The following is a 111406-nucleotide window of genomic DNA, read 5'->3' on the forward strand; positions in this document are numbered from 1 at the left end:
GGGCGAGGGGCGGAACAGGCTCTCGGCCAATCTCCGCCCCTCGCCCACGAAGGTGGGAGAGGGAGGGGCCCGCGCCGGAAGGCGTGGGAGGGTGAGGGCAACCCGTTCCCCGTCCCTTACCGCGTCGGCTCGTCCGATACCTTCACCGCCAGCTTGCCGGTATTGCCGCCCGTGAACAGCTTGTTAAAACTGGTCAGGGTATTTTCCAGGCCCTGGTCCAGTTCCACCTTCCACTTGATCTGGCCAGCGGCCAGCCAGGGGCCCATTTCGGCGTACATTTCCGCCATACGAGGCGCGTAATCCAGGACCAGGAAGCCCTCCATCCGCGCGCGGCGGCTGACCAGGACGGACAGGTTGCGCGGGCCCGGCGGCAGCTCGGTGGAGTTATACTGGCTGATGGCGCCGCAGAAGGGGATACGGCCCCTGACGTTCAGCAGGCTCAGCGCAGCCTCGGTGATCTCGCCGCCCACATTCTCGAAATAGATGTCGACGCCATCGGGCACGGCGTTCTTCAAGGCCTTCTGCCAGCCCTTCTCCTTGTAGTTCACGGCAGCGTCATAACCCAGTTCGCCTGTCAGCCAGTTGCACTTGTCGGCGGACCCGGCGATGCCGACCGCGCGGCAGCCCCTCAGCTTGGCAATCTGCCCGACCAGGGAGCCGACGGCACCCGCGGCGGCGGAAACGACAACCGTCTCCCCCTCCTTCGGCTTGCCGATATCCAGCAGGCCGAAATAGGCCGTGGCCCCCGTCATGCCCAGCGGCCCCATATAGGCCAGCAGCGGCAGACCCGGAATGTTCGGCACGCGGCCAAAGGACGACCCGTCGGCAACGGTATAATCGGCCCAGCTACCCATGCCGGTAACGATGTCACCGACCTTGAACTTGGCGTGGTTGGACTGATCCACCACGCCCAGCACCAGACCGCGCATGGTGGTGTTCAGCGGGACCGCCGGCAGGTAGCTGTCATACTGCATCCAGACCGCATTGGTCGGGTCCAGCGACAGATAGACGGTGCGGACCCGGATCTGCCCCTCGCCAGCGTCGGGCGCCGGTGCCTCGCGCAGGGACAGAACCTCGCTGAAATTGCCGCCCTTGGGACGGTCCAGCAGCAGCCAATGGCGGTTGATGGCGGTGGACATGGATATCTCCCCAGAAGATTTGTCGATGATTGACGAACAGCATCGTTCAAACGCTTGTTCGACTCAAGTGCGTTTTCGTCCGATCGTTCTAAAATCAGCAACCGTGACGGGTTGTCATCCCCATGGTGTTGGCGCAACATCATCGGACCCAGGAAACAGTGAGAAGCCCGCAAAGACGGGCCGGGTGGGGGGATGGGTTTTCTTTTACCGACTTTTGACGAGGCGACAGAACGCCGTTTCGACGTCTGGCGCGCCTCGCGTCTGAACGATGCCCTGCTGGCGCCGGTGGCTATCGGCGGTCTGGCGATGTTCAGTTTTCTGGCATGGGACTGGCTGCTGGACCCTACGCAATTCCTGGCTTGTCTGTTCATCCGCAGCACGGGCGCCGTCATCATGATGGCATGCGCCTGGAAATTGCTGCGCACCCGAACGACACCACGGGAACTGCGCTGGCTTGGCATGCTGGCCGTATCGGCGGGCACCGTCTCCATCGCCCTGACACAGTTCCTGTTGCAGGATGGTTTCCTTTACGGACCAGCGGGGCTGGCCCTGTTTCCCACCGTATCGGCGGTGGTGGTGACGCGGGCGCGGCAGGTGCCGCTGCTGAACCTTCCCGGCTTTGCCGTGGTGGTGGCGCTGCTGCTGCTGAAAGGGGTGGAAGGGTTCGCCCTGTTCAACGTCATCGCCTTTGTCGGGACCGGGGTGTTTGCGTCGGGCATCCTGGCCTTGGCCCTGGAACGCACCGCCCGATACGGGTTTCAGCTGGAACTGCGGCTGGAGGAACAGGCCCATATCGACCCGCTGACCGGCATCGCCAACCGCCGCCGCCTGGAACAGGAAGCCCGCGACGAGGTGGAACGGGCGCGGCGTTTCAACCGGCCCCTGTCGCTGATGATCATGGACCTGGACCATTTCAAGGGCGTCAATGACCGGTATGGCCACCCGTTCGGCGACAAGGTCCTGCGCACCCTGGCCGATCTGGGCCGCGCCAACCTGCGCCAGACCGACCTGTTCGCGCGGGTGGGAGGCGAGGAATTCGTGGTACTGATGCCGGAAACCACGGCGGAGGCGGCGGCACAGCTGGGTGAACGGCTGCGCAGCCTGCTGGCCGCCACGCCGATCAGCGACGGGGAGCATGCGGTGACCGTGACAGTCAGTGCGGGCATCGCCGCCCATGGGCCGGACGCGCCAACCATGGAGGCGCTGATGGCCATGGCCGACAAGGCCCTGTACGAGGCCAAGGCCCAGGGCCGCGACCGTGTAGTGATCGGTCCTGGCGGACCGGGTTAGAATCCCAACCGGAGTATCGAACGATGGATTTCGCTACCGCCGATCTGGTCGATGCACATGAACCTGTGATCGCCAGCTGTTCCATACAGTTCCGCAGTTTCGGCGGGCATGCCCGCTTTGCCGGCCCCATCCGCACCGTCCGCTGCCACCGCGACAATGCCCTGCTGAAATCGATCCTGTCCACGCCGGGCGATGGCGCCGTGCTGGTGGTGGATGGCGGCGGGTCGCTGGCATCGGCCCTGGTGGGCGATGTCATCGCGGGGCTGGCTGTCACGAATGGCTGGTCCGGGATCATCGTCAACGGCGTGATCCGCGACAGCGTCGCCATATCGACTCTGCCCCTGGGTCTGAAGGCCCTGGGCACCAATCCGCTGAAAAGTGCGAAGACCGGGGCGGGAGAGGCGGATGTAGCCGTGGCTTTCGGCGACTGCACCTTCACGCCCGGCCACTGGGTCTATGCGGATCAGGACGGGGTGGTCGTTCTGCCCACCCCGGCCTAATCCGATCACTTTGTTCCTTCAGGCGCTGGCGGTGCGGCTTCCGCCGGCGGCGCCGCGACAGAGGCCGGGGGCAGCACCGTCAGGGTGCCGGCAGCGGTACGGGCATAACGGCTGCCATCGTTCAGATCGTCCAGGCGAGCCGATGGCAGGGTGAAATTGCCCTGGGTGACGGCGCGCGCCAGATAGACCAGACGGAAATTGCCGCTGTCGGGCATGCCGTCCAGGGCAGCCACGAACCGGTCGTCGCGGAATTCCACCAGGGCCGCCTCCGACAGGGTGCCCAGCCAGGACAGATCGCCCAACTGCGCGCTGCCGGCCAGCCGGACATTCTCCACCACCAGACCGGCGGGCAGCGGGTCGATCAGCAGCAGCGGACCCGTCAGCGGCTGTTCGGCCTTGCCCTCCAGCACCACGACCAGCAGGTCGCCGGCGCGGATATTCTTCAGGTTGGCGGGCCGGCCCTTGCCGTCCTTGAACTGGCGGGTCAGCGTCAAACCGCCTGCCGCTTCCGCCTTGTCCGGGGTGGACAGGATGCCGGCGATGGTGGTCAGGGTGCGGACCGGCGCATCGCCCTTATTGGCGACGGACAGGGATGCCCCATCGGCCAGCGCGCGCAGCAGAGGGCCGTTATTGCCCGTCACCGCCTGCCCATCCACCGTCAGGTTCAAAGCCGGGCCGCGCGTGGCCAGCGCCTGTGCCGCCAGCAGCAGCCAGGCGCGTTCCTGGGTGGCGACCAGGGCCGGATCGCGCAGCATGCCGGCCAAGGCGTTTTCCTCCGCCTGGATGCGGGCCGGATCGGCATTGGCGGCAATCAGCAGGGCCAGCGTCGCGGCGCGGTCACGCAGCGGGCTGCCGAAATCACGCACGCCCGACACGCCCGGCAGCGGATCATCCAGACGTGAGAGGATATCGCCCGCCCGCTGCCCATCGCCCAGGATGGCGAAGGCGGCGGCGATCTGGGCCCGCGCCAGACGGGAGGGCACGCGGGCTTGGAACGTTTCCTGGAAGAAGCGCAGCGGCGTAGCGTCGATGGCCCGTGCTCGTGCCGCGACATAGAGCGCATAGGCGCGTGCCGGCAGTTCCGCATCCTCAACCCAGCTATTGCCGATGGAGCGGACCAGCCAGTCCATGCCACGGCGATAGCCATCTTCGGGCACCGTGAAGCCCGCCTCCCGCGCACGGGTCAGCACGTCGAGCGCGAAGGCGGTCAGCCAGGGATCGGCGGGGCCTTCATGCGACCAGAGCGAGAAGGCACCGTCGGCCCGCTGCCGCCCGATCAGCCGTTCGACCAAATCGTCGGCCTTGGCCTTCAGCTTGTCATCCGCCGGCAGGCCCAGCGCCTTCTGCCAATCATTGGCACCGGGCAGCGGCAACAGGCGCGAGGCAATCTGATCCGCCGAGCCAAAGGGCCGGGCATCAATCAGCAGCAGATGGGTCAGCGCGTCCAGCGTGTCATGGGTGCTGGCCATGGCCAGCTTCCAGGAAGCACCGGCAATGGCACCCTCCGGCTTCGGCACAACCAAGGCCGCCGTCTGACCTGGGGTGATCTGGCCACGCACCTGCGTGGCCGCCACGGCGTGGGCCGGACGGATATTGAGGGGGAAGCGGCGGGTCAGGCTGTAACCTTCGGGACCCGTCACATTGACGACCAGCACGCCATAACCGGGGTCGCCCGCCACCAGGGTGCGGTCGATGGACAGTTTGCGCCCCCGCGCCAGGGCCTGGAAGCTGGTTTCGGCCTTGCCGCCCTCCAGCTTCACCGGCCCTTCCGCCGACAGCGACACCTTGTAGGCACCGCGCACGGGACCCGACACATTTTCCAGGTTCAGGGCGATGCGCGCCCTGTCGCCGGGCGCCAGGAAGCCCGGCAGGGTCATGTCGGTGGCGATATCGTCGCGCACATCCAAGGCACCCTTGCCCACGCCGACCTTGGCATCGGACCAGGCGACGGCAGTCAGGGACAGGCGGCCCGCCATGTCGGGCAGGACCAGATTGACCTCTGCCTTGCCATCTGCACCGACCGTCACCACGCCGGAATGCAGCGCCGTTACGGGACCGCTGCGCGGGGCCGTCGTGATGCGGGTGCCGCCCTTGTCCTTGTCGCCGCCACTGGCGGGGGCGGATGCGGCGGCATTGTCGGGATTGACCAGACGGCCATAGACATCGCGCAGTTCCACGGCCAGCCGGCGCTTGCCCAGGAACCAGCCGACGGGATCGGCGGCCTGCGTCTCCGGAAGGCGGGCCACGCTTTCATCCACCGCCGTCACCAGCAGGCGGATGGTCGATCCCGGTTCCGCCCCCGTCACCGTCACGGGCAACTTCACGCCCCCACGCGGATGCACCGCCGGCTGTTCAGCGATGGCGACCGACAGGGAACGGTCCGCGGGATCGACAGCAACCCAGCCCATGCCAAGCGCCCGGCGCGGCGGCGTGCGGTTGCCGGCATCGGCGGGTGCGAAAGACGTGGCCAGCACATAGGCGCCGGCAGTGATGTCATCGGGCAGCGGCAGTTCGACGAAGGCCCCCTCCGTCCCGATCTCGCTGACCAGCGTGTGGCGGATGGCGCGGTCGGCCAGCGCGATGGCCACTGTTCCGGCATAGGGCGGTCGCACGAAGACGCGGACCTTCTGACCCGGCTTGTGCAGGGGTTCCTGCACCTTCACCTCCACCGCGTCCGGCGTGTCAGCCAGCTTGGCCGATACCCACCAGCCAGCGGAGAAACGCACCGACGAGGCGATGCCCGTGGCCGGATCAAACACTTCCAGCCGGTAACGCCCGGCGCGGACCTGTTCCTCGATGGTGGCCGGCTGACCGGCGGCGACATTGATCGACCCGCCCGTCAGGCGGCGATCCTTCACGATGGTGCGGTATTCCCAGCGGCCATCGGCGGCGTACCATTCATAATCATATTCTTCTTCGAACAGGTCCCAGGTCAGGCCGTTACGGGCGACCTTCTGCCCATCGGGGGCCACGGCCAGGACATCGACGGCCACCGTCGCCCCTTCCGGCACGGCATCACCGCTGAAATTCGGCTTCAGACCCAGGGTGAAGGGCTGGAACTCCACCGGCAGGACCAGTTCCTGATCAACCGATCGGCCACCGACATCATGCAGCGTGGCGCGCAGCACCGCCTCCAGCCGGCGGCTGGTATCGGGCAGCTTGCCCAGGTCGAAGGTCAGGACCGCCTTGCCGTCGGCACCCGTGGTAAAGCCGGGCAGCGCCCGCCTTTCCGGTGCCAAGCTTTGCTGTGCCAGACCGAAACGATACCCGTCCAGGCCAGGACGCGGCCTATCGGTGGGGCGCAGGGTTAGCGTCATCTCACCGGGCAACAGGCCGGCGGCCCCGCCATTCAGGTAACGGGCATCGATGGTCAGCCCGACCTTGCCATCGGCACCGATGCGGGCGCGGTCGGCGGTCAGGTCGAAACCGATGCGGGCGGGGGCAACCTCCCCCACATTGAACCGGGTCTGGCCCACAGGCGGGCCGTTGGGGTCCAGATGCGCCGTCGCGGTCCAGCGGCCCGACGGTGCGTTGGCGGGCAACTCCACACGCCAGACATGGGCACCGGCCCCGCCATCATCAACCAGCCGGCGCTCCACCTCCAGCCCATCCGGGCGCACCACCTTGAAGGTCAGCTTCTGTCCCGGCAGCGCCTTGGCATCGGCGTCGCGCAGCAGGGCCGTCAGCCAGACGGGGTCACCGGGGCGATAGGCCCCGCGCTCAGGAAACAGATAGGCGTCGGCATTACCGGTCAGCAGGCGCCCGCCATCGCCCTTGCCGATCAGTTCCACCGCCGGGGCACCGAAATCCAGCAGGGAAAATCCGCCATCGGGCGTGGAAGCGAACAGGGCCTGGGGGGCGGCCTCATTGGCGCCACCCACCTGGGCCGCGTCGAATCGGGCCAGACCATCGGCACCGGTGACCGCCCGGCCCAGTTCCCGCTTGTCGCGGGCCACCAGACGCAGTTCGACACCGGCCTGCGGTTTGGCCGAAGTCAGGCTGCGCGCGAAGACATACAGGCCGTTGCCGGCCTTGAAGCTGGTCAGGCCCAGGTCGGAAACGACGAACCATTGCGTGGCGCGCTTGTCCCAGGCCTGGAAGGACAGGGCCGCATCCTCTGCCACGGCGACATAGACGCCCGGCGCCAGATCACCGATCACGGCATCGATGGGAAAGGCGATCTGGGCGGCCTTGTTACGCTCACCCCCGATGGCCATCTCCCCGCGCCAGACGCGCTCGCCCTTCTGGTCCAGGACGTCGCCGATCTCGAACTCGGTCATGGTCTGGTTGGAGCGACCGTAATAAAGCTGCTCCACCAGGGCGCGGTCATTCAGGCGCAGCACCGTCAGGCGCGCCCGTTCCACATTCACCCCGCGCAGCGGCAGCCCCTCTGCATCCACCCGCGGCAGGATATAGCCCTGGCCACGGAAGGACAGGCTGGGCTTGCGGTCGGGCACCGCCAGATCGCGGCTGATGGCGTCGGTCAGCTTTTCCTTGGCACCCGCCGCCGGCAGGCCGGCATTGATGGTGACGGCATAGCGCTGGCCATGTTTCAGGCCGTCCAGGCACAGGCTCTGATCGCGCACCGCGATGGACACACCTTGCGCCGGCTCCACCGTCACGAACCGCGTCAGTTCAGTGCTGCGGCCACGCGGTCGCGGCAGGGGGCGGGAGAAGGCGAAACAGGCCTGGGGCTTGTCCCGTTCGGCGGCTATCTCCACCCCCGTCAGCTCAAACGGGCGCGTCTCCGGCCCGGCCTTTGGCGGGGCGGCGGGTGGCGGTGCCCCCTCCTGCGCGGCAAGAGCGGCGGGCGCCAGGAGAAGACCCGTGGCGAACAGCAGTGCGGAAATGCGCGGCATATTGATCGGAATGCGGATGACGGGAGGGAACATGCATAGCATGAAACGCCGGGATTATGGCGTCACAACGGCCAGAGGACGCTGTTTTCAGGCAGTTTGCAACAAGGTCGTTGGCATGACGCCGTTCCGCAGGCCCATGCCCCTCGGTTTCATTGCCTGATCCCCGCCATCATGTTAGCGCCATACGGGTACGACATTGCTTGCCATGCCAGAGGTCCCATGACAGACGCCGATGACAGCCAGGTGCCGCAGCGCCGCGTGCCACAGCTGGACTGGCCCCGGCTGATCCTCTGGCTGGGCGGATTCGCGCTGCTGGGACCCGCCCTCTGGAACGGCTTTCCCATCGTGTTCTTCGACACGGCCGGATACATCAAGCGTGTGCTGGATTGGGACCTGGAGCCGGGCCGGTCCTTCTTCTATGGCCTGTTCCTCTATGTCACCTCGGGCGGCTGGTTCAGTTTCTGGGGGCCGATCCTGGCGCAGGCCGGGGCGACGCTGTGGCTGATCCATCTGCTGCTGCGCGTGCATCGGATCGGGTTCCGCGACTGGCCGCTGCGGCAGGTCACGGGGGCGGTGGCCATCGCGCTGTCGGCCCTGACGGGTGTGTCCTGGTATGTGGCGCAGGTGATGCCGGATATCCTGCTGCCCTTGCTGGTCCTCTGCTTCTGGCTGTTGTCCTTCCGCTTCGATGATCTGACCTGGGTGGAGCGTATGGGCGTGGCTTGTATCGGGCTGCTGGCCCTGCTGTCGCATATGTCCTCCATGGCGCTGGCTGGCGGGCTGGTCCTGACCATCGCGGCGGCCAGGGGGCTGGACCGCTGGCGTGGCTGGGGTCTGGCCCCGCGCGTCTGGCCGGCGGCGGCGCTGCTGGCCCTGTCGGTCATCGCCATGCCGACCCTGCACATGGCCCTGATCGGCAAGCCAGGTTTCACGCCCGGTGGGCCCGTCTTTATCTTCGGCCGGCTGGTACAGGATGGCTTGGCGCAGCGTTACCTGGCCGACCATTGCCCCGACCCGACCATCAAGCTCTGCGCCTATAAGGACAGCCTGCCCGCCACCGCCGATGATTTCATCTGGCACAAGGAGAGCCCCTTTGTCGCCATCGGCGGCTGGGACAGCGCCACGCCGGAACTGTCGCGGCTGGTGGGCGGCATTGTCGGGGCCTATCCCGGCGCCTTCCTGTCCACGGCCCTGGTCGCCACCAAGGATCAGTTGCTGATGGTCCAGACCGGCGACGGGCTGGATGAATGGCAGGAGGTGACGCGCTGGATCTTCCGCGCCTTCATGGCCGACGGGATGCACCAGGCCTTTGCCGGGGCCAAGCAGCAGCGGCAGAAGACGACGCAGGACCTGTTCGACGCGCTGAACCTCATACATGTGCCGGTAGCGCATCTGTCGGGCCTTGGCCTGATTCTGGTGGCCGCCTGGGGCTTTCGCACGGGCCGGCGTGATCTGGCGGCGCTGGCCCTGTTCGTCCTGATCGCGCTGATCGGCAATGCCTTCATCAATGGCGCCCTGTCCAACCCGCATGACCGGTATCAAAGCCGCATCGTCTGGCTGGCGACTCTGGTAGTGGGGGTGGCGGCGCTGCGGGCCGTCACGCCGCCACGGTCAGGGGCGGCAGGCTGATCGCCTGGATTTCCCGCACCAGGAAATCGATCAGGGGCTGGATCGGACCATCCTTGGCCCGATCCTCTCCGAACACCGCCGTTTCCACCGGGTCCAGCGCCGGGAACCCATCGGCGGGACCCAGCACCCGCAGACCGGGAACCAGGGCACCCGCGCCCAGGCACGTCACGCCCAGCCCGGCCAGGGCCGCCGCCCGCACCGCCATAAAGGACCCGCTGGCATAGGTCGTGTGCCAGGGCCGCCCCGCCCGTTCCAGCGCGGCCACGGCGCGGGTCCGGTAGATGCAGGGATCGGGCAGCAGGCACAGGGGGACCGGCGCATCCCCCGGTTCCGCCCGCCAGTCGCTGGACGCCACCCAGACCACGGGCTCGCGCCACAGGAACCGGCCCTGCGGCCCCGTCTCATTGCGCTTGGCGATCACCACATCCAGGCGGCCCTCGGCAATCTCCTGCACCATATCGCTGCCCAGGCCGACCGAGACGTCCAGGCGCACACGCGGATGGGCGCGGCGGAACCGGGCCAGCAGCAGGGGCAGATGTTCGGGCGCGAAATATTCGGCCACCCCGAACCGCACCAGCCCCGCCGCCTCGGGCGCCATCAGGCGCGCCACCGTCTCATCATTCAGGGCCAGCAGGCGGCGGGCATAGGAGAGCAGCAGCTCCCCCTCCCCCGTCAGGGTCATGGCCCGGCCCGTGCGGTCGAACAGGCTGCGGCCCAGCGCGGCCTCCAGCCGTTTGATCTTCATGCTGATGGCCGATTGCGTGCGGTGCAGCCGGTCGGCCGCCGCCGTGAAGCCATCATGATCGACAATGGCCACAAAGGCCCGCAGCGCATCCATATCCAGATCGGTCAATCGGCCCGACATCATCACAATCCTTGATCATCTCCATAAAGATAATTCGTTTCCCTTATTCAAAGGTCAAGCCCATCTTGTTGTCATGACACGGGCCGATGGCCCCAACCCGATGGAGATGATGATGAAGGCGGTCCTGCTGAAGGATTTCGGTGGTGTGGACAATCTGGAACTGGCCGAGGTGCCGACGCCCGTGGCGGGGCCGGGGCAGGTTCTGGTCAAGATCCACGCGGCCAGCGTCAACCCGGTCGATACCAAGATCCGCAAGACAGGCCGCGCCATCGCCGCCGACCTGCCCTCCATCCTGGGCTGTGACATGGCCGGCACCGTGGTGGCCCTGGGCGAGGGCGTCAGCGGCTTTACCGTCGGGCAGGCCGTCTATGGCTGCGTCGGCGGGGTGAAGGGGTTGCAGGGGACCTATGCGGAGTATGTGGCCGCCGATGCCAAACTGCTGGCGCCGGCCCCTGCCGGCCTGTCGCTGCGGGATGCCGCCGCTCTGCCGCTGGTCACCCTGACGGCGTGGGAGGCGCTGGTGGACCGGGCACGGGTGCAGCCGGGGCAGAAGGTGCTGATCCATGGCGGGGCCGGCGGTGTCGGCCATGTCGCCATTCAGATCGCCAAAATGCAGGGCGCGCATGTCACCACCACCGTCTCTTCCGATGAAAAGGCCGATCTGGCCCGGTCCTTCGGCGCCGACGAGGTGGTGAATTACCGGACCGAAGCGGTGGAGGCCTATGTCGCCCGCCTGACGGGCGGCCAGGGTTTCGACATCGTGCTAGATGCCACCGGCGGCAGCGATATCGCCACCAGCTTTGCCGCCGCCCGGTTCAACGGGCAGGTGGTGACCATCGTGGCCGGGTACAGCGCCGACCTGTCGCCCATGCATGGCAAGGGGTTGAGCCTGCATGTGGTCTTCATGCTGCTGCCCATGCTGTACGACCATGGCTTTGCCATCGACCGCGCGCACCAGGGCAAGGTTCTGGCCGATACCGCCGGCAAGCTGCGCCCCCTGGTCGATCCCACCCGCTTCACCCTGGCCGATATTGGTGCCGCCCATACAAGGCTGGAGGATGGCAAGGCGCAGGGCAAGCTGGTGATTGACGTGGCGTGATCCCTGCTTCAACAGGGCGCATTGAAACATTGCCCTTGATCCGCCACTTTGTTGCATGAACATTGTTCTCTGGCGAAGGTTTCAGCCTTGGCCCCGCGTATAAGGCTTAACTGCCCTGGGTTCGCCCTTGGGCAGTTAAGCGGCTGGTGACCACCAGCCCGGCGCCCATGCGCCGTCAGCCCCAAGCTGCCGGAAGGCAACGCCCGGCGCATGAGGGAACGTGAAGACAGGGGCGGTGCGGCCGGCGGCACGGGAATGATGCCGGTGACAGATTGCGTCAAGGAGCGTAGGTCATGAAATTCAACCGTCAAACGACCATCCGGGGCCTGATTGCCGCCGGCGCGCTGCTGGGGCTTTCGGCCTGCGCCAACCCGCAAGCCGATCAGGCCGCCTATGCCCAGCAGGCCTTTGTCGGCATGCCCAAACAGACCCTGCTGTCCTGCGCCGGCGTGCCGACGCGCAGCGCCAGTGTCGACAATGTCGATTACTACACCTACACGTCGGAACGGCTGGTTACCACGCCGGCCCCTGGCCCGCATTTTGGCTTCGGTTACGGTTATGGCTACCGCCGCCCCTGGTCACCCTGGGGCTGGGGTGTCGGCTTTGACGATTACCCGGAAACCGAAACCCGCGACTGTCAGGCCACCTTCACCCTGAAGGACGGCGTGGTGCAGCGCATCGTCTATAACAGCGCCAGCGACGGCCAGGCCGCCCGTCTGGGTCAATGCTACCGCATCGTCGAAAATTGCCTGGCCCTGATCCCGCAGCAGCAGAGCCAGCAGGGGAAGTAAAGCCCGGCGGCCCGGCCTGTTGTTTTGAGGAAAAGCCCGACGGATCACTCCGCCGGGCTTTTTTCATGGCCGCACGGCGCGCCACGCCGACCGGTCCCGTGCAACGGAATGCAACACAAAAAAAGGGGTGTTTCATCACCCATGGCCGTTCCACGCCGACAGCACGGGGCGTCGGCGGGAGGAAGGCGCATGGATGGCGGTGATGGTATCAGGGTAGCAGAAACCGCCCCGGAAGTCAGCGGTTAGGGTGGGGTGGGCGAGATGGATCAAAGACCCGCCAGCTTGGCGATTAAAAGGTCATGTCGTAACATGGCCACATTATTGGGCAGGAGGTGCGCGGTGGCCGGCACGACCGTATCCAGCCGAGAGTTGAACCAACACTTGGGCAAGGCAAAACGCACCGCCACGCAGAACCCTGTCGTCATTACCGACAGGGGCAAACCCGCCTTTGTGCTGCTGTTCTATACAGAATATCAGCGTCTGAGCGGTGCAGCACCGGGCCGCACATTGGTTTTGGCTTCCTGCGCTATTAGCAGCAGCGCGACAGTATTAGCAGAACGTTGAGAGATTGGGAGCACTGCCGCCTGTCGCCAGAATCTCGGACGCGCATACTTACGGCCTGATTGATCGCAATCCGCAGATGAGGGAAGAGGCATTGACCTGAATATAGTGTTAAGCATGGGGATAATTATTCTATCCAGATACGTCTTCTGACCTGTCGTAATCGCGTCCAGTAGGGGGAATCCAATACAAGGGAATATCAATGCCGACTGATTTGTTGCGCGCTCGATAGGACGAATATAATCTTATATTTGTTTTTGTGCGATCTTTTTGCCACTAAAACATGTTTTTGCTATGCCGATCTCGTCGTAGAACCTAGCAGGCTAAGCTGTGCGCGACTATGGTGGATGCGCACTATGAACGGGAGCGCTTGATGGCGGGGGGCACATGAAGCCAGACACGGTAACCGTAAGTCAGATATTCTCGAGCAACCGACGGTATTGCGTGCCGATCTACCAGAGGCACTACGTCTGGAGCGAGCAAGGTCAGTGGGCCAACCTGTGGGACGACCTGCGGACAAAGGCTGAGGCGAACCTCGCAGGACGACCAAGTCGCCATCCCCACTACATGGGCGCCATAGTCCTGGAATCGCGAGCTGTGACGAGTTCACGAGAGGTGCCGATCCTCGATGTCATCGATGGTCAACAGCGCCTCACGACACTTCAGATATTGCTCATCGCGATGCGTGACGTGGCGCGGGATCAGAAGATCGAAAAGATGGCGCGCGTGATCGAGCGCTCAATTCTTAACGAGCACCCGGAGGAGATGAAGGATCCAGATACAGAAGTCTACAAGCTCTGGCCGACATTCCATGACCGAGAAACCTTCCTGACTATCCTGAACGCAGGCTCGCGGCATAACGTCAGGCTCAAGTTCTTCAACTACTTTCCCCGTGCCCAGTCGCGACTCTCAAAGGTTGGGAAGACCTCCCAACCTCGGCTACTGCAGGCCTACATCTTCTTTTATGACAATATGGCTGGCTTCTTGAAAACGTCCGACGAGCTGTCAGTCGATGCGCCGGAGGCAGAGCGCAGGCTGGATGGGTTGCTGACGACGTTGCTGCGGAGCTTCCGCGTGGTCGAAATCCAGCTCGAGAAGGATGACGATGCTCAGGTCATATTCGAGACACTAAACGACCGCGGAACGCCCCTTCAGGCATCCGATCTGATCCGGAACTTCATCTTCCTCCGCGCGGCGCGTGAGAAGACCGTCACGGAGAAACTTTACGAACAGCACTGGAAGCCCTTCGAGGAGCCCTTCTGGTCTGCCGACGAGACGCGGGGTCGGCTGACGCGCAAGCGCCTGGAGTTCTTCCTACTCCAGTATCTTGCGGCGAGGACGGGCCGGGAGGTTAGCCTCATCCGTCTCTTCGCGGAGTACAAGGATTTCGTCGAGGACGACGGCGGCCCGCAGAGCGTCCAAGATGAGATAGCGGATATCCTTCGCTACGCACCAAGTTACAGGACGCTTGTAGAGGCCAAGGGTGAGGGCTCTCTGGCCGCCGTCGCACGACGCCTTCGTCCATGGGACATCAGCACAGCTTATCCGCCGATACTCGCCCTTGCGGTGAGCGATTTAGAAGACGGTGAGAAGGAGGAAGCGTTTAACGATATAGTATCTTACGTCGTCCGCCGGGCAATTTGCAACCTGACTACCAAGAACTACAACAACATCTTCCTCGGCCTGACAAGAAAGCTGAAGGAGGATGGGCCATCAGCCAAGACAGTCCGCAGCTACCTACTTGCCCAGCAGGGGCCAAGCGGTGTATGGCCTACAGACATTGAGTTCCGGTATGCGTGGCTTGAAGGAGCCGTGTACGATTACATACAGCCGACAGTTAGATTGCGCGCAATTCTGGAAGAGCTGGAAGCGGCACTGAGAACGAAAAAGACGGACCCCGCACCATTGCCGCTAGCCTTGGCGATTGAGCATTTGCTCCCGCAGTCCTGGTCATTGAATTGGCCCTTGGGTGATGGCACGAAACCATCCCGAGAGGAGTGGACCAACGCCACTATTCAGGCCGCCGCCGCCGAAGCTGCTGGGGGACGCTTAGGCGAGATTGCTCGCAGAAACCGGCTCATACACACTATCGGAAACCTCACACTTCATACCCAAACGCTCGGATCGTCGATGGGAAATGGAGCTTTCGCCGAAAAGCAAGCCGCACTGCGGGAGCATGGCCTCTTCCAGCTGACCAAGGGTTTTACCGCATCAAATATCGCGAAGTGGGATGAGGAAGCCATAATAGACCGAGGTATAAAGCTGTTTGACGTGGCTAGACGGGTCTGGCCACACCCGACGGTCACGCCTTAAGCCGTTTCATGAACGCTGACGATATCTGTCGAGTGGTTGCGACGGATACCAATTACGCCCTGGTGAGAGCCGAGCATAAGGCTGGGAGGGTTGATAAATCAAAAAGCCCGGCGGATCGCTCCGCCGGGCTTTTTCTTGTCTCCACCCCCCCGCCGGGTCACCCCGGCGGGGGTATCGTCACCACAATCGTTACTCCGCCGCTGCCGGGGCAGCGAGGTTGCGCAGGACGTATTGCAGGATGCCACCATTCTTGAAGTAGTCGACCTCGTCCAGCGTGTCGATACGGCAGAACAGGTTGACGACTTCCTTCGACCCGTCGGCGCGGGTGATAGTCAGCTTCAGGTCCATGTGCGGCTTCAGGCCGGCTTCCACGCCTTCGATATCGAAGGTCTCGGTGCCGTCCAGCTTCAGGGTGTGGCGGTTCACGCCGGCCGGATACTGGAGCGGCAGGATGCCCATGCCGACCAGATTGGACCGGTGAATACGCTCAAAGCTTTCGGCCACGACGGCGGACACGCCCAGCAGGCGGGTGCCCTTGGCGGCCCAGTCACGCGACGAACCGGTGCCATATTCCTGACCCGCGAACACGACCAGGGGCGTGCCCTCGGCCTGATACTTCATCGAGGCATTGTAGATCGGCATAACCTCGCCGGTCGGCACATACTTGGTCACGCCACCTTCGACGCCCGGCACCATTTCGTTCTTGATGCGGATATTGGCAAAGGTGCCGCGCATCATGACTTCGTGGTTGCCGCGACGGGCACCGTAGCTGTTGAAGTCGGCCACGATCACGCCGTTTTCCAGCAGGTATTCACCGGCGGGGCTGGTCTTCTTGATGTTGCCAGCGGGCGAGATATGGTCGGTGGTGATGCTGTCACCCAGGATGGCCAGGGCGCGGGCACCCTTCACGTCGGACACGGAGCCCGGCGTCATGGTGATGCCGTCGAACAGTGGCGGACGCTTGGCGTAGGTCGACTTGTCGTCCCACTTATAGGTCATGCCCTCGACGGTCTTGATCTTCTGCCACTGCTCCGGCCCCAGGAAGACGTTGGCATAGCGGCTGACGAACATCTCGCGCGTCAGGAACTGGGAAATCGTGTCCTCGATCTCCTTGTTCGTGGGCCAGATGTCCTTCAGGAACACGTCCTGACCATCCTTGCCCTTGCCGATCGGGTCCTTGGAGATGTCCAGGTGCAGCGTGCCGGCCAGGGCATAGGCCACCACCAGCGGCGGGGAGGCCAAGTAGTTGGCGCGGACCTGCGGCGACACGCGGCCTTCGAAGTTACGGTTGCCGGACAGGACGGACGCGACGGTCAGCTTGCCCGCGTCAACGGCGGCGGCAATCGGGTCCGGCAGGGGGCCGGAATTGCCGATGCAGGTGGTGCAGCCATAACCGACCAGATTGAAGCCCAGCTGATCCAGGTACGTCGACAGGCCAGCAGCGTTCAGATAGTCGGTGACGACCTGGGACCCGGGGGCCAGCGAGGGCTTGACCCACGGCTTGGTCTTCAGGCCCAGTTCCACCGCCTTCTTGGCCACCAGACCGGCGGCGAACAGCACCGACGGGTTGGAGGTGTTGGTGCAGGACGTGATGGCGGCGATCACGACATGGCCGTGATCCAGCTTGTAATCGGCACCGGCAACGTCGGTCGGCTGGCTGACAGGGCGGCCGGCAACGTCGGTGGCCAGGAACTCACCGAATTCTCGTGTGACGTTGGACAGCAGCACGCGGTCCTGCGGACGCTTGGGACCGGCCAGCGACGGCTCCACCGAACCCAGGTCCAGGTCCAGCGTGTCAGTGAACACCGGATCGGGCGAGGACGCATCGCGCCACATGCCCTGGGCCTTGGCATAAGCCTCGACCAAGGCCACGCGGTCGGCGTCGCGGCCCGTGAAGTGCAGGAAGCGGATGGTCTCGGCGTCGATCGGGAAGATGCCGCAGGTGGCGCCATATTCCGGGGCCATGTTGGCGATCGTCGCACGGTCGGCCAGCGTCAGCGCGTCCAGGCCGGGGCCATAGAACTCGACGAACTTGCCCACCACCTTCTTCTTGCGCAGCATCTGGGTGACGGTCAGCACCAGATCGGTGGCGGTCGCACCCTCACGCAGCTTGCCGGTCAGCTTGAAGCCGACGACTTCCGGGATCAGCATGGAGATGGGCTGGCCCAGCATCGCGGCTTCCGCCTCGATACCGCCCACGCCCCAGCCCAGGACGGCCATGCCGTTGACCATGGTCGTGTGGCTGTCGGTGCCGACCAGCGTGTCGGGATAGGCGACGGTGGCACCGCTCTGGTCCGTGTCGGTCCAGACGGTCTGGGCCAGATATTCCAGGTTCACCTGATGGCAGATGCCGGTGCCCGGCGGGACCACGCGGAAATTGTTGAACGCCTTCTGGCCCCAGCGCAGGAACTCGTACCGCTCGCCATTGCGCTGGAATTCCAGCTCAACGTTTTCGTCGAACGCCTTGGGCGTGCCGAAGCTGTCCACCATCACCGAATGGTCGATGACCAGATCGACAGGCGTCAGCGGGTTGATCTTGGTCGGGTCGCCACCCAGCGCCACCATGGCCTCGCGCATCGCGGCCAGATCGCAGACGGCGGGCACGCCCGTGAAATCCTGCATCAGCACGCGGGCCGGGCGATAGGCGATCTCGCGGTCGGACCGCTTGTCGACCAGCCACTGGGCCACAGCCTTGACATCGTCAACGCTCACCGTGCGCCCATCTTCGAAGCGCAGCAGGTTTTCCAGCAGGACCTTCATCGAGAAGGGCAGGCGCGACACGTCGCCCAGACCGGCCTTCTCCGCTTCGGGAATGCTGAAATAATCAACGGACTTTCCGCCGACGGTAAGCGTGCGGCGGGTCTTCAGGCTGTCATGGCCGGTGAACGTGGACATGGGGGGGTGACTCCTCCAACGGGGTCGCGGGGGTAAACGGCAGACCCTACTCGCCCCGGCTCCAGCGTCCGGGACCGTTGATCTGCCAGGATGGCGTTTTCGGAGCGTGGTTTAGCGCGTTTTGCGGTGCGGGAAAAGGGCAGGTTGAGGGGATCAGCCCCCGATTTTTGTACAGATCGGGATGGATTTGCGACTTGTTGCGAAACGATCTTAATTGGAGTCGACTGGTGACGGGCTCATCAGGGCCGGAACATAGCGGTCCACCTTGATCTCCCCTTCCCGCCGGCGGGCCTGGGCGATGTCGTAGCTGTTCTGCATACGCATCAATGTGTCCATGGACACGCCAAACGCCTTCTCCAGCCGCAGCGCCATTTCGGAGGAAAGCTGCGTGCGCTCGTTCAGCAGCATGGAGAGCGCAGCCCGTGTGACGCCCAGGATGCTGGCCGCCGCCGTCACCGACAGGTCCAAAGGTTCGATCACCTCGTGCCGGATGAATCCGCCGGGATGGGCCGGGCTTTTCAGGCGAATGCCGGTGATGGCGTTCATGGCCGTCTCCTAATGATAGTCAACATAGTCCAGATCGATGATCTCAACACCCGCCCGATCAATGGCGAAGGTTAAACGCCAGTTCTTGGTCACATGCAGGCTCCATGTCCCCTTCCGGTCGCCAGTAAGCCGGTGCGCCTTCCAACTCGGCACGGTCGTAAGCTCATCTTCACGCTCCATATCCTGCAGAAAGGACAGTATGCGGATCAGCTTTGGCACTGCGGCAGCCGGCAATCCGCTGGCGTCGTTATCCTCCATCAACCGGCGCAGCCCTTTATGGATGACGTTCCTGATGATCAAGGCGATATCCGGAGATATGTATAGCGTCAAATGACACTATACACGACCTTCGGAGCCGACGCATCTGCGATGTCCCTGCCCAAAAATTTCCCAACCCGGCCCGCACGGATTGGTGAATGGCCCGCCCGGTACAGCAAATTTGAAATAATATCTCTTTTGCCGTGGCACGGTTGACAGGGCGGACTTTTTCACAGAGATGTCATGCCGTCCGCGCGGGATGCGTTCGTTGCATGGCTGATACCATGCGCGAACCGAGGCGCGATGGAGGGACCCTTTCGATGCTGTCTTACACTGTCCGGCGCCTGCTGGAAGCGATCCCGACATTACTGGTGATCGTGGCCTTGTCGTTCTTCCTGATGCATTCGGCGCCGGGTGGCCCGTTCGACAGCGAACGCGTGCTGCCGCCGGAGATCGAGGCAAACCTGAAGGCGGCCTATAATCTGGACAAGCCGGTCTGGCAGCAGTTCCTGATCTACCTGAGCAATGCGGTGCAGGGCGATTTCGGCCCCTCCTTCACCTATAAGGATTTCTCCGTCTCCGAACTGATCGGCACGGGTTTCCCGGTTTCGCTCAAGCTGGGCCTGTCGGCCATCACGCTGGCGGTGATCATCGGCTGTACGCTGGGCATCCTGGCCGCCATGCGCCAGAACACCAAGACCGACTATTCGATCATGGGCGTCGCCATGGTGGGCATCACCATCCCGAACTTCGTGATGGCGCCGCTGCTGACCCTGGTGTTCGGCATCTATCTGGGCTGGCTGCCGGTGGCGGGTCTGGGCGATGGATCGTTCCGCAATCTGGTACTGCCCGTCATCGCCCTGTCGCTGCCGCAAATCGCCATCATCAGCCGCCTGACGCGCGGCGGCATGGTGGAGGTGCTGCGCTCCAACTTCGTGCGCACGGCCCATGCCAAGGGCCTGCCCGAACATCTGATCATCACGCGCCACACGCTGCGCGCGGCCCTGCTGCCCGTCATCTCCTATCTGGGACCGGCCATTGCCGGCCTGGTGACGGGGTCGGTGGTGATCGAGCAGATTTTCGGCCTGCCCGGCATCGGCCGCTATTTCGTGCAGGGCGCCATCAACCGCGACTACACGCTGGTGATGGGCACCGTCATTACCTATGGCAGCTTGATCGTGCTGATGAACCTTGTGGTCGATCTGGTCTATGGCCTGATGGACCCGCGCGTTCGGTACGATTGAGGAAATAACGATAATAAAATCAACGACAAGCCAATGTTCAGCAGGGAAGGACAGGGTTCCATGCGCATCACCAAGCATCTCCGCACGGGCGTCGCCTTTGGCGCCATGATGATCCTGGCGGCCTGCGGGCAGCCGGGCGACAAGCAGGCGGCGGCACCCGCGAAGCCCACCGTGGAAGAAGCCACCGCCTTCGTCACCAAGGCCGAGGCCGAACTGGGTGCCGCGCGTGAAAAGGCGTCGCGCACCGCCTGGGTGCAGAACACCTATATCACGTCCGACACGCTGGCCCTGGCCGCCGACAGCAACGCGTCCTATAGCGCGCTGGTGTCCCGCCTGACGGCGGAGAGCAAGCGTTTCGTGGGGCTGGAGTTGCCGGCCGATGTGGCGCGCAAGCTGAACCTGCTGCGCCTGGAAACCGCCTTGCCGTCGCCCGCCGACCCGGCCCTGAACAAGGAACTGGCCGAGCTGGACGCCAAGCTGGGTGAGCTTTACGCCACCGGCAAGGTCTGCCGCGACGATGGCAGCGACTGCCTGACGCTGGACGAGATCGACGATGTCTTCCGCAGCTCACGCGATGAGAAGGAGCTGAAGCGGCTCTGGGCCGGCTGGCACAAGGTCGGGCAGGAGATGAAGCCGCTCTACCAGCGTGAGGTGGAGATCGCCAATATCGGCGCCAAGGAACTGGGCCTGCCCGATGCCGGCACCCTGTGGCGCTCCGGCTATGACATGCCGCCCGAAGCGTTCGAGCAGGAGGCCGACCGGCTGTGGGGCCAGGTGAAGCCGCTCTACACCGCCCTGCATTGCTACGCCCGCACCAAGCTGGGCGAGAAGTATGGCACCGACGTGGTGCCGCAGGACAAGCCGATCCCGGCCCATCTCCTGGGCAATATGTGGGCGCAGGAATGGGGCAACATCTATGATCTGGTGGCGCCCAAGCAGGCGGCCACCAATGTCGATGTCACCAAGCTGCTGACCAAGGCCGGGTACGACCCGATCAAGATGACCAAGTCAGCCGAAGGCTTCTTCACGGGCCTGGGCTTTGAGGCGCTGCCCCAGACCTTCTGGGAACGCTCGCAGATCACCCGCCCGCGCGACCGCGAGGTCGTGTGCCATGCCTCGGCCTGGGATATCGACGACAAGGACGATATCCGCATCAAGATGTGCATGCGCGTGAATGGCGATGATTTCCAGACCGTGCATCATGAGCTGGGCCATAATTTCTACCAGCGCGCCTACAAGGGCCAGTCGACCCTGTTCCGCAACGGCGCCAATGACGGCTTCCATGAGGCCATCGGCGATTTCATCGCCCTGTCGGTGACGCCGGGCTATCTGGTGAAGCTAGGCCTGCTGGACAAGGAACCCTCCACCGAGGGCGATGTGCCGCTGCTGCTGCAACAGGCCATGGACAAGGTGGCGTTCCTGCCCTTCGGCCTGCTGATCGATAAGTGGCGCTGGAATGTCTTCAACGGCAACATCAAGCCCGAAGATTACAACAAGGCCTGGTGGGACCTGCGCACCAAGTATCAGGGCGTGTCCTCGCCCGTGGAACGCAGCGCGGCGGATTTCGATCCGGGTGCCAAGAACCATGTGCCGACCAGCGTGCCCTATGTGCGCTACTTCCTGGCCCGCATCCTGCAGTTCCAGTTCCACAAGGCCGCCTGCGATCAGGCCGGCTTCACCGGCCCGCTGCACCGCTGCTCCATCGCCGGCAATGCCGAGGTGGGGGCGAAGTTCAAGGCCATGCTGGAAATGGGCGCGTCCAAGCCCTGGCCGGAAGCGCTGAAGACCTTTACCGGTACCGAACAGATCGACGCGACGGCCATGCTGGCCTATTTCGCGCCGCTGAAGGAATGGCTGGACAAGCAGAATGAGGGCAAGAGCTGCGGCTGGGAGTGAGGCTTTAAGGGAGGGGTGGTGATGCCCACATTGCGGCGGGAGGGGAAATGGAAACTGTCTGTCTATGGACCGGGCGACCATCCCCCGCCACATTCCCACATCATCGGCCCCGACCATGACGTGATCGTGCATGCCGTCAGTTTTCAGCCCCTGGGCGGAACACTAAGCGGGGTGCCGGAGGAACTGATGAATTGGGCCAGAACCAACCAGGATGTTATCCTGGCCATGTTCCAGGCCCTGAACCCGACAAGGAGGTGATGGGATGCGTACACCACGGATCAAATCCGTCACCACCTTGCCGGGTTATAAGGTCCGGTTGGAGTGGGACGTCGGCCAGGTGTCGGTCGTCGATATCTCCGACATCATCGACCGGTACGACATCTTCGCGCCGATCCGGGAAAACCCGGCCCGGTTCGATCAGGTGACGATCGGGGAATACGGGTACGACCTGCATTGGTCCGACCTGATGGAAATACCCTGCACGCAGCTTTGGCAGCGTTCGCAGGTCCAGGCGGCAGAGTGATGCCAATCCGACAAGGGTTTGCCCTTGGCGGATTGGAGGCTGGCGACCGCCAGCCCGGCACCCCATGGTGCCGCAAGCCAAGGCGGTGGATGCCGACGCCCGGCGCTTGAGGGAACTTTTGGGTTAGGGAAAGAGCAGACGACGATGGTTCAAGACATCACCGGCGGGGCCAAGCGGGCCGCGCTGATCGAGAAGGCGGGCGAGGATGTGCAGGGCCGGTCCCTGTGGCAGGATGCCCGCCGTCGCCTGTTTGCCAACAAGATGGCGGTGGCCAGCATGATCGTGCTGGGCATCATCACCTTCATGGCGATCTTTGCCGACTTCCTCAGCCCCCATGCCTATGACGAGGTTTATTGGGATTATATCGGTGTCGGGCCGCAGCTGGAGGGCAGCCACTGGTTCGGGACCGATGCAAATGGCCGCGACCTGTTCATCCGCACGCTGTATGGCGCCAAGGTATCGCTGGCCGTCGGTGTCGTGACCACGCTGGTCGCCCTGATGATCGGCGTGGTCTATGGCGCCATGGCCGGATATTTTGGCGGGCGCATCGACAGCATCATGATGCGCATCGTTGACGTGCTCTATTCCATGCCGCTGATGTTCTTCGTCATCATCCTGGTAGTGGTGTTCGGGCGTCACATCATCCTGGTCTTCGCCGCCATCGGCTGTGTCGAATGGCTGACCATGGCGCGCATCGTGCGCGGCCAGACCCTGTCGGTGAAGCGCAAGGAATATATCGAGGCGGCCCGCGCCGCCGGCGTGTCCACGCCCAACATCATCCTGCGCCATATCATCCCCAACGTCATCGGCCCGGTCATCGTGTTCGTGACCCTGCTGGTGCCTGTCGTGATCCTGGTGGAAAGCTTCCTGTCCTTCCTGGGCCTGGGCGTGCAGGAGCCGATGACCAGCTGGGGCGTGCTGATCTCCGAAGGGGCGGCCCAGATGGAGAACGCCCCGCATATGCTGATCTTCCCGGCCGTGTTCCTGGCCGTGACGTTGTTCTGCTTCAATTTCATCGGTGACGGCCTGCGCGACGCGCTGGACCCCAAGGACCGCTAAGGGAACGGACAAGATGACCGCTGTTTTGGAAGTCCGCGACCTATCGGTCCGTTTCGCCACGCCCGATGGCGAGGTCAGCGCCGTCAATGGCGTGAGTTTCGACGTGAATGAGGGCGAATGCGTCGGCATCGTCGGTGAAAGCGGATCGGGCAAGAGCCAGCTTTTCATGTCGGTCATGGGCCTGCTGGCCCGCAATGGCCGCACCCTGGGGTCGGCCAAATACCGGGGCACCGAACTGGTCGGCATGCCGGTCAAGGACCTGAACAAGATCCGCGGCGACAAGATCGCCATGATCTTTCAGGACAGCATGACGGGCCTGACCCCGCATCTGCGCATCGGCCGCCAGATGACCGAGGTTCTGGTGCAGCACAAGGGCATGTCGGAGGCCCAAGCCGTCAAGCGCGCGCTGGACATGCTGAACCTTGTCCGCATCCCGGAGGCAGGCCGCCGTCTGGCCCAGTATCCGCACGAATTGTCGGGCGGCATGCGTCAGCGCATCATGATCGCCATGGCCCTTCTGTGCGAACCGGAACTGCTGATCGCGGATGAGCCGACGACGGCCCTGGACGTGACGGTGCAGGCGCAGATCCTGGACCTGATGTCCGACCTGAAGCGCGTGACCAGGGCCGCCATCGTCCTGATCACCCATGATCTGGGCACCGTCGCAGGATTGTGCGACAAGGTTCAGGTCATGTATGGCGGTCGGTTCATGGAAACGGGGACGGTGCGGGACATCTTCTATGAACCAGCACACCCCTATGCCGCCGGCCTTCTGTCCTCCATGCCGCGCCTGACGGAGGAGCGGTCGGAAAAGCTCTATGCCATTCCCGGCCAGCCGCCGAACCTGCAGCGCCTGCCCAAGGCCTGCCCGTTCCAGGAACGCTGCGACTTCGTGCATGACCGCTGCGCCACCGAACTGCCGCTGCTACGCGAGGTCGGGCCCGGCCATGCCAAGGCCTGCCACCTGTTCAGCCTTCAGAACCCTGTATCCGACCCGGCGGCCCCGTCGTTGGTCGTCGCCTGACCGTGCGGAGTTGATGCCATGTCCAAGGAACTGCTCCGCGTCTCGGACCTGAAGGTCCATTTCCCCATCCGCACCGGTGGCCTGCTGATCGGCCAATACACGCCGTTGAAGGCCGTGGACGGTGTCTCCTTCACGCTGAACGAGGGGGAGACGCTGGGGATTGTGGGGGAAAGCGGCTGTGGGAAATCCACGCTGGGCCGCGCCATCCTGCAATTGATCAAGCCCACCGACGGTCAGGTGGTGTTCATGGGGTCCGAGTTGACGGGCGTGGGCGCGGAAATGGTGCGCCAGAAGCGGGAGGAGATGCAGATCGTCTTCCAGGACCCGCTGGCGTCGCTGAACCCCCGCATGACGGTGGGCGATATCATCGCCGAGCCGCTGACCGTCTACCGCCCCAAACTGTCGAAGGAAGATCGCAAAGGTCTGGTCCGCGACATGATGGCCAAGGTCGGCCTGCTGCCGCAGATGATCAACCGCTATCCGCACGAATTCTCCGGCGGACAGTGTCAGCGCATCGGCATTGCCCGCGCCATGATCCTGAAGCCCAAGATGGTGGTCTGTGACGAGCCCGTCTCAGCGCTCGACGTGTCAATCCAAGCGCAGATCGTCAATCTGCTCATGGATTTGCAGCAGGAAATGGGCCTGTCGCTGCTGTTCATCAGCCACGACCTGTCCGTCGTCCGCCATGTCAGCCACCGGGTGATGGTGCTGTATCTGGGCCGGGTGATGGAGATCGCAACAAGAGATGCCATCTATGCCGCCCCCCTGCACCCCTATACCCAGGCCCTGATCTCTGCGGTACCGGTGCCCGACCCGGATGTGGAGAAGAACAAGGAACGCATCGTGCTGGGCGGCGACCTGCCCAGCCCGATGAAGCCGCCGTCCGGCTGTGTCTTCCGCACCCGCTGCCCCAAGGCCACGGATATCTGCGCCAGCGATGTGCCCATCCTGGAAGAGAAGGCGCCGGGTCATCGCGTCGCCTGCCATCATTGGGGGCCGCCGGAGAAGAAGCTGGTGTAGGTTTACCTAAACCATTGGCTCACAATATCAGTGAACGCTAACATGCATTTGCATGCGGTGAGGGATAGGGCTGCGGCCAACGCAGTCTAAAGATGCGCGCTTTAAAGGTTTGGTTAACGAAGCAACTGCGATAAGGGCTGAAACAATCAGCACTGTCGCAATCGTTTTCAGCCGGACCGCAAGGGGTGCCGACATGGGCGCTTTATTTCATCGTCTCACCAATATCTCTCTGTCGGCCCGCATCGTCGGGTTGACCACCTTGTCCTTGCTGCTGCTGGCAACCGGTCTGGTTCTGGTCAGCGACCGGCTGGTTGAAAGCTATGCAAGGCGTCAGGCCGGCGAACAGCAGGACCTGTCCATGCGCGTGGCGTGGCAGGTTCTGGACAGTGTGGGTACTCCCTTCCGACGCGATGGCAAGCAGCTTTACGCGGGCAACACGCTGCTGAACGACAATTTCGGGCCTGTCGATACGATCAGCAGGATTGCCGGCAGTACCGCCACCATCTTTGTTCTGGATGGGGCAGAGGCGGTACGCATCGCCACCAACGTGAAGAAGCCCGATGGCAGCCGCGCCGTCGGCACCAATCTGGCCCGCAATCCCGCCTATGAGGCTGTGGTGGGCGGTGGCCGGAGCTTTCGCGGTGAGGCCGATATCCTGGGCGTCACCTATCTGACAGCCTATGACCCGATCAAGGACGCAGGCGGGAAGATTATCGGCGTCCTGTATACCGGCGTCGAGAAGGCCCCCTATATGGCGCAGGTGGCGGAGCTGAAGCGGTCATTGCTGCTGACATCCGCGGGCATCACGTTTGTCCTGGCCCTGATCGCCCTGGGCCTGATCCGGGTCTGGGCGTCGCGGCCCCTGCACGCCCTGTCCGACCTTCTGGAACAGCTGGCAGCGGGGGAGACGGATGTCCTGCCGCCCGATGCGACAGGCCGCCGGGATGAAATCGGTCGTATGCAGCGTGCCGCCAGCGGCCTGCGCCTGTCGGTGGTGGAGGCGTTCCGCCTGAAGCAGATGGTCGATGACATGCCGTTGAATGTCATGCTGGCCGATGCCGCCAACGGCTTTGCCGTCACCTATGCCAACCGCGCCACCCTGGCGGCGGCGGAAGGCCTGTCATCGGTGCTGCCCGCCGGCGGGACCAGCCCCATGGGCCGTCACCTCAACATCTTCCAGGCAGACACAGGAGAGATCGGCCAGGTCATCAACCGGCCCGAGAACCTGCCCTGGCGTGGCCAGATCGATGTCGGCAATGAGCGGGTGGATATCCGTATCGCCGCCGTCCGCGATGGCCATGGCCGCTACATCGGGCCCATGCTGACCTGGACCATCGTGACGGCCCAGGCCCGGCTGGCCGACCGGTTTGAAGCCAATGTCCGTGCGCTGGCCACCCGCGTTTCTTCGGCGTCGCATGAAATGCTGGGTGCCGCCGACGCCATGCGCCGCGCGGCAGAGGGCACGGGGACCAAGTCTGGCCATGTGGCCAGCTCCGCCAACCGCGCGACGGGCGATGTGGAAACGGTGGCCGCCGCCGCCGAGGAACTGGCCGCCAGCGTGGCGGAAGTGGACCGTCAGGTTGGTCAGTCGGCCCATATTGCAGGCCGCGCCCGTCAGCAAGCGGATGAAACCGGCCACTCCATGTCCGAACTGGCCGAGGCGGCAACCCATATCGGTCAGGTCGTGGACATGATCAACAGCATCGCTGCCCAGACCAACCTTCTGGCCCTGAACGCCACGATTGAGGCGGCGCGGGCCGGTGAGGCGGGGCGCGGCTTTGCCGTGGTGGCGTCGGAGGTGAAGACGCTGGCCGGCCAGACGGCCCGCGCTACCGAGGATATCCGCACCCAGATCGCCGCGATCCAGTCCAGCACGCATCAGGGCGTGGCCGCGATGCAGCGGATCGGCACGACGATCCGGGAAATCGGCGACGTGTCCCAGGATATCCTGTCAGCCGTATCGCAGCAGAACGCCGCCACCCGCGAAATCGCCCACAGCGCCGCCGATGCAGCCCGTGGCACGCGCGAAGTGGTGGACACGATCGATGCCGTCACCGATGCCGCCGGTGATGTCGGCAGTGCCGCCACACAGGTGAAGGCCACCGCCGACGCCCTGGACGACGATGCCCACAAGCTGCGCACGGCCATCGACGATTTCCTGCAGCAACTGCGCGCAGCCTGATCCACCGACCGTGCAAAGAGCAAAAGCCCCGCTTCCGCCAGCCGGCAGAAGCGGGGCTTTTGCTTTAGGGGCAGGAGTGATCAGCCCAGGTAACCCTGTACAACCGGCTGCACCTGCTGCCAGCCGTCAATGATCATCTTGATGGCGACATAGAAGATCACGGCCAGACCGATATAAGCGATCCAGTGGAAGCGCGAGAGCAGCTTTGCAATGGCCGTCGCGGCGGCACCCATGAAGGCCACCGACAGGGCCAGACCCAGGATCAGCACTTCGGGATGCTCATGCGCCGCGCCGGCAACCGCCAGCACATTGTCCAGCGACATGGACACGTCGGCGATGACGATCTGCACGATGGCCTGACGCACCGTCTTGGTGCCGTTCGGCGGCAGGGCCTCGGCACCGGGATTGGCGTCGCCGGGGTTCACGGCCTCGTCCGCGACCTCCGCACCCAGCATTTCCTGCTTATGTTGGCGAATCTCACGCCACATCTTCCAGCAGACCCAGAGCAGCAGAATGCCACCCGCCAAGGTCAGGCCAACGATGGCCAGCAACTGTGTGGTCAACAGTGCAAAGATGATGCGCAGCACGACGGCGGCTGCGATGCCCCAGAAGATGACCTTCGCCCGCTGCTGCGCTGCCACGCCCGCGGCGGCCAGACCCACGACAATGGCATTGTCGCCGGCCAGCACGATGTCGATCAGGATCACCTGCCAAAGCGCGTTCCAGAACGACACTTCAAAAAACATGTCCATGTGCGAAAACCCCTTCGCTTATTTGCCGCCGTTCTAACACGGGCGGGCGGCAGCTGGCGATGGGGAACAAAAAAGCCCGCCCCTGTAAAGACAAGGGCGGGTTTTCAAGTCTTGGCAGTTGGATCCTGCATGAATGATGACAGGACGCTGCAGATATCGGCCACAGACACCAAATTGTCAAACATTATTTTCAGTATTCGTAACAATCGACATTCTTGAATACTTATAGAATGGCAAAGTAAATGCATTTCCATTCATTGAAATGAATGGATTCAAGTTACTTTGGAGTAATAAAAAAAGGAATGCTGTCTAAAGACAGGCGGACACGGTCAGGCGCGGGGCGGACCGGTAGACCAGGGATGGGCACAAGCCTGCCCTGCGCCGGAAAGTCCGGCGGGCATCATCTCTGGATCTGCGGCGGCAAGGCGCGGCAGGCTGGACAGGGCCGGCAGGGCCAGACCGTCCTGGCCACCGGCATCATCGGTGCCCGTGGGCAGCGGTGCCTCTGGCGCAGCACTGATGACGAAAAGGCCGGGATCGTCAGGACTGACAGGGTCGGGCGCCGGGTCGGAACCCTTCTGTTCTGTCAGGACAACCGGTGCCGGAAGCTGGACAGCACTATCGGCTGCCGCCGGCGGGGCCAGCAGCAGGAAAGACAGGCTCAGCAACAGGACAAGTAACCGGTCGATGGTCACGCGTCGCTTCCGGGCAGGTTTCGTCCCCGTTACCGGGAACAGTCACCATAGAATGGGCACAGTCGCGCGCGGCGGCAAGCCCCGGTTTATCGCACCGGCTGCGCGCCGTCCGGCAGATGCTTGATAATCAGGTCGGCCAGCCGCCGGATGTCACCGCTGCGCGGGCTGCCCCGGCGCCAAACCAGGGCCATGGTGCGCGTCGGCACCGGATCGGCGAATCGGCGCAGGCCGATCTGGTCATTGGAGGCCAGCGAAGGGGCGGCAAGGGCCGGCAACAGGGTCAGGCCCAGACCGCCCGCCACCATCTCCACCAGGGTGGCCAGCGAGGTGGCGGCAAACCCATCCCCCGCCGCGGCGCCGGACAGGGCGCAGACATCCAGCGCCTGATCGCGGAAGCAATGGCCGTCTTCCAGCAGCAGCAGGGTCTCGTCCTTCAACTCCCCCTCCTCCACCGTTTCGGCATTGTCCAGGCGGTGGCCGCGCGGCATGGCGACCAGGAAGGGTTCGGTGTAAAGCGGCAGCAGCTCCACCCCCGGCTCCGTCACCGGCAGGGCCAGCAGCGCCATGTCCAGGTCGCCCGCCCGCAGACGGTCCAGCAGCCGTTCCGTCATATCCTCGCGCAGATAAAGCTTCAGGTCCGGGTAGGCGGTGCGCAAGTCGGGCAGAACGCGCGGCAGCAGATAGGGGCCGCTGGTCGGGATCACGCCCAGGCGCAGGGCACCCGACAGGGGCCGGCCAGAGGCGCGGACGGCCTGTGACAAATCGTCCACCTGGCCCAGAATCACCCGCGCCCGTTCCACCGCATCCTCGCCCGCCGGGGTCAGCAGCACGCGATGCTTGGTGCGTTCCACCAGGGCGGCGCCCAGCATTTCTTCCAGCTGCTGTATCTGCGCAGACAAGGAAGGCTGTGACACATGGCACGCCGACGCGGCACGCCCGAAATGGAGCGTGTCGGCCAGGGCCACCAGATAACGCAACTGCCGAAGGGTGATGTTCGCCGTGTTCATTGGTTCATCCTATGACGGCAGTCGGAAGATGCGATTGGATTTTGCACCGCAATGCACTCATATCAGCGACGCCTCAAGCCGATAGCTGTATCGGCAGGGGCCTGTTCCTGGCACCGCACCATTAACCAACCTAATAAAGTGGAGTTGCACCTATGCTGACCGTTGGCGACAAGTTCCCCGCTTTCGACCTGAAGGCCACCGTTTCTACCGACATCAAGTCGGCCTTCACGACGATCAACAACGACACCTACAAGGGCAAGTGGCTGGTCGTGTTCTTCTGGCCGAAGGATTTCACCTTCGTGTGCCCGACCGAGATCGCCGCCTTCGGCAAGCTGAACGGCGACTTCGCCGACCGCGACACCCAGGTCCTGGGCGCCTCCATCGACACTGAGTTCGTGCACCTGGCCTGGCGCCAGAACCATGCCGACCTGAAGGACCTGCCGTTCCCGATGCTGGCCGACGTGAAGCGCGAGTTGTCCGCCGGTCTGGGCGTTCTGGACAAGAACGAGGGCGTTGCGCTCCGCGCCACCTTCATCGTCGATCCGGAAGGCATCATCCGCTTCGCTTCCGTGCATGACCTGTCGGTCGGCCGCAATGTGCAGGAAGTGCTGCGCACGCTGGACGCCCTGCAGACCGACGAACTGTGCCCCTGCAACTGGCAGAAGGGCGAGGACGTCCTGAAGGTCGGCTGATCTCCTGATCGCTGATCTCTGACGGATGGGCGCCCTGATCCCCCCGATCCAACGGGGCGCCCATTTACCCCCTCGCCCTCCCCCCAAACTCCCGGGCGAAGGGGCCCCATTCCGGCGGCATGCCGCCCCGGTGATCCAGGCTGCCCCTGCTGACGGGCGCCGGCACCTTTTTCAAAACCGACCGTCCCGCGCATCGGCCCTTCCGCGCCGCGCCCGACGCCATGTCCACTCTCGACCGGAGATGAAACCATGTCCATCGACGCGCTGAAGTCGCGCCTGCCCGACTATGCCAAGGATCTGAAGCTGAACCTGGGTTCGGTGCTGACCACCTCTTCCCTGTCGCCGCTGCAGGCCTGGGGTACGGCCATCGCCGCCGCCTATGCCAGCCGCAATGCGGAAGTGACGAAGGCCATCGTGGCCGATGCCGCCGCACATCTGGACTCCCAGAACCTGACGGCCGCCAAGGCCGCTGGCGCCATCATGGGCATGAACAACATCTATTATCGCTTCGTGCATCTGGCGGATAACAAGGAATATTCCAAGATGCCGGCGCGGCTGCGCATGAACATCATCGCCAATCCCGGCGCGTCCAAGGTCGATTTCGAGCTGTGGTCGCTGGCCGCCAGCGCCGTCAATGGCTGCGGCATGTGCATCGACGCGCATGAGCATGAAGTGATCCAGAAGGGCGCGACCAAGGAGAATGTGCAGGATGTCGTGCGCATCGCCGCCGTCATCCACGCCGTCGCCACCGTCCTGGACGCCGAGGACGCGCTGGCGTCGTAAGGTCCGTAGCGCGGATTAGCAAAGCGTAATCCACGGAACCCAGTCCGCGCAAACGCCCCGGTGCCCTCTGGTGCCGGGGCGTTTTGTTTTCAGGCGGCGATGCGGATGGTGGAGGTGATTTCATCCACCATGCTGGACAGTTGCCCCGTCGTTTCATCCCGCGTGATCAGGCCCAGTTCCATCAGGGCAGCAACATCCTGATGCACACGCTTCACATCGCGTTTCAGGGCGCGGGACAGGGCGCGCAGGCTATCCGCCGGCTCCGCCCGCAGATGGCGCAGCAATTCCATGCGCTTTGGCGTCAGCACGGCGTAAAGCGCATCCCAATCGCGGAACAGAATACGGTCGCTTGGTGATTCGGCCTGACCAGCAGCGGCGCTTTTCCATGCACCAGCCACCTCTGCCGCCGCCTCCCGAAGGCTGGCTCCGACACGGATGTCAGTCTTTTCCATGCGCCGTCCTCCACGCTTCGATAGCATCGACAAAGTCGGCCAGAAGCCGGTCGATACCCTGAAACTGATAAGGGGATTCCAACTCGCCATCATGACGGTGGTCCCCTTTGCCACGTTCATTGTCGAAGCCCAACACCCGCTGTCCATCGACAATGTAGACAAGCCGATACTTGAACCCGTGTATGGTCGGTGGCACCGGCGTCGGCAGGGCCCAAACCACCATTTCGGCAAAATCGCGGTCAGCGAAGGTCAATCGCCGCCGAATTACCAGCTTCGCGTCCATGTTGGCATTGTACGCCAACAATCACATAAGCGCTACCCCACCACCGCCCGGCCCAGCCGTTCCAGCACGGCGCGAAGTTCTTCATTCTCGATGGGTTCGACAGCCGTGGTCAGTTCGCGTTCCTTGACCGGGTCCAGACGCTTCACCGGCTTCATCGCATAATTTTTCTGCGGCAAGACCGGCCCTGCATGCACCAGTTTCAGCCGCGCCACGGCGCGATAGCCCATGAAGGAATTGATCCGTTCCAGGATCTGCGGTTCTTCATGCTGGACCAGCAGGGCCGCCGCACTGGACACCCGCACATGCAGCACGGCATTCTCCCGCCGCCCGGCGGGGAAGGCCAGTTTCAGGGGCGATGTCTGTTCGGCCAGGCGCCCGCCGACAATGGCGGCCCAGTCGGTCAGAAGCGCGCCGAAGGCCATGCCGTCCTTGCCCAGGGCCTTGCCGGCGACGGCATTCAATGTACGTCCAAGGCGTTGCGGGCCGAAACCACTGGGGCTGTTCATGGCTGTCCGTTCATTACCGAAGACCGGTATCAAAGCAGATCAGACGACACCTGACCAGTCTGGTGGCCTGCCCGGCCTGCTGCTGGACTGGTATGACCGGCATCGCCGCATCCTGCCCTGGCGGTTCGCACCGGGGGAAGTGGCCGATCCCTACCGTGTCTGGCTGTCAGAGATCATGTTGCAGCAGACGACGGTGGCGACCGTCGGGCCGTATTTCCAGAATTTCCTGGAACGCTGGCCCAGCGTCACCGACCTTGCCGCCGCCGATCTGGATGATGTACTGCGCGCCTGGGCGGGGCTGGGATACTATGCCCGCGCCCGTAATCTTCATAAATGCGCCGTCGCGGTGGCCGGCCAGCATGGCGGACGTTTCCCTGATACCGAAGAGGGGTTGCTGTCCCTGCCCGGCATCGGGGCCTACACGGCGGCCGCCATCATGGCCATCGCCTTTGACAAGCCCGCGACCGCCATGGATGGCAATGTCGAGCGGGTGATGGCGCGGCTGCATGCGGTCACCGATCCGCTGCCGGGGTCAAAGCCCATCCTGCGCGCCCATGCAGCATCCCTGGTGCCCAACCGGCGACCCGGCGATTACACCCAGGCCCTGTTCGACCTGGGCGCCACCATCTGTGCCCCGCGCAAGCCGCGCTGCATCCTGTGCCCCTGGACGGCGGCTTGCGAGGCGCGCAAGCAGGGCATCGCCGACGACCTGCCCGCCAAGACGGCCAAGGCGGCCAAACCCACCCGCCGGGCGCTGGCCTTCGTGTTGACCGATGCGCGCGGGCATGTGGCGCTGCGCCGCCGACCGGAAAAGGGGCTGCTGGGCGGCATGATGGAGGTGCCGACGACCCCGTGGGAAGCGGCACCCATGCCGACCCTGGCGGCATCACGCCCGCATGCGCCCCTGGCCGGCATCGACTGGAAGCTGCTGCCCGGTCCGGTCCGTCATACTTTCACCCATTTCGAGTTCGAAATTACAGTGGTGGCGGGACAGGCAGCCGGGGCCGGCGGCGGGACGGACCTGATCTGGGTGGCGCCCGACGCGCTGGGCGATGAGGCGCTGCCCACCGTCATGATGAAGATACTGCGTCACGCCCTGATCAAGGGGGCGTGACATTGAGGGAATGGTGAGCTTGAGAAAATCTGCCTCCCCGGCGCAGGCCGGGGCCCAGGGGTCACAGGCTAAAACCTCGAAGCTGTGTTGATCGACACTGCTGATAGGTCGGGCGATTGGCCCCTGGGCCCCGGCCTTCGCCGGGGAGGCAGTCTATGTGTTTCAATGAGTTAGAAAGACCATGCCCTGAAACCCCAAAGTCTGTCGTGCGAGTAACGCTTCAAATGACAGCATATGAAGCGATCACACTTTGCAGGGGCGGAGGCCCTGAGCCGCAAATGAGCCTTGTTTCACGCCGCTCCCTGCTGGCCGGTCTTGCAGCACTGCCGGCGGCCCCGGCATTGACGGCAAATGCCCTGCCCACCGTGGATGCGGCCCTGGTCCTGGCCGTCGACGCCTCGGCCAGCATTGACCGGGGTCTGCTGGATTTCCAGTTGCGCGGCCACGCCGCCGCCTTCCGCCACAAGGCCGTGGAGGAAGCCATATCCCGGTCAGGCGGCAATGGCATCGCCGTGATGCTGGCACAGTTTGCGGGGCCGGAGACACTGACCACCCTGGTGCCCTGGCGGGTGCTGAAATCCGGGTTGGATTGCGAGGGCTTTGCCGCCACCATCGATGCCGCCCCCGGCGTATTCATGGGCGGGTCCACGGCCTTGGGCAGTGCCGTGGTGCAGGCCGTGGCCCTGCTGGACGCTGCCCCCTACCACACCGAGAAACGGACCCTGGATATCGTGTCGAACGGGTTCAGCAATGCCGGCGTCGATCCGCGTTCGGCCCGTGGCTATGCCGCCGGGGCCAATGTCACCGTCAATGGTCTGGCCATCCTGAACGAGTATGACTGGCTGGAAGGCTATTTCGCGGAAAATGTCATCGCCGGACGCGGGTCGTTCGTCCGCACGGCCAATGACCTGAACAGCTTTGCCAATGTGCTGCTGGGCAAGCTGGTGACGGAGATGGTGTAGCGCGGATTAGGCGGAGCCGTAATCCGCGGAGCGACGGCGCCGGGCTGTCCGCGGATTACGCTTCGCTAATCCGCGCTACGAACCCCCGAAACAAAACCGGGGCGGGGTTTGATACCCACCCCGGCCTGTCTTCAGATCAGGCCTGCTTTTCAACCGACTGACCGCGTGTCTTGTACAGCGAGTAGAGCACGCCCGCCGCCAGCAGACCGAAGGTCACGGACAGCGAGATGGCGGGGTCCAGCTTGCCGTAGAGCTGGTTCCAGAAAATCTTGGCCCCGATGAAGACCAGCACCACAGCCAGCGCGTATTTCAGATAGTGGAAGCGGTGGACCATGGCGGCCAGCGCGAAATAGAGCGCGCGCAGACCCAGGATGGCGAAGATATTGCTGGTATAGACGATGAACGGGTCGGTCGTGATGGCGAAGATGGCGGGCACGCTGTCCACCGCAAACACGATGTCCGCGAATTCCACCATCAGCAGGGCCAGGAACAAGGGCGTGGCCCAACGCACCACCTTGCCCGTCTTGGGGTCCGGCTGCTTCACGAAGAACGCGTTGCCGTGCAGTTCATCCGTGACGCGCATACGGCGGCGCAGGAAGCGGACCATGGCATTGTCTTCCATGGAGGGTTCCTTGTCCCCCATGAACAGCATCTTCACGCCGGTCAGGATCAGGAAGCCGCCGAAGATATAGAGCAGCCAGTCAAATTCCGTCACCAGGGCCGCACCCAGACCGATCATGATGCCGCGCAAAATGATCACGCCCAGGATGCCCCAGAACAGCACGCGGTGCTGATACAGGCGGGGAATGGCGAAATAGCCGAAAATCAGCGAGATAACGAAGACGTTATCCATGGCCAGCGCCTTTTCCAGCGCAAAGCCCGTGAAATACTGCATGCCCGGCGTTGGGCCCAGATACCACCAGACCCAGCCGCCAAAGGCAGCCGCGATGGCGATATATAGCGCGGACAGCACGAGGCTTTCGCGCACGCCGATTTCGTGGTCGTTCTTGTTGAGCACGCCCAGGTCAAAGACCAGAAGGGCGATGACGATGGAGATGAAAACCAGCCAGAGCCAGAGGGCCTTGCCCAGAACCGGCTCAAGCATGATCGAGGCGAGAAGCTCCATGGGAGCGCCTCCTTGGGATCAGCCGAGTGCTTGCGTCAGCGACGAGGGTTCTATCCGACATCGCAGCCAACGCCTTGGCTGCCAGAGGGGCCCGGATGACCGCAGATTTAGGATGGGCTTTCAGGCCTTCAAGAGGGGCGGCGCAAAATTTCTCGCACCTTCGCAATGCGCGCAAAACGGAAGAAGGCGATGATGGCGGCCAGTTCCAGGCCATACAGGCCGAACACCCAATAGCCCTTGAGGAAGAAATACCGGAACAGATTGACGGGAAATTCCGTCATGGCCCGGAAGGCCCCATACCGTCGGCCCTTGCCCCGCGCCACGATCTCCTCCGCCTGGGCCGTGGAATAACGGTTCAGCTTGGCGATCAGGTCGCCATGATGGCGGATGGAATAATGCGCGATGATCGGCGACAGGGCGCCGACCCGACCGCTGTGCATTTCCACGGCATCATGGGTGGCGCTGTCGGCGAAACGGCCATGGCGGCGGTCATAGAGACGAATGTAATTGTGCCGTGGCGCGAACCGGTGGGGCCTATTTTGTCCGGCCAGGGTCATAATGGTGCGGATGCGATAGCCCTGCAATCCTGGCTGTCCATCCGCGAACAGTGCCCGCACCGCCGGTTCCAATGCGGGTTCCGGCACCTCGTCCGCGTCCAGGTTCAAAAGCCAGTCATGCCGGCACTGTTCCTCGGCAAAACGCTTCTGCGGGCCATAGCCGGGCCAGTCATTGTGGATGACCCTGGCCCCCAGTGACCGGGCCAGTTCCGGCGTGCCATCGCTGCTACCGCTATCCACCACCAACACCTCATCCACCCAGTCGCGCACGGACAGGATGACGGGGCCGATGCGGTCGGCCTCGTTCAGGGCGATGATGAAGACGGAGAGGGGAAGTTTGTCGGACATGGCGGGTATATAGCATATCCGCGCGGCCCCCACCCATCCAGGCCACCTGTTCCGACCCTTGTCAGCTCGCAGCCTTGGGCAGATCGCCCATCCTTGGCGCGGCGCGGGGTTTGTAGTAACATCTGTACAATGTCACAGAGAGGTGAAGCATGGCGATAACGACCGTATCCAGCCGTGAGCTGAACCAGGATGTAGGCAAGGCGAAACGCGCAGCGACGCAGCATCCGGTGGTCATCACAGATCGTGGCAAGCCGGCTTTTGTCCTGCTGTCCTACGCCGAGTATCAGCGGCTGACCAGCGGTCGGGGCCGCAATCTCGTCGATGCGCTGGCCATGCGCGGTCTGGCGGACATCGAATTCGCCCCCCTGAAAGCCAGCATCCCGTCTCAGTCCGTCGATCTGTCCTGATGTTTGTCCTGGATACCAATGTTCTTTCCGAACTGCGCAAGGCTGGTGACGGAAAGGCGGACCCGGACGTTGTGGCATGGGTGAGCCGCCACGATGCCGACAGCTTCTACATCTCCGTCATCAGCTTGATGGAGTTGGAGATCGGCATTCTGCGGGTGGAGAGACGAGATCCGGCTCAGGCGACAGTTCTGCGCCGATGGCTCGACACTGTCGTGCGTCCGGAATTCGCGAAACGCACGCTGCCGATTGATGACGTCATCGCCGTGCGCTGCGCCCGTATGCATGTTCCCGATCCACGCAACGACCGTGATGCGCTGATCGCTGCCACTGCCCTGGTTCACGGCATGGCTGTTGTTACCCGGAATATCGCCGACTTCGCCGCCACCGGTGCCGATCTCACCAACCCCTGGATTACTCCGCCGCCAGAATCCTCGGCAACTTGAAGATCACATTCTCCGTGGCGGTCACCACCTCCTCCACGGTCACGGTAAACCGTTCCCGCAGGGCCGCCAGCACCTCATCCACCAGCACCTCCGGGGCGGATGCGCCCGCCGTGATACCCAGGGTGCGGACCTTGGACAGGCGGTCCCAGTCGATCTGGGCCGCGCGCTGCACCAGCATGGCGCGGGTGCAGCCATGGGCGCGCGCCACCTCCACCAGCCGGACGGAGTTGGATGAATTAGGCGCGCCCAGTACCAGCAGCGCATCGGCGCGCGGGGCGATGGCCTTCACCGCGCCCTGGCGGTTGGTGGTGGCGTAGCAGATATCCTCCCGCTTCGGCCCGGAAATGCTGGGGAAGCGGTCACGCAGGGCGTCAACGATGGCGCCGGTATCATCCACCGACAGGGTGGTCTGGGTGGCAAAGGCCAGATTGTCGGGATCATCGACCACCAGGCCCGCCACATCCTCCACCGTTTCCACCAGCTTGACAGCACCCGACGGCAACTGGCCGATAGTCCCCACCACCTCCGGATGGCCGGCATGGCCGATCAGCAGGACGGTGCGCCCGGCCTCGTGATGATGCTCGGCCTCGCGATGCACCTTGGAGACGAGCGGGCAGGTGGCATCCACATAGATCATGTTGCGGCGCTGCGCCTCGGCGGGGATGGCCTTGGGCACGCCATGGGCGGAGAAGACGACGGGCCGGTCGTCCGGCACCTCATCCAGCTCCTTGACGAACACCGCCCCCTTCGCCTCCAGGCTTTCAACCACGAAGCGGTTGTGCACGATCTCATGCCGGACATAGACGGGGGCGCCAAATTTCTTCAGCGCCGTTTCCACGATCTGGATGGCCCGGTCCACCCCGGCGCAGAAGCCGCGCGGGGCCGCCAGCAGCACATGCAGGGGCGGAAGCGGGGCGGAGGGGGCGATAATGTCGGACATGATGATGGGGGTGTCCCTGTCGATACGTGTCAGTGCCGGGTGCCACGCTTGCGCGGCTGGGTGCCCACCTATATTGTCGCAACCCGGCGTGTGGGAAGGTGCCATTCAATTGACATGGTCGCCGCCCATTCATGTCCCGGTGAATGGAAGTGAACGGACGTTTGATGACCAGCCCCATGATGACCACCCGGCCCAACCATAGCCCGGTTCTGCACGTCAGGAAAGAAGCCCGCCGCTGGACCCTGGCCGCCCTTGCCGGCATGGGTATGCTGGCCCTGGCCGGATGCGCCGAAAACGACCATATGGCCGCCGGCTGCCCCAATGTCGGCGTGCTGCGTGATGCCGGAACCCTACGCACCGATCAGGGCGTGGCCATCCTGTCGGGCATCCTGGCCAATTGCGGCTATGACGACACGTCCGTCACCATCGCTGCCAATGTGATGATCACGGCGCGGGCCAATGAGGGTGCGTCGGGCGGTACCATCCCCGTCACCTATTTCGTGGCCGTCACCGACCCGAACCGCAACATCCTATCCAAGAAGACCTTCACCACCAGCGTGACGGTCGGCAGTGACACGCAGGAGACCCTGACCCAGGTGATCCCCGTGCCGAAGACCATGGATGCCCGCTGGTTTGAGGTGCTGGTCGGGTTCCAGCTGACGCCCGAACAGGTGGCGGCCAACCGGAACAGCAACGAAGGCCGGTAAGCCCATCGCGCGGGGGCATCCCCCCGCGCGGCATTGCCCTGCACGAGTTTGCATTGACAGCAGCGCCGCAAAGCGTAGTTTGGCGCCGTTCAGCCGAAGACCCCATGCGGGAGAGACCGGTAACCTGGAAACAGGCCAACGGCGCCGAAGGAGCAACCGCCCCCGGAAACTCTCAGGCAAAAGGACCGCGAAGGGTAGGCACATCTGGAAAGCAGGCGGGTCCGGTTCACCGGGCCGACAGCCCACCGACGGAGTAAGTGGACGCCGAATGGCGCCGCGAATCTCTCAGGGGCCAGGACAGAGGGGGGCAACCGCCGCGGGGACGATCCCCGTGACGGGTGAAACCTGTCCTGATGGGAGTGCCCCGCCTTGGGTGACACCAGCCTGCTGCGTACGCCGCTTTATGATCTGCATGTGGAACGGGGCGCCAAAATGGTGCCGTTTGCCGGCTATGACATGCCGGTTCAGTATCCGTTGGGCGTGCTGAAGGAACATCTGCATACGCGCGCTCGCGCCGGCCTGTTCGATGTGTCCCATATGGGGCAGGTCCGCCTGCGCGGCGCGGATATCGACAGCGTGATCAAGGCGCTGGAAGCGCTAGTGCCCGGCGATATCGCAGCATTGGCGCCGGGTCGCATCCGCTACACCATGTTCACCAACGATACCGCCGGTATCCTGGATGACCTGATGGTCACGCGGTTTGAGGATCACCTGTATGTGGTGATCAATGCCGGCTGCAAGACCGAAGACCTGGCGCATCTGAAGGCCGGGCTGCCGTCCGACATCACCATCGATTATCTGGGCGACGATGCCGGCCTGCTGGCCCTGCAGGGTCCGGAAGCGGCATCGGTCATGGCCCGCCTGCTGCCCGAAGCAGCGACCATGGGCTTCATGAGCGCGCGGGCCGCAATGATAGACGGCATTCCGGTGCAGATCAGCCGGTCTGGCTATACCGGTGAAGACGGGTATGAGATCAGCGTGGGTGCGGCGGATGCCGAGAAGCTGGCCCGCCTGATCCTGGCGCAGGACGGGGTGGAGACCATCGGCCTGGGCGCGCGCGATTCGCTGCGCCTGGAAGCGGGCCTGTGCCTTTACGGCCATGACATTGACACCGGCACCAGCCCGATTGAAGCCGCATTGAACTGGACCATCTCCAAGCGGCGGCGGACCGAAGGCGGCTTCCCCGGTGCTGCCGTGGTTCAGGCGCAGCTGGCCGGCGGTCCCGCCCGCCGCCGCGTGGGCATTCAGCCGGAAGGCAAAGCCCCGGCGCGCGAGCATACCGAGATTCAGGACCTGTCCGGCAACCGCATCGGGGAAATCACCAGCGGCGGCTTCGGCCCCACCGCCGGCGGCCCCGTCGCCATGGGCTATGTCGATACCGGCTTCGCCGCCGTCGGCACGGATGTCCAGCTGATCGTGCGCGGCAAGGCAATGCCTGCCAAGGTCGCCGCCCTACCCTTTGCACCGCATCGTTATTTCAAGGGGTGAGGGATCGGCGGGGTGTCCCGCCCCGTCATCCCGGCGAAAGCCGGGACCCAGGATCACAAGCCCAACCGTTCCGTTCGCCGTGTAGCGCCCTTGACCCCTGGGTCCCGGCTTTCGCCGGGATGACGAGGGGAGGGCAATGAAGACCCCCAAACGAAAGACCGACCCATGACCATCCGTTTCACCAAGGACCATGAGTGGATCAAGCTGGACGGCGGCGTTGCCACCGTCGGCATCACCGACTATGCCCAGAACGCGCTCGGCGATGTGGTGTTTGTCGAGGTGCCGGACGCCGGCAAGGTGCTGGAGCAGGGCAAGGATGCCGCCGTGGTCGAATCGGTGAAGGCCGCTTCGGAAATCTATGCCCCCGTCGATGGCACCGTGCTGGAAGGCAATGCCGCCCTGGGCGACGATCCGTCGCTGGTGAATACCGCCCCGGAAGGTGACGGCTGGTTCTTCAAGATGTCCATCAAGGACATGGCGCAGTTCGAGGCCCTGATGGACCAGGACGCCTACAAGTCCTTCACCGAGGGGCTGTGATGCGTTACCTGCCGCTGACCGATGCCGACCGTTCATCCATGCTGGCCACCATCGGGGTGGACAGCGTGGATGCCCTGTTCCGCGATGTGCCCGACCATGCAAGGCTGCCGGGCAAGATCGCCGGCCTGCCCGACCATAAGGGCGAGTTGGAGGTGGAACGCCATCTGTCGCGTCTGGCCGCCAAGAATGTCACGGCCTCGTCCGTGCCGTTCTTTGTGGGGGCCGGTGCGTACAAGCACCATGTCCCCGCCTCGGTCGATCAGATGCTGCTGCGGGGCGAGTTCCTGACCAGCTACACGCCGTATCAGCCGGAAGTGACGCAGGGCACGCTGCAATATCTGTTCGAATTCCAGACGCAGGTGGCGCTGCTGACCGGCATGGATGTGGCCAACGCCTCCATGTATGACGGCGCAACCGGCACGGCCGAGGCCGTGCTGATGGCGGCGCGTGTCAACAAGCGGAACAAGGTCATCCTGTCCGGCGGCCTGCACCCCCATTACCGCGAAGTGGTGGAAACCACCTGCGGCGTGATGGGCATGGATATCCGAGCCCAGGCGCCGGATTGGAAGAATGCCGAGGATCTGTCGGCCCTGCTGGATGCCGAAACCTCCTGCGTTGTCGTCCAGACCCCTTCGCTGTTCGGCCATCTGCGCGACTTCACGGCGCTGTGCGATGCCGCCCACGCCAAGGGCGTGATGGTCATCGTGGTGGTGACGGAGGTTGTGTCGCTGGGCCTGCTGCCCTCCCCCGGTTCCATGGGTGCCGATATCGTTGTGTGCGAGGGGCAGAGCATCGGCAACGGCCTGAATTTCGGCGGGCCTTATGTCGGCCTGTTCGCCACGCGTGACAAGTATGTGCGCCAGATGCCGGGCCGCCTCTGCGGTCAGACGGTGGATGCCGATGGCAAGCGCGGTTTCGTGCTGACGCTGTCGACGCGTGAGCAGCATATCCGCCGCGAAAAGGCGACGTCGAATATCTGCACGAACTCCGGCCTGTGTGCGCTGGCCTTCACCATCCACCTGTCGCTGCTGGGCGAACAGGGGCTGGTGCAGTTGGCCCGCATCAACCACGCCAATGCCGTGACGCTGGCCGACAAGCTGTCCGCCGTGAAGGGTGTCAGCGTCGTCAATGACGGGTTTTTCAACGAATTCACGGTGAAGCTGCCCAAGAAGGCGGCCAAGGTCGTGTCCAAGCTGGCGGCCAAGGACATCCTGGCCGGCGTGCCGGTCAGCCGCCTGTACCCGGATGTGGAAGGGTTGGATGATCTGCTGCTGATCGCCGCGACGGAGATCAACAGCGTGGAAGATATGGACGCGCTGGTGCGCGGTCTGGAGGAGGTTCTCTGATGGCCATGAACAGCCAGGGTCGCGACAGCACCCCCCATTCCGTGTCCGTCACGGGTGACGTGGTCACCTTCACCGGCAACAAGGCGCTGCAGCAGGAAGAGGCGCTGATCTTCGAACTGGATAATCCAGGTGCCGTGGGCGTGGACCTGCCGGAACCGGTGACCAGCACCACCCGCCTGGGTGGCCTGTCCCCCCGCGCCGGTGTCGGCCTGCCGCAGCTGGCAGAACCCGACGTGGTGCGCCATTACACGCGCCTGTCACAGAAGAACTTTGCCATCGACACGACCATGTACCCGCTGGGGTCGTGCACGATGAAGCATAACCCGCGCCTGAACGAGAAGATGGCCCGTCTGCCGGGCTTCGGCGACATCCACCCGATGCAGCCGGTTGAAACGGTGCAGGGTGCGCTGGAACTGATCGATCAGCTGGCCTATTGGCTGAAGACCCTGACCGGCATGCCGGCGGTCGCCATGTCGCCGGGTGCCGGTGCCCATGGGGAGTTGTGCGGCCTGATGGCCATCCATGCGGCCCTGGATGCGCGCGGCGAAAGCCATCGCCGCCGCGTGCTGGTGCCCGAATCGGCGCATGGCACCAACCCGGCCACCGCCGCCTTCTGCGGCTTCACCGTCGATACGATCCCGGCGGAAGAAAATGGCCGCGTCAGTGTGGAGGCCGTGAAGGCCAAGCTGGGCGATGATGTCGCCTGCATCATGCTGACCAACCCCAATACCTGCGGCCTGTTCGAACCGCAGATCCGGCAAATCGCCGACGCGGTGCATGCGGCGGGCGGCTATTTCTACTGCGACGGGGCGAATTACAACGCCATCGTCGGGCGCGTGCGCCCCGCCGACCTGGGCGTGGATGCCATGCATATCAATCTGCACAAGACCTTCTCCACCCCGCATGGCGGCGGCGGTCCGGGTTCCGGCCCGGTGGTCCTGTCGGATGCACTGGCCCCGTTCGCGCCCCTGCCCTTCGTGGTGCATGGCAAGGATGGGTTCGCCCTGGTCGAGCATGCCAAGGATGCCGGCGCGGCCACGCCGTTTGGCCGCCTGAAGGGCTTCCATGGCCAGATGGGCATGTTCGTACGCGCGCTCGCCTACATGCTGTCGCACGGGGCCGACGGCCTGCGTCAGGTGGCGTCGGACGCCGTCCTGAACGCCAACTATGTGCTGGCCAGCCTCAAGGATGTCATGTCGGCCTCGTTTGAGGGTCCGTGCATGCATGAGGCACTGTTCGATGACCGCTTCCTGAAGGGCACCGGCGTCACGCCGCTGGACTTCGCCAAGGCGATGATCGACGAGGGTTATCACCCGATGACCATGTATTTCCCCCTGGTCGTCCATGGTGCCCTGCTGATCGAGCCGACGGAGACGGAAAGCAAGCGGACCCTGGATCAGTTCATCGGGACCATGCGGCACCTGGCGGAAAAGGCCATTGCCGGCGATCTGGCCCATTTCCAGGCTGCCCCCCGCCTGACCCCGCGCAAGCGGCTGGACGAAACCCAGGCGGCCCGCAAGCCGGTGCTGCGTTGGGTGAAGCCGGCGCCGCAGGCTGTGGTGGCGCAGGCGGCAGAGTAATCCTGTTGCGCGAAACGGCCGCTGATCCCCTTAAAGGGAATCAAGCGGTCGTTTTTGCGTCACCTTTATTTCATACCCATGAAGTCATCGCGTGATTTAGGGCACGGAGCAGCGTATATTCTGCCTCCATGCGCTTTCCCTTTAAGCACCTTGTGCACCCCTTGCCGGTCCTTGCCGCGCTTCTGGCCCTTGTGGTCGGGACGTTTGACGCGCGTGCCCGCGACCTGACACCGGCGGAACGGGAACGCCCCATCATCATCGCATCCGACCCCTGGTGCCCCTATGCCTGCGACCCCGATGCGGATGGGCGGGAGGGCTATATGGTCGACCTGACTCGTGAGATATTTGAAGGGCTTGGCTTCAAGGTTGAGTATCGCGTCGTCAATTTCGCGATGATGAAGCGCATGGCCAAGGATGGCACGGCCACCGCCCTTCCCGGCATGGCATCGGACATGGATGGTGCCGTGCGGCTGCCGGCCCTGGCGCAGGGCAATTCCGCCAACGCCGTCGTCATGGCCCGCACACAGAGCTTCGCCTTCACCAAGCCGGAGGATTTTGAGCGGTTCCGCCTGGGCGTGATCAAGGATTACGATTATGGCGGCACCTTACAGGAGTATGTTGATAAGAATATCCAGAACCCGGACCGAATTGTCGTTCTGAGCGGGTTTGGCTATTCGCATCTGGTGCAGGGGCTGCGCATGCTGACGGCAGGGCGCATCGACATGCTGCTGGATGATCACAACGTCCTGCGCTGGCAGGTACGGCGCATGGGGATACAGCAGCAGGTCCTGACCCAATCGCTGAAGGATGATGCCGACCTGTTTGTCGGCTTCTCGCTGAGTGACCCGCGTTCCGCCGAACTGGCCCGCATCATGGCGGAGGGGACGCGCCGCCTGCGGGAGAATGGCCGGCTGTCGGCCATCATGCGCAATTACGGGCTGGAGGAGCAGGCGGCCCTGCTCAACAACTGACCAACACCGATTTTCATCGCCAACAGCCCCCGTCATTCTCTACCTTTGCCGCATCCGGATGGGCGGATGGGTGGAAAAGGTGCAGTGGCGATGACCGATGAATTGCCTGTGGTGCTGCATGTCGGATGTGGTTCAGCCGACGCCGGGAAGCTGCCGGCACAATTCTTTCAAGCCGGGCAATGGCGTGAACTGCGCTATGACATCGACCCCAGTGTGAACCCCGATATTGTCGGCAGCATCACCGACATGCAGGGGATCGGCAGCGCTACGATCGATGCCATATGGTCCTCTCACAATATCGAGCATCTTTATCCCCATGAGGTGCCCATCGCGCTGCGTGAATTCCGACGCGTGCTGAAGCCCGGTGCCTTTGCCCTGATCACCCTGCCCGACCTGCAGCAGGTCGCCGAACTGGTGGCGCAGGGCAAGCTGGAGGAGCCGGCCTATGATTCGCCGGCCGGCCCCATCGCCCCCATCGACATCATCTTCGGCTGGCGCCTGCCCATGGCCCACGGCAACCTGTTCATGGCGCACCGCACCGGCTTTGTGGAGAAAAGCCTGAAGAAAGCCTTGGAGGATGCAGGCTTCGTCAGCACCTATGTTGTCCGCGACGGGCAATTCGCGCTGTGGGCCAAGGGTTTTGTTCCCCTCGCATGACGCGGACGATGTGATGAAGCCCGGCAACAGCACCTTTTCCGCCCTTGGCACCACCATCTTCGAGGTGATGTCGCGGTTGGCCGATCAGCACAAGGCCATCAATCTGGGCCAGGGCTTTCCCGATGGCAACGGCCCACCCGATATCGTGGAGGCCGCCGCCAGCTACCTGACCGGCGGCTGGAATCAGTATCCGCCCATGCCGGGCCTGCCGGCCCTGCGCCAGGCACTGGCCGCCCATAATGCCCGTTTCTACGGTCTGGCGGTCGATTGGGCGACCGAGACGATGGTGACCAGCGGCGCAACAGAGGCGCTGGCCGCCTGCCTGTTCGGCCTGCTGGAGCCGGGCGACGAGGTAGTTCTGTTCCAGCCGCTCTATGACAGTTACGCCCCCATCATCCGCCGCGCCGGGGCCATTCCACGATTCGTCAGCCTGAAGGCACCGGACTGGACCTTTACCGAGGCCGATCTGGAGGCGGTGTTTGGCGAGAAGACCAAGCTGGTCCTGATCAACAATCCACAGAACCCGGCGGGCAAGGTCTGGACCCTGGACGAGCTGACCCTGCTGTCCCGCTTTGTCATCCGCCATGACGCCATGGCCCTGTGTGACGAGGTTTATGAACATCTGGTGTTCGACGGGCGGCGGCATATCCCGCTGATGACCCTGCCCGGCATGCGCGACCGCACGCTCCGCATCGGGTCGGCGGGCAAGACCTTCTCCCTGACCGGGTGGAAGGTCGGCTATGTCACGGGTCCCGCACCCTTGCTGGCGCCCGTCATCAAGGCGCATCAGTTCCTGACCTTCACCACCCCACCGAACCTTCAGCATGCGGTGGCGCTGGGCCTGAACAAGGATGATGCCTATTTCACGGGCTTGGCCGATGACATGGCGCGGCGGCGTGACCTGCTGTCGGCGGGGTTGCGGGCGGCGGGTCTGGTCGTGTTGCCCTGCGCCGGCACCTATTTCCTGACCGTCGATCTGGCGGCCAGCGGCATTGCCATGAATGACCGGGCCTTCTGTCAGCACCTGACCGAAAAGGTCGGCGTGGCCGCCATCCCGATCAGCGCCTTCTTTGAGGTGGACGCCCCCGGCCACCTTGTCCGCTTTTGCTTCTGCAAGCGGGATGAGGTGCTGGAAGAGGCGATCCGGCGGCTGGGGGCATACGATTTCAAGAGGATGGGCTTTCGTAGCGCGGATTAGGCGCACGCCGTAATCCGCGGAAACCCAGGTGGCGTCGGCCCGCGGATTACGCTTTGCTAATCCGCGCTACGCAATGGGCCATCGGGCGCTACGCCAACTCCTCCACCCCGTCACGCGACAGACGGAAAACGCGGTCCTGTGGCACGGCCAAGCGGCTGGCGGCGTCCTGGTCCAGGCCCGCATAATGGGCGCGCAGGATACGGCCGCTCATGCCGTGGGAAATGGCGATGGTGGGGCGGTCAACCTCGGTGACAAAGCCCAGCAGCCGTTCGCGCACCCCCTCATACCGCTCCCCATTGGGGGCGTGGAACTGCCAGCCATGGGGGCCGTGATCGGCCAGCCAGGGGTTGGCCGCCTCGATCTCCGCCCGCGTCATGCCTTCCCAGTCACCGAACGACACCTCGGCCAGCCGCGCATCCAAGGTGACGGGTAGGTCCAGATGGCGGTTGATGATGCGCGTCGTCTCCTGCGTGCGGCCCAGCGGGCTGGACACCAGCCGCACAACATCGCGCCAATTGGGGATATCCGCCATCAACCGCATCAGGATGGCACCAACCTGATCGGCCTGGGCGCGGCCCCGTTCCGTCAGGTCGCTGTCCATCTGCCCCTGACAGCGGGCGGCGACATTCCAATGCGTCTGCCCATGCCGGACCAGCAGGATGGGATGGCTGGCGATAATCCTTTGTTCAAGCATCATGTCCATTTGGTCACGGCCACTTCACTTCCGGTGGCATGGACATCAGGATCGCCTCGATATTGCCGCCGGTTTTCAGCCCGAACAGGGTGCCGCGGTCGTGCAGCAGGTTGAACTCCACATAGCGGCCCCGGCGGATCAGCTGATGATCACGCTGTGCCGCGTTCCATTCCTGGTGCATGCGCCGGGCCACGATGCGCGGATAGACTTCCAGGAAGGCCTGACCCACGGCGCGGGTAAAGGCAAAGTCATCCGCCCAGTCGCCACTGTCCAGCTGATCATAGAAGATGCCGCCCACGCCGCGCGGCTCGTTCCGGTGCGGCAGGAAGAAGTAGCGGTCGCACCATTCCTTGTACTTGGCATAGTAATCATCGCCATGCGCGTCGCACGCGCCCTTGAGGGCGGCATGGAAATCGGCCTTGTCCTCTTCGGTCTGCACGCCTTCCAGGAACATGGGCGTCAGGTCGGCGCCGCCGCCGAACCAGTTCTGGCTGGTCACCAGCATGCGGGTATTCATATGCACCGCCGGCACCAGCGGGCTTCGCATATGGGCCACCAGAGAGATGCCGCTGGCCCAGAAGCGCCCGTCCTCGCCCGCACCGGTGATGGCGCCCCGGAATTCAGGCGAGAAGGTGCCGTGGACGGTGGAGACATTCACCCCCACCTTCTCAAACACGCGGCCCTTCATCACGCTCATCACGCCGCCGCCGCCTTCACCGCCATCATGGTTGGGACGGTCCCATTCCTTGCGCTCGAATCGCCCGGCGGGCAGGCCAGCATGCGGGCCGCTGGCCAGTTCATCCTCCAGCCGTTCGAACGCGGCACAGATCTGGTCACGCAGGCTTTCGAACCAGGCTTTCGCCTGGGCTTGACGGTCGGCCAGGATGTCGGGCGACGGCAGGGGTGTCGGCATGGGCGGGTCCAGGGACAGAGGCTCGGGTATTTAAGGGTTTAACCCTTCCCGTCACGGCTGGAAATGATTGTTTGGACGTCTGGGGTGTCAACCTGCCTTAACACTTCGCCCAGCACCATGGAAGCCGCGATGGCGACGTTCAGCGAACGGGTGCCCGGCCGCATGGGGATCAGCACACGCAGGTGGGCGGCATCATGCACATCATCGGGCACGCCCGCACTTTCCCGGCCCAGCAGCAGGATATCGTCGGGCTGATAGGACACTTGTGTATAGGGCACGGCGGCGCGTGTGGTCAGCAGCACCAGTCGCCCCCTTCGTTGCGCCTGAAACGCGGCCCAGCTGACATGGCGGGTGACATCGGCATGGTCGGCATAATCCATGACGGAGCGCTTCATGCGCTTGTCATCCAGGATGAAGCCGCAGGGTTCGATGATATCCAGCCCGACGCCGGTACAGGCGCCCAGACGCATCAGGGTGCCGGCATTCTGGGGAATGTCGGGTTGGTAAAGGGCAAGACGGGGCAAGATGGTATGGCGCGTTGAGTGTGTGGTGGAAGATAGAACTGCCGTAGGTCAGGTCAGGGCAGAAGCCCAGCCCTGACAGAAAAGGCTTTCAATCCATATCTGTCAGGGCGAGCCTCCGGCCCGACCTGACCTACAATTAGCAGATCGACCTAAGCTTTCAGGTCAGCACATCCAGATACATGCCCCGGCGATACCGGGCCGGCAGGCGCAGCATGCCATCGACGATCAGCGCCGCCAGCTCCTTGGCATTGGGCCAGCGGTTGCCGGGCCGCCCCATGGGGATGGGCCGCCCGCCAGGGCCGGAGATGGGCAGGACGCCGCGCCGCCCGCCACCCTCGATAACGCTGCCGCCCAGGCCCGTGGGGCCGGCGGAAGAGGGGTTCATGCGTGTATCGACCATAAGATGGCGTCCAGGCTGGAAAAGACCATTGCCATCCTATAAGGAAAGGGCGCGGCGCGAAAGGGGGCACCGCCGCTGCCGCATGGCGGAAATGCTGATCTCCGCCCCCGCCCTTGGGCTTGACTCTGTGCCCCCCCTCGTTTATCAACGCGGCTTCGTTGGTTGGGGGAAACCCTGACCGGCAAGGTCTTTTTCGTCTTAGGTGCGCCCCGGTTCTGGTTCCGTGGCCGCCAGCAGCAAGAGAATAGGTGTTCTATGTCCCGCAAGTGCGCCGTGACCGGCAAGGGTGTGCAGACCGGCAATAACGTCTCCCACGCCAACAACAAGTCCCGCCGGCGCTTCCTGCCGAACCTGCAGGAAACCTCGCTGATGTCCGACGCGCTGGGCCGCATGGTCCGTCTGCGCCTGTCGACCAACGGCATCCGCACCATCGAACACAAGGGTGGCCTGGACGCCGCTCTGCTGGATATCGCCGACGCCAAGCTGAACGTTGATGCCCGCAAGGTGAAGAAGCAGATCCAGAAGGTCCTGGCCGCCAAGACCGCCGCCTAATCGGCGTCTGTCGGTTCCAGTATCGCTGCTGACGGTATCGTCGGCCCCGCGAGACACCCATTAAGGGGTCGTTTCGCGGGGCCGCTGCCGTTTGTGGATGTTCTTGTTCCCTCAGGCGCCGGGCGCCGCCATCCGGCGGCTCGGGCTTACGGCACCACGCGGTGCCGCGGCGGCAGTCGCCGCCGAAGCGGCTTCCGGGTAGCTGCTTCCCCACACGCTTCTGTTCAGGCTGCTCCACCCCATGTCCTTGTCCCCCGCCGACCTGATCGCCTTCCTGCACAGCCTGCCGCCAGAGGCACTGCTGCTGTTCCAGGCGCTGTTCTGCTTTGGCACGATTCTGGTCATGGTGCGGCTGTTCGGGGCGCCGGGCCTTTATCTCTACATCGCCACCGCCGTGATCGCGGCGAATGTGGAGGTGTTGAAGGCGGTGCAGTTCGGTTTCTATGACCATCCGGTCGCCATGGGCACGGTGCTGTTCGGGTCCACGTACCTGGCCACCGACATATTGACCGAACATTACGGGCGCGATGCGGCGCGCAAGGCGGTGTTCCTGTCCTTTGCCGCCTATCTTCTGTTCACACTGTTCATGATCATCACTCTAGGTTACCGCCCCATGACGCAGGCGCAGGCGGGCGCCGACATGCAATGGGCGCTGCCGATGCAGGACCATATCGCCGCCCTGTTCACGCCGGCCCCCGCCCTGTTCGCGGCGGGGATGACGGCTTACCTGACCAGCCAGCTGTTCGACGTCTGGGTCTATCAGCGCATCCGGGGCGCCACCGGCGACCGCCATCTCTGGCTGCGCAATAATGGCAGCACCATGCTGTCGTCGCTCGTGGACAACGTCATCTTCTCCGTCCTGGCCTGGGTGGTCTTCGCACCGGAACCCGTGGGCTGGGACGCACTGTTCTACACCTATATCCTGGGCACCTATGGCATGCGCGTCGCTCTCTCCATCCTGGACACCCCCTTCATGTACCTGTCGCGGCGCATGGTGCAGCGGGTGGATGGGGTGGTGGTGTGATTGAGCGACAGGCCGTCTGCTGTTAGCATAGGCATATGGACACGATGCTTCCCCAGACGCCGGAGTCGGTGACCGCCGAGCAGCTCCGTGCTGCCCGTTCCCTGCTTCGCATCGCGCAGCGGGACCTAGCCACACGCGCCGGGGTGCCGCTGCCCAGCCTGCGCCGCCTGGAAGGGGTGGGTGGAACGGCCAAGGTGCCGCCGGACATCGTACGCCGCACACGGCAGGCGTTGGAACAGGCCGGGGCCGTGTTTGTGGCGGGCGGGGTACAGCGTCAGGCCATGCCGGAGCGCCCCCTCTCTTATGAAGAGAAGCTGGCGCGGGTGAGGGCGATACAGGCAGAGGTTAAAAAGCTGCCGATTCTCGACCCGCGCCCCGTCGAAGAGATGTTCGCCGACCTCTATGATGAGAACGGCCTGCCGCGATGATCGTCGTGGATAGCTCTGCCTTGATGGCCATTCTGCTGCAAGAGGCAGAGGCGGAACGTTTTGTTGCCTGTCTGGGGGCTGCCAGCAGTTCTATGATATCGGCGGTCTCACTGCTGGAATCCAGCATGGTGGCGACGGGGCGGTTGGGCGACGGCGGAGTTCACAAACTCCAGCAGCTGATCCAAACATTCTCGATCAGCATCATACCCTTCGATGCCAACCAAGCCACCCACGCCGCAGATGCGTTCCGTCGGTTCGGCAAGGGGCGTCATCCCGCCGCCCTGAACATGGGCGACTGTGCCAGTTACGCGCTGGCGGCCAGCCATTCGCTGCCGCTTCTGTACAAAGGCGCGGATTTCGCCAATACCGATATGCAAACAGCCCTGCCCGCCTGATGGCCGGCAAAGGCATCCCTTCCTTGAAAGTCTGTCTTCACGCCATGTCCATCTCCTACCCCGGTTTTTCCTTCGACATCACGCATCGTGACCCGGCGGGCAGCAAGGCCCGGATCGGGACCTTATCCACGCCGCATGGCGCCATCCAGACGCCGAATTTCATTTTCTGCGGCACCAAGGCGGCCATCAAGGGGCTGACGACGGAGCAGATGCGGGAGGAGAAGACCGACATCATCCTGGCCAATACCTATCATCTGATGATCCAGCCGGGCGCCGATCTGGTGGCCAAGCTGGGTGGGCTTCACAAGATGATGAACTGGCATGGACCGATGCTGACCGACAGCGGCGGGTACCAGATCTTTGCCATGGGCCATGGGTCGGTGGCGGATGAGGTGAAGGGGCGGCGGACGACGACGCGCGAGAAGACCCTGTTGAAGATCACCGAGGAGGGGGCGACCTTCCGCTCATATACCAACGGGGAAAAGCTGTTCCTGACGCCGGAAAAGTCGATCGATATCCAGCGCAAGCTGGGTCCCGACTTTGTCGTGCAACTGGATGAATGCACGCCGTTCCATGTGGACCGCAAATATACCGCCCGGTCGATGAAGATGTCCCATCGCTGGGGTGACCGGTCACTGACGGCGTTCAAGGAGTTTGGCGGCATCTCGGCCAACGGCCTGCCGCAGGCCATGTATGGCATTGTCCAGGGCGGGGTCTATCCGGACCTGCGCAAGGAAAGCGCGGAGATCGTCGCAAACCAGGATTTCTTCGCCACCGCCGTCGGCGGTTGCCTGGGCGCCACGCGCGAACAGATGCATGAGGTGGTGGGCATGGCGATGGCGCATGTGCATCCCACCCGGCCTGTCCATCTTTTGGGCATTGGCGGCATCGTCGATATTTTTGAGGGCGTGGCGCTGGGCATCGACACGTTCGACTGTGTCAGCCCGACGCGAATCGCCCGCCATGGCTGGGCCCTGGCGCCCGGTGTGAAGGGCGAGCGTCTGAACATGCGCAATGCCCGGTTCAAGGATGATGACAGCCCCATCGATGCCGATTGCGGCTGTTATGCCTGTCGTACCGCCAGCCGTGGCTATATCCACCATCTGCTGAAGGCGGAAGAGATGCTGGGCATGCAGTTGCTGACCATGCACAATGTCCACACCATGAACCGCCTGATGCGCGATATCCGCGCCGCCATCATCACTGGCACCCTGGCCGAGGCGCGGCGCAAATGGGTGTGGCAACCGGGGGAAGTTGAATGACCCCGCCGGCCAGTGGCAGCAGCGCATCCGCCATCGTAGCCGGCCTGTCCGGCGTGGTGGATGAACATCTGCGCTGGCTGACGCAATGGCACAAAGCCGCCCTGTTCACGCGCGACAGCGGCCTGACGGGGCCGGACGCGGCACCGGAACCCAAGGGCTTCGCCGCCTGGGTGACGCGAGTCAAGCGCGGCAGCGTGGCCCATCAACCGGCCTTTGACCGGCTGGTGCAGGTGCATGACCAGTTGCACCGCATGGGCCGCCTGACCCTGATGCGCGCGGCGGAGGGGGATGCCCCCGATTACGCTACCTATCAGGCCGTTCTGGACAAGTTTGATGAGTTCATCCAGCAATGCCGGCGCATCGAACGCGCCCTGTCAGTGGCAGGCAGCGGCATCGACCCGCTGACGGGCCTGCGCAACCGCACCGGTCTTTCCGATGAGGTGTCGCGCGAACTGGCGCGCTTTGCCCGCACGGGGCAGCCCTTCTGTGTGGCGCTGTGCGATCTGGATAAGTTCAAGTCGGTCAACGACACCTATGGTCACGAGGCGGGCGACCGCGTGCTGGTGGCCGCTGCCGGCTGCCTGACCCGTGGCATCCGCGCCATTGACGAGGCCTTCCGCATGGGGGGCGAGGAAATCCTGATCCTGCTGAAGGAAACCCATCTGGCCGAAGCGCTGGTGGTGCTGGACCGGCTGCGCGCCGATCTGGCGGCGACACCGGTGCAACTGGCCGATGGGCAGGTGCTGCACGTCACGGCCAGCTTTGGTGCAGCGGAGGTGATGGGGGAGATCAGCGTGGATGCCCTGGTCGACCGGGCCGACCAGGCGCTGTATGCCGCCAAGCATGGCGGAAGGAACCGGGTGGAGGCGTGGCGGGACGCGGTTACGTCCTGAGGCCGGCGGCTGGCCCTCACCCTCCCACGCCTTACTGAAGCACGATCACCGGGAACATGTTGGCCCGGATAGACTTGTCCAGTTCCACATCCAGGTCGCCGGCCAGATCGCGGACCAGATCGGTCATGGTCTTTTCCCGCTGGGCAAGGGTCACATCCTCGGCCACGGTGGTGGAGCGGGCGACGGCACCGGACACGCTGCCGGTGAAACCGCGCGAGGTGCCCTCGACCACGATCTCGACCTGAAGCTTGCCTTCATATTTCTGCGACTGGTCCTTGGTGAACCAGCCCTTGATGCCCTTGGTCCGCTCCAGATCAATCTCCTTGACCGAGGCATCCTTGATGATGACGCGGGCCTTGCCCTGCGGTCCGCCGGCCTTCAGCCGGGTGGACGCCCAAAGGCGGACAGCGTCCGACGGGGTCAGCGGCAGTTCATGGTCGATATTGGGCGGGGCCATGGGGGCCGCATAGACGCTTTCCACCTCAATGCTGGCCACATCCAGCACAATCGGCTCCCGGCCTGAGAAATCCACGATGGATTGGGCGGCAACAGGCAGGACGGCCAGCAGCGGGGCGGCCAGGGCGAGCGTCAGCAGCGAACGGCGCAGCATGATGGGTTCCTGTTCTTGGTATCGGACGGCGCGAAATGACAACATGCCTGCGCGCCATGGCGGTTTCATGGCGCGCATCCTGCCTTTCTGTTGGGCAGTGGGCAAGTGTGCAGCGCCGAAGACGGGGCGGATCAGGCCAGCGCGTCGATGGCGCTGCGTTCCAACTCATCCTGGGCACGGATGGTGGCCAGATTGGCCTGGAAGGCGCGAAGCGAGGAAATCTGGTCCACGCGTTCGGTCACGGGATCGACATTGGGGGCGGCCACCAGCCCCTGCTCATTCGCATCCGTGCTGTCGGGCTGATATTCGGGGATATAGGCCGGTGTCGTGGGCCGGGCGACGACGCGCGTCCCCTGCCCCTGACCATTGGGACCCGTCACTGCCGTCTGGCTGAGGCTTTGCGGCTGAAAGGCCTGGGCCTGGCCGGGCTGCACCGTGCCGTCCGCCGCCGGGATGGCCCCCGTGCTGCGCTGGTTGGCGACGTTGTTGGCGCTGTTGGCCAGACGCTGCGTCTGGGCCAGCGCGCCGGACAGGGCCGTGCCGATGCTGCCGATGGACATGGTTGCACCTTTCTCCCACGCGCCGATCTTCGCGCCAATCGCCCATGCGGGCAAGAGGTCGGAAAGCATAGGTGCCCCAAAAGCAACGGCCGGTCCCCGTTGACAGGGACCGGCCGTACCTGGACCACTTGGGATTAATCAGGCGGGATAAGGCCCGCCCTTTATCAGAACGCGTAGGTCAGGGTCGCGACGAAACGGCCATCGCCCAGCGGAGCGGCGCCCTTCACATCGGTGTCGGTGTACTTCAGGTCCAGCACGAACGGCTCAAACTTCACAGCGATACCGGCGGTGTAGTCCTGATAGTCGGTGCCGTTATCCAGCTCGTTGAAGCCGATGGCGCCATAGACGGACACGGTGTCAGTGACGGCAACCGAAGCGCCGCCGGCGAAGTACCAGGCGTCGCCACCGGCGGCACCGAAGAATTCCGGCGAGTAATAGGCCTTACCGGTCAGCGTGACCTTGTCGATGGCATAGGCCAGATCCAGGCCGGCCTCGAAATAGTCGAACTTGGCGGAGCCGTCGGCGCCCGGATAGGTGTAGTAATAGCCGCCGACCGTATAGGTCAGGTTATCGACGCTGTTGGTGTAACCGGCCACCAGATCGACCTCGATATCGGCGTCGGAGCCCAGATCGACATTCGAGCCCCAGGCGGACACGAAGAAGCCGCTCTCGTGGCTGGCGGTCAAGCCGGCCTGGAAAGCCGGGTCGCTGTCGGTCTGGCTGTAACCGCGGAACACATAGTCGCTGGTGATGGCAGCCGTGCCGGAGAAGGTGAACGGGGCGTCTTCAGCCTGCGCGGCAGCAGCGCCGCCCAGCATGGCGAGGGCGATCGCGGTGGAGGCGAGGAACTTGGAGAAACGCATGAACCACTCCATTATGAGGCATTTATGATTGGGTCCCAGCCCCCATCAGCAAATCTGATGCCAGAAAGGGGCGGGCGGTGATTTCCCGCTGATTATGGGAGTTTCCAACCGGATCGCCTAGAAGCCGTGCATGCTGCTGTGCAACATTACCCGGAGGTGTTGCAAAAAAAATACGCAGTGGCCCGAATGGTGCACAAAATTCCATCAACTGGCCACAAAAATGCCACAAGCCGCCCTTGCGGGGCGGCTTGCGTCAGGAACCCTACCCGGTTTGAGCGGGGGGAATATCAGATGTAGTAGGCCATCAGCGGCGAGAAGCCGTTGAAATTCACCGCCGAATAGGTGGTGGTGTAGGCGCCGGTCGCCATGATCGTCACCTTGTCGCCGATCTTCAGCGAGGTCGGCAGACGATATTCCGCCTTTTCATACAGCACATCGGCGCTGTCGCAGGTGGGGCCGGCCAGGATGACCGCTTCGGCGGGGCCGTCGCGATCGGTCTGGATCGGGTACTGGATGGCCTCGTCCATGGTCTCGGCCAGACCACCGAACTTGCCGATATCCAGATAGACCCAGCGCTTGTCGTCGTTCGCCGACTTGCGGGAGATCAGCACCACTTCCGACTGGATGATGCCGGCATTGCCGACCATGCCACGGCCCGGCTCGATGATGGTTTCCGGCAGGCGGTTGCCGAAATGGCGGCGCAGGCTGTCATTGATCGCCTCGCCATAGGCCTGGCTGGTCGGCACGTCCTTCAGGTAACGGGTGGGGAAACCGCCGCCCATATTGACCATGGACAGGATCACGCCCTGTTCCTCGCAGGCCCGGAAGATGGCGCCCGCCGTGGACAGCGCGATGTCCCACTGCTTCAGGTCGCGTTGCTGGCTACCGACATGGAACGACACGCCATAGGGGCGGACATTCATGCCTGCGGCCTGGATCAGCAGGTCGCGGGCCATCTCCGGCTCGCACCCGAACTTGCGCGACAACGGCCAGTCAGCGCCCTCGCCCGAGGTCAGGATGCGGCAGAAAACGCGCGCACCCGGCGCATGCTCGGCGATCTTCTCCAGCTCTTCGATGCTGTCGAAGGCGAAAAGATCGATGCCCAGTTCATGCGCGATACGGATATCGCCGGCCTTCTTGATGGTGTTGCCGAAGGAGATGCGGTCGGGCGTGGCGCCGGCTTCCAGGCAATACTGGATTTCCGGGACGGACGCGGTGTCGAAGCAGGAACCGTTCTCCACCAGCAGACGCAGAATCTCTGGCGCCGGGTTGGCCTTCACCGCGTAGAAGATGCGGCTGTCGGGCATGGCGGTCGCCAGCTTGCCGTAATTGTCGGCAACGACGTCCAGGTCCACGACCAGGCACGGGGTGGAGGGGGTCTGTTCAGCGAAGAATCGAGCGATCTTCTCGGTCATCATGGACTCCGAGGCGGCATGAAGCGGGGGATGTCAGGGGTGAAATGGCTTTTGCCGGACCCGATACAGGTCCGGTTCCGCCCAAGCGTGCCGCGAAACGCAGCCGGCCCAGGCGGGTCAGATACTGGTCATGACGCCAGGGAGGATCGACGCGCCGATGTCGGACGCGCGAACAGAATTCAATGACACGGAGAGCGCAAACGGCCCCCCGAACACAACAACAACCATCGTAGCCTCCAATTCGCCGCCTTGTTTAAGGGACGGACGAGGATACGCGTTACGTCGTTGCATAACCCCACCGGGTTGACGGCTCCGTCCAGTCTTGAAAATGACCATCGGACGGGTGTGGGGGCCATAGGCACGTGCGCTGCGATGAGCGGCTATATAGGGCCGAAGCCCCGGCGGCGAAAGCGGTTTTTTATGTCGGGATCGTGAAAATGCGCATAGGTCGCGTGCCCTGCGCACAAATCACATTTTCGCCACTTTCAGGTCCGACTTTGGCCATGCGGGACTTCCATCTTGCAACTGGGAATGCTGAGGCGACTTGAGACACCCCGTCTTGGCGGACATTTCCAGGCCCCATATGGAATGTCGGCCCGCACCTGTCGGTCCTGCCCCGGATCGGCACCATTTCACGGCCACCGCAAAGCCCCCCGCGGTGGCCGTTTCTTTATCCGGAATCTCTATCTTTCGGCCTGCCCTTTCTGGCATTTTGGCGCCAGCCAGCCAGGAGCGTTCATTCGTGACACAGGGCCAGACCCAATCCGCCGATCCGGGACTCGCCGCCCGCCGCCTGACCTGCCTGCGCGGTGAGCGGGTGGTGTTCACCGATCTCGACTTCACCCTGTCGCCCGGCGGTGCCCTGATCCTGGTCGGGCCGAACGGCAGCGGCAAATCCAGCCTTCTGCGCCTGCTGGCCGGCCTGTCGCGCCCCTTTTCGGGCGCCTTGACCTGGAATGGCAGCGATATCGCCCAGGACCCGGACGCCCACCGCGCGCGTCTGCGCTATGCCGGGCATCAGGATGCCGTGAAGCCTACGCTGACCGCGCTGGAGAATCTGTCGGTCTGGGCCGGGCTGGACGGGCTGGACGATCCGGAGGACCGGGCCGGGCGGGCGCTGGCGGCCCTTGCCATGGATCATGTCGCAGATATGCCGGGCCGGTACCTGTCGGCGGGGCAGAAGAAACGCGTCAATCTGGCCCGTCTGGCCCTGGCACCGGCGCGTACGGCCCCGCTCTGGCTGCTGGATGAACCGGCGACGGCGCTGGACCGCGACTCGATTGACCGGCTGGCCGCCCTGATCGCCGCCCACCGCCGGGCCGGCGGCATGGTGGTGCTGTCCACGCACAGCGACATGGATGTCGCGGATGCGGCCACCCTGAACCTGGCCGATTTCGGCGCCACCGCCGATGACGAGGATGAAAGCCAGGATGAGGCGACCGGAGTGCCCGCATGAGCGGTTTCCTGCGGCTGCTGCGCCGCGACCTGCGCCTGGCCCTGCGCCAGGGGGCGGACGCGGCCATGGCGGTTCTGTTCTTCGTGCTGTGCGTGATCATGTTCCCGTTCGGCATCGGGCCGGAACCGGGCGTGCTTGCCCGTATCGCGCCGGGTGTCATCCTGGTCGCCGCCCTGCTGGCCTCGCTGCTGTCGCTGGACCGGCTGTTCCAGGCGGATCATGAGGATGGCTCGCTGGAGCTTCTGTCGCTGTCTTCCCTGCCGATGGAGGCGGTGGCGGCGGCCAAGATTCTGGCCCATTGGCTGGTCACCGGCCTGCCGCTGATCCTGGCGGCCCCGCTGCTGGCCCTGTTCTTGAACCTGCCTGCCGATGGTTTTCCCATCCTGCTGCTGACATTGCTGCTGGCGACACCCTTGCTCAGCCTGATCGGGGGAATCGGCGCGGCCCTGACCCTGGGGGCGCGGCGGGGTGGTGTTCTTCTGCCTTTACTTGTGCTTCCGCTTTACATTCCCGCATTGATCTTTGCCGCCGCCGCTGTCGATTCGGTGCTGACGGGGCAATCGGCCCGCCCGCATTTGCTGTTACTGTCGGGTCTTCTGGCGGCATCCCTGCCGCTTTCGCCCTGGGGGGCCGCCGCGGCCCTGCGCGCGGCCCTGGAATAGGGGTCCGGAAAGCCAAAGGCCCTGCGTCTTTGCGCCCGGATGGTTGCATATCCATTGGAAGTACATCGTCCGCGATTCCCGGCTTGCCCGAAAGATGTGCATACCTTAAATTCCTACCACCGGCGTCCAGTGCCGGACCTGCGGATGACAATGTCCGCCAAGTCAAAGCCTGATCTCCGCCTGTGCTGCACAAGCAGGCCAAAGGATCGGCGGCACGGCATTGTGACGGGGGGACGGTTTGCTCGGGTTCTTCATGCGCAGCGAACAGGTCATCATCGTTGATGATGACAAGATCAGGTCGGTGACCATCGGTCCCGGCCAGCGGCTGCGCCCTGCCCTTCTGGCTGCTGCCGCCCTGTGCGGCATGCTGGTGGCTAGTGCCGGCTGGATGGCCACCGCCTTCGCCCTGCGTGACAGCCGCGACAGCATTTTTCAGATGGATCAGGGGGCCGCCAATCTGGCCACCCAACTGGCCGACAGCCGCGAACAGCTGTCGCGCGTGGCCGGTGACCTGGACAAGGTGCGCGTGGCACTGGATACGGCACTGGCCGAACAGGCGCGGTCACGCGCCCGCATCGACGCCGCCATGGCCGTCGTGACGGGTGCGGACAAGGATGGGTCGAAGACACCGCGTCAGGTCCTGGCTGCCGTACGCAATGAACTGGCCCCGCTGCGGCTTAATGCCGAAGCCGGCGACGGCCTGCGCGCCGCCCAGGAATCGCTGCAATTGATCACTGATATCAGCCAGGAAGCAGCGGCTCGCCGCGCCCAATCGGCCATCGCCGCCCTGTCCCTGGTGCTGGAGGAGGCGGAGGCCGTCCCGTCATCCCAGCCGACCCTGGCCCTGGCCAGCGAGGGACTGGGCAAGGCGCTGGCAGAAGCGCAGTTACAGGCGCAGCGGGCCCGGACCGAGGCGGAAAACGCCTGGACCGAACGTAACGAGATGGCAACGGCACTGGCCAGCAGCGAACAGCAGATGACGGAGATCGCCACCGGTCAGGTGGCCCTGCTGAACCGTCTGGCGCAGCATGCCGAACTGCGCATCGGCGCCATTGAGGGTGAACTGAAGAATACTGGCCTGAACCTGGACAGGGTGCTGCGCGCCATGGGCCAATCACCGGGCGGTGTGGGCGGTCCCCTGATCGGCCTGACGGAACTGCCCAATGGCAGCCTGCCCGCCGCCGCCCAGGCCGCCTTGAACCAGCTCGAGTCGCGGCTGGACCGGCAGGCACGGCTGCGCGCGCTGGCCAATTACCTGCCGCTGACCCCGCCTGTGGATAATTTCTATGTCTCCAGCGGTTTCGGCGGACGGCGTGATCCCTTCACCAGCCAATGGGCCGCGCATGAGGGGCTGGATCTGGTGGCGAAGGAAGGCTCCCCCGTCACCCTGCCCGCCGCCGGTCGCGTCGTCGATGTCACCTATGACGAGGGCTATGGTCATATGGTGGAGGTGGATCACGGCCTGGGCATCCGCACTCGCTATGCCCACATGAAGAAAATCATGGTTAAGAAGGGCGAAATGCTGGACCCTGGCCATCAGGTCGGGACGCTGGGCGACAGTGGCCGCAGTTCCGGTCCGCACCTGCACTATGAGGTGCTGGTGGAAGGCAAGCCGGTGGATCCGCTGCGCTTCATGGAAAGGGGTCGGCATGTTTGCGAAGGTTAAGGAACGTATCGACAGCACCGCCAAGACCGCCACCCGCCCCAGCGGCGGTGGCAATGGCGGCGGGTCCGACCGGCCCATGCCCTCCATCGTCAGCCATGACATGCGGGTGACGGGCAATCTGGATACGCCGGGCGAGGTGCATGTCGAAGGCATCGTCGATGGCGACATTACCTGTGCCAAACTGACCATCGGCGCCACGGGCGCCGTGAACGGCCATATCATGGCCGGAACCGTGCGTGTGCATGGACGTGTGCAGGGAGAGATCAACGCCGGGGAGGTGTTCATCCTCAACGGCTCCACCGTTCAGGGGGACGTGATCCAGACCCTGCTGGAAATCGCGCCGGGCGCCAGCTTCGAAGGCGCCATCCGCCGCCGCGCGCCCGCCGCCCCCACTGCCCCCACTGCCATGTTGGCCCCGCCGCCCGTTGAAGCCGAACTGGCGGCAGAGGCAGAACCGCTGCTGCTGGCCACCGAACCGGTCGAGGCGGAAGCCGAGGCGGCGGTGGCGGAAACCCTGTCCAGTGCCACTGCCGACGAACCGCCCGCCCCCGCCAATAGCGGGGATGATGTGGAAACGAAAAAGGCCGGGTAACCCCGGCCTTTCCCTTTTCTGCATCCTGGGCCGATGGGCGGACACCAGCGCTGCTGTTACCTGCCCTCTTCCGGCGGGGGCGGCGGCGGGGCGGCCATGGGGGCGCGATCCGGGTCCAGCGGAATGCCACCGGGCGGCGGGGGCCGCATATCGGGCCCGCCATGCATCCGGTGTTCATTGATCATCATGCGGGGCGGACGCATCTCCGCCAGACGGCGGCGGCCCTCCGGCGACAGCTTGCCCAGTACCTCGATGATCCGGTCGGTCTGCGCCTTCTCCATCGCCTGACGGTCGGCGGCGACGCTTTCCAGTTCCGTACGCAGGGCCGCGGAGTCAAATGGATCGGCCCGCATCAGATCGCGCAGACGGTCGATACGATCCCGGAAGGACTTTGCCTTCTCCATCATCTTTTCCATGTCGGAACCGAAATGTTCCTTCAGGATCTTGGCGTCGGCTTCGGGCAGATCATCCATCATCCGGTGCATGGCGAACAGCGGACCGCCGGGGCCACCCGGCCCGTCCGGTCCCATCATCACCATCTTGTCACCGAAAGGCGGCTTCGGCCCCAGCCAGCGCGGCACCATGGTGCCCAACAGGAAAAGGTTCAGGCCGACCGACGCCAGCAGCGCGGTCTGTATCAAACGGTCGCGGGTCATTGGAACAGGCTTTCCAGGGCGGAAGGGGTGAACAGCGCGCTGGGCAGGTCACTGGCGGTGGTCGCGGTGGTGACCGCGCCCTCCCCGCCCATGCCGCCGGCGGCCGTGGAGGTGACGGGGTTGAAGGCCCCGACCAGGATGCCGGCGGCCGTACAGGCGACCAGACCGGCTGCCCGTGGCCAGACCTGACGCCATCCCCCCAGCATATCCCCGACGCGCTGCGAAAAAGGGACGCGGCGCCGTACCAGTCCCGGCACGGGCAGGTCACCCAGGGCACCGGCCACCACACGGGCCACGCGATCATCGCTGATCACGGGCGCATCGAGCCGGTCCAGCATCGCGTCCAGCATGGCCGCACGATGCTGTTCGGCCCGTGCCTGGACGGAATGGGCCAACAGTGCCTGTGCGGGTTTGCGCAAATCATCGGGCCATCGCCTGGGTTCGGCCCCATACTGTTCCAGCAGGGCCTGGAAGGCGGCCATCCCCATGGCCTCCATCCCGCCTGCGCCGTTGATCGGTTCCCTCATTCTTCATTCTCCCCAACGCCCGTGATCCCCAGGGCGGTGAGCCGGCCCCGAAGGGCGCGGCGGGCACGGGCCAGCAGCGATTCCACCGCCGGCACCGACAGGTCCAGCATCCGCCCGGCCTCGGCGGCGCTCATTTCCTCGTAATAACAAAGGGAGACAGCCACCCTTTGCCGTTCCGGCAGCCCGGCCAGGGCCGCCGCGATGGTTTCCGACATTTGCCGCCGTGCGATCAGCGAACCGGCGGCGGGTGACGGATCAGGCACATCCGGAGCATCTTCCAACGCCTCGAACCCCTGTTTGCGACGACGGTCGATACAGAGATTGACGACAACCCGGTGCAGCCAGGTGGAAAACCGGGCTGACCCGCCCGCTTCCCACTGACCGGCCTTGGTCCAGACCTTGACCCAGGCCTCCTGCACCACCTCGTCCGCTTCCGCCGCGTTGTTCAGGACGCGTTGCGCCACGGACAGGGCGCGGGCGGTGTGGCGTGTCGCCAGTACCGTAAACGCCCCCCGGTCCCCGCCGGCGATCCGCGCCAGCAGGGTGTCGTCATCCACCATGGGTTCCGCAAGAACCATACCGGTCACGGTCACCTGCGTATCCTTATGTCGATCCCGTCCGGCCATACCGGACCCCCGGGCGTCACGCCCCGGCAGGTCCAGCGGTGACGGAAGCCGCTTCATCGCCAGCATGCCCTTTCCACGGGCCACGGCGCAAATCCCTGTCGCAGGCCACGCGGGACCATCGCCCATCGGTCGAAAATATTTTTGAGCCGTCGCGACAGGAACTGTTTGCGTGTTGCGTAAAAGCAATATCGCGGGCCGGTGCCCATCCCACCCCAAAGCACCGGTCACCGCCGACGGCCCCGGACGCCCCATCCACCGTCGGCACCGCGATAGATGGGAAGCCTGCCCCCGGTCTTCCGGCCCCGCCAGCCCGCCCCTTCAACGGCGGCACCGGCGCCGGGGGCAGCATCCCCTAACCTATGTTTAGTTCCTCTCTCCAGAGTGCCTGCCCCCGTCGCCCCTGCCTGGGCGGCGGGGGTTTCTTTTTGTGGATTGAAGCGGCCCCCGAAAAGCACCATCCTTACTTTTGCGCGGCCAAGCAGGCGCGACAATGTAGAGGCATCAGGTGCAGCAGGCGTTCAACGTCACCATCGAATGGGATGCAGAAGCTTCCGTCTGGTATGTCGATGACAGCGACGTGCCGGGACTGGTGGCGGAAGCGCCGACGGTTGAGGCCATGCGGGACAAGCTGTCCGTCCTGGTGCCGGAGCTTGTGTCGCTGAATCGGCACAAGATTGACTTCACGACGGCAGCAATCGCCATCGCCTGACATTACCCCCGCGCGGGCACGGCCTGGCTGGCCAGGAACAGGGCGGCGGCGGCGGCCACGATGGCGGGGCCGGTGGGCACATCGACCTGGAGCGAGGCACCCAATCCCATCGCCACAGCCCCCACCCCGATCAGGGCCGACAGGACGGCCATCGCCTCCGGCCCCCGGGCGAAACGGCGGGCGGCGGCGGCGGGGATGATCAGCAGGGCGGTGACCAGCAGGATGCCCACGATCTTCATGGCCAGCGCGATGATGACGGCGATCATCAAGGTGAAGCCCAGACGCACGCGCCGCACCGGAACCCCCTCCACCCGCGCCAGATCCTCATCCACCGTTAGGGCCAGCAAGGGCCGCCATATCCAGGCCAGCAGCGCCAGCACCAGCGCCCCACCGCCCCAGATAGCGTAGAGATCGGCATCCCCCACGGCCAGAATGTCGCCGAAAAGGTAGGACAGCAGGTCCACCCGCACCGATCCCAGCACGGCGAGCGCGATCATGCCCAGGCTGAGCGTGGAGTGGGAGATGATGCCCAGCAGCGTATCGCTGCCCAGCCGTTTCTGTTCCTGCAACAGGGTGAGCGCCAGGGCGATGGCCAGACAGACCAGCACGATCCCCGTCTGGGTGCCGATCCCGGTCAGGAAACCCAGCGCCACGCCCAGCAGGGCCGAGTGCGACAGCGTATCCCCGAAATAGGCCATGCGCCGCCAGACGATGACGCAGCCCAGCGGCCCCGTGACCAGCGCCAGCCCGATCCCGGCCAGCAAGCCGCGCAGCAGGAAATCATCCATGGTGGTGCCCCCCGTGCGCATGATCATGGCCGTGATGATGGTGATGGTCATGGCCGCAGCCATGATGGTCGCCATGTCCGGTATGTTCCAGCCCCACCGGCACGACACAGCCATCATCGGCATGGGAATGGTCATGGCTGTGGTGATAGATGGCCAGGGCATCAGCATGCCGGCCAAACAGGGCGACATATTCGGGATGGCGCGACACATCCTCCGGCTTGCCATGGCAGCAGACATGCCGGTTCAGGCAGATCACCGTATCGGTCCGGGCCATCACCAGATGCAGATCGTGGCTGACCAGCAGCACGCCGCAGCCGCGCCGGTTGCGGATGGCCCCAATCAGTTCGAACAGTTCGATCTGTCCATGCACATCCACCGCCTGCACCGGTTCATCCAGGACCAGCAGGTCGGGCTGGCGCAGCAGGGCGCGGGCCAGCAGCACACGCTGCAATTCCCCGCCCGACAGGGTCTGGATGGCCCGGTCGATGGCATGTTCGGCCCCCACCTCCGCCAGCACGCACGCCATCTCCGCCCGCGTGGCGCGGGACCAGAGCGACAGGAAGCGTGCGACCGGCATGGGCAACGTGACATCGACGGCCAGACGTTGCGGCATATAACCGATATTCAGGCCCGGTGCCCGCGAAACGGTACCCTTGTCCGGTTTCACCAGCCCCAGACACAGTTTCACCAAGCTGGTCTTGCCGGCCCCGTTCGGCCCGATCAATGTGACGATCTCGCCTGCACCCACTGACAAGGAGACATTGTCCAGAACCGCACGGTCGCCGCGCGTCAGGCTGATATTCCGGGCTTCCAATAACGGGGGGGCTGTCAAAGGGCGGCTCCTTTGGCGCATGCTGGCTGGGCTGCCCTGCGCATCCCGCAGGGTTTACGCCATGCCCGCCGCCTTGACAAACGTTACATTATAACACATTTGCAGATCAGTCCTCCGGTACCGGGTCCTTGTCCATGTTGCGCCTTCTGTCCGTTTCCGCCCTGCTGGCCGGCCTTATCGCCCTGCCGGCACTGGCCGCTCCGCCGCCACCCGATGTGGTGGTGACGGTGAAGCCGTTGCATTCGCTGGTCTCCGGCGTGATGCAGGGGGTGGGGGAACCCTATCTGCTGGTGCGCGGGGCCGCCAATCCGCATGCCTTCGCCCTGCGCCCATCGGATGCCAAGGCGCTGTCGGGTGCCGAACTGGTGGTCTGGGCGGGGCCGGGTGTGGAAACCTTCCTGGAGAAGCCGCTATCCACCCTGGCCCGTGACGCGCAGGTCCTGACCCTGGTCAAGGAAATGGCCGTCCGTGTCCTGCCGGTGCGCAAGGGCGGGGCGTGGGAGGCCCATGATCATGACCATGCGCATGAGGACAGGCCCGATGCCGAATTGGGCAGTGACGGTCATGTCTGGCTGGACCCGCTGAACGCCAAGGTGATTACCGACCTGATCGCCGCGCGCCTGTCGACCCTGGACCCTGCCCGCGCCCCGGCCTATCAGGCCAATGCCGCGCGGCAGAAACAGTCAATTGATGCTCTGGACGCGGAAATGCGCGCGGCCCTGACGCCGCTGAAGGACCGGCCCTTCATCGTCTTCCATGATGCCTATCATTATCTGGAGGACCGGTACGGCCTGAACGCCGCCGGTGCCATCACCGTCTCGCCCGATCAGCCGCCGGGGGCGGCGCGGCTGTCGGCCTTGCGTGAACGGATCAATCAGGCCGGTGCCGTCTGCATCTTTGCCGAGCCGCAGTTCGAACCGGCCCTGGTCCGCACCCTGGCGCAGGGGACCAAGGCCCGTACCGGCGTTCTGGACCCCGAAGGGGCGAACATTCCCGACGGGCCGGACCTTTATGGACAGTTGATGCGCTTCAACCTGCGCTCACTGGTGGATTGCCTTTCCGGGGGCTGATCCCGGACGCCCGGCATGCTATCCGTTCTGCCCATTCGTTTTTGAGAGCAGCAGGGGATAGCGATGCGTATCGGGATCGTGGGCGGCAGCGGCCGCATGGGTCAGATGCTGATCCGTGAGGTTCTGGGCAACAAAGCCGCCACCCTGTCGGGTGCCACCGAACGGCCCGGTTCCGCCGCCATCGGTCGCGACCTGGGCACGCTGATCGGGGCCGATCCCATCGGTGTCGTGATCACGGACGATCCCGCCGCCCTGTTCGCCAACAGCGATGCCGTCATCGATTTCACAGCCCCCGCCGCCACGGTCGCCTATGCCGCCCTGGCCGTACAGCATGGAACCGCCCTGATCGTCGGCACCACCGGCCTGTCGCCCGATGACCATGCCAAGCTGGCAGAGGCCGGCACCAAGGCCCCCCTGGTCGTGGCCGCCAATTTCAGCCTGGGCGTCACCCTGCTGGCAGGCCTTGTGCGCAAGGTGGCGGCCGCCCTGGGCGATGATTGGGATATCGAGATTGTGGAGATGCATCACCGGCACAAGGTGGATGCGCCCAGCGGCACCGCCCTGGCCCTGGGTCACGCCGCCGCATCCGGGCGTGGCGTCAATCTGGCCGATGTGAAGGATGCCGTGCGCGACGGGCACACAGGTGCCCGCACCGTGGGCGATATCGGTTTCGCCACCCTGCGCGGCGGGGATGTGGTGGGCGACCATACCGTCATCTTTGCGACGGAGGCCGAACGGTTGGAACTGTCCCACAAGGCGGGCAGCCGCGCCATCTTCGCCCGAGGTGCCGTCCGCGCCGCCCTGTGGGCTGCCGGCAAGGCGCCGGGGGTTTACTCCATGGATGATGTTCTGGGGCTGTAGGACCTGTTGAGATTCTTATATCGCCTCCCCGGCGAAGGCCGGGGCCCAGGGGTCCCAAGCGTCAACTTTTCCACCTGCCTCGCTGTTCGCAGCACCGGCGTCGAGCCCGTGGCCCCTGGGCCCCGGCGTTCGCCGGGGAGGCGGAGATGCTCAAATTCGTTGAGTTTCAGCCCCCCCTGAACTCTCATTCCACTTCACCGGCGGCCTTGGCGTTCGGGTCGAGCATCGCCTCCATCCGCGCCAGGGGCGCCGCGTTGGCCGTACGGCTTTCCGCCTCCACCTGCCGGTAGAGCGCCACCAGTTCGCGGCCCCAGTCGGTGAGCGCAGTGCCGCCGCCGCCGCTACCGCCCGTCTGTCCCGTCACGGCGGGCTGCGTAAAGGCGCGGTTGATCTGGTCGACCAGCAGCCAGGCCCGGCGGTAGGACATGCCCATGGACCGGCCCGCCGCCGCGATGGAGCCGGTATCCGCGATGGCTTCCAGCAGCCGGATCTTGCCGGGGCCGATCTGGCTGCCATTGGCGAAGTCCAGGCGCAGGGTCAGGCGGGTCATGGGCGCAATCCGGGGGCCGTGAAAAGGAAAGGGGCGGCTGTCGCCAGCCGCCCCACACACTTGTGCCGCAAGGGCGGGTTTCGTCAATGCCCGCTGCTGGCCGCCTTGGCCCGGCGTCGCTTGGCAGCGATCAGGTTCAGGCTTTCCACACCGATGGAGAAGGCGATGGCGAAGTAGAGATAGGCCTTCGGGATGTGGAAATGCAGGCCATCGGCGATCAGGGCCACGCCCACCAGGATCAGGAAGGCCAGGGCCAGCATCTTTACCGTCGGGTGATCCTGCACGAATTTCGACGTAGGGCCGGCGGCGAACAACATGACCGCAACGGCGATGATGACGGCGGTGACCATCACCGGCAGGTCACTGGCCATGCCCACGGCCGTAATGACGCTGTCCAGCGAGAAGACGATATCCAGCACCATGATCTGGGCGATGACACCACCGAAGGTGGCAACGGCACGGGACTTGCCCTCTTCCTCGTGCTGGCCCTCCATCGTGTGGTGGATTTCCTGTGTGCCCTTGTAAAGCAAGAACAGGCCGCCCCCCAGCAGGATCAGATCGCGGGCCGAAATGGCCAGATCAAAGATCGTGAACAATGGCTCTGTCAGCGACACGATCCAGGCGATGGAGGCCAGAAGGCCCAACCGCATGATCAAGGCCAGTGCCAGACCCAGTTGCCGCGCCTTGGCGCGCTGCGCCTCTGGCAGCCGGTTGGCCATGATCGAAATGAAGATGATGTTGTCGATGCCCAGCACAATCTCCAGCGCCGTCAAGGTCGCCAGACTGGCCCACGCATGCGGGTCATAGATCCACTCAAACATTTGTTTCCACCTGCCCCGAGGAAATGATTTGTTAAGGATAGCACCATAGTGGGGCCATTTGCCGCCCTGCAATATGACAGCAGCGGACCTTGCGGGCAGACGGGAGAGGGCATAGCGTGGCCGCAATCCATGCTCATGAGGGAAAACCAAGCCCATGCGCCGTCTGGCCCGCTCGCTTTTGCTCTCCTCCCTGGTCCTGCTGCCCCTGATCGCCCCTGTCAACGCCATGGCGGAAACACTGTTCCGGCGCGGCATCGGGTCCGCCCCCGGCACCATCGATCCGGGCAAGGCCGATCTGCACCCCGAATCCATCGTCATCTATGATCTGTATGAAGGGCTGCTGACGCCAGGGCCGGATGGCAAGCCCATCGCAGGGGCCGCCGCCAGCTGGGAGATCAGCCCCGATGGCAAGACCTACACGTTCAACCTGCGCCCCGATGGCCGCTGGTCGGACGGGTCGAAGGTGACGGCCAAGGATTTCGTCTATGCTTGGCGCCGTCTGGCCAGCCCGCAGCAGGCCTCCCCCTATGCCTACTATGTCTGGCCCATTGTGAACGGCAAGGACGTGACGGCGGGGACCAAGCCGCCGACCGAGCTGGGGGTGGAGGCGGTGGGCGACCTGATCTTCCGCGTGAAGCTGACCGAACCCGCCGCCTATTTCCTGGGTCAGGTGGCGCATCAGTCGATGTCGCCGGTGAAGGAGGGAACCACCCCCGGACAGGTGGGCAATGGCGCCTACAAGCTGGCCGAGATGGTGCCGCAGACGCATCTGAAGCTGGTGAAGAACCCGTATTTCCGCGATGCGGTCAATGTGAAGATCGATACCGTCATGCATATCGTGACGGAGAATGTGGATACCGAACTGAAGCGCTATCGCGCGGGCGAGTTGGACGTGACCTACACCCTGCCCGTCACGGCGGTGGATTGGGCGCGCAAGGAGGCGGCAGCCGATTACACGCCAACCCCCACCTATTCCACCTTCTTCCTGGCCCTGAACCTGACGCATGAGCCGTGGAAGTCGACGCCCAAGCTGCGTCAGGCCCTGTCCATGGCCATCGACCGCGAGATCATCGTGGACAAGGTGCTGAACGGTGACCTGCGCCCGGCGTACAGCTTTACCCCGCCCGGCAAGGTGGCGGGGTATGAGCCGCCGCGCCCCGCATGGGCCGCCTTGTCGCAGAAGGAACGCGATGAACAGGCGAAGAAGCTGCTGATCGAGGCCGGGTACGGGCCGGGGGGCAAGCCCCTGCCGCCCGTTGAAATCCTGCTGACCCAGAATGAGAACAACAAGCGCGTGATGGTCGCCGTGGCCGCCATGTGGAAGCAGAAGCTGGGCGTGGAAGTGGTGATGAACAACCAGGAATTCCGCGTCGTCTCCTCCATCGGCAATCAGAAGACCTATAAGGACGCGCTTTATTACGGCTGGATCGGCGATTTCCCCGACCCGATCAATTTCTTGAAACTGCTGCGCAGCGACGTGGCCCAGCAGAACTATCCCGCCTATCAGAACAAGGCGTACGATGCCCTGCTGGATAAGGCCAATGCCAGCCTGGACCCGGCGGAACGCCTCACCCTGCTGGGACAGGCTGAGGCGCTGTATCAGGCGGATACGCCCCTGATCCCCATCATGCACAATACCCGCCGCCGTCTGGTCAATCCGCGCGTCACCGGCTGGACCAAGGCGCCGCTGGACCAGAACCCAACCCGGTTCCTGGATATCAAGGGCTGACATTCTCGGGCTGACAGTCACCGGCATCCGCGCCCGTCAGGGCTCGCCTCCGGCTCGACCTGACCTACGCATTGGAACAATGATGAAAAGCTTCCGCCTTCTGCCGCTGCTGGCCCTGGCCGCCCTGGCACCCCTGACGCTGTCCCCCGCCGCACAGGCCGAAATGGTCTATCGCCGGGGCACGGGCGCCACGCCCGACACGCTGGACCCGACCAAGTCGGAACTGCAGCCCGCTGCCCGCATCATCTATGACCTGTTCGAGGGTCTGTACACGCTGGACGCCAAGGGCCAGGGACGCCGGGCGGTGGCGGAAAGCGAAAGCGTCAGTGCTGATGGCCGGGTCTACACCTTCACGCTGCGCGCCGATGCCAAATGGTCGGACGGCACAGCCGTCACGGCAGCGGATTTCGTTTATTCCTGGCGCCGGCTGGCCGATCCCAAGCACGCCTCTCCCTATGCCTATTTCGTCTGGCCGCTGGCCAACGGGCAGGCGGTGACGGTGGGCAAGATGCCGACCGACAAGTTGGGCGTGGAGGCGGTGGATGCCCGCACCCTGAAGGTCACGCTGGAACGGCCCACGGGCTACTTCCTGGCCTCGTTGCAGCATGTGGCCATGGCACCGGTGCAGAAGGCCAATATCGACAAGTTCGGGGAGAATTTCACCAGCCCCGGCAACCTTGTCTCCAACGGTGCCTACACGCTGGCCGAGTATCTGCCGCAGTCGCATATCAAGACGGTGAAGAACCCATTCTATTACGACGCGGCCAAGGTCAGGATCGACACTGTCTTCTCCTACCCGATCGATAATCAGGATACGGAATTCAAGAAGTTCCGGGCGGGGGAGTTGCTGGTCACCGACACGTTGCCCAATCCGCAGATCAATTTCGCCAAGGAAAACCTGCCAGCGGCGTTCCGGGCGGGGCAGACCTATTCCACCTATTACCTGTCCTTCAATCTGAAGAACGAGCCCTGGAAGTCATCGCCCAAGCTGCGCGCCGCCCTGAACCTGGCCGTGGACCGGGAGGTTCTGGCCGAAAAGGTGGTGGGGGGCGGCGAAAAGCCGGCCTATACCTTCACCCCGCCCGGCAATGTCGGCGGATACGAGCCGCCGCGCCCCGATTGGGCGGCACAGCCCCAGGCACAGCGCGATGAGCTGGCCAAGAAGCTGTTCGCCGAAGCCGGGTATGGGCCGGGGGGCAAGGAACTGCCCGAGATCGAGATTCTGCACTACACCAACGACAATGCCCGCAAGGTGGTGGTGGCCGTGGCCGCCATGTGGCGGCAGAAGCTGGGTGTGAAGACCCGGCTGAACAATCAGGAATTCCGCGTGGTGGCCAATATCGGCAACCAGAAATCCTATCCGGATATCATGTATTACGCCTGGATCGGCGACTATCCCGATGCCAATTCCTTCCTGCAACTGTTCCGCAGCGACGTGGAGCAGCAGAACCTGCCCGGATACAAGGACCCGGCCTATGACAGGCTGCTGGACGAGGCCAATGCCAGCACCGACCCGGCCCGGCGCATCGCCCTGCTGAAGCAGGCCGAGACGCTGGCACTCGCGGCCAACAGCATCGTGCCGCTGACCCATAATACGCGTCGCCGGCTGGTCGATCCGCGTATCAAGGGCTGGACCCCCAACCCGCTGGATTTCAACCTGTCGCAATATCTGGAGGTGGCACCGTGAGCGCCTTGCCGCCGCCATCATCATCCCCTATCGTCGGCGCAAACATTCCCCTGGTGGAGATCACATCCGTGAGCGGTTCTGACTTTTCCCGTCGCCACATCCTGGCCGCCGGTGCCGCCCTGTCCCTGGCGCCCGCCCTGCCCGCCATGGGTCAGGCAGCCCCCGTTATCGATGTGAAGGGCGCGACGGCGGACATCGTCTATGGCAATCCGAACGCCAAGGTGACGGTGGTCGAATATGCCTCGCTCGCCTGCTCGCACTGCGCGCATTTCGAGAAGGAGATGTTCCCGACCTTCAAAAAGGAATTCATCGACACGGGCGAAGTGAAGCTGATCTTCCGCGACTACCCGCTGAACGGTCCGGGCCTGCGCGCCCATATGCTGATGCGCTGTGCCGGCGGGGCCAAGACCCAGGCCCTGAAATCCGCCATCTTCAACAGCCAGGCCACCTGGCTGAACCAGAACTTCCTGGCCAACCTTGCCAATATCGGCAAGCTGGCCGGCGTGTCGCAGGCGCAGTTCGATGCCTGCATGGCGACCAAGCCGCTGGAAGATTTCATCATCAAGAGCCAGTACACGGCCCAGCAGGAACATCAGGTCAATTCCACACCGACCTTCATCGTGAACGGCGAATATGTCATCGCGGGTGCCTATCTGGACCAGCTGACCGACGCCGTGGTCAAGGCCGGCGCCAAGCGCAAGGCTTCGTAAAGTCTGTCATCGACAGGTGCGGTAGGGGTGGTGCATAAGCGCCACCCCTTTGTCATTGCCCCGACATATCCGACCCCCCGGCCGCCCGTGCATTTCGCGAAACTCCGTCTTTCCGGCTTCAAATCCTTCGTCGATCAGACAGAGCTGCTGATCGAGCCGGGGATGACGGGTGTTGTCGGCCCCAATGGCTGCGGCAAGTCCAACCTGCTGGAAGCCCTGCGCTGGGCCATGGGCGAAACCTCAGCCAAGCGCATGCGGGGCGAGGATATGGACGATGTCATCTTTGGCGGAACGGCCACGCGTCCCGCCCGCAATATCTGCGAGGTGACGATGGTGCTGGGCAACAATGCCCGCACCGCGCCCCCGCCCTTCACCGACGCCGAAGAATTGGAGATCACGCGCCGGCTGGAACGCGGGTCGGGGTCGGATTACCGCATCAATGGCAAGCTGGTGCGCGCCCGCGACGTGCAGATCCTGTTCGCCGACCATTCATCGGGCGCCAACAGCCCGTCCATGGTCAGCCAGGGCCGCGTCGGTGCCCTGATCAATGCCAAGCCCGGCGACCGGCGGCAATTGCTGGAGGAAGCGGCGGGGATCAGCGGCCTGCATGCGAGGCGGCATGAGGCGGAATTGCGCCTGCGCGCGGCGGAAACCAACCTGACACGGCTGGAGGATGTGCTGGCCGCGATGGATGGGCAGTTGCAGGGCCTGCGCAAGCAGGCCCGCCAGGCCCAGCGCTACCGGCAGGTGCAGGACCATATCCGCCGGGCCGAGGCGCAGCTGCTGCATCAGCGCTGGGACGAGGCGAACCGCCTGCTGGACCGCGCCCGCGACGGCCACGCCGCCGCCGATACCGCCGTGCGCGACCAGATGCTGGCCGTCAGCAGCACCGCCACCGCCCGCGATGAGGCGGCGGCAGCCCTGCCCCCCCTGCGGCAGGAGGATGCCGCCGCCGGTGCCGCGTTGCAGCGCCTGATCGTGGCGCGCGAACAGCTTGACGCCGAAGAGGCGCGGGTCAAGGAGGCGCATGGCGCCATGCAGCGGCGTCTGGCGCAACTGGCCACCGACCTTGCCCGCGAACGCGCGCTCGCCGCCGATGCCGACAGTGCCGCCGCCCGTCTGGCCGAGGAACGGGCCGGCCTGCTGGACGCGCAGGCCGAGGAGGCGATGGAGCTGGAGGCCGCCGAAGAAGCGCTGCTGACGGCCCGTGACGCGGTGGAGGTGGGGGAACGCGACCTGTCCCGCGCCCTGGAACAATCGGCAGCCGAGGAAGCGGCCCACAGCGCCGCCGGCAACCGCCTGCGTGATGCCCAGGGGCGGCTGGCCACCCTGGAAAAACGCCTGTCGGAGCAGGCGGCACAATTGGCGGCCCTGGACGCGAAGATCGGCGACGATACCGCCCTGGAAGCAGCGGCAGAGGCGCTGGCCCTGGCCGAGGAGCGGCTGGAACTGGCGCGTGAAGCCGCCGAGCAGGCGGAAATCGCCAAGCAGGAAGCCGACAGCGCCCTGGAACAGGCCCGCAGCGACGGGCAGGCCAGCATGGCGGCGGCGCGCACGACCCTGTCACAGGCGGAGGCGCGGGATACGCAGCTGCGCGCCGAACGCGATGGCTTGCGCGCGCTGTTGAATCTGGAAGAGGAAGACCTGTTCCCACCGCTGATCGATGCCGTCACGGTGGCCGCCGGCTATGAACAGGCGCTTGCCGCCGCCCTGGGGGACGATCTGACGGCACCGCTGGATGAGGCGGCGGCCCGGCATTGGCGCACCCTGCCGCCGCTGGACATCACCGCCCCCCTGCCGGCGGGGGTGGAACCGCTGTCGGCGCAGGTGAAGGCCCCGGTGGAGATGGCGCGTTGCCTGTCGCATATCGGGCTGGTGGCCGATGCGGCCATGGCAAGGCGGCTGGCCCCCACCCTGTCGCCAGGGCAAATCCTGGTCAGCCGCGATGGCGGGGCCTGGCGCTGGGACGGGTTGACCACGACACCCGGCGCGCCCACGGCGGCGGCCATCCGTCTGACCCAGCGCAACCGGCTGGCCGAGATTGAAACAGCGCTGACCCAGGCCGATGCCGACCTGTCCGCCGCACGCAAGGCCCATGGGGATGCCAGTGCCGCCGCCGATGCCGCCATCCTGACGGCCCGGCGGGCGCAGGAGGCAGCCCAGGCCGGCGACCGGCAGGCGCGCGACGCCGTGCGCCACGCCTTCACCACCGTCGATCAGGCCCGCAGCGCCCAGTCGCGGCTGGTCAGCGAAGCCGCCGCCGCGCGGTCCAAGCGCGACGCCATGGTGCAATCCCTTGACCTGCTGACCAGCGACAGGGGCGAGGCGGCAACGCTGGTGGCAGAGGCGCAGGGTGCCCTGGACGATCTGCCCGACCCCACCCTGTCGCGCATGGCGGTGGCCGATGCGCGCGGCCATCTGGCCGAACAGCGCGGGCACCTGTCGATTGCGCAAGGGGCCGTGGACCGGGTGAAGCGCGACGCCGAACAGCGCCGCCGCCGCCTGTCCAGCCTGGAGGCCGAAGAGCTGTCCTGGAAAGCCCGTGTCGAGGGGGCGGCCAGCCGCCTGTCGGAACTGACCGAGCGGGCTGAGGAAGGACGGGCGGAGCTGGAAGCCCTGACCGAACGCCCGCTGGAAATCGCGGCGGAGCGGGAGAATTTGCGTGGCCATATCGCCACCGCCGAACGCCGCCGCCGCCAGACGGGCGATGCCCTGGCAGAAGCGGAAACCGCCCAGACCCAGGCCGAACAGGCCGTACGCAAGGCCGAAAGCGCCCTTGCCGACGCGCGTGAGGCCCGCGCCCATGCCGAGGCGGCGGTGGCGCAGTCGCTGAACGCCCTGGCCGGTCTGGTGGAACGTATCCGCGAGAAGCTGGATTGCGAGCCGGGGGAGGTTCTGGCCGCCGCCGGTATCGACCCGGACGATGAGATGCCCGCGCCGTCACAGCTGGAACAGCGCCTGTCGCGCCTGCTGGAAGACCGGGAGCGCATCGGCCCCGTCAATCTGCGGGCCGAGGTCGAGTTGGCCGAGATGGAGGCGGAGACCGCCAAGCTGACCGGCGAACGCGACGACCTGACCGCCGCCATTGCCCGCCTGCGCCAAGGGATCGGCGCCATCAATCGCGAGGCGCGGGAGAAGCTGCTGGCCAGTTTCGATCTGGTGGACGGGCATTTCCAGCGCCTATTCACCAAGCTGTTCGGCGGCGGGGCGGCGCATCTGAAACTGACCGAATCGGATGATCCGCTGGATGCGGGGCTGGAGATCTATGCCAGCCCGCCGGGCAAGAAATTGCAGGTCCTGTCCCTGCTGTCCGGCGGGGAACAGGCGCTGACGGCCCTGTCGCTGCTGTTCGCGGTGTTCTTGTGCAACCCCGCCCCCATCTGTGTGCTGGACGAGGTGGATGCACCGTTGGACGAGGCGAATGTGGGTCGTTTCTGCGACATGGTGGAGGAAATGGCGGCCAGCGGGGCCACCCGCTTCCTGATCGTCACCCACCACCGCCTGACCATGGCCCGCATGCACCGGCTGTTCGGCGTGACCATGATGGAACGCGGCGTCAGTCAGCTGGTCAGCGTCGATCTGGAGAAGGCGGCGGAGATGGTGGATGCCTAACGCTCATGCCAGCACCCCCTTCCATTCGGCCCCGTCATCCATGCTATGGTTCGGCCCGCAATCCAACGTTCCCCTGAAGGGGACCAATTACCGGACAATTTCATGGAAGCCTGGTCCGAATATTCACGTTTCCTGATCGCGCTGTTCGCCATCCTGACCCCGTTCGCCGCCATCCCGATCTTCCTGGGCATGACGGAGGGGCGTGGAGCCAAGGAACGTAACTCCATCGCCCTTTCCGCCGTCATGACGGTGGCGACGGTGCTGGTCAGTTCCGTCTTTCTGGGCGATGCGGTGCTGACCGTGCTGGGTACCAGCCTGGCCAGTTTCCGGGTGGGCGGCGGCATCGTGCTGCTGCTGATCGCCCTGTCGCTGCTGAACGCCACCGTATCGGGCATGAAGCAGACGCCGCAGGAAGCCGATGAGGCCGGTACGCGCCAAGCCATTGGCGTGGTGCCGCTGGGCCTGCCCCTGCTGGCCGGTCCCGGCTCCATCTCCGCCGTCATCATCGAGGCACAGCGCGGCGTGGGCTGGGAGCATTATGCCGTGCTGGTCGGCTGCATCCTGGCGGTCTGCGCCTTTCTGCTGCTGACCCTGCGTCTGGCCGTACCCATCGGCAACAAGCTGGGCCAGACCGGCCTGAACGTCATGAACCGCCTGACCGGCTTGCTGCTGGCCGCGGTCGCGGTGGAGATCATCGCCGCCGGCCTGCGGGCCCTGTTCCCCGGCTGGATGACGTAATACCAAAGCCTTTGTCACCCACCGTAGGTCGCGGGTGAGGCGCATGCCGAACCCCGACATTCAATGGGACCGTCGCTTGTCGGGGTTCGCTCACGCTCACCCGCGACCTACGGTCATCAGCCGAGGCGTCTGGTATAGACAGCACCTTTGCCCTCCCAGGCCCGAACAGCGGGCGGGAGGGGGAAGGTGCCACAGCTATTATTACGCGCTGGTATTCACATGGCCGCCGACATCGCCCTTGGCGACACCGACGATGGCTTCGCGCAGCAGGCGGCCATGGATCGTGTAGCCGGCCTGCAGCACCTGAACCACGGTGCCGGCGGGCTTACCGGTATTTTCGATCTCCATCATGATCTGATGGAAATTCGGATCGGCGGGGGTGCCCATGGCTTCGACCTTGGCGATACCGGCGCGGTCGAAGGCGGCCAGCAACTGGCGTTCGGTGGCTTCCACACCGGTCAGCAGGTTGCCCACGGCCTGATTCTCCGCGCGCACATCCTCGCCCACAGCCTCCACGGCGCGGCGCAGATTGTCGGCCACAGCCAACAGTTCCTTGGCGAACTTGGCGACGGCGTATTTGGCAGTGTCCTCGCGCTCACGCTCGGCCCGGCGGCGGACATTCTCCGTCTCGGCCAGGGTGCGCAGCATCTGGTCCTTCAGGGACGCGACCTCCGCCTCCAATTGGGCGACGCGGGCCGCGGCCTCGGCACCGGCCTCGGTCGTGCCGGCCTGGACGGCGGGCTCTGCACTGGGGTCGTTGTCGTGGGTGTTGATCGTGTCGGTCATCGCGGAACTTGCCCTTGGGAAATCTAGGGGGTGGAAAACGGCCCTCTGGTTTAGGCGGGATTAAGCCGCCTGTCGAGATGCCGTGACCCAGAAATAGGGTGCCGCCCCCTGCTACCGCAAGAGGTGGTCACCCCATCAACCTGCCGATCAGCTTTGCGGTATAATCGACCATGGGGATGATGCGGGCATAATTGATGCGGGTGGGGCCGATGACGCCGATGGCGCCCACGATCTGTTCCTTGGTGTTGGCATAGGGGCTGACGATCATCGAACAGCCGGCATGGGAGAAAAGATCATTCTCCGCCCCGATGAAGATCTGCACCCCTTCGGCCTTGCCCGTCGCGTCCAGCATGCGCAGCATCTGCTCGCGCGTTTCCAGCGCCTCGAACAGGGTGCGGATGCGCTCCAGGTCCGATATGGCGGTGACATCCTCCAGCAGCTTGGCCTGACCGCGCACGATCAGATAGCCCTGGCTACCCCGCGCGCCGGACAATGTGGCAAGCCCCGTCTGCACCACCTTCTGCGTCAGGCTGTCCAGCTGGGACTTCTGTTCCTCCAGCTCCTTCAGGATGAAGGCGCGGGCCTCCGCCAGGGTGCGGCCCACGACGCGGGCATTCAGATAGTTGCTGGCCATCTGCAGGGCGGATGGCGGCAGGCCGGTCGGCACTTCCACCACCCGGTTCTCCACCAGCCCATCCTCGGTCACCAGCACCACCAGCGCCCGGCCCGGCGACAGGCTGACAAACTCGATATGTTTCAGGGGGCGGTCGGTCTTGGGCGCCAGGACCAGACCGGCGCAGGAAGACAGGCCGGACAGGAGGTTGGTAGCCTCTTCCAGCACCTCCGGCACCGACCGACCACGCGCCGAACAGGTGGCCTCGATATCCTCCCGCTCCCGCTCCGTCAGGTCGCCCACCTCCAGCAGGCCATTCACGAACATGCGAAGGCCCGCATCCGTGGGGATGCGCCCGGCGGATGTGTGCGGGGAGATCAGCAGGCCCAGTTCCTCCAGGTCCGCCATGGTGTTGCGGATGGTGGCGGGCGACAGCGTGGCCGTCAGCCGCCGCGACAGGGTGCGCGATCCCACCGGCTCGCCGGTCTGGACATAGGCTTCCACGATATGGCGGAAAATCTCCCGCGACCGCTGGTTCAGCTCAGTGATCATGCCTTTCGCACCGGTCCCTTGCCGTTGCATTCGTTAAGAAGATTAGTCGGCGGCACCGGCCAAATCAATGGAGGGAAGACCATACCATGGCTGGACGCAGCCGCACCCCCATTGCTATGACGATGGCCGGACACCCAAGGATAATGGAAGACATCATGACCCGCCCCTCTGGCCGCCTGGCCGATCAGCTCCGCCCCGTCAGCCTGGAGACCAATTTCTCCCGCCATGCGGAGGGGTCTTGCCTGGTGAAGTTCGGTGACACGCATGTCCTGTGTACCGCCAGCGTGGATGAGAAGGTCCCCCCCTTCCTGCGTGGCAAGGGTCAGGGCTGGGTGACGGCGGAATATGGCATGCTGCCGCGTTCCACCCACACCCGCACCGACCGTGAGGCCGCCAAGGGCAAGCAGTCGGGCCGCACCCAGGAAATCCAGCGCCTGATCGGCCGTTCGCTCCGCGCCGTCACCGACCTGAAGGCCATGGGCGAAGTGCAGATCAAGGTCGATTGCGACGTGATCCAGGCCGATGGCGGCACCCGCACCGCCAGCATCACGGGCGCCTATGTCGCCCTGCATCTGGCGTTTCAGCATCTGGTGCGCGCCGGCACCCTGTCCGCCATCCCTCTGATCGATCAGGTCGCGGCCATTTCCTGCGGCCTTTATAATGGCGTGCCCGTCCTGGATCTGGATTACCCCGAAGACAGCAATGCCGGCGCCGACGCCAATTTCGTGCTGACCGGCCGTGGCGGCATCGTGGAAATCCAGGGTACGGCAGAAGACAAGCCGTTTGACGAGAGCGAGTTCATGGCCCTGATGGCGCTGGCCCGCAAGGGCATCGGCGAGCTGACGGCACTGCAGCGTCAGGCGTTGGGGTTGTAAGAGGCAAACACCCGTATCCTTGCAGGCCTTGAACCTGCCGGGATACGGGTCACAAGGTCGAGAGATCCCGGCGGTCATGAAGCACACGCAGGATCACCGCCTGTTCACGCTCCAGCCGGTAGTAAATACTGTAAGGCGGCACGGTACTCAGGCGTCGCCGGTTCCCCGCGACCCGTTCACCACGGGCAGGAAAGGTTACCAGCCCCTCGGCGGCATCCAGCAGACGTCGGGCCATGCCCTTCGCCGCCGCTGGGTTAAAATCAGCTATGTAAAGCCTGATGCTCTGAAGATCGCCAATGGCCTCCGCCGTCCAGGTAATCGGCATCGGCAATCAGGAACGGATGCTTGGCACCGGCAATTCCTCCGCCGCACCCCATGAAAGCAACCACCGGCGCACATCGCCATGATCCACAACCCGACCATCCCGCACGCCGGCTTCCGCCATGCGCAGGGCCTGTTCAACATCGTCCGGCAAGGGGACGATGATCGGTTGTGAATGTCCATCCATATGCTGAAGATAGCATGATGATGCTGACACTACCAACATGGAACAGTGCATGCGCGGGCACACCGACGACTGTGACCGCGGCAATGCCTTGAACTGTCTTCAATCCTTCTGGCGAAAGCCGCTATATCTAGGACCGCAACTCGGCATTTCCCTACTTTGACGGCTAATCCACCCGGAGCCCCCATGACCAATCCCCGCCTCTTCACCGGCGACACGCTGGTGATCGCTACCCATAACAAGGGCAAGGTGCCGGAGATCGCGGCGCTGCTGAAAGACCATGTCGCGACGTTTCCCAGTGCGGGCGAACTGGGGTTGGGGGAGCCGGAGGAGACGGAGACCACCTATATCGGCAATGCGGTGTTGAAGGCGCGGGCGGCGGCCATCGCGTCGGGCCTGCCGGCACTGGCTGATGATAGCGGGCTGTCGGTGGACGGTCTGAACGGCGACCCCGGTGTCTATTCCGCGCGCTGGGCCGGGCCGACCAAGGATTTCACCCTGGCCATGGAGAAGGTGCGCGGGGCGCTGGAGGCATCAGCAGACCGCAAGGGCGACCGCGCCGCCTTCGTCTGTGCCCTGGCCCTGGCCTGGCCCGACGGGCATGTCGAGGCGGTGGAGGGTCGGTTTGAAGGCCGCTTGACCTTCCCGGCGCGTGGTGCACGCGGCTTCGGCTATGACCCGATCTTCATTCCCGACGGCCATGACATCACCTGCGGGGAGATGGACCCGGGCCTGAAGCATGCCATCAGCCACCGCGCCGATGCCTTCGCCAAACTGAAGGCGCGTTGTTTCCAGACGGGCTGAAAAGGGACTCGGCTTCATTAGGATGTTCTGGTATTGTTCTCATCGCCCCGCCGGCTGTGGCGGGGCATGATCTGGGGGAAACAATGATCGGATATGTAACGCTGGGGACGAATGACCTGGCGCGCGGTGCCGTATTCTATGATGCCATCGCCAAGGAACTGGGCACCGGTCGTATGATGGAATTCCCGACGGGCATTGCCTGGGGCAATCCCAATGGCGGGGCAGGCGTGGCACTGATGAAGCCGTTTGACGGCAACGCCGCCAGCGTCGGCAACGGCGTCATGGTGGCGTTTGAGGCCAAGGACAAGGACCAGGTCCATCGCCTGTATGATATCGCCATGTCGCAGGGCGGCACCTGCGAAGGCCCGCCGGGCCCGCGTGGCGATAGTTTCTATGCTGGCTATTTCCGGGACCTGGACGGCAACAAGCTGAACGCCTTTGTAATGACGTGTTCGACCTGATCCGGCGCGGGCCGCGCATGGGTGAAAACCGTGGGCGGCCCGCTGTTATACCCCCTTGTTCGGACAGGGCTTGTTGCGCATGTCACCGCCGGGGGCAAATTCACGGGGTCCGGCATAGTTGGCGGGCATTGTTCGATAGACGGACAGCCCGCATGGCATTATCAAGGTCCCACCATATGCAACCTGCCGATGGTGGAGCCGCCCCTGTCCTCCCTGCCCGTGCAAGAGCGCCGCATCGCCTGGCTGATGACGGCGGTACAATTTGTCAGCGTCCTGTCCTTCATGGTGGTCATGCCGCTGGGCCCAGACTATGCGATGGATCTGGGCATTGATACGGCGCGGGTCGGATGGGTTCTGGCCGCCTACACGATCTCCTCATCCATCATCGGCCTGCTGGCCGCCATGGTGCTGGACCGGTTCGACCGGCGGCCCGCCCTGGGCATCTGCATGGTGGGGCTGGTGCTGTGCAATGTGGCGGCTGCCTTGTCCGTCGATCTCTGGTCACTGCTGGCCGCACGGGGCCTGGCCGGTCTGTTCGGCGGCCCTGCGGGGGCCCTGTCGGTGGCCATTGTGGCCGACAATGTCCCGGCGGAAAGACGGGGCAAGGCCATGGGCATGGTCATGGGGTCGCTGTCGATCAGTGCCGTGCTGGGTATTCCGGCGGCGCTTGAACTGTCACACCTGTTCGGCTGGCGTGTGCCCTTCCTGGTGGTGGCGGGCCTGGGCCTTGTCATCATCCTGATCGCGCTGCGCCTGCTGGGGCCGCAGCGCACGCATATGACAACCCCACCCGCCCCCCTGCGGGAGGCACCATCACATCTGTTGCGGGTGGCGCGTGGAACCTTGCCGGTACTGGCCTTCGCCCTGTCCTTCATCGCCATTGTGCCCAGCTTCATGCTGATCACCAATATGGCGGTCTTCGTGCAGTTCAATCTGGGTTTCCCGCGCGAACAGCTGGGCCTGCTGTATATGATTGGCGGGGTTTTGAGCTTTTTTGGAATGCGGGCGACCGGGGTGCTGGTTGACCGCTATGGGTCGGCGCCGGTCACAACCGGGACGGCCCTGGGCCTGGCAACCCTGATCTGGCTGCTCTACTATGACTGGTACTGGGCGGCACTGCCCGTTGTGGCCTTAGTGCCCGGCTTCATGGTCTTCAACAGCGCGCGCATGGTGGCGCAGAGTGCGGCTGTGTCCAAGGTGCCGGCCCCTGCTGATCGCGCCGGCTTCATGGCCCTGACCCAATCCGTGACACAGGTGGCCGGCGGTCTGGCGGCGCTTGCCGGATCGGCCATGCTGACTACCGGCGCCAAGGGGGAACTGCTTCATATTGAGGATGTGGCCCTGGTTTCCCTGGCCGTCACCCTGTTGGCACCGCCGCTAATCTGGGCCCTTGAACGCCGACTGCCCCGGAATGCCGATGTCAGCCACCGCGTGAAGGCGATGGTGAAGGGCAGTTCCGGGGGATAAGGCCGGGCTTCCGGAGGGCCAAAGCTTACTGCCAGTCCTTCACGCCATATTTGTCCAGGATGGCCGTCAGCTGCCCGTTCTTGCGCAGCTCCGCCACCTTGGCATCGATCAGCTTGGCATAGGCGGCGCTGTTGGGATCCTTGGGCGACAAGCCGATGGATACACTCGTCTGCTGACCTAGCGCGTGATAGTTGAACAGGTTGCGATAACCCTTCGATTCCAGCAGGAAGTCGACGACATTGCTGTCCTCGACCATCGCATCGATCTTGCCGTCGATCAGCAGATTGACCAGATCCTCGGTCACATTGTCGCCGGACACCTGCACAATGTTGGGGGAACCCTTGTTGGCGTCGATGAAGGCATTCACTTCCGTGCTGTAGAAGTAATCCTTGATCGACCCGAAACGCACAGCCTTCAGCGCGTCCAGGTTCGTCACCTTGAAATCCTTGGTCTCCTTGCCCTTGCGGATGACCAGGGTGGGGCGTGACATGCCCAGGCTGAGGCCGGGATAGATCATACCCGGCGCTTCTTCCTTGGTGGCGCCAACCGCACCCGTGGCCGTACCGGCCGTCACGGCGGCCAGCGCCTCGGTCCAGGGCATCAGCTGGTAATCCACCTTGTGCCCCGCCGGCTCCAAGGCGGCCCGCACGATCTCAATGAGGTAGCCGGGCCGGTTGCCCGGTTCGCAATTATAGGGGCACCAGCTGTCAGCCCGCAACTTCACCTCGGCGGCGCCCGCCGGCAGAGACGCCATCGCCGTCGCCAATGCCAGAAGAGCCACCAAACCCAACCGTCCATACATGCGCCGCATCACCACACCCCGTTACTTGGCTCAAATTTTAGGCATGGGTGGTAATCATCGCGACAATCCCTGTCAATTCATGACAACCTGTCCGAATGGATTGCAGCCACGCGCATCGGGACTGTCAAAGTTCGCCTACGGAACTATTGATCCTGTCGGCCCGTTTTAAAAAGGCGGCGGCACTAGACAGAAGCGATCCACCGCCCCACCCTTAACACCGGTAACGCGGGGAAGCGACACATGGAACGGGTTCACCTGTCCGTCTGCATGTCACTGGATGGCCATATCGATACCGATGGCGGTGAACGGCTGGTGCTGTCCAGTGAGGAGGATTGCCGGGACATGCATGCCGTCCGTGCCGACTGCGATGCCATCCTGGTCGGTGCCGGTACCGTGCGGCGCGATCAGCCGCGCCTGACGGTCCGCTATCCCGACCTGACCGCCGCGCGCCGTGAACGCGGTATGCCGGACCATCCGGCCAAGGTGGTGGTGACACGCAGCGGAGAAGGGCTGGACCCAGAGTCATGCTTTTTCAGACAGGGCGGCCCCGTCATCGTCCTGTGTGCGGAGCCGTCCCTGCCCGCCCTGCGTGCGCGCCTGTCGTCGGCGGCGCAGATCGTGGCCCTGGGTGATGACGGCGTTGCCGGCATCCTTTCCCGCCTGTCGGGGCTGGGCATCCAGCGCCTGATGGTCGAGGGGGGTTGCCAGGTGCTGACACAGTTCCTGGCCGCCGGCGCCTTTCACCGGCTGCGCGTGGCGGTGGCGCCCTTCATGGTGGGACGGGCGGCAGCCCCCCGTCTGGCGGGTCCCGGACCATTCCTGCACGGGCCGGATAATCGCCTGCGCATCCTATCGACGCGCACCTTGGGCAATATCGCAGTGATCGATATGGAGAATCCGGAACCACGCGGCATACCGGCGGCACCATCACTCACGGCATAGAGGCGGGACTCAATTACCGCTGAACGTATCGCGCAGGCGCGGCGCGTTCTGTACCTGATCGCGCGCGGCGGAACGGTCATTGGGGCCGTCCATGGCGCCACCGGCGGCAAAGACCTGATCGCCACGCGGCTGGGCCGGCAGCTCCTTGCCGAACATGGCATGCAGGCGCTGATATTCCTTCTGGTGGTATTCCTGCGCTTCCTGGAAGTCGGGCTCCCCGTTGCGCGGCGCGGTTACGATCACCTCGTCCATCATCTCGGGCTGCGGCTTGGCATTCTGGGCGGCGACGGGACCGGCCAGCGCAAGGAACAGCAGGAAAAGGACAGGGATACGCATGCAAGCAAACATGGCGGGCCTCATGATCGATAAACCCAACATATCATAAATGGGTGGCAGACGCCTTTGTTCCCACCTGCACGGAAGATGGCTTACTCCCACCCGCCCAGCAGCGGACGCATGCGCAGGCTTTCCTTGTTCCGCACCCGCACCCTGCCATGCACATGATCCGCCATGGCCTCGCGCGGGCCGCCCACGCGCACGGGCCGTTCGGCAAAGCGGCCCAGGCTGATCATGCGGTCATAGGTGACGATGGCAGCGGCAACCGAGACATTGACGCAGAACTTGGTCGGGATCTTCACGACATGGTCGCAGCGCGCCAGCATGGCAGCCGACAGATTGCCTCGTTCCGGCCCGAACACATAGGCGGCACGCAGCGGGTGGCGGAAGCTGGGCAGTTCCGCCGCATCGTCGGTCAGCTCACACCCGACCAGCTGGCAGCCCTCCGGCAAGGCCATCTCTCCGATCGAACCCCAGCCATAATAGGGCACATGGTCAACCCCGCCCGACGTGTCGGTGACACGCAGCTCGTTCATGTCGACCACAGCATTCACGGAGAAGACAAAGCTGGCGCCGAACGCGTGGCCCGTCCGCATGATGGTGCCGAGATTGCCAGATTTGCTGATGCCTTCGGCGCCGAGGGCGAAATAGCCGCGCATGATGACCTGATACTGAGATTGGGGAATTGCCGCGACTCCTTGCATGGAAAGGGCTGTCGGGGCAAGGTGCCTGCCCCCATCCCTCGCCTGCGCGCCGGTCATGCCCGATCCCAACCCGCCCCATATCCACGGTCCCGGCTGCAGCCATCACCATCCCGAAACCGGCCCCACGGGCGGCGTCGCCGTGCGCCTGCCCGACGACAGCACCAACCCCATCCTGATTCAGGTGACGCGCGGCGGGCTGGTGGAAAGCATCCATCGCGGTCGTGCCGTGGTGGTGGGTGCCGATGGCCATGTCCTGGCCAGCTTTGGCGATGTAAAGGCCATCACCTTCCCACGTTCCGCCAACAAGGCGTTGCAGGCCCTGCCCCTGGTGGAAACCGGCGCCGCCGATGCCTTCGGCCTGGGCAGTGAGGAGCTGGCACTGGCCTGTTCCAGCCATGATGGCGAACCGATGCACACGACCCGTGTCGCCGCCTGGCTGTCGCGCATTGGCCTGACACAGGACCACCTGGAATGTGGCTGCCACGCCCCCTATTCGGTCCCGACCTGGGAAGCGATGCTGCGCCGGGGGGAGGAGCCGACGACCCTGCACAATAATTGTTCGGGCAAACATGCCGGCATGGTCACCACCGCCCTGCACCGGGGGGAGGCCATCCGTGGCTATGTGAATTATCAGCACCGGGTGCAGCAGCGTATCCTGGGCGTCATGGAGCAGGTGACGGCCCAGGACCTGACGGGCGCGCCCTGGGGTATTGATGGCTGTTCCATCCCCACCATCGGGTTGCCTTTGGAGGCATTGGCCTTCGGCATGGCCCGGATGGCCGACCCGCAGGATTTGCCGTCGGCCCGCGCCGACGCGGCGCAGCGCCTGCTGGCGGCCTGGGGCGCGCACCCTGAACTAGTCAGCGGGACCGAAGGGTTCGACACGCTGTTCATGCAGGCGGTTGGCAGCCGCATCCTGTCCAAGGCCGGGGCGGAAGGCGTCAGCGTCGGGATCATTCCCGAAGAAGGCATCGCCATCGCGGTGAAGATCGATGATGGCGCCAAACGCGCCGCCGGCCCCGCCATGGCAGCTGTGCTGCGCCGTTTGGGCCTGCTGACCGATGCCGACTGGACGGCGTTGCAGCCGCTGGTCAATCCGGCACTGCGCAATCGGGCGGGCGTGAAGGTCGGGGCGGTTGAGGCGGGGTTCTGAGCGGACCTACCGTCGCTCCCTCACCCCGCATCTCAACCGTTGTTCCCTCACCCTCCCGTCGGCTGGAGCCGCCGGGCCCCTCCCTCTCCCGCAAGCGGGCGAGGGGCTAAATAGGTTCCGCCCCTCGCCCACGAAGGTGGGAGAGGGAGGGGCCCGAACGCACCAGCGTTTGGGAGGGTGAGGGTTCAACGACCCGAAAAACTCACTTCCACCCGGCCCGGTCCATGATCTTCAAGGCTTCAGCATTGTTCTGGCCATAGACGCTGGCATTCAGGCTGTCGCGCTTGAAGTCGCCCCAGGCGGTGACCACCGGGTGGGACGGGATGCCGGCCACCACGGGGAATTCATAATTGGCCTCGGCGAATATTTTCTGCGCTTCCGGGGTGGCCAGGAATTCCAGGAACTTCACGGCAGTGTCGCGGTTGGGCGCATATTTGGCGATGCCGGCGCCGGAGATATTCACATGCGCGCCACGGTCCTTCTGGTTGGGGAAGAACAGGCCCACTTTCTGTGCCGCCGCCTTCTCCGCCGCGTTGCTGGAATTCAGCATGCGGGCGAAATAATAGGTGTTGGAGATGGCGACATCGCCCTCACCCGCCGCCACGGCCTTGATCTGGTCGATATCGCCGCCCTGCGGCTTGCGCGCGAAATTAGCGGCCATGCCCTTGGCCCAGGCTTCGGTCTTTTCCGCGCCATGGGCGGCCAGGATCGAACCGGTCAGCGACTGGTTATAGACATTGGTGGAAGACCGGACCAGCAGGCGGCCCTTCCATTTCGGATCGGCCAGATCCTCATAGGTCGACAGGTCCGACGGCTTCACGCTGTCCTTGTTATAGATGATAACGCGGGCACGTGCCGACAGGCCGAACCAATAGCCATCCTTCTCCCGATATTCCGCCGGCACCGCCTTTTCCAGCGCCGCACTCTTCACCGGTTGCAGCACGCCGGCATCCTGCGCACGCCACAGACGCCCCGCATCCACGGCCAGCAGGACGTCAGCGGGGCTGTTGCGCCCCTCGGCCTTCAGGCGCTCGATCAACTCGTCATCCTTGCCCTCGATGACATTGATCTGAATGCCCGTCTCCTTCTCGAACGCGGCATAGAGCAGCTTGTCAGCATCGTAATGACGGGAGGAATAGATATTCACCTCTGCTGCACCCGCCGCCAGGGCCGGCAGCGACAGCAATGCGGCACCCAGGCCGATGCCCGCCACCTGGCGGGTCAGGGTGCGCAGCAGGGTACGGCGGGCGAACATCTTCATCATCGGCTCCTGATGTGGCTGGGCCATCGGCGGTTAAGTCCGCCCGATATGTCGGCCCGGCCCCGCCACCTGTCAAGATGCCAATGAGAGCGATTCGCAAATCAACTATCGAGTTGCCCGGTGGCGACCATCACATACCTCTGTATGGGACTGAAATAATTGACAAATCCTCTCCGCGACAGCTTGCCGCGCCCGGATGGAAACCATACTCTGCGGTTGCAACCAATCGGGGGGATGAATTGACCAGCCTGCCTTTGAGCGACGAACCCACAACGCCCGGCGGCGACGGGACGCCACCGGACAGTGATGGCATTCAGGTCGATATCGACCGGGGCTCCCTGATCGGGCTGCTGCTGCTGAACACCTTCCTGACCGTCATCACGCTGGGCATCTACCGGTTCTGGGGCCGCACCAAGGTGCGCCAGCGCTTATGGTCCGCCATCACCCTGCGCGGCGACCGGTTCACCTATACCGGTACCGGCAAGGAACTGTTCGTGGGCTTCCTGGTGGCGCTGGTCGTGCTGCTGCCGTTCATGGGCGTCGTGGTACTGGTGAACAGCCTGATCCCGCCGACAGCGTTCCTACAGCAAATGGCGACACAGGTTGCCATCGGCCTGGGGGCCGGTCTGCTGGGCCTGATGGCGCTTTACTTCGCCCGCCGCTACCTGCTGACCCGCACGCAATGGCGGGGCATCCATGGTGGTCAGGACCGGGCGCTGGGTCAGTTCATGTCGGTGCATCTAAAAGCCTATATCCCCTCCCTGCTGACGGGCGGCCTGATCCAGCCCTGGGCGGATGCCAAGACCTATAATTACCGGCAGAGCATCAGCTGGTTCGGGACGGCCCGCTTTGGCGCCGCCGCCCGGCCGGATGCGCTTTGGCCCATCTGGATTCCGACCTGGCTGCTGCTGGTGACGGGGTATGCCACGATCATCATCTTCTCCCTGCCAATGGCGGAATGGCAGGAAGCGGCGCAGGCGGCACAAGCGGTTGGCGAGGCCGCGCCGCCACCGCCAGAGATGAACATTGCCGGCATATTAAGCAGCCTTGCGGCAATCGCCATCGGCTTTGGCCTGTGGTTTGCTTATACGGTGCGGCGCACGACCCTGTTCCTGGGCGCCACCTGGCTGGATGGTCTGCGCCTGGAGCTGCCGATCGGTTGGCGTCAGATTGTTCGCGTGCCGATCGTGGCCTTCGTCCTTTCCGTCGTCTCCTACATTGCCATCATCGTGGCGGTCGGGGTCATCGGGGCTATTTTCGGCAAATCGCTGAATGTCGCGATCATTGTCGTGATCTTGACCTTTATCATTCTGGCACTGCTGAGCCTGCTGTCGGTCGGCTGGGTGCAGGTGGAAATGCTGCGGATCATCGGCCTGCATCTTCGTCTGCACAATGTCGGCGTCCTGGATGATATCCTGAACCGTGGTCAGCCAGCCCCGACCCGGGGTGAAGGGCTGGCCGATGCCATCGGCGATATCGGGATCGGTGGGTAACCTTGATCGACGCCACGTATGAGGACCGGCGCACGGGCCGAACCCTGCCGGTACAGCTGGATTTTCAGCACCCTTTCCTGATCATCCATCGGGAAGGGGGCGCTGAACTGGACCGCTGGAACTGGCGGGATGTGGCGCCAGTGCCCGGCCCCTTCCCCGATGACCGGCTGCGCCTGGGCCTGTCAGCAGATGCGCATGCCGTGCTGGCCGTGGCGGATGGCAACCGGCTGCTGACCCTGGCCCATGGGGCCGGCATGGTGCAACCCGCCCACCGTGAACACCGGACCCGGCGGGAGATACCGCTTTACGTCTGGATCGGCGGGGCCGTTCTGTCGCTGGTCATCATGCTGCGCATCGTGGTGCCGGCCCTGGCCAGCACCCTTGCCCCGCATGTGCCCGACTGGCTGCAGGCGCAGATCGGGGATCAGGTGCAGATCCTGGCCACCGCCTTCCTGACGCGGGAGGGCGGGAACCGCCATTGCGCGGCCCCCACTGGGCGGGAGGCCCTGTTGAAACTGGCCGGGCGGCTGCCCGAAAGTCAGGGCCTGCGCCTGCACATCATCGACAGCGATCTGCCCAACGCCTTTGCCCTGCCCGGCGGCCATGTCAGTGTCACCACGGCCCTGATGGACAGGGCCGACGGGCCGGATGCTGTCCTGGGTGTGCTGGGGCACGAGTTGGGGCACCTGCATCACGGCCATTCCATGGAACGGGTGATGCGCTATGGCCTCAGTTCGGCGCTGATCTCCATGGTGGTGGGGGATGTTGGCGGCGGCGTGCTGGCCGTCGGGGTCAGCCAAATGGTCGAATCGGAATTCAGCCAGGATCAGGAACGCCAGGCTGATCAATTCGCACTGGACGCGCTGGCAGAGGCAGGGGTGTCGCCCGCCGGCCTGTCCAAACTGTTCACGGCCATCCGGGACGAGCATCCCGAGGCAGACGGCGTTCTGGCCGAATGGATCGGCAGTCACCCTACCCTGACGGAACGGATCACCACGCTGGACCGCGCCGCCGTCGGCACCCGCACACAGGGCGAGACACTGACCGGTGAGGAATGGACCGCCCTACGGGCCATCTGCAAACAACCCGCACCAGCACTCCCCGCATCTGCCGCAAAGCCGGACTGAACCGGGTCAGCCACCCCAATGGCATTCTCCGTTTTCCATCTTGCAATTAAGAACGATTCGCAATAGCGTCGTGGATATCGGACTGGATGGCGTCGGAGGCGGTGATGAACGAGATGGCATTATGGTGGCCCGACCTGGCGGCCGGCACGGCGCAAACGGGGCCGGAACAGCCGGATGGCGCGCATATGGACCGTGTCCGCCTGCTGGCCGGGTTACAGGAGGGCGGCACCGTCTTCACCCTGTCGCGGGGCGAACAGCTACTGCTCTGGTCGGCACGGCGCTGGCGCCATGGCCGCTTCCGCTGGGATCAGGTGGAGATGGAGTTTCAGCGCCTGCTGCCCGAAGGGTGGGAGGACGCGGTCATCGCCTGGGAAGAGGTGATGGAACTGCTGCATCAATATCCGGCGGGGCGGCCCGATATCGGCAATGGCTGCCGTTCGGCCCTGTCGACCGATGAACGGGCTCTGCTGACCCTGGTGTCGCTGTTGCAGCGCGGGGCGCGGGGCCGGCCATCGGCAGCCTGGCTGCTATCGCACCTTGTGTCGCCGGCACGTCAGCGGGACGTGGCGGCACCGCTTCTGGCGCTTGCCACCACTTTCCTGCTGGGCGGGGTGACACTGCCGTTACGCAGCCCCGCCCCGCCACAGACAGGTCAAACCAAACTTACCGTTCGATCTGCAGGTAGCTGACGGGCAACAGATCCCACGGGAAATGGATCCAGGTATCCTGGCTGACCTCGGTGATGAAGGTATCGACCAGGGGACGACCCGCCGGCTTGGCATAGATGGTGGCGAAATGCGCGTTGGGCAGCAGTTTGCGCACATAGGCCGCCGTCTTGCCGGTATCGACCAGATCGTCGATCAGCAGCCAGTCCTTGCCACCATCCGTGACGGCATCAGCGGCCTTCAGCACGCGGATCTCGCCCTGGGTCTGATGGTCATAGCTCTTGACCGAGATGGTCTCCACGACCCGGATGTCCAGCTCGCGGGCGATGATGGCCGCCGGAACCAGACCACCGCGCGTGATGGCGATGATGCCCTTCCACTTGGCATGATCGGCCAGACGCCAGGCCAGCGCCTTGGCATTGCGGTGCAGTTCTTCCCAGGTGACGGGAAAATTCTTGTCGGGGTTCTGAATCTTGTTGGTCAAGGCGGGCCTGCTATCATGGGTTTGGGGCAGGAATAGCCGATGCCGGGGCAGACGGCAATCACGTCAGATCGGCGTTGCGCACAAGCCCCACAAAATCCCGTTGCAATCCCCATCCGCATCGGATACAAGCGCCACCTCACCGGACGGCACCCCTCACCGGGTACCGGAAATCGGAAAATGCGCGCCCGTAGCTCAGCTGGATAGAGCACCAGACTACGAATCTGGGGGTCAGAGGTTCGAATCCTTTCGGGCGCGCCATTTTCTCCCTAGCGGACCTTGGGGTTTAGGCTGCTGCCACGGTGTGTGCCGTGGGTGGGCTTTGCCGCGCCCCACGCTATCCACACGCTTTGGCCTGAGAGGCTGTCGAAGGGCTCGACTCAGGGGCCAGAGTGGGTACCCGGTCAGCGCTGCACCAAGCCCGCATCGGGCGAATCCAGGGTGCTGGCCGTGCTGGTAAGCCCGTCAGGATGGGGAAATCCCACGCCCCACAGAGGGCCAGTGTTGTCAGCTTCACTTCTCATGTTTGCCGTGCGGACTCACTCGACAATCATGAGAACCAGACATTCGATCAGGGACCTTTGTCTCAAATTCGGGAGCTGCACGCTGACGTCATTGCTCACCTACCTGACGGCCGCGCCCAGCTCCCTGTCCATAGATATGTAGGCGCAGCCGATGGGAGCTCTCAACCCCAAGAGACGTGATCATCCCCGGCTCTTATGAAAAGACGTACTCTGCACCACCACGTCCCGTTGGAGGAGAGCTTCCTCCGTTGATCTTTGGATGATTTGAAATAGGATGGGCCCTAAAGGTAGTAATCCCTGGGGGAGCTAAGGAGCATGAGGGAAGCGGAGGCCGCGGCGCTGGCGGGTGAGAGAGGCATGGAACTGCCTCCCGTGGCTCCGGTTCTCATGGAATCCCTTCGGGCTATTGGATATTCGACACCGGCCGCAATTGCCGATCTGGTGGACAACAGCATTGCTGCTAAGGCCGGTTCGGTGGCCATTCGCTTTTCAGGAGGGGCCTCGGCATTCGTGGCCATCATTGATGATGGCGAAGGAATGTCAGATGGTGAACTCGTCGCGGCCATGCGCTTCGGCAGTCGTGATCCACGCGAGAGCCGCCCGGACGGCGATCTGGGCCGGTTCGGCCTGGGGATGAAAACGGCCTCACTGTCTCAATGTCGGCGGATGACGGTTGCTTCCCTGAAGGGCGGCGACCTTGCCATTCGAACCTGGGACCTGGACGAATGCGAACGTCGCCGAACGTGGTGGCTTCAGAAGCCAACTTCTGAAGAGGTCCTTCCTGATGCTCTTGCGACTCTGATGGCACAGGGCCACGGAACTGCGGTCATCTGGGAGAAGCTTGACCGACTATATCCCATCGATTCCACTTCTCCGTTGCGACAGCTTGAGAAGGCCATGGAGGGAGTAGCTGATCATCTGGCCATGGTCTTTCACCGTTTTCTGTCGGGGGAGATGTTGGGGGCATTCTCCATTAACGTGAATGGACGCACGCTGCCGGTTCTCGATCCTTTCCTCGGGAATCATCCGCGTGGGCAAAGTCTCCACACTGAGAAATTTGCCGTCGGTGGGCATGATGTCGTCGTGACACCGTATGTACTTCCCTTTCCGTCGCGCATGGTGGCGACCGAGATGGACAAGGTCGGTGGGCGCGAGAGCCTGAAGACTGCGCACGGCTTCTACATCTATCGGGGCGGGCGGCTTATGGTCCCCGGGGGCTGGTACAGGATTGTGCCGTCAGACGAGCTCATCCGCTTGGCGCGCATTAAGGTCGATGTGCCCATTGAACTAGACCATCTCTGGAAGGTCGATGTTCGCAAGACCATGGCGGAACCTCCTATCGCTCTGCGACCGAACCTGAAACGCATCGTCGGCACAGTCACCAATCGCAGCAAGGCCGTCTATAAGCATCGTGGCGTTCCCGTCGAGGCCGACAGGGTATCCTTGTGGGAACGGTACGAGTTGCGCGGCGGAGCTGTGACATGGCGGATTAACAGATCCCACCCGGTCCTGCAGGCCGTGCTGAATGGGGCCTCCTCGGGCATCGGGATGGAACAGGTCTATCGCCTGCTTGAGGACTCGGTTCCGGTCCATGACATCTATGTCCACGTCAGCAACGATCTGCCGATCGGAAGTGGCGAGGCCGAGATGACCGAGGACGAACTTGAGGCACTGGCCACCACGCTTCTGGGTGCATTCGCTGGAGTACCCGAGATGAAGCAGGCTGTCTTGGAAAAGCTTCATCTGACCGACCCGTTCAGTCGCTATCCGGATATGGCGCAACGCATCATTGGGAAGCTCCATCCATGAACATCGAATCCCCCGAGGCACTGGCATCGTCCGTTGCCAACCTGATTCCCCTCGATCCGCCACCAACCGAGGAACAGATCGACAAGGTTCTGGCCGGCATGGCCTTAGGCTTCGGACTATCGGACACATTCATCAGCGAGACCCGGAAGCTTCTGCATGCCCGGTACAGTATCCGCATGGAGATGGGGAAGACTCTCATATCTGAAGAAGAGCACGATCCCTGGCTCTCGGCCCGCAAAGTGGAGATCGACCCCTTCTACTGGAACCGATATCGCCAGATGCTGATCCGCAGCGGCTGGGGGCCGCTGGTCGTTTCCACTCTCGACCGGACAACGGACGAACTGCTCGACCTGATGGGCAACCCAGAAAAGGAAGGGGAATGGAAGCGGCGGGGGCTGGTCGTGGGCGACGTCCAGTCCGGCAAGACTGCGTCCTATGCCGCGTTGATCTGCAAGGCAGCGGATGCAGGCTACAGGATGGTTGTGCTGCTAACTGGCACCCTTGAGAATGTCAGGCGTCAGACCCAGGAACGTCTGGATGCTGCTTTTGTTGGCCTCGACAGCCGTGACTTCCTGGCCAGTTCACAGGTAGGTCGGCGAAAGACGCATGTGGGCGTCGGCCTGCTCGACGGACGGCGTGATGGCATCGTTTTTACTTCGAGAGATAACGACTTCAAGAAGGACGCCGCCTCAGCCCTCAACATCTCGCTCGGAGCGGTGAAGGAACCGGTTCTGGTCGTCAGCAAGAAGAATGCCTCGGTCCTGTCCAGGCTGGCGGCCTGGCTTCGCGCCAAGAATGCGAACCATGCCGGAAAGATCGACGTTCCCCTTCTTCTGATCGATGACGAAGCGGACAACGCGTCGATCAATACCAAGCTGAAGCCGGGACAGGTGACCGCCATCAACCGTGGCATTCGCGACATCCTGGAATTGTTCACCAGATCCAGCTACGTGGGTTTCACGGCAACTCCGTTCGCGAACATCTTCATCGATCCGGCGTCCACCAGTGACATGATAGGCAACGACCTATTCCCCGGAGATTTCATCCATGTGCTGGAGCCCCCCGACAACTACGTCGGAATGAATGCCATTTTTGCCCAGGCCGATCCTGATGAAACTGATGATCGCGTGCCTTCGGATTACACCAGCATCCTCATCGGCATCGAGGATGCCGACAATTGGCTGCCGGTTACCCACCAGAAGGACTACGAGGTGGACTGGCTACCGGACTCGCTCAAGGAGGCTCTGCGGGGGTTCCTATTGGCTACAACCCTTCGGGACTTGCGGGCCTGTGTCGGTCATTCCGGCAAGGGGGGAGGCATCCATCGTTCCATGCTGGTCAACGTTTCGCGCTTCACGGACGTGCAAAACAACGTTGCTGCCGTCATTCACACAGAACTGGAGGACATTCGCCGAGCCGTCAGGCTCTACGGGTCTTTGGGGGCAGCCAAGGCAGCAGCCAGCAGTCCGGTGATCGCTGCACTCGCCAGTAGCTTCGAAACACGCTTCGCTTCAGCTGGGTTCGACTGGGACGAGGTTCTTGAAGCCCTACATGCATCCATCTCACCCATTGAAGTCCAGGCGGTGAACCAGTCCACGGGTGCGGCCAAACTGGACTATTCTGTGGCTAAGGCAGAACCGGGTGTGCGGGTCATCGCTGTCGGCGGCAACAGCCTTTCGCGCGGCCTCACTTTGGAAGGGCTTTCAACAAGCTACTTCCTACGAAACTCCAAGATGTACGATACCCTCCTTCAGATGGGGCGGTGGTTCGGCTACCGGGATGGCTATGGCGATCTCTGCCAACTCTGGCTAACTCCGGATGCGGTGGGCTGGTATCGCCACATCACCGAGGCGACCGGCGAACTGAAACGCGAGTTCGCACGGATGAAGCGGCGCAAAGCAACGCCGAAAGAGTTCGGGCTGCGGGTTCGCTGCCACCCGGACACCCTTCTGATTACAGCCAGGAATAAGATGGCGACGGGTGTGGATGTTCTTGAGGCTAAGTTTGAGGTATCGCTGACCGGACGCGGGGTCGAATCAACTTTGCTTTATTCAGACAAGCGGCGGAACAGTAGTAATTTCGCGCATGTCGATTCCTTCGTGTCTTATCTGGTTGATAAACGCGGCAAGCCACAGGCATCGGAGCATGGAGGAGCCGTGCTTTGGAATGATGTCGAGGCGACAGAGGTTGCTGGATTTTTGGATGAATTCGCTGTTCATCCTCTTAATCATGACTTTCAGTGTGACTGCATTGCAGATTTTCTTCGCACGATGGGTTCTCAACAGAACCCTTCCCTCGAACGATGGAGCGTCGCGATCCTGACCAACGGAACCGCGGGAAAAATTCGTCCCGCTGGCGAAGCAGATTTGAAAGGATTGCCAGAACTAGAGATCGCAGCGCAACGACGCAAAATAAAAGTCTCAAAAAACACCTACTCGATCATGGTTTCTGGAAAAAGCTCAAGAGTTGGTGGTAGGCGTGACGTCCTGCACGGTTTGAATATTCAGGAAACACAAATCATCAAAGAGACGGCCCCAGAAGACTGGCGTGACAAAGGCGGGAGGGTCAAAGAAGACTGCTATAGAGAGAGAATGCGGAATCCGCTTCTCATAATTTACCTCCTGAGAGGCTACGAAACGGACGACGGTCCCGCCTACGAAGGCGGCGTGATTCTGCCCGCTCTCGCGCTTCATTTCCCCGGGGCAAGCGACCCCGATGCACCAACGCGGTTGATCAAATATCGCCTCAACAAGGTTGCCCAGGACGAACTTTTCGCGCCCGATTTTGACGACGAGCTACTGATGGATGACGATGGCGACGATTGACGCTCTCTGGGACGACCTGCGGAATACAGGCCAGACCAAGCTTCACAGGCGGGTGGACGCTCTTCATCCTCTGGACCTCTACGCCGAGTTCGAATTGCCTGCCCGTCCCGGGTTGGTGTTGTTCTGTCCTGCGCGACCGCCTGAATTCCGCCAAATGAAGGCCATCGCCATCGAACGGGGGCAGCGTCCTGATGGTCGGTGGTGGCTACGCTTGTCACTTCATGAACCTTCCCTGCACGCTGTCTTTGCAGGATTGAGCCAGGATATCATCGCCTTCACCCGCTCAGGTGTAAGTGCCGAGACCGCTCCAGCAACCATCCTGCGCAGGGTTGAGCGTTGGCGTGCGCTCCTTGAGGGCGACAGAGGTGGGTTATCGACCAGCGAATTGCGTGGGCTGATTGGAGAACTGCTTGTCCTGCAGTCCCTGATGGAACGAAATCCGCTGATCGAGGCTGTCAGCAGTTGGAATGGACCTCTGGGCAGTCCGCAGGACTTTTTGCTACCGGACGGTCTGCGGATCGAAGTGAAAACAATCCGACCGGATGCCGACGCCTTCCGAGTCAATGGTCTTGGACAACTCGACCCGGGAACCGATCCGATGGAGCTTCGCCTGTTCCGGTTGGCAGATGTCAGCCTGGAGACGGAAGGGGCAATAACCGCGGCAGCGATCATCGATGCGCTGAGGGAGCAACTTGAGTGCGAACCTCTTGCTCTTAATGAGTTCCACAGCAGACTGGCAGCCGCGCGCTGGCACGATCATGCTCAACACAGAGAATACGCCGTCAGGTTCGCCGGAGCGCACTGCTACCGGCTGACGGATGGATTTCCGCGCATTGTGGCGGCGGATGTCCCCATCGGCATAGATGAGGTGAGCTATCTTGTCGAGTTATCGGCAGTCAAGGATTTCGAGGTGATTGGGGGAACCAATTGATGACAGAGGACGAGTACCGTTCCGATGTGCTTGCCAGCGCGGCATCAAGAGCCGAAACTCGCGCCTGCGGCTTGCGGGAAGGATTCGTCGAGGAAGTGCTCGAACGGTTGCGTGAAGCCGGTGAGCTGCCGGATTTCGAACTCTGCCCTGAACTGGTTGCCGGTCCCAGCAACAGGAAGCTGGAGATTGATGCCTTTGCGTTTGACGAAGCAGACGAGTCACTTCACCTGCTCGTCGCCCTGCATACTGGTGTCGTAGAGATGCCGTCTAATCTCACCAGAACAGAAGCGAGAGATCAGGGCTTCAACCGACTGATCAACGTCTTCGAGTACTCCCGTAATGGTTGGCTAGGTACCAATATAGAGGAAAGTCGCCCCCTCTGGGCGCTCGCCCGAAGACTATATCGCACAGAAAACTTCTCCGCCCTGAGACTGCATATTATCACCGACAGATGTGTCAGCGACAAGTTGCGGGAACTGGCTCCTGAAGAAACAAAGGAAGGCCTGACAATCACCTTCCAGATTTGGGACGTGACGAGACTAAAGCGCATCCATGAGGCACGAAGCGCAAGAGATGACCTTGTCGTCGATTTCTCTCACGCACTTGGTGGTGGCCTCCCTGTTCTGCCTGGACCAGTCGGGAGTTCCGGCTATAGCGGATATTTGGCTGTGGTCCCGGCCGAAGTGCTGGCCGACATCTATATTCTCCATGGTAGCCGCCTACTTGAAGGCAATGTCCGAACCTTTCTGGGCCGGCGCAGTGGCGTCAACAAGGGGATCGCAAACACCATCGCCAAGGAACCTGAGCGGTTCTTCGCCTACAATAACGGAATTGCCTGTACGGCCTCAGGGGTCGAGGTCTTCACCACCGACAGCGGCGCGTTGATGATCCGCTCGGCGACCGACTTGCAGATCGTCAACGGCGCTCAGACCACGGCATCCCTGGCGGCGGCGCGTCGAGACAAGGACAAGAAGGACCTCTCTAGGGTTTTCGTTCCGATGAAACTTTCGGTTGTCCAGACCGACCTCGCTCTACAGATGATCCCGAGAATCTCGCGTTTCGCCAATTCGCAGAATGGTATCAAGCCGAGCGACTTCTTCGCCAACCACGAATTCCATCGCAAGATTGAGGAGATGTCGCGCCGCATCCTGGCCCCGGCAGTCGGCACATCGCAGGTGCAGACCCACTGGTACTATGAGCGGGCAAGGGGCCAACACCTCAACGACCAAGCCGGGATGACTGATGCTGGCAAGAATCAGTTCCTTCGGCTGAATCCTAAGCATCAGGTCATCACAAAGACCGATCTTGCGAAGGTTGAGAACTGCTTCGACGGTCTGCCCGAGATCGCCTGCAAAGGGGCCGAGAAGAGTTTCAACAGCTTTGCTGACCGGATCACCAAGGAGTGGGGGGAAAAGAAGCCTCTCTATGGTGACGATTGGTTCAAGTCAGCGGTCGCGCGAACGATCTTGTTTCTGACTGCGGAACGTCTGGTTTCTGAGGCTTCCTGGTACGTCCCTGGTCTTCGGTCTCAGATCGTAGCTTACTCCCTTGCTCGTCTTGCTGTCCTGTCCCGGGACCAATCCAGCGGTGGTCGTCTGAACTATCTTCGGATATGGCAGCTACAATCTGCCGGGAACGTTCTCGAGGCCCAGTTGGCGCTCATTGCCGAGCAGATGAAGCAAGTGATTTGCAACCCACCGCTGGCTGGTAGAAGTCCTTCAGAGTGGGCTAAAGATCAGGCCTGCCCGAAGGTAGCCATGGAAGCTGATGTACCGCTGGTGGATGGATTTAATGCTTTCCTGCTGCCGCCGGACGAAGCGAAGGCTGCCATCCGTGATGCGCGGAATGAAGGAAAGATCGATGACGGCATAAGGGCGGTCAGCGAAGTTATATCCCGTAGCGCCGCTTCCTGGACCGCCGTCCGCGACTATGCGACGGAGATGCGCTTTCTAGGGCCGGAGGATGAAAAGATACTGCTTTTGGTAACGTCCACGCCACAAAGGATTCCGACCAATCGGCAGGCGGGTCGACTGATGGCGTTATTGACCAGATGCAAGGAGGCCGGCTTTATGGACAATATAACCGCTACCTTCCAGTCAGTTGGGTAACTGAATGCACAACTTCGATAAGGCTCGGCAGCACGTTGGTGGCTTTTGCAACAACAATCGGAGCTGCAATTACCAAGGCTGCATCGACAAACTTAGTAACACGTTGCCCTACCCAGATACTCAGTTTGAGGCCGAAGCCGATCAAACTCTCAATAATCTTTTTCTTTATTGATATATCGGGCTGTTTTTTGAATAGCTCAGCTTCAAGATTCGCTAAATCTTCCTTGATCTTAGATATTTCACTTCGATCAAACGCCGACTCAATCGGCTCTGGTGGATGGTTATGCCCAATTCCAGCCATTGACGCCTCGAAATCATCGAGACGCTTCCGCAGTTCATTCAAGACAGGAGCCACGTCCTGGACTTTGTCCGATCCGGATCGAAGCCCGAGTACCTGCGCGCCAAAAGTGGACCTAAGCTGCTCGAATGCTGGATGCGCGAGTAATATTTTGCGAAGACGCTCTCGAACCCCTGCCCCGACCTGTTCTGCCGGGGAATATATGTCTAGGACTTGGCCGCCAAGCTCATGAATCACAGCAGAAATGTTCCGCATCCGATAGCGAATAGATGCTTCGTTGCGCCCGGCAAGCGGCCCGGTCATGAGGAGTGGGGTAGTCATGTTCTCGGTACTCTTCACCCCTCTCTGCTGAAGCCTGACCATGTATATGTAGGCTTCTACCGCCGCCAGAAGTTCTTCGTCACTCCAGAGTGACTGATTTCGCTTCTTGTCTGGATTATCGGGAGGCATGAGCAGACGGCTTTCTTGCGCTTTCCGACATCGCGGCGCGAACCGTATATACCGCATTTTGTAGGCTAATATCTACAAGGATACTATGCTTGGGGCACCGTCAGTTTTGAGGGCAAATGGCAATAGTGTTACTGATGCGCTGGATGGCTCTAGCTATGTTCGCCTTGATCTGATGCTCCCAGATTCTGATTACCTTCCATCCTGCCCGGCGAAGCGCCCTATGGTTCCGGGAATCGCGGCGGCGATTGGATTCGATCTTGGCTTCCCATTTCTCGGAGAGTTTGTCCCTCCATTGCGGAAATTGCCAGCCGTGCCAGAAGTCGCCATCGACGAACACGACAAACCGAGCGTCCCTGAAGACAAAGTCGGGTCTGCCCGGAAGATCACGGGCATGAGATTCCCATTCCCAGCCCTGTTCAGCCATTGCGGCAGCCAGGGTGCGCTCGGGGCCGGTGTCCTTGCCCCGTATCCGCGACATGACGGCGCTCCGCTTCTCTGGCGACATGATGTCCCCACGATGTCGTCTTTCAGCCAACCTCTGCCCCCGTTGTCACAACATCGCGCGCTTCATCGGGCATCTCCTTGACCAACTGTGCCACAACCTTGGCGAGCTGAACTGCGAGGTATGGTGGAACCGCATTGCCGACCTGCTCATACTGCTCCGTCCTATTACCCTCGAAGAAGTAGTTATCCGGGAAGGTCTGTATGCGGGCAGCCTCCCTGACCGTCAGGCTGCGGCACTGCGCAGGATCGTAATGGATGAAATAGTGCCCGTCCTTCCGAATATGGCAAGTCACGGTGGTAGCCGGACGCCCTGCCAACTGGACACGGAACCGGTCATGGAAGACGCGGCGACCTTCCTCAGTTTGCGCATTCTCGTGATCAGGCAGAAGGCTAATCGGGAAATGACGCAACTTGGGAGAATCGTTCGTTGTCGCGCCGTAGGCAGACACAAACAGATAGCGCGCGAAATCGGCATCCATGTGATCGCGGGTTTCATGCTGAAGAACCCCCCCAAGGGAGTCGTCCCGGTACCAATTCGCCAGTTCGTGGGCGGGTCCCTGCCAAGTCTCCGAATGAACGAATGATCCGCCCCTTGTCAGGTTTGGGTCAAGCTGCTCAAGGGCATCTTCCATCACCTGCTGGATCGTTGGGTCCAGATCACCCACGTCCTGGATGATCTTGCCGGTTTCCGACTTAACCGCCTCGATCCACGCGGCGGCTGTATCCGTCTTTTCAGTTCTGACCTTGTGGCGTATCCGCCCACTGCGGCCGCTGCGAAGCGTGGGCAGATCGCCAATCACCTGGGCAAGGGTTGTCTGTGCTTCTGCCTTTTCCAATGGAGAGGGAACAAGATTCAGATCATCCCTGATACCTAGCAGGATGACTCGGTGTCGTTCCTGGGGGACACCATAATCCTCGCTGCGGATCAGGTAGTCGACCTTGCGGTAACAGTTGTTCGCCTTGTCAGGCGAGGCTACGAATGAATGGATGGCATAGCCAAACTTCTTGTCGGGTGTGAACTTCGCGAGTACCTCATCCGGCAGATCTTCGCCGGCGATTGCCTCCCATGGATCAGCCAGATCCTTGAGAATTTTGTCAAATACATAGCTGCCATCGTCGAGGCGGGACGACAGGATACCCTTGACATTCTCCATCACGAAGAATGGCGGCTGATGAATCGCGACGATCTTCAGGTATTCGCGATAAAGCGTGTGCTTGTCATCCTTGTAGAAGGCCTCGGCCTTGCGCTCGCGTTCCGCCTTCTGAAGTTCGTCGTCTCCCGACTGGCGGATTCCTTCACCGATCCCCATCCGGCGTGACCGGCCAACAACCGAGTACGCTTGGCAGGGGGGGCCGCCTAGAAGGCACCAAAGGTCGTGACCTCGAATGGCCTCTCCGATCCGGGTGTGCAGTTCGGTGAAAAGAACCTCGCCCAAAGTGGCATTCCAGGCTTCTTCGTTGGCAGCCCCCCATTCGGGAAGCTCGGCCATCTCTGTGGCCCATTTTTCCTTGTCGGCAGGCGTGGTCGAGCGGACGTAGTTGTAATAGCATTCAGGAATAGTCCGTCCGCTGAAGGCTCTTACGAATGCCCTCAGCCGCAGAGTACGTGCCGCGACCTTGTCCCTCTCGATCGAGAGTCTTGTCCGGAAGGCTATGTTATCCTTGAAATAATTATCATAACGGGAGAAGCCCTCTCCTAGGCCACCAGGTCCAGCAAATATATCAATGACGGGAATTTCAATCTTCATTTTGGACAATCCCGTCGGCTTTCGACCACAACGCATCCAATTGCTCTGGTGACACTGGTCAAAAAAAGCGGGAGTCAGCTGCTCCCGCTTCTCTTCATATCCACCCCAACCGCCTCACAGCAATAGTGGCGTGGCAATTTGATAGTTGTACCGTCGGTCGAAGTCCGCCCCGTTCATCGAGAAGAGCCGGATGGCCTCTGCCACGCCGGACAGCGCCCCCAAGTGCCGGATGGACAGCCAAGGCCAGTACATAGACCAGCCCGATTCCCCACGAACCCAGATAGAACCGGTGGGCACCGACCCCACCCAGGAACAGGGCCAGCAGGACAGCCTCTGTCTTCCCCAGGTGCCGGTGGATGGTCGGCGCAGCCGGAGCGGCACCCAACTGGGCATCGCCGCTTACCGGCCCCGCAGCGACCAGCGCGACATACCGCTGGAACACCTCGACCGCCTTGCGGCGGCCAGCGCCGCTGGTGTCGAAGGCATCCTTGAAGCCGCCCTTGACGGTGACCTCCACCTGACCCTCATCCAGCGCTCGGAACCGGGCGGTGACCCGCAGGCCAAACATGTTGATCCCGTACCGCCAGGCCCCTTCCAATGTCCCACTGGCGGGGTCGGTGACCTTGATCTTGCCTCCCATCTCCTGCATCGCCTTGGTCATGGTGGCGAAAGCGTCGCCCAAGGAGATGTGGGTAACGTTTACGCATGAGTCTTCATTCGCCGACATGGCGTTATCCTTTCCATCGATTTCAGGGATGGCGCTGAGCGCCGGTTGCGTATCTGCCTGAAGGCTGGCGATACGAGTGTGGTGTGGGGGAGATGAAGCGAGCAGGACTCCTGAACTTTCAGGCGATTTCACCCCAACTAGCTTAACACACCAAAAGACGCTCAGAGCGCCTTATTCGACGTTTATCTCCACGACCCCTTCGGAAGTCCCTGGCCCCTCGATCAATCCCCACGATGTAGCGGCGTGGTTGGCGGACTCGATCAGGCGCTGGGGTGCATGATGCGCGTACCGCGCCGTCATCCGGACGTCGCTGTGCCCCAGCAACGTCCCGATCTCGTTGAGGGGCACCCCTCTGTTCGCCAGCACGCTGGCAAAGCTGTGCCGCAGGTCATGCACGCGTAGGTCATCGGGCAGATCGGCCATCTTCTTGACCCGCTCCCACGTTCTCTTTACCGAAATCAGAGGACGGCCCGGCATCCCGCCGGGGAAGATGTAGGGGTGCCCGTCGTTCCGGATGCGAGCCTGGTAGGCGATGATCTTCATGGCCGGGTCGGACAGGAAGATGCGGCGGGGCTTGCCGCTTTTCGACACCGGCACGGTGAGGATGCGCCGGCTGATATCCAACTCATCCCAACGGGCATTCAGTATCTCATTCCGGCGGGCTCCCGTGACGGCCAGCATGGCGATGACTGCGGCAGACGCACGGTTGCCCACCTCCTTCAAGGCGGCGAACAGGGCATGCGCCTGTTCATCGCTGAGATACATGTCTCGCGGCCGCTCCAGCAGCATGCCGGGCGACGAAGCGGGGTTGTCGCAGGTCACGACCTTCCAGCGGATTGCGAGGTTTATCATGCTGCGGATGGCAGCCAGGTGGCGGTTTACGGTGCCGTTGGCCAGCCCTGATTCCCGCAACTTGGTCTTCATGGCCTGGACATCGGCGGGGGTGACCTCATCCAGCGCCTTGGAACCGAACTGTTGCTCGATGCGCCGGCAGTAGATGCCCATGTTGTCGTGTCCCCGCCGCCGGTCGCGGATATAGGGCAGGAACTGTTCATGGATGAAGCGGCTGATGGTGGGGGTAGCGCGCCGCTTATCCAGGTCTCCAGCCGGGTCCTGCCCCATGGCGGCCTGTGCCCGCAACTCGACCGCCCGCCGTTTGGCCTGGGTCAGGGTGACGTCTGAAAGCCGGCCGATCTTCATGTCACGGGTGCGCCGTCGGGAATCGACGACCCGGACATAGAACGTCCCGCCGTTGGCCTGAACCTCAAGGATCAGGCCCGGCTGACCTGTATCGAAGATGCGGACATAGCGCTTGCCCTCTGGGATCGAGGGCAGGTTGCGCAGCAGCGTTTGAGTGATGGCAGCCTTCATGGTGCAAACCTCCTTTCAGGATGAAGGGGAGATGTGTCAGGGCGTATCGGCGTGCCGCCGACGCGCCGACATGTGGATGTCGAAATCATCCGCATTGGCACGATGGTTCGCCGCTTGGCGGGATGCCAGATACTGAAGGCTGCCTTGGACAGCGGCGGAGACGCAGAGGAACAGGATTTGTCCTGCCGGCCCGACAGGCAGGCGGGGGGCGAGAAGCTTCAAGCGCAGCATGTGGCGCTCCTTTTCGTGGTTCGTGTGGAATGGATCAGGGGCGACCGGTCAGCACGGCCAACCGTCGCCGCTCCGTGTCCAGGGCACGGGAGACGGCAAGGCGTATCGACAGGAGCGTCCGATCAGTCGGCGGTGTCCGCGTCAGGTCCATGTAGAACTGAAGCAGAACCATCAGCAGTTGTTCCGGGCTGACACCTTCACCCTGGCTGACGGCGTCAGGGCAGAGGGACAGGCGCAAGTCGCCGACATACGCCTCGGTCCATAGGTAATCGGCACCGGCGGCACCCGACCGGAAATCCACCGGCCTGGGTTTGGGCTGGCGCTGGGCTTCCAGGCGATGGGCCCGTTCCACCAGCGTCTGCACCCGGTCGGCGAGAGGGGCCGGGCGCCGGGCATATTCGGCCCTGGCCCGCTCTTCCAGGACGGCCAGCAATTCGGCGGGTGCCCACCCGTCGGGGCTGTCACCGTCCCGGCAGCGCAGCAGGATGCCGTGGGCATCGCCCAGCGTGTCCAGGCAGGCCCCGTTCCAGGGGATGGGGAAGTCCCCTGGCCGGTCGGTGTTGGTGAAGAGGATGAAGCGGCCATCGGAACTGCGCTGTTCCAGGACGATGGCATCGGCGGGAATGTCGATCATGCCCGGCCCCCTTCACGGCGTGAAGATTTGCCAGGCGTCTTCCGACGCCACCGACACGGCGACGCCCTCCCGCACGGGGTAGGCGTGCAACTCCTCCTCGGCGGGATCATCATTGATGGCTAGCAGGTCGGGCAGACTGGCCACCGTGATGCCGACACTGCGCAGGTAGGCGATGATGTGCAGCGGGTCGTCTTCCTGCGTCAGGGCGCGCCTGAGGCTGACGGTTTCCGGCACCAGGGCCGGGTGGTGCTCGCCGTACAGACGGCGTGTGAGGTCGCAGAAGGGTTCCTTGGGTTCTTCCATTGCCAGGGCTCCGAAAACGGAAAGGCCCCGTACCAGCGCTGGAACGGGGCCTTTGTTGAGGGACATGGACAACGCCGGGAGGCGTGTCAGGGCAATGAAATGCGGTTGAAAGCACGATCAGTGACGGCTCACTCCTCCTCACGCAGGCTGCCCAGATAGGTCAGCCCGTAGACCGTGATGAAGGTGCCGAACGCCCATCGTGACCCTTCCAGGACCAGCAGGTAGTAGTAGGCCCCGATGCTTAGAGCCATGGTCACCAGAAAGCGCACGAAGCCGCTGGTTTCGTCCTTCAGCAGCGCGTGCCCCATCGCGCAGGCGATCAGGGCGTTGATGCCCAGCCAGACATAGGACAGCACCATTCCGATGGAACCCCAGCCCGGCACCTGGATCAGGGCGAACCCGGTCATGCGGCTTGGAAAGAAGTCGGCGATCAGGTGGCAACTCATCCCCAGGAACAGCGGCCCGGCGGCCGCACGCACACCGGGTACCATGGCTAACACCATGGGCAGGAAGATCGAGTGGGTGACGGCGCTGCGATGATTCAGGAAGGGGATGATCTGGTCCACGTCGGCGATCTTGGCACCCAGGGCGCCGATGGCGGTCATGAGAAACAGATCGCCGATACTGCGGAACAGCCCTTGCCGGGCCAGGGCATGGATGATGGTGATGGCTAAGACCAGAACCAGCACGATCACGACAATACGTAGCATGACACCTCCGAAGCAGAACCCGACTCGGGCGCATCCCCGGCTCAGGTTTGGCGGAAGTATCATCGGTTTGGACGTTAAATGCGCCTATAACGACTTATAGAACGTCGTTCATGCTAATCTATTTCCATGCCCTTGCGCGTTGACGGTGGCTGCCATCCCCTCAACAGCATGATCACCATTCGGCAAATCCGCGCTGCACGGGCGCTTCTGGGCTGGGAACAGCGCGAACTCGCGGACCGGGCGGGCATTTCGCTGACCTCCCTTAGCCGCATCGAACGAAGTCCGGCCCATGACGCCCGGATGTCCACGATGGAAAAGATCAGGGCCACACTGATGGCTGCGGGGATCAGCTTCATTAATCGCGAAGATGGCGTCACTGGGGTTTTGGTGCGCCCATCTACGGGGACGGGAACACCTAACGGATCCTCTTCCACGGACGAGGAATGATCACCGCTCCGTGTGACCGCACGAGGGGCATCCGTTTTTAGAACTACCTGGGCAGCGACCTTCCACAGTTCGCCACTGAGCCGCATATAACGCCCTGGGGACCATGACGGCTTCCATGTCCACGATGGGGAAGATCAGGAAGGCCCTGGTCGCCGCTGGTATCGAGTTCATCAATGACCCGCAACGGCTTGACCGGCGTGTTGATCTGCACAGCCGCGGCAAGGGGCGTAACTGATCGGCATCCAGTTTGCAGCATAATGGGACCGACATGCCGTGTTGGAGTCACTTTCGTTTGGCATCAAGTGAACAGTGGGAAGCCCCCATGCGGGTTCGCTTGGGGGCTTGGTCATTCCTGGGTGCGGCTAGCGGTTCAAGGGGGCGGGCAGGGCTGGAACGATCAGTACCCTTCCTGGGCGGCTAGCCAGATCAAAAGCAGAGACCGTTCATAGCGGATCATCCTTTGACCGAGGTCCCACCAGACGGGTCCCTCACCATTTCTCCTCCAGATCGCGAGCTGGCTGGTCGAGACCGTCAGCAACTCCGCAGCCTGCTCCGAAGTGAGGAAATTGCCCTGCGGAATGGCATAGCCGGACAGGAGCCTCTGCCTCATCTTCCAGGCCTCCCGCTTGTAGTGTTCATCAAGGGGGACGTCGAAGACGTTCTTGGGCTTCTGGTGCCGTTCAGTCATTGTAGACTCCTCGATATGGTGCATTTCGTTAGTGGTGTGATGTCAGCGCTGAGCGGTGGTGCGCAGTACGTCGGCGGCTTCCAGCGTGCTACGGCTGACGCGGTTCTCGAGCCAGGCGTTCAGGTCCGCTCGCTCATACCGGACGACCTGAGACGACAGCTGCCGGAACGGCGGGCCGTCACCGGTGATCCGCCACCGTGCCAATGTACGGGCCGAAACCTTGAGGTATTCGGCAGCCTCAGTCGGCGTGATCAACTCGATCTGCCGCGCGTCAACGGGCTGCGGCGGCGCGTGGCCCGACCTGGACGCGGCGGCGTCCTTGGGGGACGGCTTGGAGGCATTGCGCCTGTGGAGCATTCTGTTTCTCCTTTTTGTTGATGACGGTGGGACGTTCATCCCACCGTCAGGAGCTGCCGTTCAGGCGGTAGCTCGATCGATGGTGGTCCAGCCGGCGGAAGCCCTGGATGCCGTCTGTATCAGGCGGTCCGGTGCATAGTGGGCGTACCGAAGTGTCACGCGGGGATCACTGTGACCCAACAGGATGGCGACCTCACTCAGGGGCACTCCCTGGTTCACCAGGGCACTGGCGAAATTGTGCCGCAGGTCATGCAGGCGGAACGTGGGCGGTAACCCGGCGAGCTTCTTGACCCGGTTCCAGGTGCGCCTCACGTCAACGAGGGACGCGCCGACGACGTGACCGGGAAAAATGAACGGGTTGGCCGGGTCCCGGTGGCGGCGACGCTCACTGAGGATTTCCATCACGGGCGTCGGCAGATAGATGTGCCGGCTCTTGCCGCTCTTCGACAGTGGCACGGTCAGGACCCCATCGAGCAGGTCTTCCCACCGGGCTTTCAGAATTTCGTCGCGGCGGGCACCAGTAAAAGCCAGCACCTGGATGGCGGCCACGGCGTTCCGGTCAGGCATTCGCTGGAAGACCGCCATAAGCGCCGACGCCTGCTCATCGGTCAGACGGGCATCGCGAGACCGCTCCGGCAACATGCCAGGGGATTCTGCCGGGTTGGGACCGTCGAATACCCGCCATTTGATGGCGAGATTAAGGACCCGCCGCACGGTGGCCAGATGCTGGTTGACCGTACCGTTGGCCAACCCCTCGTGCATCAAGGCCGTCTTGAAGTTCTGAATGTCGCTGACCTGGACCTTGTCCAGGGTCAGCCTCCCCATCTGGGTTATGATCCGGTGGAAATATGCCTTGCAGTTCTCGAAACTGCGGAGATTGGACCGGGCGTACGGTGTGTAGTGCTCGGTGATGAAGTCCTGCATCGAGGGCATGGTGCGGGCCCTGTCGAGTGCCGCCGCGGGGTCGCGACCGAGCGTCGCCTCGGCACGGAGTTCCTTCGCCCTGTTGCGGGCCTGGTCCAGCGTGATTTCACCGTACCTGCCGATTTTGATATTGCGTTCCTGACGGCAGTTGTTTCGCACCCTGACGTAGAAGGTGATGCAGTTCCTGCAGATTTCGATGAAGAGTCCGATGAGGATGATATCGAAGACCCTCAAACTCTTTTGGCCCGGTGGAATCAACGGGGGCTTCTTAAGCAGCTTGGCGTTGAGTTCAGCCTTCATGGTTTCGCTTTCCTTTTGATGAACATGGATATGCTGCGTCGGCTCGGCCGCCGTCGTCAGCACGGATGCGTGGTTGTTCTGTGTTGAGTGACTTTGTCCGCGGCGTGCCGGATGAAGGCGAAGCCGGATACCCGGCTTCGGCATGGGCAGCGATGCGCTATGGGATGACCGGTGTCGGCGGCCTCCCTAATAGACTGTCGTGAAGATCGAGCGTCCTAGCGGACAAGTTTGCGCGGCGCGGCCGAACCCCCAGAGGAATTCAGGCGCTGTACCGGCTGGCCGACCGCGATCGGACAGAGCCCGAGCGGTGAAGGCCGAATGGCAGGGGGGCCGCCGCCAGTGGCCTCCCTAATAGACTGTTGTGACGATCGAGCGTCCTAGCGGACAAGTTTGCGCGGCGCGGCCGAACCCCCAGAGGAAT

Annotated in this window: 112 protein-coding genes, 1 tRNA gene and 1 riboswitch; of the genes, 62 read left to right on the forward strand and 51 right to left on the reverse strand. The window is 63.5% G+C overall.

What is annotated here, in order from left to right:
* Window positions 1–116: 116 nt before the first annotated feature.
* Entirely contained in the window at window positions 117–1139 is a 1023-nt protein-coding gene (locus ACODSP_RS15555; protein WP_488966479.1) for an NADP-dependent oxidoreductase, read from the reverse strand.
* A gap of 192 nt (window positions 1140–1331) precedes the next feature.
* Here ACODSP_RS15555 and ACODSP_RS15560 point away from each other — a divergent pair, with 192 nt between their 5' ends.
* Together ACODSP_RS15560 and rraA are read left to right on the forward strand one after the other, a co-directional pair.
* Complete coding sequence (locus tag ACODSP_RS15560; RefSeq protein ID WP_488966480.1) at window positions 1332–2429, forward strand: GGDEF domain-containing protein; 1098 nt, start codon at window positions 1332–1334, stop codon at window positions 2427–2429.
* A gap of 23 nt (window positions 2430–2452) precedes the next feature.
* A complete protein-coding gene (gene rraA, locus ACODSP_RS15565; RefSeq protein WP_488966481.1) occupies window positions 2453–2929 on the forward strand; it encodes a ribonuclease E activity regulator RraA in 477 nt (158 codons plus the stop codon).
* A gap of 5 nt (window positions 2930–2934) precedes the next feature.
* On the opposite strand, the gene ACODSP_RS15570 is transcribed toward rraA, so the two are convergent.
* On the reverse strand, window positions 2935–7821 hold the full coding sequence (locus ACODSP_RS15570; protein WP_488966482.1) for an alpha-2-macroglobulin family protein: 4887 nt from the start codon (window positions 7819–7821) through the stop codon (window positions 2935–2937).
* Between the two features lie 186 nt (window positions 7822–8007).
* Between ACODSP_RS15570 and ACODSP_RS15575 the strand changes: the two genes are divergently transcribed.
* Window positions 8008–9417: a hypothetical protein gene (locus ACODSP_RS15575; protein ID WP_488966483.1), complete on the forward strand. Its 1410-nt coding sequence runs from the start codon at window positions 8008–8010 to the stop codon at window positions 9415–9417.
* On the opposite strand, the gene ACODSP_RS15580 is transcribed toward ACODSP_RS15575, so the two are convergent.
* Window positions 9386–10285 carry a LysR substrate-binding domain-containing protein gene (locus ACODSP_RS15580; RefSeq protein ID WP_488966484.1) on the reverse strand — a complete coding sequence of 300 codons (900 nt, stop codon included), beginning with the start codon at window positions 10283–10285 and terminating at the stop codon, window positions 9386–9388. The two genes, ACODSP_RS15575 and ACODSP_RS15580, sit on opposite strands and share 32 nt — an antisense overlap.
* A 70-nt stretch (window positions 10286–10355) precedes the next feature.
* Here ACODSP_RS15580 and ACODSP_RS15585 point away from each other — a divergent pair, with 70 nt between their 5' ends.
* From ACODSP_RS15585 to ACODSP_RS15600, 4 genes are all read left to right on the forward strand, one after another.
* Window positions 10356–11381 (forward strand): zinc-dependent alcohol dehydrogenase family protein, encoded by a 1026-nt coding sequence (locus ACODSP_RS15585; RefSeq protein ID WP_488966485.1) that lies wholly within the window; start codon window positions 10356–10358, stop codon window positions 11379–11381.
* A gap of 293 nt (window positions 11382–11674) precedes the next feature.
* Complete coding sequence (locus tag ACODSP_RS15590) at window positions 11675–12172, forward strand: hypothetical protein (protein ID WP_444733870.1); 498 nt, start codon at window positions 11675–11677, stop codon at window positions 12170–12172.
* Between the two features lie 339 nt (window positions 12173–12511).
* Window positions 12512–12736: a type II toxin-antitoxin system Phd/YefM family antitoxin gene (locus tag ACODSP_RS15595; protein WP_488966486.1), complete on the forward strand. Its 225-nt coding sequence runs from the start codon at window positions 12512–12514 to the stop codon at window positions 12734–12736.
* A gap of 384 nt (window positions 12737–13120) precedes the next feature.
* Window positions 13121–15046, forward strand: a complete 1926-nt coding sequence (locus ACODSP_RS15600) for a DUF262 domain-containing protein (protein WP_488966487.1) — start codon at window positions 13121–13123, stop codon at window positions 15044–15046.
* A 189-nt stretch (window positions 15047–15235) separates the two neighbouring features.
* Here the strand turns inward: ACODSP_RS15600 and acnA are convergent, their stop codons facing one another.
* From acnA to ACODSP_RS15615, 3 genes are all read right to left on the reverse strand, one after another.
* Window positions 15236–17941, reverse strand: a complete 2706-nt coding sequence (gene acnA, locus ACODSP_RS15605) for an aconitate hydratase AcnA (protein ID WP_488966488.1) — start codon at window positions 17939–17941, stop codon at window positions 15236–15238.
* 210 nt (window positions 17942–18151) lie between these two features.
* Window positions 18152–18487: a HigA family addiction module antitoxin gene (locus ACODSP_RS15610; protein ID WP_488966489.1), complete on the reverse strand. Its 336-nt coding sequence runs from the start codon at window positions 18485–18487 to the stop codon at window positions 18152–18154.
* A gap of 9 nt (window positions 18488–18496) precedes the next feature.
* Window positions 18497–18787, reverse strand: a complete 291-nt coding sequence (locus ACODSP_RS15615) for a type II toxin-antitoxin system RelE/ParE family toxin (protein WP_488966490.1) — start codon at window positions 18785–18787, stop codon at window positions 18497–18499.
* A gap of 230 nt (window positions 18788–19017) precedes the next feature.
* Here ACODSP_RS15615 and oppB point away from each other — a divergent pair, with 230 nt between their 5' ends.
* The 8 genes from oppB to ACODSP_RS15655 all read left to right on the forward strand — a co-directional run bounded on the left by oppB (window position 19018) and on the right by ACODSP_RS15655 (window position 27693).
* Complete coding sequence (oppB, locus tag ACODSP_RS15620; RefSeq protein WP_488966491.1) at window positions 19018–19989, forward strand: oligopeptide ABC transporter permease OppB; 972 nt, start codon at window positions 19018–19020, stop codon at window positions 19987–19989.
* 60 nt (window positions 19990–20049) lie between these two features.
* Window positions 20050–21885 carry a M2 family metallopeptidase gene (locus ACODSP_RS15625; protein ID WP_488966492.1) on the forward strand — a complete coding sequence of 612 codons (1836 nt, stop codon included), beginning with the start codon at window positions 20050–20052 and terminating at the stop codon, window positions 21883–21885.
* Between the two features lie 21 nt (window positions 21886–21906).
* Window positions 21907–22143: a hypothetical protein gene (locus ACODSP_RS15630; RefSeq protein ID WP_488966493.1), complete on the forward strand. Its 237-nt coding sequence runs from the start codon at window positions 21907–21909 to the stop codon at window positions 22141–22143.
* Window positions 22144–22147: 4 nt separating this feature from the next.
* Window positions 22148–22408 carry a DUF2442 domain-containing protein gene (locus ACODSP_RS15635; RefSeq protein WP_488966494.1) on the forward strand — a complete coding sequence of 87 codons (261 nt, stop codon included), beginning with the start codon at window positions 22148–22150 and terminating at the stop codon, window positions 22406–22408.
* A gap of 144 nt (window positions 22409–22552) precedes the next feature.
* Window positions 22553–23467, forward strand: a complete 915-nt coding sequence (locus ACODSP_RS15640) for an ABC transporter permease subunit (protein ID WP_488966495.1) — start codon at window positions 22553–22555, stop codon at window positions 23465–23467.
* 13 nt (window positions 23468–23480) lie between these two features.
* Complete coding sequence (locus ACODSP_RS15645; protein ID WP_488966496.1) at window positions 23481–24491, forward strand: ABC transporter ATP-binding protein; 1011 nt, start codon at window positions 23481–23483, stop codon at window positions 24489–24491.
* Window positions 24492–24509: 18 nt separating this feature from the next.
* Complete coding sequence (locus tag ACODSP_RS15650) at window positions 24510–25511, forward strand: ABC transporter ATP-binding protein (RefSeq protein ID WP_488966497.1); 1002 nt, start codon at window positions 24510–24512, stop codon at window positions 25509–25511.
* A 193-nt stretch (window positions 25512–25704) separates the two neighbouring features.
* The gene (locus ACODSP_RS15655; RefSeq protein ID WP_488966498.1) at window positions 25705–27693 is read left to right on the forward strand and encodes a methyl-accepting chemotaxis protein; all 1989 of its coding nucleotides are present in this window, start codon (window positions 25705–25707) and stop codon (window positions 27691–27693) included.
* Window positions 27694–27773: 80 nt separating this feature from the next.
* On the opposite strand, the gene ACODSP_RS15660 is transcribed toward ACODSP_RS15655, so the two are convergent.
* The 3 genes from ACODSP_RS15660 to ACODSP_RS15670 all read right to left on the reverse strand — a co-directional run bounded on the left by ACODSP_RS15660 (window position 27774) and on the right by ACODSP_RS15670 (window position 30147).
* On the reverse strand, window positions 27774–28445 hold the full coding sequence (locus ACODSP_RS15660; RefSeq protein WP_488966499.1) for a TerC family protein: 672 nt from the start codon (window positions 28443–28445) through the stop codon (window positions 27774–27776).
* A 329-nt stretch (window positions 28446–28774) separates the two neighbouring features.
* Window positions 28775–29140 (reverse strand): hypothetical protein, encoded by a 366-nt coding sequence (locus ACODSP_RS15665; protein WP_488966500.1) that lies wholly within the window; start codon window positions 29138–29140, stop codon window positions 28775–28777.
* 86 nt (window positions 29141–29226) lie between these two features.
* Window positions 29227–30147: a LysR substrate-binding domain-containing protein gene (locus tag ACODSP_RS15670; RefSeq protein ID WP_488966501.1), complete on the reverse strand. Its 921-nt coding sequence runs from the start codon at window positions 30145–30147 to the stop codon at window positions 29227–29229.
* A 152-nt stretch (window positions 30148–30299) separates the two neighbouring features.
* On the opposite strand from ACODSP_RS15670, the gene ACODSP_RS15675 reads away from it, so the two are divergent.
* Together ACODSP_RS15675 and ahpD are read left to right on the forward strand one after the other, a co-directional pair.
* A complete protein-coding gene (locus tag ACODSP_RS15675; RefSeq protein ID WP_488966502.1) occupies window positions 30300–30839 on the forward strand; it encodes a peroxiredoxin in 540 nt (179 codons plus the stop codon).
* 249 nt (window positions 30840–31088) lie between these two features.
* Window positions 31089–31622 (forward strand): alkylhydroperoxidase, AhpD family, encoded by a 534-nt coding sequence (gene ahpD, locus ACODSP_RS15680; RefSeq protein ID WP_488966503.1) that lies wholly within the window; start codon window positions 31089–31091, stop codon window positions 31620–31622.
* A gap of 89 nt (window positions 31623–31711) precedes the next feature.
* Here the strand turns inward: ahpD and ACODSP_RS15685 are convergent, their stop codons facing one another.
* Genes ACODSP_RS15685 through ACODSP_RS15695 form a run of 3 tightly spaced genes read right to left on the reverse strand, consistent with a single transcriptional unit; the run spans window position 31712 to window position 32863 of the window.
* The gene (locus tag ACODSP_RS15685) at window positions 31712–32074 is read right to left on the reverse strand and encodes an HVO_A0114 family putative DNA-binding protein (RefSeq protein WP_488966504.1); all 363 of its coding nucleotides are present in this window, start codon (window positions 32072–32074) and stop codon (window positions 31712–31714) included.
* On the reverse strand, window positions 32061–32357 hold the full coding sequence (locus ACODSP_RS15690) for a toxin-antitoxin system TumE family protein (RefSeq protein WP_488966505.1): 297 nt from the start codon (window positions 32355–32357) through the stop codon (window positions 32061–32063). The genes ACODSP_RS15685 and ACODSP_RS15690 overlap by 14 nt, the downstream gene beginning before the upstream one ends.
* A 32-nt stretch (window positions 32358–32389) precedes the next feature.
* Window positions 32390–32863, reverse strand: a complete 474-nt coding sequence (locus ACODSP_RS15695; RefSeq protein WP_488966506.1) for a DUF721 domain-containing protein — start codon at window positions 32861–32863, stop codon at window positions 32390–32392.
* Here ACODSP_RS15695 and mutY point away from each other — a divergent pair.
* On the forward strand, window positions 32862–33977 hold the full coding sequence (gene mutY / locus ACODSP_RS15700) for an A/G-specific adenine glycosylase (protein WP_488966507.1): 1116 nt from the start codon (window positions 32862–32864) through the stop codon (window positions 33975–33977). The genes ACODSP_RS15695 and mutY overlap by 2 nt on opposite strands.
* Before the next feature lie 278 nt (window positions 33978–34255).
* Complete coding sequence (locus ACODSP_RS15705) at window positions 34256–34939, forward strand: DUF1194 domain-containing protein (RefSeq protein ID WP_488966508.1); 684 nt, start codon at window positions 34256–34258, stop codon at window positions 34937–34939.
* A gap of 136 nt (window positions 34940–35075) precedes the next feature.
* Here the strand turns inward: ACODSP_RS15705 and ACODSP_RS15710 are convergent, their stop codons facing one another.
* A complete protein-coding gene (locus ACODSP_RS15710; protein WP_488966509.1) occupies window positions 35076–36065 on the reverse strand; it encodes a TerC family protein in 990 nt (329 codons plus the stop codon).
* A 128-nt stretch (window positions 36066–36193) separates the two neighbouring features.
* A complete protein-coding gene (locus ACODSP_RS15715; protein WP_488966510.1) occupies window positions 36194–36970 on the reverse strand; it encodes a glycosyltransferase family 2 protein in 777 nt (258 codons plus the stop codon).
* 149 nt (window positions 36971–37119) lie between these two features.
* Between ACODSP_RS15715 and ACODSP_RS15720 the strand changes: the two genes are divergently transcribed.
* Window positions 37120–37377 carry a type II toxin-antitoxin system Phd/YefM family antitoxin gene (locus tag ACODSP_RS15720; protein ID WP_488966511.1) on the forward strand — a complete coding sequence of 86 codons (258 nt, stop codon included), beginning with the start codon at window positions 37120–37122 and terminating at the stop codon, window positions 37375–37377.
* On the forward strand, window positions 37377–37820 hold the full coding sequence (locus ACODSP_RS15725) for a type II toxin-antitoxin system VapC family toxin (protein WP_488966512.1): 444 nt from the start codon (window positions 37377–37379) through the stop codon (window positions 37818–37820). Before ACODSP_RS15720 ends, ACODSP_RS15725 begins: the two co-directional genes overlap by 1 nt.
* Here the strand turns inward: ACODSP_RS15725 and ispH are convergent.
* Window positions 37789–38760, reverse strand: coding sequence for a 4-hydroxy-3-methylbut-2-enyl diphosphate reductase (gene ispH, locus ACODSP_RS15730; RefSeq protein WP_488966513.1), 972 nt, complete (start codon window positions 38758–38760; stop codon window positions 37789–37791). The genes ACODSP_RS15725 and ispH overlap by 32 nt on opposite strands.
* Before the next feature lie 164 nt (window positions 38761–38924).
* Here ispH and ACODSP_RS15735 point away from each other — a divergent pair, with 164 nt between their 5' ends.
* The 8 genes from ACODSP_RS15735 to ACODSP_RS15770 all read left to right on the forward strand — a co-directional run bounded on the left by ACODSP_RS15735 (window position 38925) and on the right by ACODSP_RS15770 (window position 47244).
* Window positions 38925–39467 (forward strand): hypothetical protein, encoded by a 543-nt coding sequence (locus ACODSP_RS15735; protein ID WP_488966514.1) that lies wholly within the window; start codon window positions 38925–38927, stop codon window positions 39465–39467.
* 97 nt (window positions 39468–39564) lie between these two features.
* A riboswitch (glycine riboswitch) is annotated at window positions 39565–39665 on the forward strand.
* 171 nt (window positions 39666–39836) lie between these two features.
* Window positions 39837–40955, forward strand: coding sequence for a glycine cleavage system aminomethyltransferase GcvT (gene gcvT, locus ACODSP_RS15740; RefSeq protein ID WP_488966515.1), 1119 nt, complete (start codon window positions 39837–39839; stop codon window positions 40953–40955).
* Window positions 40956–41120: 165 nt separating this feature from the next.
* Window positions 41121–41492, forward strand: a complete 372-nt coding sequence (gcvH, locus tag ACODSP_RS15745) for a glycine cleavage system protein GcvH (RefSeq protein WP_488966516.1) — start codon at window positions 41121–41123, stop codon at window positions 41490–41492.
* A complete protein-coding gene (gene gcvPA, locus ACODSP_RS15750) occupies window positions 41492–42838 on the forward strand; it encodes an aminomethyl-transferring glycine dehydrogenase subunit GcvPA (protein ID WP_488966517.1) in 1347 nt (448 codons plus the stop codon). Before gcvH ends, gcvPA begins: the two co-directional genes overlap by 1 nt.
* A gap of 5 nt (window positions 42839–42843) precedes the next feature.
* Window positions 42844–44418 (forward strand): aminomethyl-transferring glycine dehydrogenase subunit GcvPB, encoded by a 1575-nt coding sequence (gene gcvPB / locus ACODSP_RS15755; RefSeq protein ID WP_488966587.1) that lies wholly within the window; start codon window positions 42844–42846, stop codon window positions 44416–44418.
* 161 nt (window positions 44419–44579) lie between these two features.
* A complete protein-coding gene (locus ACODSP_RS15760) occupies window positions 44580–45389 on the forward strand; it encodes a substrate-binding periplasmic protein (RefSeq protein ID WP_488966518.1) in 810 nt (269 codons plus the stop codon).
* 90 nt (window positions 45390–45479) lie between these two features.
* Window positions 45480–46046, forward strand: coding sequence for a class I SAM-dependent methyltransferase (locus ACODSP_RS15765; RefSeq protein ID WP_488966519.1), 567 nt, complete (start codon window positions 45480–45482; stop codon window positions 46044–46046).
* Between the two features lie 13 nt (window positions 46047–46059).
* Complete coding sequence (locus ACODSP_RS15770; protein ID WP_488966520.1) at window positions 46060–47244, forward strand: aminotransferase; 1185 nt, start codon at window positions 46060–46062, stop codon at window positions 47242–47244.
* A gap of 88 nt (window positions 47245–47332) precedes the next feature.
* Here the strand turns inward: ACODSP_RS15770 and ACODSP_RS15775 are convergent, their stop codons facing one another.
* The 4 genes from ACODSP_RS15775 to ACODSP_RS15790 form a co-directional block, all read right to left on the reverse strand.
* Entirely contained in the window at window positions 47333–47941 is a 609-nt protein-coding gene (locus ACODSP_RS15775) for a histidine phosphatase family protein (protein ID WP_488966521.1), read from the reverse strand.
* 10 nt (window positions 47942–47951) lie between these two features.
* Window positions 47952–48851, reverse strand: coding sequence for an oxygen-dependent coproporphyrinogen oxidase (gene hemF / locus ACODSP_RS15780; protein WP_488966522.1), 900 nt, complete (start codon window positions 48849–48851; stop codon window positions 47952–47954).
* 38 nt (window positions 48852–48889) lie between these two features.
* Window positions 48890–49375, reverse strand: coding sequence for a tRNA (cytidine(34)-2'-O)-methyltransferase (locus ACODSP_RS15785; RefSeq protein WP_488966523.1), 486 nt, complete (start codon window positions 49373–49375; stop codon window positions 48890–48892).
* A 157-nt stretch (window positions 49376–49532) separates the two neighbouring features.
* A complete protein-coding gene (locus tag ACODSP_RS15790; protein ID WP_488966524.1) occupies window positions 49533–49775 on the reverse strand; it encodes a hypothetical protein in 243 nt (80 codons plus the stop codon).
* Window positions 49776–50030: 255 nt separating this feature from the next.
* On the opposite strand from ACODSP_RS15790, the gene rpmB reads away from it, so the two are divergent.
* The 6 genes from rpmB to ACODSP_RS15820 all read left to right on the forward strand — a co-directional run bounded on the left by rpmB (window position 50031) and on the right by ACODSP_RS15820 (window position 54329).
* On the forward strand, window positions 50031–50327 hold the full coding sequence (gene rpmB, locus ACODSP_RS15795; protein WP_488966525.1) for a 50S ribosomal protein L28: 297 nt from the start codon (window positions 50031–50033) through the stop codon (window positions 50325–50327).
* A 241-nt stretch (window positions 50328–50568) separates the two neighbouring features.
* A complete protein-coding gene (locus ACODSP_RS15800; RefSeq protein WP_488966526.1) occupies window positions 50569–51351 on the forward strand; it encodes a queuosine precursor transporter in 783 nt (260 codons plus the stop codon).
* 35 nt (window positions 51352–51386) lie between these two features.
* Complete coding sequence (locus ACODSP_RS15805; RefSeq protein ID WP_488966527.1) at window positions 51387–51779, forward strand: hypothetical protein; 393 nt, start codon at window positions 51387–51389, stop codon at window positions 51777–51779.
* Window positions 51776–52174: a type II toxin-antitoxin system VapC family toxin gene (locus ACODSP_RS15810; RefSeq protein WP_488966528.1), complete on the forward strand. Its 399-nt coding sequence runs from the start codon at window positions 51776–51778 to the stop codon at window positions 52172–52174. Before ACODSP_RS15805 ends, ACODSP_RS15810 begins: the two co-directional genes overlap by 4 nt.
* Window positions 52175–52197: 23 nt before the next feature.
* Window positions 52198–53436 (forward strand): tRNA guanosine(34) transglycosylase Tgt, encoded by a 1239-nt coding sequence (tgt, locus tag ACODSP_RS15815; RefSeq protein ID WP_488966529.1) that lies wholly within the window; start codon window positions 52198–52200, stop codon window positions 53434–53436.
* Window positions 53433–54329, forward strand: a complete 897-nt coding sequence (locus tag ACODSP_RS15820) for a diguanylate cyclase (RefSeq protein ID WP_488966530.1) — start codon at window positions 53433–53435, stop codon at window positions 54327–54329. The genes tgt and ACODSP_RS15820 overlap by 4 nt, the downstream gene beginning before the upstream one ends.
* Window positions 54330–54360: 31 nt before the next feature.
* On the opposite strand, the gene ACODSP_RS15825 is transcribed toward ACODSP_RS15820, so the two are convergent.
* The 4 genes from ACODSP_RS15825 to ACODSP_RS15840 all read right to left on the reverse strand — a co-directional run bounded on the left by ACODSP_RS15825 (window position 54361) and on the right by ACODSP_RS15840 (window position 57777).
* A complete protein-coding gene (locus ACODSP_RS15825; protein ID WP_488966531.1) occupies window positions 54361–54939 on the reverse strand; it encodes a hypothetical protein in 579 nt (192 codons plus the stop codon).
* A gap of 131 nt (window positions 54940–55070) precedes the next feature.
* On the reverse strand, window positions 55071–55499 hold the full coding sequence (locus tag ACODSP_RS15830; protein WP_488966532.1) for a flagellar basal body rod protein FlgC: 429 nt from the start codon (window positions 55497–55499) through the stop codon (window positions 55071–55073).
* A gap of 164 nt (window positions 55500–55663) precedes the next feature.
* The gene (locus ACODSP_RS15835; RefSeq protein ID WP_488966533.1) at window positions 55664–56362 is read right to left on the reverse strand and encodes a TorF family putative porin; all 699 of its coding nucleotides are present in this window, start codon (window positions 56360–56362) and stop codon (window positions 55664–55666) included.
* 287 nt (window positions 56363–56649) lie between these two features.
* On the reverse strand, window positions 56650–57777 hold the full coding sequence (locus ACODSP_RS15840) for a type III PLP-dependent enzyme (protein ID WP_488966588.1): 1128 nt from the start codon (window positions 57775–57777) through the stop codon (window positions 56650–56652).
* Window positions 57778–58519: 742 nt separating this feature from the next.
* Between ACODSP_RS15840 and ccmA the strand changes: the two genes are divergently transcribed.
* The 4 genes from ccmA to ACODSP_RS15860 all read left to right on the forward strand — a co-directional run bounded on the left by ccmA (window position 58520) and on the right by ACODSP_RS15860 (window position 62153).
* Window positions 58520–59233, forward strand: coding sequence for a cytochrome c biogenesis heme-transporting ATPase CcmA (ccmA, locus tag ACODSP_RS15845; protein WP_488966534.1), 714 nt, complete (start codon window positions 58520–58522; stop codon window positions 59231–59233).
* On the forward strand, window positions 59230–59895 hold the full coding sequence (ccmB, locus tag ACODSP_RS15850; RefSeq protein WP_488966535.1) for a heme exporter protein CcmB: 666 nt from the start codon (window positions 59230–59232) through the stop codon (window positions 59893–59895). The genes ccmA and ccmB overlap by 4 nt, the downstream gene beginning before the upstream one ends.
* A 253-nt stretch (window positions 59896–60148) precedes the next feature.
* Window positions 60149–61561: a peptidoglycan DD-metalloendopeptidase family protein gene (locus tag ACODSP_RS15855; RefSeq protein WP_488966536.1), complete on the forward strand. Its 1413-nt coding sequence runs from the start codon at window positions 60149–60151 to the stop codon at window positions 61559–61561.
* Window positions 61545–62153, forward strand: a complete 609-nt coding sequence (locus ACODSP_RS15860; RefSeq protein ID WP_488966537.1) for a bactofilin family protein — start codon at window positions 61545–61547, stop codon at window positions 62151–62153. Before ACODSP_RS15855 ends, ACODSP_RS15860 begins: the two co-directional genes overlap by 17 nt.
* Before the next feature lie 56 nt (window positions 62154–62209).
* Here the strand turns inward: ACODSP_RS15860 and ACODSP_RS15865 are convergent, their stop codons facing one another.
* Genes ACODSP_RS15865 through ACODSP_RS15875 form a run of 3 tightly spaced genes read right to left on the reverse strand, consistent with a single transcriptional unit; the run spans window position 62210 to window position 64046 of the window.
* Entirely contained in the window at window positions 62210–62809 is a 600-nt protein-coding gene (locus ACODSP_RS15865) for a periplasmic heavy metal sensor (protein WP_488966538.1), read from the reverse strand.
* A complete protein-coding gene (locus ACODSP_RS15870) occupies window positions 62806–63336 on the reverse strand; it encodes a hypothetical protein (RefSeq protein ID WP_488966539.1) in 531 nt (176 codons plus the stop codon). Before ACODSP_RS15870 ends, ACODSP_RS15865 begins: the two co-directional genes overlap by 4 nt.
* Complete coding sequence (locus tag ACODSP_RS15875; protein ID WP_488966540.1) at window positions 63333–64046, reverse strand: RNA polymerase sigma factor; 714 nt, start codon at window positions 64044–64046, stop codon at window positions 63333–63335. Before ACODSP_RS15875 ends, ACODSP_RS15870 begins: the two co-directional genes overlap by 4 nt.
* A gap of 421 nt (window positions 64047–64467) precedes the next feature.
* Between ACODSP_RS15875 and ACODSP_RS15880 the strand changes: the two genes are divergently transcribed.
* A complete protein-coding gene (locus ACODSP_RS15880) occupies window positions 64468–64671 on the forward strand; it encodes a DUF1902 domain-containing protein (protein WP_488966541.1) in 204 nt (67 codons plus the stop codon).
* Window positions 64672–64673: 2 nt separating this feature from the next.
* On the opposite strand, the gene ACODSP_RS15885 is transcribed toward ACODSP_RS15880, so the two are convergent.
* Window positions 64674–65459, reverse strand: coding sequence for an iron chelate uptake ABC transporter family permease subunit (locus tag ACODSP_RS15885; RefSeq protein ID WP_488966589.1), 786 nt, complete (start codon window positions 65457–65459; stop codon window positions 64674–64676).
* Complete coding sequence (znuC, locus tag ACODSP_RS15890; RefSeq protein WP_488966542.1) at window positions 65452–66312, reverse strand: zinc ABC transporter ATP-binding protein ZnuC; 861 nt, start codon at window positions 66310–66312, stop codon at window positions 65452–65454. The genes ACODSP_RS15885 and znuC overlap by 8 nt, the downstream gene beginning before the upstream one ends.
* A 113-nt stretch (window positions 66313–66425) precedes the next feature.
* Here znuC and ACODSP_RS15895 point away from each other — a divergent pair, with 113 nt between their 5' ends.
* Both ACODSP_RS15895 and dapB read left to right on the forward strand, forming a co-directional pair.
* Window positions 66426–67361: a zinc ABC transporter substrate-binding protein gene (locus tag ACODSP_RS15895; RefSeq protein WP_488966543.1), complete on the forward strand. Its 936-nt coding sequence runs from the start codon at window positions 66426–66428 to the stop codon at window positions 67359–67361.
* Between the two features lie 63 nt (window positions 67362–67424).
* Window positions 67425–68222 carry a 4-hydroxy-tetrahydrodipicolinate reductase gene (gene dapB / locus ACODSP_RS15900; RefSeq protein WP_488966544.1) on the forward strand — a complete coding sequence of 266 codons (798 nt, stop codon included), beginning with the start codon at window positions 67425–67427 and terminating at the stop codon, window positions 68220–68222.
* Between the two features lie 184 nt (window positions 68223–68406).
* Here the strand turns inward: dapB and ACODSP_RS15905 are convergent, their stop codons facing one another.
* Both ACODSP_RS15905 and ACODSP_RS15910 read right to left on the reverse strand, forming a co-directional pair.
* Window positions 68407–68772: a winged helix-turn-helix domain-containing protein gene (locus tag ACODSP_RS15905; RefSeq protein WP_488966545.1), complete on the reverse strand. Its 366-nt coding sequence runs from the start codon at window positions 68770–68772 to the stop codon at window positions 68407–68409.
* Between the two features lie 83 nt (window positions 68773–68855).
* A complete protein-coding gene (locus tag ACODSP_RS15910; protein WP_488966546.1) occupies window positions 68856–69593 on the reverse strand; it encodes a TerC family protein in 738 nt (245 codons plus the stop codon).
* A 154-nt stretch (window positions 69594–69747) separates the two neighbouring features.
* On the opposite strand from ACODSP_RS15910, the gene ACODSP_RS15915 reads away from it, so the two are divergent.
* From ACODSP_RS15915 to ACODSP_RS15935, 5 genes are all read left to right on the forward strand, one after another.
* Window positions 69748–71322, forward strand: coding sequence for a peptide ABC transporter substrate-binding protein (locus ACODSP_RS15915; protein ID WP_488966547.1), 1575 nt, complete (start codon window positions 69748–69750; stop codon window positions 71320–71322).
* A gap of 79 nt (window positions 71323–71401) precedes the next feature.
* The gene (locus tag ACODSP_RS15920) at window positions 71402–73009 is read left to right on the forward strand and encodes a peptide ABC transporter substrate-binding protein (protein ID WP_488966548.1); all 1608 of its coding nucleotides are present in this window, start codon (window positions 71402–71404) and stop codon (window positions 73007–73009) included.
* 68 nt (window positions 73010–73077) lie between these two features.
* Complete coding sequence (locus ACODSP_RS15925; protein WP_488966549.1) at window positions 73078–73719, forward strand: DsbA family protein; 642 nt, start codon at window positions 73078–73080, stop codon at window positions 73717–73719.
* 30 nt (window positions 73720–73749) lie between these two features.
* Window positions 73750–77331, forward strand: a complete 3582-nt coding sequence (smc, locus tag ACODSP_RS15930; RefSeq protein WP_488966550.1) for a chromosome segregation protein SMC — start codon at window positions 73750–73752, stop codon at window positions 77329–77331.
* A gap of 102 nt (window positions 77332–77433) precedes the next feature.
* The gene (locus tag ACODSP_RS15935) at window positions 77434–78069 is read left to right on the forward strand and encodes a MarC family protein (RefSeq protein ID WP_488966551.1); all 636 of its coding nucleotides are present in this window, start codon (window positions 77434–77436) and stop codon (window positions 78067–78069) included.
* Between the two features lie 201 nt (window positions 78070–78270).
* On the opposite strand, the gene grpE is transcribed toward ACODSP_RS15935, so the two are convergent.
* On the reverse strand, window positions 78271–78855 hold the full coding sequence (gene grpE, locus ACODSP_RS15940; protein WP_488966552.1) for a nucleotide exchange factor GrpE: 585 nt from the start codon (window positions 78853–78855) through the stop codon (window positions 78271–78273).
* A gap of 127 nt (window positions 78856–78982) precedes the next feature.
* Window positions 78983–80020, reverse strand: coding sequence for a heat-inducible transcriptional repressor HrcA (gene hrcA, locus ACODSP_RS15945; protein WP_488966553.1), 1038 nt, complete (start codon window positions 80018–80020; stop codon window positions 78983–78985).
* 155 nt (window positions 80021–80175) lie between these two features.
* Here hrcA and rph point away from each other — a divergent pair, with 155 nt between their 5' ends.
* Window positions 80176–80895 (forward strand): ribonuclease PH, encoded by a 720-nt coding sequence (gene rph / locus ACODSP_RS15950; RefSeq protein ID WP_488966554.1) that lies wholly within the window; start codon window positions 80176–80178, stop codon window positions 80893–80895.
* A gap of 49 nt (window positions 80896–80944) precedes the next feature.
* Here rph and ACODSP_RS15955 read toward each other — a convergent pair whose 3' ends face one another.
* On the reverse strand, window positions 80945–81220 hold the full coding sequence (locus ACODSP_RS15955) for a type II toxin-antitoxin system RelE/ParE family toxin (RefSeq protein WP_488966555.1): 276 nt from the start codon (window positions 81218–81220) through the stop codon (window positions 80945–80947).
* A 6-nt stretch (window positions 81221–81226) separates the two neighbouring features.
* On the reverse strand, window positions 81227–81370 hold the full coding sequence (locus ACODSP_RS15960; protein WP_488966556.1) for a hypothetical protein: 144 nt from the start codon (window positions 81368–81370) through the stop codon (window positions 81227–81229).
* 216 nt (window positions 81371–81586) lie between these two features.
* Here ACODSP_RS15960 and rdgB point away from each other — a divergent pair, with 216 nt between their 5' ends.
* The 3 genes from rdgB (at window position 81587) to ACODSP_RS15975 (ending at window position 84132) form a co-directional block, all read left to right on the forward strand.
* Window positions 81587–82204 (forward strand): RdgB/HAM1 family non-canonical purine NTP pyrophosphatase, encoded by a 618-nt coding sequence (gene rdgB, locus ACODSP_RS15965; RefSeq protein WP_488966557.1) that lies wholly within the window; start codon window positions 81587–81589, stop codon window positions 82202–82204.
* Window positions 82205–82287: 83 nt separating this feature from the next.
* The gene (locus ACODSP_RS15970; protein ID WP_488966558.1) at window positions 82288–82665 is read left to right on the forward strand and encodes a VOC family protein; all 378 of its coding nucleotides are present in this window, start codon (window positions 82288–82290) and stop codon (window positions 82663–82665) included.
* Window positions 82666–82854: 189 nt separating this feature from the next.
* On the forward strand, window positions 82855–84132 hold the full coding sequence (locus tag ACODSP_RS15975; protein ID WP_488966559.1) for an MFS transporter: 1278 nt from the start codon (window positions 82855–82857) through the stop codon (window positions 84130–84132).
* Window positions 84133–84157: 25 nt separating this feature from the next.
* Here ACODSP_RS15975 and ACODSP_RS15980 read toward each other — a convergent pair whose 3' ends face one another.
* Window positions 84158–84943: a substrate-binding periplasmic protein gene (locus ACODSP_RS15980; protein ID WP_488966560.1), complete on the reverse strand. Its 786-nt coding sequence runs from the start codon at window positions 84941–84943 to the stop codon at window positions 84158–84160.
* Window positions 84944–85174: 231 nt separating this feature from the next.
* On the opposite strand from ACODSP_RS15980, the gene ACODSP_RS15985 reads away from it, so the two are divergent.
* Window positions 85175–85876 (forward strand): RibD family protein, encoded by a 702-nt coding sequence (locus ACODSP_RS15985; RefSeq protein ID WP_488966561.1) that lies wholly within the window; start codon window positions 85175–85177, stop codon window positions 85874–85876.
* Between the two features lie 9 nt (window positions 85877–85885).
* On the opposite strand, the gene ACODSP_RS15990 is transcribed toward ACODSP_RS15985, so the two are convergent.
* Window positions 85886–86212, reverse strand: coding sequence for a hypothetical protein (locus ACODSP_RS15990; RefSeq protein WP_488966562.1), 327 nt, complete (start codon window positions 86210–86212; stop codon window positions 85886–85888).
* Between the two features lie 92 nt (window positions 86213–86304).
* Window positions 86305–86871 carry a TrmH family RNA methyltransferase gene (locus ACODSP_RS15995; RefSeq protein ID WP_488966563.1) on the reverse strand — a complete coding sequence of 189 codons (567 nt, stop codon included), beginning with the start codon at window positions 86869–86871 and terminating at the stop codon, window positions 86305–86307.
* A 100-nt stretch (window positions 86872–86971) separates the two neighbouring features.
* Here ACODSP_RS15995 and ACODSP_RS16000 point away from each other — a divergent pair, with 100 nt between their 5' ends.
* Window positions 86972–88069, forward strand: a complete 1098-nt coding sequence (locus ACODSP_RS16000; protein WP_488966564.1) for an asparaginase — start codon at window positions 86972–86974, stop codon at window positions 88067–88069.
* A 202-nt stretch (window positions 88070–88271) separates the two neighbouring features.
* Here ACODSP_RS16000 and ACODSP_RS16005 read toward each other — a convergent pair whose 3' ends face one another.
* Window positions 88272–89333, reverse strand: coding sequence for a Fe(3+) ABC transporter substrate-binding protein (locus ACODSP_RS16005; protein ID WP_488966565.1), 1062 nt, complete (start codon window positions 89331–89333; stop codon window positions 88272–88274).
* A gap of 236 nt (window positions 89334–89569) precedes the next feature.
* Between ACODSP_RS16005 and ACODSP_RS16010 the strand changes: the two genes are divergently transcribed.
* The 3 genes from ACODSP_RS16010 (at window position 89570) to ACODSP_RS16020 (ending at window position 92639) form a co-directional block, all read left to right on the forward strand.
* Complete coding sequence (locus ACODSP_RS16010) at window positions 89570–90823, forward strand: DUF898 family protein (protein ID WP_488966566.1); 1254 nt, start codon at window positions 89570–89572, stop codon at window positions 90821–90823.
* Window positions 90824–90825: 2 nt separating this feature from the next.
* Complete coding sequence (locus ACODSP_RS16015; RefSeq protein ID WP_488966567.1) at window positions 90826–91950, forward strand: M48 family metallopeptidase; 1125 nt, start codon at window positions 90826–90828, stop codon at window positions 91948–91950.
* A 104-nt stretch (window positions 91951–92054) separates the two neighbouring features.
* Window positions 92055–92639: a hypothetical protein gene (locus ACODSP_RS16020; RefSeq protein ID WP_488966568.1), complete on the forward strand. Its 585-nt coding sequence runs from the start codon at window positions 92055–92057 to the stop codon at window positions 92637–92639.
* Here the strand turns inward: ACODSP_RS16020 and gpt are convergent.
* Window positions 92614–93099 carry a xanthine phosphoribosyltransferase gene (gpt, locus tag ACODSP_RS16025; protein WP_488966569.1) on the reverse strand — a complete coding sequence of 162 codons (486 nt, stop codon included), beginning with the start codon at window positions 93097–93099 and terminating at the stop codon, window positions 92614–92616. The genes ACODSP_RS16020 and gpt overlap by 26 nt on opposite strands.
* A gap of 181 nt (window positions 93100–93280) precedes the next feature.
* Here gpt and ACODSP_RS16030 point away from each other — a divergent pair.
* The 5 genes from ACODSP_RS16030 (at window position 93281) to ACODSP_RS16050 (ending at window position 101293) form a co-directional block, all read left to right on the forward strand.
* Window positions 93281–93357 (forward strand) — tRNA-Arg (locus ACODSP_RS16030).
* A 578-nt stretch (window positions 93358–93935) separates the two neighbouring features.
* Complete coding sequence (locus tag ACODSP_RS16035) at window positions 93936–95429, forward strand: ATP-binding protein (protein WP_488966570.1); 1494 nt, start codon at window positions 93936–93938, stop codon at window positions 95427–95429.
* The gene (locus tag ACODSP_RS16040; protein ID WP_488966571.1) at window positions 95426–98254 is read left to right on the forward strand and encodes a Z1 domain-containing protein; all 2829 of its coding nucleotides are present in this window, start codon (window positions 95426–95428) and stop codon (window positions 98252–98254) included. Before ACODSP_RS16035 ends, ACODSP_RS16040 begins: the two co-directional genes overlap by 4 nt.
* Window positions 98235–99185, forward strand: a complete 951-nt coding sequence (locus ACODSP_RS16045; RefSeq protein ID WP_488966572.1) for a PD-(D/E)XK motif protein — start codon at window positions 98235–98237, stop codon at window positions 99183–99185. The genes ACODSP_RS16040 and ACODSP_RS16045 overlap by 20 nt, the downstream gene beginning before the upstream one ends.
* On the forward strand, window positions 99185–101293 hold the full coding sequence (locus ACODSP_RS16050) for an AIPR family protein (protein ID WP_488966573.1): 2109 nt from the start codon (window positions 99185–99187) through the stop codon (window positions 101291–101293). Before ACODSP_RS16045 ends, ACODSP_RS16050 begins: the two co-directional genes overlap by 1 nt.
* Here the strand turns inward: ACODSP_RS16050 and ACODSP_RS16055 are convergent.
* The 9 genes from ACODSP_RS16055 to ACODSP_RS16095 all read right to left on the reverse strand — a co-directional run bounded on the left by ACODSP_RS16055 (window position 101271) and on the right by ACODSP_RS16095 (window position 108269).
* Window positions 101271–102041 (reverse strand): hypothetical protein, encoded by a 771-nt coding sequence (locus ACODSP_RS16055; protein WP_488966574.1) that lies wholly within the window; start codon window positions 102039–102041, stop codon window positions 101271–101273. The two genes, ACODSP_RS16050 and ACODSP_RS16055, sit on opposite strands and share 23 nt — an antisense overlap.
* A 100-nt stretch (window positions 102042–102141) precedes the next feature.
* Complete coding sequence (locus ACODSP_RS16060) at window positions 102142–102546, reverse strand: very short patch repair endonuclease (RefSeq protein WP_488966575.1); 405 nt, start codon at window positions 102544–102546, stop codon at window positions 102142–102144.
* 22 nt (window positions 102547–102568) lie between these two features.
* Complete coding sequence (locus tag ACODSP_RS16065) at window positions 102569–104293, reverse strand: DNA cytosine methyltransferase (protein ID WP_488966576.1); 1725 nt, start codon at window positions 104291–104293, stop codon at window positions 102569–102571.
* A gap of 94 nt (window positions 104294–104387) precedes the next feature.
* Window positions 104388–105020, reverse strand: a complete 633-nt coding sequence (locus tag ACODSP_RS16070) for a TM2 domain-containing protein (protein WP_488966577.1) — start codon at window positions 105018–105020, stop codon at window positions 104388–104390.
* Between the two features lie 171 nt (window positions 105021–105191).
* Window positions 105192–106391, reverse strand: coding sequence for a site-specific integrase (locus ACODSP_RS16075; RefSeq protein ID WP_488966578.1), 1200 nt, complete (start codon window positions 106389–106391; stop codon window positions 105192–105194).
* 36 nt (window positions 106392–106427) lie between these two features.
* Window positions 106428–106622 carry a hypothetical protein gene (locus ACODSP_RS16080; RefSeq protein WP_488966579.1) on the reverse strand — a complete coding sequence of 65 codons (195 nt, stop codon included), beginning with the start codon at window positions 106620–106622 and terminating at the stop codon, window positions 106428–106430.
* A gap of 34 nt (window positions 106623–106656) precedes the next feature.
* Complete coding sequence (locus ACODSP_RS16085) at window positions 106657–107256, reverse strand: hypothetical protein (RefSeq protein ID WP_488966580.1); 600 nt, start codon at window positions 107254–107256, stop codon at window positions 106657–106659.
* Window positions 107257–107268: 12 nt separating this feature from the next.
* Window positions 107269–107559 (reverse strand): hypothetical protein, encoded by a 291-nt coding sequence (locus tag ACODSP_RS16090; protein WP_488966581.1) that lies wholly within the window; start codon window positions 107557–107559, stop codon window positions 107269–107271.
* Between the two features lie 128 nt (window positions 107560–107687).
* On the reverse strand, window positions 107688–108269 hold the full coding sequence (locus ACODSP_RS16095) for a hypothetical protein (RefSeq protein ID WP_488966582.1): 582 nt from the start codon (window positions 108267–108269) through the stop codon (window positions 107688–107690).
* A 126-nt stretch (window positions 108270–108395) separates the two neighbouring features.
* On the opposite strand from ACODSP_RS16095, the gene ACODSP_RS16100 reads away from it, so the two are divergent.
* Entirely contained in the window at window positions 108396–108716 is a 321-nt protein-coding gene (locus tag ACODSP_RS16100) for a helix-turn-helix domain-containing protein (RefSeq protein WP_488966583.1), read from the forward strand.
* A 397-nt stretch (window positions 108717–109113) separates the two neighbouring features.
* On the opposite strand, the gene ACODSP_RS16105 is transcribed toward ACODSP_RS16100, so the two are convergent.
* Genes ACODSP_RS16105 through ACODSP_RS16115 form a run of 3 tightly spaced genes read right to left on the reverse strand, consistent with a single transcriptional unit; the run spans window position 109114 to window position 111129 of the window.
* A complete protein-coding gene (locus tag ACODSP_RS16105; protein WP_488966584.1) occupies window positions 109114–109404 on the reverse strand; it encodes a helix-turn-helix transcriptional regulator in 291 nt (96 codons plus the stop codon).
* A 42-nt stretch (window positions 109405–109446) separates the two neighbouring features.
* Window positions 109447–109761, reverse strand: coding sequence for a helix-turn-helix transcriptional regulator (locus tag ACODSP_RS16110; protein ID WP_488966585.1), 315 nt, complete (start codon window positions 109759–109761; stop codon window positions 109447–109449).
* A gap of 60 nt (window positions 109762–109821) precedes the next feature.
* Window positions 109822–111129, reverse strand: a complete 1308-nt coding sequence (locus ACODSP_RS16115) for a site-specific integrase (protein ID WP_488966586.1) — start codon at window positions 111127–111129, stop codon at window positions 109822–109824.
* Window positions 111130–111406: the final 277 nt, after the last annotated feature.

The organism is Niveispirillum sp. FG156, from assembly GCF_057809555.1.

Excerpts from the sequence above, each read along its gene's own strand:
- ACODSP_RS15555 (WP_488966479.1), bottom strand. The coding sequence starts at position 1,139 with ATGTCCACCGCCATCAACCGCCATTGGCTGCTGCTGGACCGTCCCAAG.
- ACODSP_RS15560 (WP_488966480.1), top strand. The coding sequence starts at position 1,332 with ATGGGTTTTCTTTTACCGACTTTTGACGAGGCGACAGAACGCCGTTTC.
- rraA (WP_488966481.1), top strand. The coding sequence starts at position 2,453 with ATGGATTTCGCTACCGCCGATCTGGTCGATGCACATGAACCTGTGATC.
- ACODSP_RS15570 (WP_488966482.1), bottom strand. The coding sequence starts at position 7,821 with ATGTTCCCTCCCGTCATCCGCATTCCGATCAATATGCCGCGCATTTCC.
- ACODSP_RS15575 (WP_488966483.1), top strand. The coding sequence starts at position 8,008 with ATGACAGACGCCGATGACAGCCAGGTGCCGCAGCGCCGCGTGCCACAG.
- ACODSP_RS15580 (WP_488966484.1), bottom strand. The coding sequence starts at position 10,285 with ATGATGTCGGGCCGATTGACCGATCTGGATATGGATGCGCTGCGGGCC.
- ACODSP_RS15585 (WP_488966485.1), top strand. The coding sequence starts at position 10,356 with ATGACACGGGCCGATGGCCCCAACCCGATGGAGATGATGATGAAGGCG.
- ACODSP_RS15590 (WP_444733870.1), top strand. The coding sequence starts at position 11,675 with ATGAAATTCAACCGTCAAACGACCATCCGGGGCCTGATTGCCGCCGGC.
- ACODSP_RS15600 (WP_488966487.1), top strand. The coding sequence starts at position 13,121 with ATGAAGCCAGACACGGTAACCGTAAGTCAGATATTCTCGAGCAACCGA.
- acnA (WP_488966488.1), bottom strand. The coding sequence starts at position 17,941 with ATGTCCACGTTCACCGGCCATGACAGCCTGAAGACCCGCCGCACGCTT.
- ACODSP_RS15610 (WP_488966489.1), bottom strand. The coding sequence starts at position 18,487 with ATGAACGCCATCACCGGCATTCGCCTGAAAAGCCCGGCCCATCCCGGC.
- oppB (WP_488966491.1), top strand. The coding sequence starts at position 19,018 with ATGGCTGATACCATGCGCGAACCGAGGCGCGATGGAGGGACCCTTTCG.
- ACODSP_RS15625 (WP_488966492.1), top strand. The coding sequence starts at position 20,050 with ATGCGCATCACCAAGCATCTCCGCACGGGCGTCGCCTTTGGCGCCATG.
- ACODSP_RS15630 (WP_488966493.1), top strand. The coding sequence starts at position 21,907 with ATGCCCACATTGCGGCGGGAGGGGAAATGGAAACTGTCTGTCTATGGA.
- ACODSP_RS15635 (WP_488966494.1), top strand. The coding sequence starts at position 22,148 with ATGCGTACACCACGGATCAAATCCGTCACCACCTTGCCGGGTTATAAG.
- ACODSP_RS15640 (WP_488966495.1), top strand. The coding sequence starts at position 22,553 with ATGGTTCAAGACATCACCGGCGGGGCCAAGCGGGCCGCGCTGATCGAG.
- ACODSP_RS15645 (WP_488966496.1), top strand. The coding sequence starts at position 23,481 with ATGACCGCTGTTTTGGAAGTCCGCGACCTATCGGTCCGTTTCGCCACG.
- ACODSP_RS15650 (WP_488966497.1), top strand. The coding sequence starts at position 24,510 with ATGTCCAAGGAACTGCTCCGCGTCTCGGACCTGAAGGTCCATTTCCCC.
- ACODSP_RS15655 (WP_488966498.1), top strand. The coding sequence starts at position 25,705 with ATGGGCGCTTTATTTCATCGTCTCACCAATATCTCTCTGTCGGCCCGC.
- ACODSP_RS15660 (WP_488966499.1), bottom strand. The coding sequence starts at position 28,445 with ATGGACATGTTTTTTGAAGTGTCGTTCTGGAACGCGCTTTGGCAGGTG.
- ACODSP_RS15670 (WP_488966501.1), bottom strand. The coding sequence starts at position 30,147 with ATGAACACGGCGAACATCACCCTTCGGCAGTTGCGTTATCTGGTGGCC.
- ACODSP_RS15675 (WP_488966502.1), top strand. The coding sequence starts at position 30,300 with ATGCTGACCGTTGGCGACAAGTTCCCCGCTTTCGACCTGAAGGCCACC.
- ahpD (WP_488966503.1), top strand. The coding sequence starts at position 31,089 with ATGTCCATCGACGCGCTGAAGTCGCGCCTGCCCGACTATGCCAAGGAT.
- ACODSP_RS15685 (WP_488966504.1), bottom strand. The coding sequence starts at position 32,074 with ATGGAAAAGACTGACATCCGTGTCGGAGCCAGCCTTCGGGAGGCGGCG.
- ACODSP_RS15690 (WP_488966505.1), bottom strand. The coding sequence starts at position 32,357 with ATGGACGCGAAGCTGGTAATTCGGCGGCGATTGACCTTCGCTGACCGC.
- mutY (WP_488966507.1), top strand. The coding sequence starts at position 32,862 with ATGGCTGTCCGTTCATTACCGAAGACCGGTATCAAAGCAGATCAGACG.
- ACODSP_RS15695 (WP_488966506.1), bottom strand. The coding sequence starts at position 32,863 with ATGAACAGCCCCAGTGGTTTCGGCCCGCAACGCCTTGGACGTACATTG.
- ACODSP_RS15705 (WP_488966508.1), top strand. The coding sequence starts at position 34,256 with ATGAGCCTTGTTTCACGCCGCTCCCTGCTGGCCGGTCTTGCAGCACTG.
- ACODSP_RS15710 (WP_488966509.1), bottom strand. The coding sequence starts at position 36,065 with ATGGAGCTTCTCGCCTCGATCATGCTTGAGCCGGTTCTGGGCAAGGCC.
- ACODSP_RS15715 (WP_488966510.1), bottom strand. The coding sequence starts at position 36,970 with ATGTCCGACAAACTTCCCCTCTCCGTCTTCATCATCGCCCTGAACGAG.
- ACODSP_RS15720 (WP_488966511.1), top strand. The coding sequence starts at position 37,120 with ATGGCGATAACGACCGTATCCAGCCGTGAGCTGAACCAGGATGTAGGC.
- ACODSP_RS15725 (WP_488966512.1), top strand. The coding sequence starts at position 37,377 with ATGTTTGTCCTGGATACCAATGTTCTTTCCGAACTGCGCAAGGCTGGT.
- ispH (WP_488966513.1), bottom strand. The coding sequence starts at position 38,760 with ATGTCCGACATTATCGCCCCCTCCGCCCCGCTTCCGCCCCTGCATGTG.
- ACODSP_RS15735 (WP_488966514.1), top strand. The coding sequence starts at position 38,925 with ATGACCAGCCCCATGATGACCACCCGGCCCAACCATAGCCCGGTTCTG.
- gcvH (WP_488966516.1), top strand. The coding sequence starts at position 41,121 with ATGACCATCCGTTTCACCAAGGACCATGAGTGGATCAAGCTGGACGGC.
- gcvPA (WP_488966517.1), top strand. The coding sequence starts at position 41,492 with ATGCGTTACCTGCCGCTGACCGATGCCGACCGTTCATCCATGCTGGCC.
- gcvPB (WP_488966587.1), top strand. The coding sequence starts at position 42,844 with ATGAACAGCCAGGGTCGCGACAGCACCCCCCATTCCGTGTCCGTCACG.
- ACODSP_RS15765 (WP_488966519.1), top strand. The coding sequence starts at position 45,480 with ATGACCGATGAATTGCCTGTGGTGCTGCATGTCGGATGTGGTTCAGCC.
- ACODSP_RS15770 (WP_488966520.1), top strand. The coding sequence starts at position 46,060 with ATGAAGCCCGGCAACAGCACCTTTTCCGCCCTTGGCACCACCATCTTC.
- ACODSP_RS15775 (WP_488966521.1), bottom strand. The coding sequence starts at position 47,941 with ATGATGCTTGAACAAAGGATTATCGCCAGCCATCCCATCCTGCTGGTC.
- hemF (WP_488966522.1), bottom strand. The coding sequence starts at position 48,851 with ATGCCGACACCCCTGCCGTCGCCCGACATCCTGGCCGACCGTCAAGCC.
- ACODSP_RS15790 (WP_488966524.1), bottom strand. The coding sequence starts at position 49,775 with ATGGTCGATACACGCATGAACCCCTCTTCCGCCGGCCCCACGGGCCTG.
- rpmB (WP_488966525.1), top strand. The coding sequence starts at position 50,031 with ATGTCCCGCAAGTGCGCCGTGACCGGCAAGGGTGTGCAGACCGGCAAT.
- ACODSP_RS15800 (WP_488966526.1), top strand. The coding sequence starts at position 50,569 with ATGTCCTTGTCCCCCGCCGACCTGATCGCCTTCCTGCACAGCCTGCCG.
- ACODSP_RS15805 (WP_488966527.1), top strand. The coding sequence starts at position 51,387 with ATGGACACGATGCTTCCCCAGACGCCGGAGTCGGTGACCGCCGAGCAG.
- ACODSP_RS15810 (WP_488966528.1), top strand. The coding sequence starts at position 51,776 with ATGATCGTCGTGGATAGCTCTGCCTTGATGGCCATTCTGCTGCAAGAG.
- ACODSP_RS15820 (WP_488966530.1), top strand. The coding sequence starts at position 53,433 with ATGACCCCGCCGGCCAGTGGCAGCAGCGCATCCGCCATCGTAGCCGGC.
- ACODSP_RS15825 (WP_488966531.1), bottom strand. The coding sequence starts at position 54,939 with ATGCTGCGCCGTTCGCTGCTGACGCTCGCCCTGGCCGCCCCGCTGCTG.
- ACODSP_RS15830 (WP_488966532.1), bottom strand. The coding sequence starts at position 55,499 with ATGTCCATCGGCAGCATCGGCACGGCCCTGTCCGGCGCGCTGGCCCAG.
- ACODSP_RS15835 (WP_488966533.1), bottom strand. The coding sequence starts at position 56,362 with ATGCGTTTCTCCAAGTTCCTCGCCTCCACCGCGATCGCCCTCGCCATG.
- ACODSP_RS15840 (WP_488966588.1), bottom strand. The coding sequence starts at position 57,777 with ATGACCGAGAAGATCGCTCGATTCTTCGCTGAACAGACCCCCTCCACC.
- ccmB (WP_488966535.1), top strand. The coding sequence starts at position 59,230 with ATGAGCGGTTTCCTGCGGCTGCTGCGCCGCGACCTGCGCCTGGCCCTG.
- ACODSP_RS15855 (WP_488966536.1), top strand. The coding sequence starts at position 60,149 with ATGCGCAGCGAACAGGTCATCATCGTTGATGATGACAAGATCAGGTCG.
- ACODSP_RS15860 (WP_488966537.1), top strand. The coding sequence starts at position 61,545 with ATGTTTGCGAAGGTTAAGGAACGTATCGACAGCACCGCCAAGACCGCC.
- ACODSP_RS15865 (WP_488966538.1), bottom strand. The coding sequence starts at position 62,809 with ATGACCCGCGACCGTTTGATACAGACCGCGCTGCTGGCGTCGGTCGGC.
- ACODSP_RS15870 (WP_488966539.1), bottom strand. The coding sequence starts at position 63,336 with ATGAGGGAACCGATCAACGGCGCAGGCGGGATGGAGGCCATGGGGATG.
- ACODSP_RS15885 (WP_488966589.1), bottom strand. The coding sequence starts at position 65,459 with ATGGATGATTTCCTGCTGCGCGGCTTGCTGGCCGGGATCGGGCTGGCG.
- znuC (WP_488966542.1), bottom strand. The coding sequence starts at position 66,312 with ATGCGCCAAAGGAGCCGCCCTTTGACAGCCCCCCCGTTATTGGAAGCC.
- ACODSP_RS15895 (WP_488966543.1), top strand. The coding sequence starts at position 66,426 with ATGTTGCGCCTTCTGTCCGTTTCCGCCCTGCTGGCCGGCCTTATCGCC.
- dapB (WP_488966544.1), top strand. The coding sequence starts at position 67,425 with ATGCGTATCGGGATCGTGGGCGGCAGCGGCCGCATGGGTCAGATGCTG.
- ACODSP_RS15905 (WP_488966545.1), bottom strand. The coding sequence starts at position 68,772 with ATGACCCGCCTGACCCTGCGCCTGGACTTCGCCAATGGCAGCCAGATC.
- ACODSP_RS15910 (WP_488966546.1), bottom strand. The coding sequence starts at position 69,593 with ATGTTTGAGTGGATCTATGACCCGCATGCGTGGGCCAGTCTGGCGACC.
- ACODSP_RS15915 (WP_488966547.1), top strand. The coding sequence starts at position 69,748 with ATGCGCCGTCTGGCCCGCTCGCTTTTGCTCTCCTCCCTGGTCCTGCTG.
- ACODSP_RS15920 (WP_488966548.1), top strand. The coding sequence starts at position 71,402 with ATGATGAAAAGCTTCCGCCTTCTGCCGCTGCTGGCCCTGGCCGCCCTG.
- ACODSP_RS15935 (WP_488966551.1), top strand. The coding sequence starts at position 77,434 with ATGGAAGCCTGGTCCGAATATTCACGTTTCCTGATCGCGCTGTTCGCC.
- grpE (WP_488966552.1), bottom strand. The coding sequence starts at position 78,855 with ATGACCGACACGATCAACACCCACGACAACGACCCCAGTGCAGAGCCC.
- hrcA (WP_488966553.1), bottom strand. The coding sequence starts at position 80,020 with ATGATCACTGAGCTGAACCAGCGGTCGCGGGAGATTTTCCGCCATATC.
- rph (WP_488966554.1), top strand. The coding sequence starts at position 80,176 with ATGACCCGCCCCTCTGGCCGCCTGGCCGATCAGCTCCGCCCCGTCAGC.
- ACODSP_RS15955 (WP_488966555.1), bottom strand. The coding sequence starts at position 81,220 with ATGCCGATTACCTGGACGGCGGAGGCCATTGGCGATCTTCAGAGCATC.
- rdgB (WP_488966557.1), top strand. The coding sequence starts at position 81,587 with ATGACCAATCCCCGCCTCTTCACCGGCGACACGCTGGTGATCGCTACC.
- ACODSP_RS15970 (WP_488966558.1), top strand. The coding sequence starts at position 82,288 with ATGATCGGATATGTAACGCTGGGGACGAATGACCTGGCGCGCGGTGCC.
- ACODSP_RS15975 (WP_488966559.1), top strand. The coding sequence starts at position 82,855 with ATGGTGGAGCCGCCCCTGTCCTCCCTGCCCGTGCAAGAGCGCCGCATC.
- ACODSP_RS15980 (WP_488966560.1), bottom strand. The coding sequence starts at position 84,943 with ATGCGGCGCATGTATGGACGGTTGGGTTTGGTGGCTCTTCTGGCATTG.
- ACODSP_RS15985 (WP_488966561.1), top strand. The coding sequence starts at position 85,175 with ATGGAACGGGTTCACCTGTCCGTCTGCATGTCACTGGATGGCCATATC.
- ACODSP_RS15990 (WP_488966562.1), bottom strand. The coding sequence starts at position 86,212 with ATGCGTATCCCTGTCCTTTTCCTGCTGTTCCTTGCGCTGGCCGGTCCC.
- ACODSP_RS15995 (WP_488966563.1), bottom strand. The coding sequence starts at position 86,871 with ATGCGCGGCTATTTCGCCCTCGGCGCCGAAGGCATCAGCAAATCTGGC.
- ACODSP_RS16000 (WP_488966564.1), top strand. The coding sequence starts at position 86,972 with ATGCCCGATCCCAACCCGCCCCATATCCACGGTCCCGGCTGCAGCCAT.
- ACODSP_RS16005 (WP_488966565.1), bottom strand. The coding sequence starts at position 89,333 with ATGATGAAGATGTTCGCCCGCCGTACCCTGCTGCGCACCCTGACCCGC.
- ACODSP_RS16020 (WP_488966568.1), top strand. The coding sequence starts at position 92,055 with ATGAACGAGATGGCATTATGGTGGCCCGACCTGGCGGCCGGCACGGCG.
- ACODSP_RS16035 (WP_488966570.1), top strand. The coding sequence starts at position 93,936 with ATGAGGGAAGCGGAGGCCGCGGCGCTGGCGGGTGAGAGAGGCATGGAA.
- ACODSP_RS16040 (WP_488966571.1), top strand. The coding sequence starts at position 95,426 with ATGAACATCGAATCCCCCGAGGCACTGGCATCGTCCGTTGCCAACCTG.
- ACODSP_RS16045 (WP_488966572.1), top strand. The coding sequence starts at position 98,235 with ATGACGATGGCGACGATTGACGCTCTCTGGGACGACCTGCGGAATACA.
- ACODSP_RS16050 (WP_488966573.1), top strand. The coding sequence starts at position 99,185 with ATGACAGAGGACGAGTACCGTTCCGATGTGCTTGCCAGCGCGGCATCA.
- ACODSP_RS16055 (WP_488966574.1), bottom strand. The coding sequence starts at position 102,041 with ATGCCTCCCGATAATCCAGACAAGAAGCGAAATCAGTCACTCTGGAGT.
- ACODSP_RS16060 (WP_488966575.1), bottom strand. The coding sequence starts at position 102,546 with ATGTCGCCAGAGAAGCGGAGCGCCGTCATGTCGCGGATACGGGGCAAG.
- ACODSP_RS16065 (WP_488966576.1), bottom strand. The coding sequence starts at position 104,293 with ATGAAGATTGAAATTCCCGTCATTGATATATTTGCTGGACCTGGTGGC.
- ACODSP_RS16070 (WP_488966577.1), bottom strand. The coding sequence starts at position 105,020 with ATGTCGGCGAATGAAGACTCATGCGTAAACGTTACCCACATCTCCTTG.
- ACODSP_RS16075 (WP_488966578.1), bottom strand. The coding sequence starts at position 106,391 with ATGAAGGCTGCCATCACTCAAACGCTGCTGCGCAACCTGCCCTCGATC.
- ACODSP_RS16080 (WP_488966579.1), bottom strand. The coding sequence starts at position 106,622 with ATGCTGCGCTTGAAGCTTCTCGCCCCCCGCCTGCCTGTCGGGCCGGCA.
- ACODSP_RS16085 (WP_488966580.1), bottom strand. The coding sequence starts at position 107,256 with ATGATCGACATTCCCGCCGATGCCATCGTCCTGGAACAGCGCAGTTCC.
- ACODSP_RS16090 (WP_488966581.1), bottom strand. The coding sequence starts at position 107,559 with ATGGAAGAACCCAAGGAACCCTTCTGCGACCTCACACGCCGTCTGTAC.
- ACODSP_RS16095 (WP_488966582.1), bottom strand. The coding sequence starts at position 108,269 with ATGCTACGTATTGTCGTGATCGTGCTGGTTCTGGTCTTAGCCATCACC.
- ACODSP_RS16100 (WP_488966583.1), top strand. The coding sequence starts at position 108,396 with ATGCCCTTGCGCGTTGACGGTGGCTGCCATCCCCTCAACAGCATGATC.
- ACODSP_RS16105 (WP_488966584.1), bottom strand. The coding sequence starts at position 109,404 with ATGACTGAACGGCACCAGAAGCCCAAGAACGTCTTCGACGTCCCCCTT.
- ACODSP_RS16110 (WP_488966585.1), bottom strand. The coding sequence starts at position 109,761 with ATGCTCCACAGGCGCAATGCCTCCAAGCCGTCCCCCAAGGACGCCGCC.
- ACODSP_RS16115 (WP_488966586.1), bottom strand. The coding sequence starts at position 111,129 with ATGCCGAAGCCGGGTATCCGGCTTCGCCTTCATCCGGCACGCCGCGGA.